Raw genomic sequence first — 115,343 nt, forward strand, 5'->3', positions numbered from 1 at the left:
TCGAAGTAGTACCGGCCGAACAATCCGGAGGAGTGGAAATTGCAGGTCTTAGTTCGCGACAACAACGTGGAGCAAGCGCTCCGTTTTCTGAAGAAAAAGCTGCAGCGAGAAGGTGTTTTCCGAGAAATGCGCCTCCGGGAGCACTATGAAAAACCTTCTGTAAAACGTGCCCGTGAGAAGGCGGAGGGCGTCCGGCGCGTAAGGAAGATGGCACGCAAGAAACTCGAACGTGAAAGCGGGGTTTCAGCGCCTAAAAAAACCAAAGCTCCCGGTCGCTAAGGAGAAATCGCGTCACATCCCAGTACTCGCCCGTCCGAATCCCGTTCGGCCCCACTTACTTGGCTTCCTAGCGCGCCCTGTCGGCCTTGAAAATTGTAAGCGCCACGCGAGCCCGGTTCAGATCATCGAAACCGCATGTAGTTTCTATGTTCTGGCGCGGATGGCTAGCCAGGAGCAATTTATGTCAGTCGAGGTCAGGCGGAGAGCGGCGCGCGCGAATCCGGTCGACCAATCGAGCAGCATGAGCTTTTTCATCGCTAGATCGATGAATGGATCAGCGGGGATACTGAGATGGCGGAGGTGGCGCGACGTTACCGCGCACTCGTGAGGGAGCGAGGCGAACTCCGGCTAAGTCGCGCGCCCTCGCCCGATGTGGAAACTCCCCAAGACGGCGATGGGGACAATCGCGCACACGACCCTTTTGGTCTTGAAACCGAGATCAACCGAATGATGGCCGAGGAAAAATACACGTCGAACGAGAACGCTAAAAGATCTTGAAATCGTGTTGTGAGCCTCTCACTTTCCAGCACATCGACAAGGAACGCATTCCGAAGTGACGCGCTTCAAGAAGGATTTACGCCTCCTTTCAACCATCATCTGACAAGGATGTTGGAATGCGACTCCGGTGTGCGGGACTTATGACGTAGGTTAGGTTGCTTTAAAAAGCAGTTGAAATTATTCGATAAATAACCTAACGCGTCCGCCTAGCCCCCGGTGGTTGGCAATCTTGGCAGCAAGAATGTCAGTGCAGTCCGAATAGCTTCAGCAGTTCTTCGCGGTGTCGAACGAATTCCAGAGCGCTCCGGTCGCGCGGGCGGGGTAGTTCGATTGGGATGAGGCGAGCCTCGCCGCCATTCGCCCGCGGCAGGATGGGTCGGCCTGGCTGGAAGTCATCATCGACATGGTTTTAGAAGGCTCGATCACGTTCGACAATCTCTCGAAGGCGATTCGCTTCTGGAATGTCGATGAGGATGCCGAGAATGCGCGATGGATCCGGGAAATGGCTCCCGTCTTAATGGCAGAGGCTGATGGGGCTCACGCTGAGAGCGGTCGATTCAGTCACACCTGAAGATGGCCCGGCCCCGGCCTGGACGTTCGGCGGAGGCCGATCTCGGGCACCGCGTGAGCTACGATATCGTTGCCTTCATGGATTCTGCCAGAATTATTCAGAACCTCGTCCCCATTAGAAATGACGTCACCAGATTCGTAGTGGTCTATTTTCACTCCGAACAGGCTTTGTAGAGAGGCAGGAGGCTCCATCGAGGGCACCAAAGGATTCGCGGCTGGTTCGAGCTGAAACGGTGCTCCAATTCTGCCACCAGATGCGCTGCCTGCAACGATCGTCTGTATCGAACAATCGTTCGGAAGACTTGGAAATCAAATAGCAGAGAACCTTATCGAAGCTGGGGCAGCCAAGGCTGGGGAATTTCGGGTAGAACGCAAAAACAGGCAGGCTCCATTGACGCTGAAGCTTCATCGCGGTGACGGGATGTTGCTCCTGGCCACGAGCTGGCGTTGCGGGCGTCCGCTACGATCATCCGTGTTCGTTTCGTACGCATCAGGCGGACATTAAAATCCAAGCACGGCCATCTACACCGCCGCGTTTATTGATTGCCCTTACATCAGCGACAACCGGAGACCTCATGCTGTGGAGTTGCTCCAACGTGGGCGCTTAGCCATGCCAGCGGAGCGGCCGACAAGGTGCAATCAACCGAATGCGGCCAGCCGCGCAACAAACCAAAAGGCCGAAATCGTACCGATGAGATAGGCAGCTACGAACCGCAGGCGTCCGACATGAAGTGATAGCAACGGCCTGACTAGGGCCGCGGCCAAGAGCGTTGCCGCCACGAATGCCAATTGGCCGGCTTCCACTCCGAGATTGAAGGTAAGGAGCGCCAGCGGCACGTCCTTTTGGGGAAGGCCAATCTCGCGCAGCGCACCTGCAAAGCCCAACCCATGCAAGAGGCCAAACACGAAGCTGATGATCCAGGGATATCGGCTTGAAGGATCGGCCCTGCCGCGTCCGCCACGGATAATCTCGGCAGCGACCAACATGATGCTCAATGCGATCAGCGCTTCCACGGGCGGCTGTGGAACGGAGACGATGTCCAGCGAGGCGATTGCGAGCGTTATCGAATGCGCCACGGTGAACGAGGTGATGGTCAAGAGCAGCATGCGGGGATTGCGGATCAGGAGCAGCAGAGCAAGGACGAAAAGCAGATGGTCGATCCCTTGCAGGATATGCTGGACGCCAAGGACGAAATAGGTTTGGGCGGTGCTCCAGGCCGTCGGGCTCGCGGCAATAACCAGATCGGGGTCGGAGGGCGAGAGGCGGCTGGTCTGCGACGTGCCGTCCAGGTTGTTTATCTTCGCAAGCGCGTCGGTATAAGTCGATGACAGACCGTCGATGGTAACCACCTGCCCGGCCATCCCGCCTTCACAGTCTGCCTGCCAGCGGCTGACATGGGCTGAGTCGATGTAGCCGCCGACTGGCTCCGTCACATGTTTGCAGGTGGCTGGCAGCCGCACAGAGAGCGCCATTTTGTATTCGCCGCGCGCGGGCACCTTCCAGGTGATCGCATACCGGTTCGCTGCGATCTCATTGATTTCGAGAAAGGCCGGGCGCAACTCGTGTGCGAGGGCTGTGGGCGCTCCCAGAAGCAAGCATACAAGGAATCGGGCCAGAAAGGGGATCATGGGACGCCTGAAGTCTCGATTGGTGCAGGCAGGTCTTCCGGCAAGACAACCTTGATTTCGTAGCGCTTCTTCATCTCCACATAGCGCCTGTCGGCGATATCCCCGCGCCGTGCACTTTCCCAATCCGACTTGACCGCGGCTTTGACGTCGTCCAACGACGGCGCGCGGGGCGCGACTTTATCCTCGACGAACATCAGGTGGACACCATAGGCCGAACGCACAGGCCCGAACCATTGCCCAATCGGAGCGGACGCCAGTTCCTTGGCAACCTCCTCGTCGAAGATGGCGGCGATCATGTCGGCACTGGTAAGGTCCACGCGCGCCGGCAGCAGGGTAGGCTCGCCCATGGCAGAGATATCCGCCAAGGGGTCGGTCCGGAGACTGGCGAGAGCCTGTGTCGCCGCCATTTCGCCCTTGTCGCCGGGCGCATCGCTCTTGAACAAGACCTGCCGGAACGCCAGTTGCGCCGGGATGCGATACTTGTCTGCGTGCGCCTTTAGATAAGCCTCGAGTTCACCAGGCTTCGGTGTCAGGTCCTCGATGCTTGGCTCGAGCAGGAACTCCATCTTCTGTTGCATGCGCCGTCGAATGACCGTGTCGTCGCGGTCGAGGCGCATGTCCGTTCCCTCTCGATAGAACACTTCCTCCTTGACGTAGCTGTCGATAAAACCTTGCACCTCGGCTTCGGTAGGCGGACGCTGCCAGGTCCGGGAAAAAGTTTCGAACATCTGCGTGAGCTGGCCCTTGCCGACTTCGATAACGCGCGCCCCCGCATCTGGATGCGACTTGTCCGCCCCGGAATAAAGGCCGAAGACGGCGACGCCCAGCACCAGGAACTGCACCAGCGGCTCAGTCGCTATCTTGCGGAACATGCTCATGTAACCACCGCCCCACAAGGCGAGCGCGGACGATCTCCACGTTTCATGAAGGATTGTACCAGATCGGCGACGTGAAGGCGCGCTCCTGCAGCGTCATCGTCGTTCCGGGCAGAGGCTTGACGCCGAAGCGATAGGCGTCGTAGGCGGTCCACCGCGGTGTTGGAATCTCGATCACCCGGCCGTAATAGAAAGCCCGTTGAGTGGGGTCGAAATCCGGATCCTTCCAGACGGCGATGAGCTCCGGGTCACCGATGGAGTTCGTCCAGGTCGCGGTGGCCAAATCCACCGTGTCGCCCACCGGAGGAAGCTTGCCGTCCGCGCCGGCCTTCCGATCATCGGACCATGCGACATCATAGACCTTTTCCTGCGCGTTGCCGTCCTTATCCAGCCATCCCTTGACGATCTGGTAGCGGTCGAGGTTCGCGCCGATCGGGTCTTTCAGAGCGGCAACCAGGAATGTCGGGACCTTGCCGTTGGGTGCAGCGGCGAGGTCTCCGCCCATTGGCACTCCTTTCGCGTAGCCGACATCCGCAGGCAAACGGTTCAGCGCATCAACGGTCTCGAAATCCCAACCGCCGAAGAAGCGAACAACCATACGAGGCCCGGTCGTCGCATAGGTTTCTTTTCGCTGCATCGCATCCCAGATCGACGCGCGGGTATTTTCCTGCGCCCAGACAGCCGCGTACCCGGCAGCAGAGACCTCCCAGTCCATGATTTTGACGCCCGTCTGCTTGTTATCGATGAAGGCGGCCGTCATGCGATGCGGGCTCGGCTCCTGAGGGGTGGTCTTGCCGAAGAAGTTGTCCTCCTCCATCGCGGTCAGGCCCGTATGGGCGTCACTGCTGTTGATAAGGCCGAACTTATAGGGATTGGTGCCGAACTGCTTTTCGAGCTTCAGGCCGTTTTTGTAAGCCGAGCGCGCATATTCGAATTCGAGCATCTCCTTCGTCTTGGGGACGCTGCCGTCCAGATTACCCTTGTCCCAGGTTTCGAAATCCGCGAACTCGTCGTTTGGGGACAGGAACGGGTGGGACTCTCCAGCGCCCTTCGTTTGCGCGGCTTCGTAGAGGCGTTCCCATTTGGCGCGAGTCTGCACATAGTCGGCGTCGATTTTCTTGCCGAAGGCCTCGACAGTGGGGAACATCGTGCCGTTGCTCAGATTGCCGTTGTGTGCGATCGCGAGCACGCGGCCTCCGGTTTTCTGCTCGTAGGCCGCCATCCATTTCCAGAGATCGACGGGGTTGTCGCTACCGAACGGCGGATAGACGGTGAAGGGTTCGACCTGGCTCGCCTTGTCTGCATTGTCGCGGAAGATGACATTGCGATGGAGGTTGTTTCCGCCTGTGTTCGAGGTCCACTCATAGCCGATGAAAGCGGTGAAGCGGTTGGGATCATTGTACTCCTCGGCGGCTGCGATCGTTTCCTGCCACGCGCCTCGATAAGCGTCCGTTCCCGGAAAATACATGAGGTCTTTCGGGAACGTTCCATGCGAGAACGCGACGATGATTTCGATAGCGGCGTTCGCCCCGTCGCCGGACTGCATCATGTCATACCATTTGCGGCCAGTCGGGTCGGTGAGCAATGAGGGCTTGCCAGCATACAGATCGGGAAAGAAACCCATGTTGTCGGAATGATCCGCGACCACCAGAAAGTCGAGAGGGCGGGACAGCTTGGCGGGCTGGCCCGACGAGGCGGTGATCTGTTCGCCTCTGGCAAAACGGTAGGCGTCCCGAGGGCCTATCCGCGCACCGAACGCTCCGGCATCCATCGAAAACGAAGTATGCAGATGCGTGTCGCCGAAGAACGGACGCGTCGGGAAGTTCCGGTCAGCGTAGGGAGAGTAGGGCCGCTGTTTGGCGAAAACCCTCGCGGCCTTTTCTTTATCGATGTCGCCGATGTCGGTGTGAACAGCCTCCTGTGACCATGCGGGGTGGCCGAGACACGTGACCAGAAGGCTGACCATGAGGACGCTTCCACAAGCGCCATGTTTCCTGCGACTGCTGCTCACGTTCTGCATTTTCGTTCCTCCACAAGAGATACGGTTTCAGCGTTCGAGTCTGTCATGCAATCCGCGCACCATTCGGGGCTTGCCAAGTCTGTTACCTTTGCAAATGGGTATATCCCGCCAGGTACGACCGCGCGGGGCGAAGTTCAGTCCGCAGTCACCTCCCAATTGTCATCCGGATTGAAGGTTCTGATGCCCGCCGCCATGGTCTCCGTCTTCTCACCGAGATCTGCTTGGTAAACCGTGCCGTTCGCGTTCACGGTGAACGTGTGAACGCCTGTCTCGCCATATCGGATCGGCGATGCGATCAGCGCGAACCCGGCAATCATGTTGCCGTTGATGACGTAGTCGAACTTACCGCCCGCGATGTTCGGTCCCTGGCTTTCGATGATCCGGTAGCGATAGCCGTAGTAGCCGTCCCCGGACTTCGCCTTGTTGAGCGCGGCATTGTCTTCGAGAGCGTTGCCAGCAGGGCTGTCGCCCTCGCCAAGGTCCGACGACCAGTAGAGCCCGTCGGTCTTGCCGTCGCTGCTGATCAGCTTGCGGGCGTATTCCAGCACGCCGTCCTCGTCGTGATCGGCAGCGGCATATTCCTTCTGGGCATCGACATACGCGCGCATCGTTTCGATGGTCTGCAGCTCGTTTTCACCGATACGGCGGTTGATGATCTCCGCGAACCCGGCGTAGGTGTCGAAAGCCCATTTGCCGTCGTCGCCCTTCACGATCGGGAATGGCAGCGGCCAGAGCTTGGCACCGATCTCGAGGATCTTCCGGCCTTCGACATCCTGCACCAAGACCTTCGACTTCGCGCCGTCGCGGATCTCCCGGTACGTATCCATCACGCCCTCGCCCGCCTTCGTCTTGGCGGCGTCGAGGCCAAGCAGGGTCGCCAACTTGTCGAAGTCGTCCGCGCCGAGCGCTGCCTTGAAAGCCGCGACGGCCTGCTCCGGCGTGTCGAACACGGGCGGATCGGTTGGCGAGGCGAAGGATGAGATCGCCGTGGCTTCCGATGGTTCGGCGGCCATCATGATTCCTGTGGACCCCAGCAGCATCGCTGCGAACACCGAACCCAGGAGTATCTTCCTGACTGAATGGATCATCCCTGTCTTCCTTGTTCCTGAGGTCAACGACGACGACCGCCGCCACGAGGGATCTGGCGATTGCCGCCGCCGCGGTTTCCACCACTCATGGCCTGCCTGCCGCGGTTGGACTGGATCTGCGTGCGTTTGCCGCTGTCCACATTCCCCAAAGCGGATGGCCTCCTTGCGCGGTTGTCCACCCGTGCTGCAGGCTTAGCTTTCGCGACCGGGCGTTTGGCATTCGGCCTCTGCTTGATGTTTCCGGCGGCCTTGTTCGGCCTGGCTTCCGGCCTGCGGTTCTGTGCCGTCTGCGCCGCTTTCCTCTCCGGCTTGTTCCGATCGATCCTGTCCGCATCGATCTTGCTCTGGCGAACATCGTTGACGCTGATGTTGCCCGGCTTGTTGCGGATGTTCGTCGCGCGGTCGTTGCCAATGACATTGTTCCGGCTGCCGTTCGCCTCGATGCTGTTGCGGAAGGAATTGCGGTCGATATTGTTGAACTGGTTTTGGTCGAACTTGATCTTACTTCGGTCGACGTTCTTCCAATCGACGTCGTTGATGTTCACCTTGCCATTGATGTTGTTGAAGCAGTTGTTACAGTCGATGTCGACATTGCCGTTCCAGCGCCCGCCTGCGACGCCCCAGCGGTTCCAGTCGACGGCGGCGGCCCATACAGCTCCGGTCACCACACCCGCGAAGAAGGTAGCGGTCGGGTAGTAGTAGTTAGGATACGGTTCGGGATAGTAGGCGATCGGCGCTGCGACGTAGCCCGGTTGATACAACATCTCCGTCGCGTACTGCGGAACGTAGATCTTCTCCGGGTTCGCCGCCACGATGACGACATTGTCGTTCTCCTGGCTGACCTTGATCTTGTCGTCGGTCTTGATGATGCCGTCAGCGACAGCCTTGTCGCGCAACTGCTGTATGGCGATCAGGACGTCCTTCTGCTGGTAGGACAGCGCTTCTCCGAGCGACTGCGTCCAGTCGAGGTCGTCGCTCATCATGGTGACGATCTGCGGATAGTTCAGAAGCGAGACGATGCTGCCATCCCAGGTCGACTTTGGTTTCAGCTCGGCGTTCTTCTTGAGTTGCCCGAGAAACCTCGCGGCCTCAACGACCTGCAGGGGATGGAGCGAGGCCGATGTGACCAGCGCAACGAGTTCGTCGGGGTAGAGAGCGATCCGCGCCACGAGAATTTCAAGTTCGTCCTCGGTCAGCGGAGCCGGGGTATCATCGTCAGGCGGAACGGACGCCGCGGCGGCCGTCTCCTGCGCGAACGCTGCCGGCAACCCGTAAGGTGACGGGGGAAGCCCGGAGAGCGACAGGCACAGGCCCGTTGCGATTAGCAGTCGACACCGTCCGGTCATCTCTTACTTCCTTGTCCTGGTCGAGTCGGTCCAAATTCCACATGCCTGTCGTATGTTTCCATGAGCGCTGCGTCGTCATATCCGCCGTCATGGGGCTCCTCTCCTCAAGTGCGCGCATCGTGAACCTAACGCGCAAAATGGCAAGTATGTTACTGTAACCTACATGGACGGAATGGTCCTCTCGGCATTGAAAACACGCGAAGAACAACCAGCCACTGTGCAGGCCTCCGGCACCCGGCAATGGCGTGGGCGGACCGTGCTTCCGCCTCGGACTGACGTTCCCGTCCGCGGTGTTATGGTCTCAATTCACGGAACGGGTCTTCAGGGTTTTGTCGCAGTAGTAGATCGTCATCGTGTCGATGACGGCGGCGATGATCGGGTTGTCACACAGTGGTCCCAGGATTTCGTCGACCATGCAGGCTGCACCTGTTCGGCTGCACTCGTCCTTCGAACAGTGTCTCTGATCCAGTTGTTCAAGGGCAGCAGCCGCTTCGTCGACGATGTCTAAATCCGCCATTCTCGAAGTCTCCCCATCAGGACGTCGTGATACCCTGGAATTCTCACATCCTTAGATTCTTAGGGGAAACGGGGAAATGGCGGATCCGTCCGCAGCGCCCGGCATGCAGCGGCGGCGACCATTCCAAGGTACGCTCCCTTTGGTCTTCTCGGTCAGACGTTCGCGGCAGCGATCGCCTCGTTGTGTTTCGCCAGAGCCTGCTGGGCCGCCGCCGCGACGTCTGCCCCTCTGTCGCCAGCGACCTGCACCGTCGGGAAGGCTGGCTTGATGTCGTTGTCGTGGAACGCCTTGTTGATCATCATCAGCGCGCGCCGCTTCAGCGTGAACTGCTCGCCGGGAACGGTCGTGAACTTCATCCGCAGGATCAGGCCTGAATCACCCATGCTGTCGATGCCCTGCATCTTCAAAGGCTCGATGGTGATTGGGGCCAGTTCCGGATCAACGAGCAGTTCCTGTCCGATCTTCTTGATGATCTTGCGCGCCTTGTCGACGTCGGTGTCGTAGCCGACCGTGACCGTGAGCTTTTCGACGACCCAGTCGCGGCTGAGGTTCTGGACCGCTCCAAGCTCGCTGAACGGAACGATGTAGATCGCGCCGCGGTGATGGCGGAGCTTTACCGATCTCAGGCTGAACGACTCGACGGTGCCCTTGTAGCTGCCGCTTGAGATGTATTCTCCGACGCGGAAGGCGTCGTCTAGCAGGTAGAACATGCCGCTGATGATGTCCTTGACGACGGTCTGCGCACCGAAGCCGATGGCGACGCCGACTACCCCTGCCCCCGCGATCAATGGCGCGATCTCGACGCCCATTGACGACAGCGCCATCATGATCGCGACGGCGACGAACAGGATCATCAGGACGTTCTTCAGGATCGGCAGGAGCGTCCTGATCCGGGCACGCCTGCGTTCGCGCTCACTGCCGACTTCGTGGGCTGATTCCGTCTCGCCAAGCTTCCGGTCGATGAGCACCTTCACGACATTCCAGATCAGGTCGATCACCAGCAGGATGATGCCCGCGCTTAGCGCTCCTCGCATCAGCCGCAAAGGTGCCGAGTCCTGCGCGGCGATGCCCGTTAGATTGATGTCGAGTACGTTGGCCAGCAGGATGATGGCACCGACGATCAGCGCCGCCCGTATCCCCCGTTCGACGATCACCGAGACAACACCGGGCTTGGTCGAAACCTCTTCGTCGGAGACGCTGCTCCTTAGAAGGTTCTCAACGGAAGCCCGCGTCAGGGCGATCGCGCCGGGAAGTGCCGCGGCAACCACGGCTATCCAGAACAGCTTCATGGCTCCGGCCACCCACAGAAGCCAAAGCGCGACGAAGTAGACAGTCCAGAGCCAGTTGCGGGCGCGGATGCCGATCCGGCTGAAACGACCCGTCGGCTCGGATACGTTTGGCACCACCGGACGGTTCCAGACAGCTTCGATGCCGATGATGAGGAGGACGATCCCGAGCGCGTATGCGGCGACCTGCCGGGAAGAGTCCGGAAAGCCGAGGGTGGTGAGGAGACGGACCGTCACCGAGCCGAATGCAAACCAGCCCACCGCGTAGCCGAGCCGCTTCGACCAGAAAGCTGCCGCCTGATCGGTGACCGGGACGACGCGGAACCGCTCCGCATTCGGGAAAGTACGGGAACCGGACGGCGCAAGCAGGAAGTCGAAAGCAACGCCCGCGAGGCGGAAGATCACCACCGCGAACAGGTAGCCGACAACGATCTCGCGGACCAGCGGAGGCCAGTCGAATAGGAGGAAGAAGCCGATGCTGCCGAGCGCGAAGGCCAGCACGTAACAGGTCGCCCAAAGCAGTCGGCCTGAGATCGCGACGAGCTTGTCGAGCACCGTCAGGAACTGCAACGAAGCGATCCAGGCGCGCCAGCCCCGGCTGATCCACCAGAAGCACCATTGGGCCACCAAACCCGCAGCGACGAAGGCAAGCACGAAGAAAATTGGACGAGCGCTCTGGCTGGCGTCCAACTCGCTCTGCAGCACGGCCGCCGCCTTGCTCGTTTCGGCTGGGAACGCACGCAAACCTTCGAGAAGTCTGGCGGCTTGCGCGCGGAACTTCGTGGCGAACCCGGCGTATGAGGTCGGTCCGTCCGATGTGACCGCCGGAGTGTCCACCGTCGTCGCCTTCGCTGGATTTGCACTCAGCAGCCAGGCGCGGACTTGCGGGTCCTCGACCAGCTCGAGGAAGCGCTGCACCTTCTCTGCCTGTACGGGATCAGGAGCCGCTGCCTGCGCGAAGGCCGACTGGGAAGACACATGGAGTCCAAGGGCAAGAACAAGCACGGCAAGCGCCAGGCGGATGAAGGCGGATATTTGATTTGATGCCAACATTTCCATTACTTCCTGCAATTCAGAGATGACGTGGTTCGGCATTCCGGCAGGGGTTTCGACCGGGTGACACTCTTCGGCCCCAGCGCGTCGAGGTGGCTTGAGAAGTTGTCGCGTGTATCTGCGTCGACCACGGCGACGGGAGCCGCGAGGATCAGTCCGGCCGCGTTTCCCGCCGCGGCGGCCGTGCCCGTGGCGGCGGCCAGTATCTTGTCTCCCAGCCCGACCCGGTTGTCCGTCAGCGTCTGGCCGTCAGAAATGCGCGCTCCGATGAGACGGACGATCTCCGGTGATTCCGCGAACTTGCCGTGGTTGAGCCTGTCGCCCGCCTTCACCTTGGTGAAATCGATCACCGTAATGTTGTTGTCCGCGAGTTCCTGCTTGTACGGAGCCGTTTCCGGGTCGATGGAGCCGAGGCGCGCGACGTCACCCCAGACACGCCGCGAGACAGCCAGCGCCTTGTCGTCGCGCGAGACGAACAGCGTGAACTGGGGATGCTGCTTGCCCATGTCGACGATCTGGGAGCGGAATACGTCCACGTCGACGTCCGGAGCCGCCAGCATCACGTTCTTGAACTTGGCGGGAAGCCCGCCGTTTCTGATTGCCATTTGCCGCAAAGCTTCGAGCGTCAGCCAGTTGCCCATCGAATGGGCGAGGATCGAGACTTCCTTCACCTCGCGGTCCTTCGCCAGATACTGGAACAGGTTCTCGAGCGCATTGCGCGTATAGTTGGTGCTCTCGCGGTCATAGCCGTAGGCCAGCAGGCTGCCTCGGGATGGCCATGTCACGAGGATCGGTGCGCTTTGGACACCGGAATCCCGGACGATCTGGGCGAATCGGTAGACGCTGTCCTCGAACTTCGTGTTGAAGCCATGGATGAACACGAGTGCGCTGCCGTCCGGTGTCTTTCTGACAGACGCGCTCAGCCAGGCCTTGGCGGCATCGAGGTCGATCATGTCGGCCTTCAGGGTCGCGAAATCGGTGGCCGGGTTTGGAGGAAGCTTCTTCGGCCAGGACACTTCGCCGATCTTGCGCGCGCTGTCCGGAGGCACCGAGACCGTGATGTCGGCGAAGTTCGGCGCAAGCGCGCGCTCGCCCGTGAACATCTGGCCAGGAACAGTAGATTGGCTCCTGGTAGTCGCGATCAGCATATCTACCTTGTGCGATTGCGGAGCCGTGTCGGCCACCGGTGTCATAACGTCCTTCGGATGCCCGCCGCATCCAGACACGATAGCGAGCATGCTGCAGACAAGCAGCCGCTGGAACCATGCCGGCAACGGACCATTGCCATCTGCGTTGCCCCAATGTTCGTCGTTCAAATGCTGTTCCCCTCTGCGATCCCGTGCATCCCGCTCGTTTCTTCATTCGAAGCGTTTGCAGCCATCGCAAGCGTGGACGCACTATGCGGGCGCGATCGACGATGGGGGAGTATGTTACTGTAACCTACACCCCCGCACGCACGTTTTTTATTGGCCTATTTCATCGGGACCCTATCGGTGGCTCGGCATGTCCAGCGTCCGGCAGGTTTCACTTGGTAGAAACCGTAGTCGTGCGGCGCGTTGCCGTGCTGCCGAGCTGTTTCTGTAGAGATGTTACCCGAACATACATGTATTTTCCCTCGGCATAGCTAATATAGTTATCATCATCACGCACAATCTCCGGGCGTTCGGGGTTCAAACAATGGAGTGCACATGACGATCACTGGCAAATGCAGATTCCTTGGACTGGCATTGGCACTCGCCACGGCCACCCCCGTTGTCGCCGCCGACGCGTCGGATGTCTACGGCGCTCCTCCGATTGACAGCGGCTGGAAGTACCAGGTGGCGCTCGACGGATGGTTCACGGCTCTGGATGGCAGTATAGGCGTGCGCGGTCTTCCCACGGCGGATGTGAACGTGTCCGCCCTCGATGCCCTCGAGCACCTCGAAGGCGCATTCGCGGGGTCTTTCCAGGCGACGGGCGATAGCTGGCTGCTCTATTCCGATTTCATGTGGGCGAAGATTTCGGCCGATGCGGATGTCGGTCCCTTTGGCGGCAACGTGGGCCTCGAGCAGGAGCAGATTCTGTTCACCGCCCTGGTCGGCTACGAGCTTCCCGTGAATGTCCAGAATATGCAGCTCTACGCCACAGGCGGCCTGCGCTATCAGCACTACAGCGTCGATCTCTCCATCGACCCGGTCTTCTTTCCGGGAACCGATCGAAGCGGGTCGCAGAGCTGGGTCGATCCGATCGTCGGCATGGCGTTGCACTACGACATCAATGACCGATGGTTCGTCGATGTGATGGCCGATGTGGGCGGCTTCGGCGTAGCCTCTGACTTCACCGCGCAGGGAACGGCAACGGTTGGCTACAACTGGACCGACACGATCTCATCGTCCTTCGGCTACCGGGCGCTCTATACCGACTACAGCGACGGCGGCTTCCGCTACGATGCCACGCAGCATGGCCTGTTCACCCGATTGTCGTTCCACTTCTAGGTTGGCGGCGGCCGCCGGAAACCCACTCCGCGGCCGCGCCTTCCTGTCAACAGTTGTAGACGCCGTTCGCACATCGTCTGGCTGTCCTGTGACTGATAGCGATCTCATCCTTCTCGCAGCGTCCGGACGTGCAGCGTGTGCGCGGTCAATGCAGCATCGAATGGTGATCCCGTCATGATCGCAGCGCGGACATTTACCGCCGAGCACATACCACTCCTCCAGCTCGCTTAGCCGAAGAGTTTCGTCTCGTCTCGATCCGGGTCCGGCCGCACCTGCATTTTTTGCGGCCGGGAGTGCTCCCGGAGCGGATCCCTTCCTATCTCTCGGCGCATAAGAACGCCCATTCATGTGAATCAAAACGAGCCCAGGGCGACGCCGGAGCGCGGCAACAAACGCGGGTGCTGACACTTGGAAATCAGACGACCGAGATATCGTCTCGAGGAGGCTACCGCCCTCCGCGGGCATGGCGAACCAAACCTCAATGCGATAGCCGTCCTCGGGCGGTCCGGCCCCTAAGGGCCAGAGGTGTGACGACGTCGTTCTTAGCACGATCTATCCCAAGGTCATGCTTCATGAGAACAACTAGAGAACACTCGCGGCCAAAGTCAAGGGTGTTTACCATCACCAGAATTTTGTCACCCAGTTAGAGACGGATCCTTGCTTGAGGGGTTCGGATGCGGCACGATGTATCCGAACACGGACTGGGTGACAGGCATATCGTCCCCACTCCGCCTACTTACGAGTAGATCAAGCGCAGTCGGGTGGTGCCTCACCCGCTCGCTTCAGGCCCCACGACAACCTTCAGTATGACTGGAATCTTGCGGGAGAAGCTTGTTGGTCAGTTTCGAACTTACCGAAACATAGCTTCAGTCAGAGCGTGTTTGCACAACCGATTCTACGTTGGCGGTAATCGAGTCGTTGGCGGTAAGTGTTGGGATTATTTTAGGGCTTTCTTGTAAGCCTTGCCCCGTAAGGCGTTCGATGGTCGGAGTGGAGAGATTCGAACTCCCGACCCTCTGGTCCCAAACCAGATGCGCTACCAGGCTGCGCTACACTCCGTGATCCATCGATGGCGCGGAGATACACGCTTACCCCTGCCCCTGCAATAGCTAAATTGCGCAATCCAACGCATGCGCGACTGCTGATTTAAGGCTTTGCACCGGATATGCGCTGGCTGTCGACGATGTCTCCGGGGGCAATGCCGAGACGGCTGACGGTGCCGGCATTCAATTCGAGAACGAAGGCAACTGCGACACGCGAGGCGATGATGGCTTCGGACAAAGGCACCGCGTTTTCACGCACCGTCTCGACCTTTCCGTCCCTGGCGATAAACAGCATATCGAGTGGAAGATAGGTATTCTTCATCCACATCATCACCTGGCGTGTCTCGCCGAAGTCGAACAGCATGCCGCGATCTCTTGGCATGTGACGGCGGTTCATCAGGCCCTGCGCGCGCTGATCGCCGTCAACTGCCAGTTCGACGGTAAACCGGTGAACCTTGCCGCGGGCGGTGATGATCTGCAGCGGCGCGGTGTCGAAGGTAACCTCTGCCGCAGAGGCACAAACCGGCACCAGCCATAAAAAAAGCGCCACGAGGGCGCTTCCGGCAAAAAGCGGGAAACGCGCCCGCATCAGTGCGCCCGACCGGCCGGCGCCGGGACGTCCGGATGGATTTCGGCTGCCATCAGACCCTTGTCGCCATCGCCGAAGCGAACCAGAACGGTTTGGCCGGGACGCAATTCAGTAAGCCCGAAGCGGCGAAGTGTTTCCATATGGATGAAGATATCTTCGGTGCCGTCGCCCCGCGTCAGGAAGCCGAAGCCCTTGGTGCGGTTAAACCACTTGACGAGCACCCGCTCCAGGCCGCTGGTCGGCGTCACCTGGACATGCGTCTTGACCGGCGGCAGTTGCGACGGATGGACCGCCGTCGACTGATCCATCGACAGGACGCGGAAAGCCTGGTAACCGCGGTCGCGCTTCTGGATCAAGGCAACGACGCGGGCGCCCTCGAGAACGGTCTGATAGCCGTCGCGGCGCAGGCAGGTGACATGAACAAGCACGTCCTGCATGCCGTTATCGGGCACGATGAAGCCGAATCCCTTGGCAACGTCGAACCATTTGATCACACCGGTGATTTCGATCAGATCAAGTGCGTCATTGCTGAAGTCTTCATCAGGCGTGACGCCCTTCGGTAAAATCCTGTCCGCCATTGCCCGCCAGCCCCTCGTTTACGCGTCACATTCATTACGGTTAACTGATTCTTGACGGTCAGAATAACATCGTCCCGCCGCGATTGCGCAAGCCCTCGGATGAAATTTGCCGTCGATCAAGAATACCTCTCGAGCCTTGCCTCAGGCTGGCTTGCGGCTAAATATACCTCATCTTCAGCAAAAGAGGGACATTACAATGCGTTATCTGCACACGATGGTTCGCGTCAAAGATCTGGACGCGGCACTTCACTTCTATCGCACGCTTTTCGGCCTTGTGGAAATTCGCCGCTACGAAAACGAGAAGGGCCGTTTCACCCTGGTTTTCCTCGCAGCACCCGGCGATCTCGACCACGCGAAGGCGCAATTGTCCCCCTGCCTCGAACTCACCTACAACTGGGATAGCGAAGACTATGCGGGCGGGCGCAACTTCGGTCACCTGGCCTATGAGGTCGATGATATCTACGCGATTTGCCGGCGTTTGATGGACAACGGCGTCACTATCAACCGCCCGCCGCGCGATGGGCATATGGCCTTCGTTCGTTCGCCGGACGGGATCTCGATCGAAATTCTCCAGAAGGGCGAAAACCTGCCGCCGCAGGAGCCATGGCTGTCGATGGGCAATACCGGCGCCTGGTAAGCCCCGCGCAATGAGACCAGGTGATAATCAGGCCCATGAAAATCACCTGGTTCATACCGGAACAGTTTAACCACCAGCTTGGTGGAAGCCTCCCACGGAACCGCGTGACAACCACCGCCTGCGTCAGCGCAGGTTTACAAACAACGGCGTGTTCACTACTGTGCGCGCGAACGTTAAGGGGACCAGGATGTGAGTCGCCCTCTTAAGGTCGATGCTCACTCTGTTTCCAGTTGAACCGGTCAAACCGCGAGAGCGGCGCGCATGTCCCGACAGGGATCGTGCCGACGGCATGCTGTTTGCGCCTTCAAATGATCGGCCATGGCGGCAACGAGATGTCGCCCGGCCCACATTGAGTGGGGATCCAACGTTGCGTCATGTTCTGCAAAAGACGGCGACGATTCGCGGTTTGGGCTACGCTCTTGCCCTGACGGTGTCTGTAATGGCCCTTTCGGGTTGCGTGTCGGCTGCAAAAGAAACGGCGGATGCGGCGTCAGTGGCGGAACAGACGGTGCCTGAAACCGCCTCGGCCGAGGCGGAACAAGTGGCGCCCGGCACCTATCAAGACCAACAGGTGGCTGCCGTTGGCGCCAGCACGCAGCAACAGGCCGGAAACCCGGTCGAGGCCAATGCGACGGTTCCGGCCAATGCGGACAGCCAGCCGGCGGCGCTAACGATGCAAAGCACCGGCGTCAAGGCGACCTCCAGCAGCATCTTTGCGGTCCAGGCACCGAATGCGGTCCCTGTCCAGTTGCAAAATGCCGATGCAGAAACAGGCAATGCCCCGCTTCCTGTAGGGCAACAGACCGGCGTCAACCCGACCACAAACAGCCTTTTCAACAGCGGCCTGCCGGCCGCAAATCCGGCTGCCCTGCCGCTTGAAGGTGCGAGCAATGCCGAGGGTGCGGTTCCGGCAGCGCAGGAGGCGGCAAGCGCCGAGCTTCACTCGGACGGCACCGCCCTTCCCGTAGCCGTACCGATTCCCTCGACGGGCAACACCATGCGTGACGGAGGCAGTACGCCTCAGCCAGCGGCGACACAATCCGCGTCTGCGGATCCGACGGCGCTTGCCATCGCCGCTGATCCCGTGTCTGGCAACGCAGGAAACGACGGAGACGAGCAAGACGCAACACAGAAGCCGCTGACGTTCGCGGCGCTGTTTGCAGCCAAGCGCAAGAACCGGAATCAGTTTAACGGCGATCGTTTTGCCAAGACGCCGGCTAAGAGGACGCTTGTCGCCGCCAATAGGCCGCAGCAGATCGCGGCGCTCGGTTTTACTGATTTGCCTGGCGTCCAGACGACGTCGATGTTTGCGACAGTGGACGATTCTCAGCCGGGTCATGACGACGAAAGCGCCGCGGTCGAAATGGCCGCCTTGCCCGGCTTAGCACGGCTTGCGCCGAACGGCCTCTGGCTGCAGACGGAGAAGGTGGAGACCGGCTGTTTTCGGCCGGAACTGTTGCAGGTCCTGAAGGTGGTCGAGACGCACTACGGCCGCAAGATCATGGTGACGTCGGGCTTGCGCGACGTGAAACACAACATACGGGCCGGTGGCCGGCGGTCTTCCCTTCACACGACCTGCCAAGCGGCCGACATACAGGTGCCCGGCGTCAGCAAATGGGATCTTGCCAATTATCTGCGCACTATTCCCGGTCGCGGCGGTGTCGGAACCTATTGCCACACAGAATCGGTTCATATCGATACCGGGGAGGCCCGCGACTGGAACTGGCGCTGCCGCCGAAGCAGGACATAGGGCCAAGCAACGGTATTTATTGCATAATTTCTATTTTCCCCAGAAACCATCGCGTATCAGGACTTTTTTACAGGAAAATGAAAATTGCCGCTTGCGGTATTCAAAACCCCTGACTATAAGACGCCCACACAACGGCTGCGCCCTTCGTCTATCGGTTAGGACACCAGATTTTCATTCTGGGAAGAGGGGTTCGACTCCCCTAGGGCGTACCATTGTGGACCTTCCCCTCGACGCCGAAATACGCGCCCTTCTGGCGAGAATACCCTGCCGGTGAGCGCTTCCGCACCACGTAAACCCTCTTTCTTTTACCGCTGTTTTTGCTGCGAAAAATCCTAAAAAATGCGATTTAGCACTTGCAGCATTCAAAGCGTCTGACTATAAGACGCCCACACCACTGATGCGCCCTTCGTCTATCGGTTAGGACACCAGATTTTCATTCTGGGAAGAGGGGTTCGACTCCCCTAGGGCGTACCATGGTTCTCTGATTTCCCGCGAAATTGATGCAAATGTTCCGCTCCGCGAGGATGCTCGGCTCAAAGCGCCTTTGCGGCGTCGATAACCCGCAACTGCACACGCCGCGTGCCCTGCCACAGGTCCGCTGAGATCGACGCTGCGACGTGGAGCGACGTGCCACGCCCCGAAAGCAGGAGATCGCCAAGAGGCGTTTCAAGCGCTCTGAAGGCTATGCCGTCGATACGGGAACCGTCCTGCCCCTCCAGCGTGATCTTCACATGGTTGGCGCCGACCTGCCGCGAATCGCGCAGACGGTGAGCCGGCAGGGCGAACACAGGTTGCGGATGGCCGGCACCGTACGGGCCTGCCTGCTCAAGCTGGTCGATCAGCGCCAGATTGGCGCCCGCCGCCCCCAATGCGCCGTCGATCTTCAGCGTCTCGGCCGAAACGAGGTCCTTGATGGCGTTCTCCGCTTTCTCGTCGAAGAAATGCCGCAGCTTGCCGAGATTGGCGCGCTCGATCGTCAGTCCTGCCGCCATCGCGTGGCCACCGCCTTTGGCCAGAAGACCGGCATCGACGGCCGCGCGGACGATACGTCCGATATCGAAACCGCTGATCGACCGACCCGAGCCAGTTCCCTTGCCGTTCGGATCGAAGGCGATGGCAAAGGCCGGACGGCGGAATTTTTCCTTCAGCCGCGCCGCCAGCAAGCCCACAATGCCCGGATGCCAGTTTTCACGCGCGGTGACGATGATGGAGGCGGAATCACCGTTGCCATATTCCGCCAGCGCCTCAGCCTCCGCCTCGGCCAGCATGGCAATCTCCATCGCCTGTCGCTCACGGTTCAATTCGTCGAGCCTTGCAGCGATCTGCTCGGCGACGTTTTCCTCGTCAAGCGTAAGCAGACGACTACCAAGTGCCGCGTCGCCGATACGCCCGCCGGCATTGATTCGAGGGCCGATCAGAAAGCCGAAATGATAGGGTGTTACGGGTCCGCCAAGCCCGGCCTTGCGAAAGAGGGCCGACAGACCGGGATTCTGCATATGGCGGGCGGCAACAAGCCCTTTGACGACATAGGCTCTGTTCAACCCCTTGAGAGGCACAACGTCGCAAACGGTCGCCAAGGCGACGAGGTCAAGCAGGGCAAGAAGATCAAAGGAAGCAACCCGGGCGTCTCCACTTTCACGCAATTGGCGCATGGCGTTGACGAGAACAAGGAACACCACGCCGGCAGCGCAGAGATGTCCCTGCCCTGAAAGATCGTCTTCCCGATTCGGATTGACCAGCGCCAGGCAGGGCGGCAATTGCGCCCCGACCTGGTGATGATCGATCACGACGACATCGATCCCGCGCGCCTCTGCTGCTACCAATGATTCGTGGCTGGTCGAACCACAGTCCACCGTAACGATCAGTTCGGCGCCATTGTCGATCAACTGGTTGATCGCAGCCGGATTGGGACCGTAACCCTCGAAAATGCGATCCGGAATGTAGATTTCGGCTGGAACGCCGAAATGACGCAGGAAACGGAACATCAAGGCGGATGATGCGGCTCCGTCGACGTCGTAATCGCCGAAGATTGCAACCTTCTCACGTTTCCTGATTGCAGCAACAATGCGGGCGGCAGCCTTGCTGCAATCCGTCAGAGTGTCCGGATCGGGCATCAGCGAGCGGATCGTCGGTTCGAGAAACGCGACGGCATCGTCCATCGTCACGCCGCGGCCAGCCAGCACGCGGGCAATAAGATCGGAAAAGCCGTGAACCTGGCTGATGGCGAGCGCGCGGTTCTGGCCGGCCTGATCGAGCCGCGACACCCAGCGCTGCCCGCTCACCGAACGCTCGACACCAAGAAAAGCCCGCTGGACCGGATCTACCAATTCGTTCATCGTTCATCCTTGATTTCGTGATCGTTCGTACCCGTGTTTTGATGCGTCCGCAAACCGGAAAACGACAGCGGCCCCATCCGGGTTAATTCCGGATGGGGCCGCAAAAAGTGCGTAAACAAGCGTATCAGGCGGCCTTCGGCCGCTCGATGCGGATCACTTGGGGATCGCCGACGAGATAGCCCTCGCTCTTGATCGACGCGACGGCCTTGCGCACCGATTGCTCGGTCGTCGCATGGGTAACGAGGATGATCGTTTGCGGCTCGCCGGTCTCGACCGGATGCTTCGAGTGTTGGACGATCGATTCGAGCGAGATGTGATTTTCCGCCATATGCGCCGCGATTTTCGCGAAGACACCGGTCCGGTCGACCACTTTCAACCGGATGAAATAGCCACCCTCATGGCTCTGGATTTGCGCGCGCTTGTATGTGAGCAGCGCCGTGACCGGACGGCCGAAGGCCGGCACGTGCTGGGCGCCCGGGCGGCTCTTGGCGATGTCGGCGATATCGCCAAGCACGGCAGACGCCGTCGCATTGCCGCCGGCGCCGGGTCCGACCATCAGCAGTTCGCCGAGAATGTCGGATTCAATCGCCACCGCGTTGGTGACGCCATCGACCTGGGCGATCACCGAATCGAGCGGCACCATGGTCGGATGGACACGTTGCTCGATGCCGCTTTCGGTGCGCTGCGCGACGCCGAGCAGCTTGATGCGGTAGCCGAGATCGGCGGCGGCATGGATATCGTCGATCGAGATATTGGTGATGCCTTCGAGATAGATGTCATTGGCCGCGATTGCGGTGCCGTAGGCAAGGCTCGTCAGGATGGCAAGTTTGTGTGCGGTGTCGTTGCCTTCGATGTCGAAAGACGGATCCGCTTCCGCATAGCCGAGGCGCTGCGCTTCCTTGAGGCAGGCCTCGAAGGAAAGCCCCTCTTTCTCCATCTTGGTAAGGATGTAGTTGCACGTACCGTTCATGATGCCATAGACACGGGAAATCGTGTTGCCGGTCAGCGATTCCCTCAGCGCCTTGATCACCGGAATACCACCGGCGACGGCGGCTTCGTAGTTCAGAAGCGCGCCATGCTCTTCGGCGAGACCAGCAAGCTCGATGCCATGTGCGGCAAGCAGCGCCTTGTTGGCAGTGACGACGTGAAGTCCACGGGAAAGCGCTGCCTTGACGGCGGAATGGGCCGGTTCGCCGGCACCACCCATCAGTTCGATGAAAACGTCGATATCGGCCGTCTCAGCCAGCGACAACGCATTGTCATACCAGCGCATGGCAGAAAGATCGACGCCGCGGTCACGGTTCCTGTCACGCGCCGTCACGGCAGTGATCTCGATGGCCCGGCCGCATGTCGTCGCCAACTGCTCATGGCGTTCCTGAAGAATACGCACGAGCGAGGCGCCAACGGTTCCCAGGCCCGCAATGCCGATTTTAAGGGCATCTGACATTCACGATTTCCTAACATGTCGAGTGTGCTCCGCCTCAAACGGCGGAGCGGATTTTTGAGGGGTCCGGGAAGTCCAGCGCCTCAGCGATGAGCATTCAGCGAGATGACGTTGTGCAGGGTGTCGTCTGCCGTCGAAAGAAATTTCTTCAGGCTGCGGGCCGCCTGGCGAATCCGGTGTTCGTTTTCGACAAGCGCGATGCGGATATAGTCATCCCCCTGCTCGCCGAAACCGATGCCCGGGGCCACGGCAATGTCGGCCTTTTCCACCAGCAGCTTGGAAAACTCCAGCGAACCGAGATGGCGGAACTTTTCGGGGATCTTTGCCCAGGCGAACATGGTGGCCGCCGGCGGCGGCACGTCCCATCCGGCCTTGCCGAAGCTTTCGACCAGAACATCACGGCGGCGCTTGTAGATATTGCGCACTTCGGCGATGTCCGAACCGTCGCCGTTCAGCGCATGGGTCGCGGCCACCTGGATCGGCGTGAACGCGCCATAATCGAGATAGGATTTGACCCGCGTCAGTGCGGCGATCAGGCGCTCATTGCCAACGGCAAAGCCCATGCGCCAACCGGGCATCGAAAATGTCTTCGACATCGAGGTGAATTCGACGGTGATATCCATCGCGCCCGGTATTTCAAGAACGGACGGCGGCGGCATGTCGTCGAAATAGATTTCCGAATAAGCGAGATCCGACAGGATGACGATGTCGTGCTTCTTCGCAAAGGCGACGACTTCCCTGTAGAAATCGAGCGTCGCCACATGCGCCGTCGGGTTCGACGGATAGTTGATGACCAGCGCGATCGGTTTCGGGATCGAATGTCGGATCGCCCGCTCGAGCGGCGGAAAGAACGTGTCGTCTGGCTCCACCGAGATCGAGCGGATCACGCCACCGGTCATCAGGAAGCCGAAGGCATGGATCGGATATGTCGGATTGGGGCAAAGCACGACGTCGCCTGGCGCGGTGATCGCCTGCGCCATGTTGGCGAACCCTTCCTTGGAGCCGAGCGTCGCGACGACCTGCGTATCCGGGTTCAACTTGACGCCAAAGCGGCGCGCGTAATAGGCGGCCTGTGCCCGGCGCAGACCGGGAATGCCCTTGGACGAGGAATAGCGATGCGTGCGCGGGTCCTGGACCACTTCGCACAGCTTATCGACCACGGATTTCGGCGTCGGCAGATCAGGATTGCCCATGCCAAGGTCGATGATGTCGGCTCCACCCGCTCGCGCGCTGGCTTTCAAACGGTTGACCTGTTCGAAAACGTAAGGCGGCAGACGCCGGACTTTGTGAAACTCTTCCATCTCTAACCTCGTCTTGCGCGGTCTCCGTTGCGGGGAATCATGCGTGCAAGGAGAAACGCGCGGTGCAATCGGCCCACGCGGCCACGAAACGCTTTGCGTCCAAATCAGCTGAAACGCAAGCGCTAATTCTCTATCTGCTTCAGCGTATCGGTACCGTGATTGGCGGCAAGCAGTTGAAGCTCCTTCAGGCGGCGCTGATATTCCGCTTCGGAGATGTTGCCGGACGTGCGGGCGGAACTCAATGCCGTCAGCCGCGCTTCCTGGGCGGCGGCTTCCTCATTGCTCATTTGAGCGCTTGCCGCGGGGCGTTTGCCTTCGATCACCGGATAGACGTCCGCGGGTATCGGCTTGGCCATGGTAGCGGAATAGATGGACGGCTGCTCATCAACCGTCGCCGAACTGCAGCCGGCAAGAACAAGCGTAAGACCAACCGCGCCACAGGCCGCCACCATCCGCACCATCGCTGCTTTTCCCGACTTCTTCATCATACCCCTGTCCAGCCTGTGCCCGATCTTCGCCCGAAGTTGGCCAAGAGGCTCGTCCAACTGCGCTGGCACTTGTAATCATTTTAAGGCAGAATGTAAAAAGACAAAACAAACAAACATCTGTGGAGGAAACCGGGTGGCAGAAGACAGGAAGACCGAGAACCCGTCCGGCCCCGGCATGGATGGTTTCACCGGTTTCGACCCGAAGTCCGTCGATCCCTATATCGTCAAGGATCCCGAAGCCTTAGCGATGAATCTCGCGCGTACCGTGGAGCAACTCGGCAAGGCGGCATCCGCCTGGCTTGCACCGCGCGAAAGCGGTGAGAAGACCGATATGATTGCCGATCCGGTCGTCGACATGGTCAAGACGCTGTCGAAAGTCTCGGAATATTGGCTGTCCGATCCGAGGCGGACGCTGGAAGCCCAGACCTCCCTGATGGGCAGTTTTTTCTCGATGTGGACACGCACGCTGCAAAAAATGAGCGGCGAGGCCGTGACCGACCCGGACGATGTGCCGCGCGACGACAAGCGGTTCGCCGACGCCGACTGGGTCGCCAATCCCTTCTTCAATTTTATTCGGCAAAGCTATTTCATCACGTCCAACTGGGCGGACCGGATGGTGCGCGATGCCGACGGGCTCGACGAACACACCAGGCACAAAGCCTCCTTTTACGTGCGGCAGCTTTCAAGCGCCCTCTCGCCAGCCAATTTCGTGACGACGAACCCGCAGCTTTATCGCGAAACGGTGGCGTCGAGCGGCGCCAACCTCGTCAAGGGCATGCAGATGCTCGCCGAGGATATCGTTGCCGGCAAGGGCGATCTCAAACTGCGCCAGACGGATACGAGCAAGTTCGCCGTCGGCGAGAACATTGCCATTACGCCGGGCAAGGTCATTGCCCAGAGCGATGTCTGCCAGGTTCTGCAATATGATGCCTCCACAAAGACGGTGCTGAAGCGTCCGCTGCTGATCTGCCCGCCCTGGATCAACAAGTTCTATGTTCTCGACCTCAATCCGCAAAAGTCCTTCATCAAATGGGCGGTGGATCAGGGACACACCGTCTTTGTGATCTCCTGGGTCAATCCGGACGAGCGCCATGCCAACAAGGATTGGGAATCCTATGCGCGCGAGGGCATCGGCTTTGCGCTCGACACCATCCAGCAGGCGACCGGCGAAGAGGATGTCAACGCGATCGGTTATTGCGTCGGCGGAACCCTGCTTGCCGCGACGCTCGCCTTGCACGCGCAGGAGGGCGACACGCGCATCCGCTCCGCCACGCTGTTCACGACACAGGTCGATTTCACCCATGCGGGCGATCTCAAGGTCTTTGCCGATGAGGAGCAGATCACCCAGATGGAGCAACGGATGAAAGAAAACGGCTATCTCGACGGCTCGAAGATGGCCATGGCCTTCAACATGCTGCGCGCCTCGGACCTGATCTGGCCGTATTTCGTCAACAACTACCTGAAAGGACAGGAACCGACTGCCTTCGACCTGCTCTACTGGAACTCCGATTCGACACGCATGCCGGCGGCGAACCACTCCTTCTATCTGCGCAACTGCTATCTCGAGAACAACCTGACCAAGGGCAAGATGGTTCTGGCCGGGAAAAAGATCTCGCTTGGCGACGTGAAAATCCCGATCTACAACCTTGCCGCAAAGGAAGATCATATCGCGCCGGCAAAATCGGTGTTCGTCGGCAGCCAGTTTTTCGGCGGCGACGTCACGTATGTCATGGCCGGATCGGGCCATATTGCCGGCGTCGTCAACCCGCCGGACAAGGGTAAGTACCAGTTCTGGACGGGCGGCCCCGTTACCGGCGATTTCGACGAATGGGTAACGACAGCCAGCGAAACGCCCGGCTCCTGGTGGCCGCATTGGCACGCCTGGATCGAGATGCTCGACAGTGAGCGGGTTCCTGCCCGCAAGACTGGGGGAAGGCTGAACTCGCTGGAAGAAGCGCCCGGCTCCTACGTCCGCGCCCGCGCCTGACTCCATGATCTTTGATCCGCCGCTGGTGCCTGCCGTCCTGATCCAACGCTACAAGCGTTTCCTCTTCGACGCGGTTCTGGAGGACGGTCGCGCGATCACCGGTTCCTGCCCCAACACCGGATCGATGCGTGGCCTGACCACGCCCGGATCGCGCATCTGGCTTTCGGAGCATGACAGCCCGACGCGAAAATATCGTCATATGCTGGAGATGGTAGACGTGGGCGGCAGTGTGGTCGGCATCAATACCGGTCTGCCGAACCGGCTGGCCGAGGAAGCGATCCGAGCAGGCCAGATCGGCGATCTGCATCTCTATTCGACCCTGCAGCGGGAGCAGAAATACGGTCGGAACTCCCGCATCGACATGCTTTTGACCGACCCTGAGCGCGGCCGCGCCTATGTCGAGGTCAAGAACGTGCATTTCAGCCGCGCATCAGGCCTGGCCGAATTTCCGGATAGCCCGACGGCACGTGGCGCGAAACATCTCGAGGAACTTGGCGATATGGTCGAGGCGGGTCATCGCGGCATCATGATCTACGTCATCCAGCGGGATGACTGTGCGACCTTCAGGGTCTGCAATGACCTTGACCCGCTCTATGCCAAGGCCTTCCTGCGGGCGGGACAGCGCGGCGTCGAGATCTTCGCCGTCAAATGCCGGGTTTCACCGCGGCAAATTGCGCCGGACGGGCTGATCATGATGGACGAACCCGCCTTAGCTGATCTATGACAACAGGGAAAGACAACTGAAAGTATCGTCATGGTCACCTACATCGAGGCAGCGTCTGCGCCCTACAAGAATACCGGCGTCATCCGCCTTTACACGCCCGAGGATTTCGCCGCCATCAAGCGCGCCTGCCAGATAACCGCCCGCTGCCTCGATGAACTGGCGAGCCGCGTCAAACCGGGCGTGACGACCGACGAGATCGACCGCTTCGTGTTCGAATTCGGCATGGATCACAACGCGCTGCCCGCCACGCTGAACTATCGCGGCTACACAAAATCGTCCTGCACCTCGATCAACCATGTCGTCTGTCACGGCATTCCCAATGAAAAGCCGCTGCGCGAAGGCGATATCGTCAATATCGACGTGACCTACGTCGTCGATGGCTGGCATGGCGACTCCAGCCGCATGTATCCGGTCGGCGAGATCAAGCGTGCCGCCGCGCGCCTGCTCGAAGTCACCCATGAAAGCCTGATGCGCGGCATTGCCGCGGTGAAGCCCGGCGCACGCACCGGTGCCATCGGCGAGGCCATCCAGACCTTCGCCGAGGCGGAGCGCTGCTCGGTGGTGCGCGACTTCTGCGGCCACGGTGTCGGCCGGCTGTTTCATGACGCCCCGAACATCCTGCATTACGGCCGAGCGAACGAAGGCCCGGAAATGCGCGAGGGCATGATCTTCACCATCGAGCCGATGATCAATCTCGGCCGCCCGCATGTAAAGGTCCTGGCCGACGGCTGGACCGCCGTCACCCGCGACCGGTCTCTCTCCGCCCAATATGAGCATGCGGTCGGCGTCACGGCCGACGGCTGCGAGATCTTCACCCTGTCGCCGGCCGGCCTCGACCGTCCGGGCCTGCCAACACAAGGTTCGCGATGACCAAGCCCCCTTTCTCTCCCGACAGCGATGATTCGCAACCGGCTGACGAAAGGGGCTTTTTCGCGGAACAGCCGCCCAAACGCTCGGGCCTCGGGATGGTGGCCGCCCAGCACGAAGACGTGCACTACCATGGCCATCGCGACCGCCTGAGAACACGCTACAGGGACCATGGCGACACCGCGCTCGCGGACTACGAAATTCTGGAGCTCTTGCTTTTCCGGCTGATCCCGCGCCGCGACACCAAGCCCATCGCCAAAGCCTTGCTCGACCGCTTCGGGACACTGGCCGGTGTCTTCGGTGCCTCCCCAGCCTTACTGCAGGAGGTGAAGGGCATCGGTGAAGCGGTGGCTTTCGATATAAAACTGATTTCGACCGTCGCTCACCGCACGCTGAAAAGCGAACTCAAAGGCAAGCAGGTCCTCGCCTCCTGGTCATCCGTGATCGAATACTGCCACGCCGCCATGGCGCATGAGACCCGTGAGCAATTTCGTATCCTCTTCCTCGACAAGCGCAATGCATTGATCGCCGACGAAGTGCAGCAGACAGGTACGGTCGATCATACGCCGGTCTATCCGCGCGAAGTGGTCAAGCGTGCGCTGGAACTCTCCGCGACGGCGCTAATCCTTGTGCACAACCATCCTTCAGGCGACCCTACGCCTTCAAGAGCTGACATCGACATGACCAAGATGATCATAGAAACGGCAAAGCCGCTCGGCATCACCGTTCACGACCACATCATCGTCGGCAAGGACGGCCATGCAAGCCTCAAGGGGCTACGCTTGATCTGAACATTTTGGCTAATGCTTCATCATCATCGGAAGCGTGGAATGTGACATCAGATACCGCGTAACGCGACCGAGAAGCAGTTCCAGGAAATACCCGTGCTTGAACGCGCCAATCAGCAGACAGGTTGCATCGGCAGACTTTGCGAAATCAAGTATGGTTTCGCCGACCGATCGACTTCCCGAACTGATTGCGACGACGTCACCGCCAAGACCGAGCTGGGTGAGTAGCTCCCTCGCCGTGGACTGATAACTTCCATCGGCCCTGTCGTTGACGCACAGCATGGTGGTGCGATCGGCCGCCGCCAACCAGCGCCTTGCCGCAACGACGGCACGTTGCGCATGTTCGTTCGGCTTCCAGCCAATCACGACGTGACCCAGCAGATTGCCCGCATACGGGCCGGGTGCCGGCACGAGTACCAGCTTGTGCTCTTTGAAAAGAATGTCATGCAACGCGTCACGGGCATCCATGTTTCCATGACGCGGGGTGATGACAAGTGCCGTCGCATGGCATTCGACCGTCACGCAGCGATCAAGATCGCCGTGGCAATCGTCGAGAAGGACGTCTTTTCGATCCGGATTGTCCTGTCTCCAATCCTGAAATACGTGCATGATCCGCTCGGACCGCTGTAGCGGCGAGCCTTCCGTCATGTCTCTCAACATCTGCAGGTCGATTTCCTCGGCCGCGGCAATCATGCCCTCGGGATCCGCACCGACGCGGGCCGCGGCCATGGTGCCCTGAACGGCGCGTGCAGCGTCTTCAGCGATATCAAGGCACTCACGGGCGAACGCCGGATCTGGCAGCAAGGCAAGGACGTCAGTATGCATGGTCTGCTTTTGGGCATCGCTGCCGAAGGCGGCACCGGTCCCGCCAAATGGCGGTCTTGATTCGCTGCCACGCGCGGGTGAATTGTTCATCTCGGACCTCCTTCAGCGATCTCCCGCACTGCATCGGGAGCCGCACGCCCAAGTTAATCAATCTCACATGTCTCAGAGCCACTTCGCCCGGCGGAACATGCGGTAAAGCATGCTGCAGGTGACGAAGATTACCCCCAGGATCAGAAAATAACCGTAGCGAAATTTAAGTTCGGGCATTTCATCGAAGTTCATTCCGTAGATACCGGCAATCGCCGTCGGTACCGCCAGAATAGCGGCCCAGGACGCCAGCTTGCGCGAAATTTCCGTCTGCTCGGACTGACCGATCATCAAACTGGCCTCGAAGGTAAAGGCGAGCACTTCGCGCAGGGTGTCGATATCTTCCTGGACGCGGCGCACATGGTCGGTGACATCGCGAAACAGCGCGTGCATTGTCACGTCCATGCCGGGCAGTTCGAGATTCTCATGACGCCGGCAGACATCGACCAGCGGCACGACTGCGTTGCGCAGCCGAAGCAGGCTGCGCCGCAGGAAATAAAGCCGCTCGATATCCGTCTTGTGTAGCCGCTCGCGCAGCACCCGCTCCTCCAGTTCCTCGACTTCCGCGTGAATGCCCTCGACGACGGGCATGTAATTGTCGACGATGAAATCGAGGATGGAATAGAGAATGTAATTCTCGCCGTGCGCCAGTGCCGCCGGGGAAGCCTCGCAACGCTGTCTGACCTGGTTGTAGGAGGTCGACGGCCCGTGCCGGACGGATACCACGTAACCGTGACCAACAAACAGATGGGTCTCACCGAAGACGATTTCATCTCCGCCCATATGGGCGGTTCGCGCGACCACGAAAATCGACTCGCCGTAAATCTCCAGTTTGGGCCGCTGGTGGGCGTGACCGGCATCCTCGATGGCAAGTTCGTGCAGACCGAATTCAGTCTGGACCTCCCGCAGCAGGGCTTCGTCCGGCTCGTGCAAGCCGATCCACACCACTGCCTTATCGCGCCCTTTCCAATTGTGAGCTTCGTGAATTTCGATATCGCGGATGCGCTGGCCGTGTTCGTAGACGGCGGCCGCAACAACCCCGGGACGGCTGCGCGGCTTTGCAGGCGCGGATGATTCATTTGCCAACTGCGCCGCCGCTTCGTGCTCATGCAAACGCGTTTCGTCAGTTTCTTGCCAGGCCATCGCCAAATCTCCCCTTGCAGAACGGGCTTTATGCTCTGGGCAGGACCGCAGCCGGGCCCCGTTCTCCCGCCTACGCTTCCGTCACAAATACGCTTCCCGGGTTGTGTTCCGGCCAATATAGTCGCTTTTCCATAAATAAACATCCGCGAGCCAGAGACGGCTCATAAGGTTTGGTTAAATTGCAAGATTGACGTTATAGATGCTTGCGAGTGAAATTTACCGCAACGCACAATGATTCTCTCCATCACCGGAAACGCGTCATGAACCAGTACGATCTCGTGGTTGTCGGCAGCGGACCTGCAGGGCGCAGAGCCGCTATTCAGGCAGCCAAACTGGGCAAGAAGGTCCTTGTCGTCGAGCAGGGAAAGCGGGTCGGCGGCGTCTCCGTGCACACCGGCACTATTCCCTCCAAGACCCTTCGCGAAACCGCGCTGAACCTGACTGGCTGGCGCGAACGCGGCTTTTACGGGCGCGCCTATCGCGTCAAACAGGAAATCAGCGCGGACGACCTGCGCCGCCGCCTTTTGATCACGCTCGATCACGAGGTCGAGGTCCTCGAGCACCAGTTTGCCCGCAACCGCGTACAGCATTTGCGCGGCAAGGCGAGCTTCGTCGACCCGCAGACGCTGCAGATCGTCAAGGACGATGGAGAAACCATTCGGGTCTCGGGAACGAGCATTCTTCTCGCCGTCGGCACGAAGCCGTTCCGCCCAAGCTACATCCCTTTTGATGGAAAAACCGTGCTTGACAGCGACGAGCTACTCGAGATCGAGGATCTGCCGCGGTCCCTCGCCGTAATCGGCGCCGGCGTCATCGGCATCGAATATGCGACGATCTTCAGTGCGTTGGACACGCACGTCACCGTAATCGATCCGAAAACGACCATGCTCGACTTTATCGACAAGGAAATTGTCGAGGATTTCACCTATCAGTTGCGCGACCGCAACGTGAAGCTGCACCTGGGCCAGAAGGCGGAAAAGGTGGAGCGGACGGCGGACGGCAAATGTTCGATCACGCTCGACAGCGGCCGTGTAATCGGCTGCGAGATGGTCCTCTTTGCCGCCGGTCGCATGGGCGCAACCGACACGCTAAACCTGCCGGCAGCCGGGCTTGAAGCCGATAGCCGCGGCCGGTTGAGCGTCAATCCCGAAACCTTCCAGACATCGGTTCCGAATATCTATGCGGCGGGCGACGTCGTCGGCTTTCCGAGCCTTGCTTCGACCTCCATGGAGCAGGGGCGTATCGCCGCCCGCGTCGCCGTCGGCGCGATCGCCAAGGAGCCGCCGAAATTTTTCCCCTACGGCATCTACGCCGTGCCGGAAATTTCCACCTGCGGCCTGACGGAGGAAGAGGTCAAGGAACGCGGCATCCCCTACGAATGCGGCATCGCGCGCTTCCGGGAGACGTCTCGCGGCCACATCATGGGGCTTGATTCCGGCCTGCTGAAGCTGATCTTCTCGCTGAAAACCCGCCGCCTTCTCGGTGTCCACATCGTCGGCGAAGGGGCAACGGAACTCGTCCATATCGGCCAGGCCGTGCTCAACCTGAAGGGAACCGTCGAGTATTTCGTCGAAAACACCTTCAATTATCCGACACTCGCCGAAGCCTACAAAATCGCCGGCCTCGATGCCGGCAATCGGATGGGCGAACTCATCTCGCGGGGATAGACGACTCCGACCGCGTCATCTTCCAGCAACGCACACAGGCGGAACACAAGCGCGCCGCAAAGCCGCGACAGCTTCTGTTGCCGGGGCCTCGCACAACGACGTGTGCCCATAAATCCCGGCACATAGCAAAAAGGCCGCCCCTCGCGGGACGGCCTCTTCAAACTTCTGAAGAAAAGCGGTGATTATTCGGCGCTGTCGTCAGCAGCCTTCTTCTTGGCCGGAGCCTTCTTCTTCGGCGCAGCGGCTTCTTCGCCTTCGGCAGCTTCAGCCTTGGCTGCGGCTTTCTTCTTCGGAGCGGCCTTCTTCGTTTCCGAAGTCTCGTCCTCGTCGTCAGCCATCAGCTCTTCCTTGCTGACGGTCTTGTCGGTGACCTTCACTTCGGAGAGCAGGTGATCGACAACCTTTTCTTCGAAGATCGGGGCGCGCAACGAAGCGGCAGCACCCGGGGTCTTCTGGAAATAGTCGATGATCTGCTTTTCCTGGCCCGGGAACTGGCGCAGCTGTTCGAACAGCGAGCGCTGCATTTCCTCGTCGGTGACCTGAACGCCGGCCTTTTCGCCGATTTCAGAGAGAACGAGGCCGAGGCGCACACGGCGTTCAGCCAGCTTGCGGTATTCGGCGCGGGCGTCTTCTTCCGTCGTGTCTTCGTCGGCGAAGGTCTTGCCGGCCTGCTCGAGATCGGTGTTGATCTGGCGCCAGATGTTGTCGAACTCGGCGTCGACGAGGCGCGACGGCGTGTCGAACTGGTAGAGTTCGTCCAGCTGGTCGAGGATCTGACGCTTGACCTTCTGACGGGTCATCGAGCCGTACTGGCTTTCGATCTGGCCGCGGACGACTTCCTTGAGCTTGTCGGCGGATTCGAGGCCGAGCTTGGTGGCGAGATCGTCGTTGATTTCGACTGCGGCCGCAGCGGCAACATCCTTGACGGTGATGTCGAAGGTGGCTTCCTTGCCTGCGAGGTTCGCAGCCGGATATTCAGCCGGGAAGGTTACGGTGATGGTCTTCTCGTCGCCAGCCTTGGCGCCGACGAGTTGCTCTTCGAAGCCCGGGATGAAGCGGTTGGAGCCGAGAACCAGTTCGGCGTCCTCGTCCTTGCCACCGTCGAAGGCAACGCCATCGACCTTGCCGAGGTAATCGATCGTGACGCGGTCGCCGTTTGCGGCCTTGCCCTTCTTGGTCTCGTAAGTGCGGGCGTTTTCAGCGATCTTGAGGATCTGCTCGGTGACTTCGGCCTCGTCGATATCGACGACTTCGCGCGTCACCTTGATGCCGCTCACATCCTTCAGCTCGATCGCCGGAAGGACTTCGTAAGCGAGCGTGAATTCGAAATCGGCCTCGGCGTTCAGGATCTTGTCGGCTTCGGCCTCGTTTTCGGTCATCGCGATTTCCGGCTGGGTCGCCGACTTTTCGCCGCGCTCAGACAGGATTTCGGTCGGCTTTTCGCGAACGAGTTCGTTGACCAGTTCAGCCATGATAGACTTGCCGTACATCTTCTTCAGATGCGCGAACGGCACCTTGCCCGGACGGAAGCCGTTGATACGGACCTTGCCCTTGGCGTCTTCGAGGCGCTCGTTCATACGAGCTTCCATGTCCTTGGCCGGAATGACGACCTTGAGTTCGCGCTTCAGCCCTTCAGCGAGCGTTTCGATAACCTGCATGTTCAAACCTTCATTTCACGTTGACAGGGCTCTGTCGGTGTTCTTCTACACGAGCACTTGAGCCGATCCATTTGCCGGGAGTGGCTTTACGCAAATCAATCACCGTTTTGCAAGCAAAATGGCGCCGTCTTCTCGATCGACGCCAAGGACCAGCCTTGGACGTCCCTTATTCTGGTGCGGGTAGAGAGACTTGAACTCCCACGCCTTGCGGCACCAGAACCTAAATCTGGCGTGTCTACCAATTTCACCATACCCGCGTTCAGAAAACCGCAGCGCCTGCTCACGTCGGCACAGAAGAAATTGCGGATAAAGCCGCAACACATTCTGCGCCGGGTTCAGGGCGTTCCCGAGCGCGGCGTCTCTATATCACCCGTTTGCAACGGATCAAAGGAAAAATGCGGCTGTTGTCGCGTTCTTGCCACTTGTCGGACAAGCCCGCTGTTTGAGATCAATAAAGCGGCTCTTCATAGAGTGATTTTCCATCGATCGAGATCAAGCGGATCTGCATGCGGCCAACGCCATCGACGCTCGCGGTCACGGCAAGGGCGCTGGCGTTGCGCGCCTCCTCCAGCACCCTGCCCTCGCCTTCAGGCACATAATACCGTTCGATGCCATATTCGACATTCAGGGAGGATGGCGGATTGTCGGGCGCAGGATAGAAGTAGAAGGGAGCGCTGAGGGCGATCACGCTGCCGTCTTTCGGCACGAGCGGACCGAAGGAGGCCTCCGACACACCCCAGAAGCCGTCCGGTTGCTTCTCCAGCCGCACCGCGATCTGCGCATCCGTCGCTTCCGTCGGAAAGCCGCCGGTGAACTTGCCGGCTGCAATGGTCGAGATATCGTAGGCGAGAATGACATAATCGCCACGCAACAGATCGCGCGGATCGACGGGCACCGTCTTCAGCACGACATCGATACCGTTACGCAGGATCGAGGCGCGGCTTTCGATCATGTAGCCGAGGAAAGCTGTCTGCAGCAATGCCACCACAATGGCTGCGATAAGCGGACGAAGGGTCGGATTGCCACTCATATCGATGCACCCTCCGTTGCTGTTTTCGCCCCGAGCCGCTTCTCCAGGTGGATCACCAGCCAGGCGATCAGGCCGACAACGACGCCGGAAATCAGGAAGAAACCGGATGTGCCGAGGATGCTGCCCAGCGTTTCGAAGGCCAGATAGAGCGTTTCGGCGGCAAAGACCGCGTAGCCGAGGAAACGGACGGCGCCGTTCAACCGGCCGGCAATAGTGATGCCGCCCAAAGCGACGCCGAGCGTCGTCGCGCCGATCGCGACCTCCTGGCCAAGGCCGTCTACCTCCGTGTGCAAGGCTGCGAGCCCCAGGACCGCGAGCGCAAAGCTATAGAATGCGGGCGCGGCTCCAGCATCCTGGGCAAAGCGATAGAGGGGAGACGCCGGCAGGCTGACGCTCAGGAACGCCAACAGGCCAACACCGAAAAGAGCCGCGGCGAGCCAGATTTCCGGCAGTTCGAGATAGAGCCAGCCGAGCCAGGCCAAGGCAAGCAGATAGGCGAGATGCCGGGCAGCACCAGCAGTGGTAAAGCGGACCAGTGCGATCACGACGACGATCATCCCCGGAATGAAATAGATATAGCCATTGCCCGCGAGGCTGGCGTCATTGTCCATTACCAGCTGGCCGAAAACGGCCCAGGCCAGAAAGCCTGAGATCACCGAGAGAGCCGCCGAACGGAAGGCAAGTGCGGCGACACAGGCGGTCGCGAACCAGACCAGCAGCGCGTCAGCCGCATCGCCCGACAGATGATACATCTGCCCGACCAGCGCGATCGCGCCGCCGAACGTCATGGTCCCCAGCACGAGAAGGGCGGCACCCACGCTGCGCCAGCCGCGCCCCAGGCACAAAGCAGCCGACAAATAGAAGGTCCAGATAAGGGCGACGATACCGCAGACGCGGACAAGGCGGGGGATCGCCTCCCAATTGGCCGCGACCAGAAGCAGGATGGCAGCCGACAGAAGGACCGCCGCCAGCACCAGGAGAACCCGGCCCGCGCTGAAAACCGTCTCGCGTGAATCATATTCGGCAAGCATCGCCTTTGCCGTCTCCGCGCTAAGCATTCCCTTCGCGACCCAGATGTTGAAGTCCTTCTCGATCCGCCCCCGGTACATGGCCTGCCCTCCTGCATTGCGCGTCGCCCGCTACACATACCATAGGCACCAGCAAATCATAGTTGAGCAATCCGGCGCGTTTCGCGAGGCAACAGGACGGCCAGAAACGGCCGATCATCGTTAACGCGATGTAAAGATTTTGGTGCAAATCTTTAATCTTCAGATAGATACCAAGGCGATCGCAGGGGCCTTGCAGAATCCGCATACCATCCATGATGATATTGCACTGCACAAATCGCCCTCGCCGTCCTATATTGGATTCAAGAAGACGGAACGAGATCAGCGAAAGCGATCGGGGCCGTCAGCGGCAAGACCAGCCGTTTCCGCTTAAGAAGTGGAAAAGGTCAGCGCGCCGAAAAGGCTCGTATCATAGAATTCGGAATGGCGCACTCCTCCTCCCAGCGCCGCTCCGATCCGATGGGCAACACTCCTCCTCCCAAGTTGCCCGTCACCATAAATGACGCCCGCTGGACCTCCTCCCCCAGCGGGCGTTATTCGTTTCAAGAAACTAAAAAATCCATATATTTCACTGCCTTGCTGAACAATGCCGGGGAAATTGCGAAATATTCGGCGCCCCAGCGCCGTAGCGACGGGCTAGCCTTGCGCTTGCAACATAGGTGCCATTCCCCAACAAGCCTACCCATTGCCGACAGTCTGATTTATCGTGAGGACACTTCGGGGCAGCGCACTCCTCCTCCCAGCGCCCCTCGATGGGATCGGCAATACTCCTCCTCCCAGTTGCCGATCAGAATAAGCAACGCCCGCCGGACCTCCTCCCCCGCGGGCGTTGTTTTTTACTTGCCCCTCCTCCCAAGCATCAGCACATCCTCCTTTAGCGTTCACGCGCTCGCCCAGAATTTGGTCAAACTATGGCCATCCCAGCCGCGAGGATTGCAGCAAGCGCATGGGTGCGATGCAGCATTGTCTCTGTAATTTCAGGGGTTGGCAGCCTATGTTCCAACCATCAGATGAGGGCCAGCAGATGGTGCTGGCAAGGAACCTTGGAAAGGACCAGCATCATGAACATTGCTCGCTCGTTCAACAATTGGCGCAAGTACCGTCAGACCTGCAACGAACTCGGCCGCATGAGCGACCGCGAACTGAACGACCTCGGCATCGGCCGCGGCGACATCCAGTACGTTGCCCGCCAGGCAGTCAAGTAATTCTCGCAGCTGGCCGGCTTTTCCGGCCTGATGCGCAGCTGCCAAACGCCCTCCGGTTCGATCCGGCGGGCGTTTTTTTTGCCTGAATTTCGCCTCGCCCCATCATAGGCTCGACTGGGCACCCGCGGCACACGGCGACCGCATGCCGCTGCAGCGCAGCATTTATCGCATGCCCATTTTCCTGGCATTGGATGTAATCGAGTTTCGGCGACCGGGCAGTTGGCGGCGCAGCGACACCCCATGCATCCGCATCGCAAAAAAAAATCCAAAAAAACAAACCGTTAATTGAAGACCTATCGCAATGCTGGGTGTCATTAACCTATGGCTTCTTTTTCAGCACGCGCCAAAAATGCTCAGAGAACCAGCAATGCAGTGCACAAATGCATAGCAGATGCATTCTCTTTGCACTCCATCTTTCCCCGCGAAAAGCGTACATAGATGGCAACGAAGCAGGCAAATCACTGCACTGCTCATTTGTTTCTAAGGAAAAGATCATGAACCCGATTCGTATCGCAAAAAGCTGGATCAACTATCGCCGTACCGTTGCCGAACTCGGCAACCTGTCCAACCACGCCCTGTCGGACATTGGCATTACCCGCTTCGACATTCGCAACATCGCTTCGCGTTCCTTCCGTTAATCGGACAGGACATGTCGAGGGACTAAAAACGGCACCACGGGGTGCCGTTTTTGATTCCGGGGTTTCGCTGACGCGTTGGTAAGCAGAACAGGTTCCCTTCGAGCCCGCCTTGCTCTAAATAACGGCGCATGACAGACACATCTTCCTACTCCCCCATTCATATCATCGGCGGCGGCCTCGCCGGATCGGAGGCCGCGTGGCAAGTTGCCGAGGCTGGCATCCCGGTTGTTCTTCACGAGATGCGCGGCGTGCGCGGCACGGACGCTCACAAGACCGATAGCCTGGCCGAACTGGTTTGCTCCAACTCCTTCCGCTCGGACGACGCCACCAGCAATGCCGTCGGCGTGCTGCATGCTGAAATGCGCCTTGCCGGATCACTGATCATGTCGGCTGCTGACAAACACCAGGTTCCGGCCGGCGGCGCCCTCGCCGTTGACCGCGACGGCTTCTCGCATGCCGTAACGCAAGCGATCGAAAGTCATCCGCTGATCACCGTGGCGCGCGAGGAAGTCGCCGGCCTGCCGCCGAAGGAATGGGATCTCGCGATCATCGCCACCGGCCCCTTGACGGCGCCGTCTCTCGCCAGCGCCATCCAGGCCGAAACCGGAGCCGATGCGCTCGCCTTCTTCGATGCCATCGCCCCGATCATCCATACCGACAGCATCAACATGGACGTCTGCTGGTTCCAGTCGCGCTACGACAAGGTCGGGCCAGGCGGCACGGGCAAGGACTACATCAACTGCCCGATGAACGAAGAGCAGTACAATGCGTTCGTCGATGCGCTGATCGCCGGCGACAAGACCGGCTTCAAGGAATGGGAAGGCACGCCTTACTTCGACGGCTGCCTGCCGATCGAGGTCATGGCCGAGCGCGGCCGCGAAACACTCCGGCATGGCCCGATGAAGCCGATGGGCCTCACCAACGCCCACAATCCGACCGTGAAACCCTATGCGGTGGTCCAGCTGCGCCAGGACAATGCACTCGGCACGCTCTACAACATGGTCGGCTTCCAGACGAAGTTGAAATACGGGGCGCAGGCTGAGGTTATCCGGATGATTCCAGGCCTCGAGAGCGCGGAGTTCGCCCGCCTCGGCGGGTTGCACCGCAACACCTATATCAATTCGCCCACCCTGCTCGACACATCACTGACGTTGAAGTCGCGGCCGGGACTGCGGTTTGCGGGCCAGATCACCGGCTGCGAAGGTTATATCGAAAGCGCCAGCATCGGCCTTCTAGCCGGGCGATTCGCCGCCGCCGAACGCAAGGGTGAGCGGCTGCCGCTGCCGCCTGTGACGACAGCCTTCGGATCGCTGCTCAATCACATCACCGGCGGTCATATTGTTTCTGATGATGAGCCGGGCAAACGCTCATTCCAGCCGATGAACATCAATTTCGGCCTGTTCCCGCTGCTCGAACCGGGCGCAATCACCAAACCCGAAGGCGTCAAACGTTTTCGGGGCAAGGACAAGACAGTGATGAAGAAGCAGCTTGTTGCGGCTCGCGCGCTTGAACACTGCGCGGCCTGGCTTGGGAACCACGCTAATTTGCCTGAACAGCCCGGAACTCAGACTGCGGATTGAAGCTGCCGAGCAGCCAAAGCGAAACCTCGGCCGCCACGTCGGCGTTGGAAAACTCGTAAACGCCGTCGAGATAGGCGAAGTCGAAGAAATGCACCGTCAGGCCGCGGCCGCTCTGTGCATTGCTGACATTGACTTTGCCCGGCTCGATGAGGTGACAAACGAAATGTGTACCGTGCGAGGCCATGAAACCGGCCTTGCCGTCATGCAGGCGGACGAAATAGGCCTTCTCATCTGCCGTCGCATGAATGGCCCGGATGGCCTCGTCGGGAAATGCCCGACCGAAATCGAGGATGGCCGACCCCGTATCAGGCTCCTGCCGGTCCTTGTCGGCGCGCTCCTTCATCCGCATATAGAAGATACCTGCGAGCAGAATGCAGAGGATGACGATCGGCCAGACCATTGTGCCGGTTCCTTTTCGTGCCGATTGCGACAATAACACGGTCGCGACCCTAGAAGACGAAGCTTTCGCCAATGTGCCGCCGGATTTGAAAAACAGCATTTACGAATATAAAATGGCGCGGCGGCTTACCACCGGCCGCTGCGCGCTGCTTTCCACATCCACCACTGCCGGCGCCATTGGGACGGCACGATCGAATATTCGAAAAGTTTCGAACCCGCCCGCTCGGCGCGCTCGAAAACCGGTTCGGCCAGCGCCAGCGGGATGAAGGCAAACCGGTTGGCCGCGGAAACCTCTTTTGCGTCCGCACGCGCCTTGGCGAGGTGGTCACGGCCGAGACCGGAAAATGCCCGGATCGCCCGGGTTACAGCGTCCTCATCCGTACCGGCCAGAAAAGTATCGTGATCCAGCCCTGTGGCAGCCAGCAGTTCCGCTGGGAAATAAACCTGGCCGCGCTGCCGGTGCAACGGCAAGAGCAGCAGCAATCCCGCGATCGTCTGCGCCACGCCCGCATGGCCTGCCGCCGATGCCGATTGTGCCGCATGGGCGGGATCGAGAATGAGGCTCGCAAGCTGGATCAACGCCGAGGCAGTCTCGCCCGCATACCCCTCAAGCGAGGAACGGCTTTCCATCGGATCGTCATAGAGATCGAAGATGCGCGCGTCGATCATGTCCTGCAGCACGGAAACCGGCAGTTGGTAGGCCTGGACGCACGTAAGCAGCGCTTCGGCCAGGGGATTCCCCTCGCCGCTCGTGCCGCCAGGATCGCCAAGAACGTCACGCCACCACTGAAGACGGATTTCTCCCGGCAGCGGCTCGCGCGCCACGTCCCGGACGCGGGCGATCTCCGCGTAGAAGGCATAGAGGGCCGACAACGGGCCGCGCTTGTTCGGCGGCGACAGCAGGCAGGCAAGGTAACGATCGCGGTCGCTGTCGCGCAGTGCCGTCATGCTGAAATCGTAGGCAGCCGTGGGTGCCGGAATTGAATTTTCGGGAGATATCATCGGTCAGACGGCAATGAAGACGGCAGCGACGGCGCGCGATTCGGCAAGCATGATGTTGTAGGTGCGCACTGCAGCACCCGTGCTCATCGGGTCAGATGAGATCCCATGCTCCTTGAAGCGGGCCTTCAACTCCTTTGGCAGCGGTCGGATGTCCTTGCCCGTTCCGACAAGCAGCACTTCAATATCGGCGGCTTCGTCGAAAACGCGCTGGAAGTTTTCGACCGTCAGCGGATCACCTTCCACCACGTCCCAACCGTAGACGCCAGAGGGCAGCATCAGCAGCGAACCGCGATGCGACATATCGGCGAAGCGGAAGCCGCCGTTGCCATAGCTGTCAATCGGCGCACGACCGGGAAAATGTGCGTCGCGAACTTCTATAGGTCTGCGCATGACTATTGCGCTCCTTTGACCGGATGCATGCCGGCGCCACCGGTCTTTTCGGCATCACCGCCCGGTGCGCCGTGTCTCAGCCTGAAGAGAATGAGGACAGGGCCAGCGACATAGATGGAGGAGAACGTGCCGATGGCAACGCCGAAGAGCATGACGAAGGCGAACGGCTGGATCGCCTCGCCGCCAAAAATCGATAGCGCAGCCAATGCCAGCATGGTGGTCGCGCCTGTCAGGACTGTTCGCGACAAGGTCTGGTTGATCGAGGTGTCGATCAGGAGCGGCAACGGCATGCGCGGATAGCGCTTCAGGTTCTCGCGAACCCGGTCGTAGACGACCACCGTGTCGTTCAGCGAATAGCCGACAATGGTGAGAAGCGCCGCAATGCTCGTCAGGTTGAATTCCATGCCCGTCACGACGAAGAGCCCGATGGTCAAAAGCACGTCGTGCAGCGTCGCGACGATCGCGCCCGCGGCAAACTGCCATTCGAACCGGACCCAGATATAGAGAAGAATCGCCAGAAGCGAGGCGAGAACGCCGATCGTCGCAGCCGTCGTCAGATCACCCGAGACCGAGGGGCCGACGACTTCGACACGGCGGAATTCGTAGGCGTCTTCAAGCTCGCCCCGGACCAGGATCACCGACGTCTGCTCGGCATTCTCGCCACCCTCGCGGGAATGGACGCGGACGACCACATCCTGCGGCGAGCCGAACGGTTTGACGGTGATCTCGCCGAGATTGAGCTCATCCAGTCGCGCGTGAATATCCTCGATATCCGCATTGCCCTCGCGCGCCTTTATTTCGATCACCGAACCACCGGCAAAGTCGATGCCGAGATTGATGCCCATCGCACCAAACAGAAGCATGCTGATGACAGACAGCAAGGTCGTCAGCGAAAAGACGTAGTTTCGGATCGCCATGAACCGGAACGCCGCGCCGTCGAACACGCCGGTGCGAATGCCATCCGGCAATTGCCTCGGCTGACGTCGGTGCAGCCATATGTCCAGCATGACCCGCGTCAATGTGAAAGCGGTAAACAGCGTGGTCACAATGCCGATCGCCAGCGTCACGGCAAAGCCGCGGACCGAACCTGTTCCCAGGAACAGCAGGATGATGGCAGCGATCAACGTGGTGATATTCGCATCGACGATAGCGGAGAACGCGCGCGAGAAACCGAAGTCCAAGGCTTCGCGCACCGTTTTGCCGTGGCGAACCTCTTCCCGGATGCGCTCGTAGATCAATACGTTGGAATCGACCGCCATGCCGATCGTCAGCACGATCCCGGCAATGCCGGGAAGCGTGAGCGCCAGTCCGGTCGCCGAGAGCACGGCAACGATCATGACGACGTTGAAAGCCACGGCCAGGCTCGCGACCGCGCCGAAGAAGCCATAGAATCCCAGCATGAAGAGAATGACGAGAACCGCGCCGATCGCGCCAGCGGCCAGGATGGAATGGATCGATTCCGCGCCGCGCCCCGCGCCGATAGAACGCTCCTCGACGACAGTCAACGGGCTCGGCAACGCGCCGGCACGCAGAAGCAACGCCAGATCGTCGGCGCCCTCCGGGCTCATTTCGGCCGACAGCTGTACGGTGCCGTCCGTGATCGCCTTGCGCACCAGCGGCGTGGCGATCACCGCCCCATCAAGCACTACGGCAAGCGTCGTACCAGCCGTATCCGCCGTCGCCTTCGCAAGCCGGGCCGCGCCGTCGGGGCCGAGACGCAGGTTGACGACTGGATTGCCGGACTGCGCGTTGATCGCCGATTTGGCGTCGACAATGTCCTGATTGGAAATGATGGGCTGCTTGCGGACAAGATATCCGATCGGCGGGTCGTCTGCGGAGTAGAGAATTTCCGAATTGAACGGCGGCTGGCCGTTGACGGCGTCCTGAACCGCCATCGACATGTCGATGCTTCGGAACGAGAGAGAACCCGCCTGGCTCAGGATATATTTGACCTGTTCCGGATCGTAGCGGCCGGGAATCTGGACAATGATGCGATCGGCGCCTTGTCTGTGGATTTTCGGCTGCTGGGCGCCGAGATCCGCCAACCGCCGTTGCAGGACGGCAACGGCTGCATCGGCTGTAGAAGAGATGCGGTGGTCGATGCCTTCGTCTGAAATGATGGCGCTCATGGAACCGTCCGGCGAGCCATCGATGGCCACTTCGCTGACTGCATCCTTCGCAACGCCGCCGATCCTTACCGGATCCATCAGCGCATTGAGGGCCGTTCGCGCCGCTTCAAGCTGAGCGGGCTTGCGAAGGCGTAGCTGAATATCCTGGCCCGTGCCCGAAAGGCCGGAATATGCGATACCCGCGGACCGAAGGCGCGCGCCGATCGCGTCGATGACCGCCTCGAGGCGCGTCTTCACCACATCTTCCCGCTCGACCTTCAGGGTTATCTGCGATCCGCCTTGGAGGTCGAGACCGAGCATCAGCTGCTTTTTCGGAACCCAGCCTGGAAGTTCCTCCAGCGTCGCGTCCGCAACCGCGTTCGGCAGGGCCGCCACGATGCTGAGCAGCACGACAAGCCAGACGATGATGGTTTTCCAGCGGGAAAAATACGGCATGAAGCTCTCGAAGAATGTGTCGTTACAAGGTGACCAGTCTGATCCGGCCTCCCTGCGAGCTTACTCCTTGACGGGTTCGCCCTTCACACGGACTTCGGATACACCACTGCGTACCACACGAATCTTCACGCCGTCAGCAATTTCAACTTCGAGTTCGCCGTCGTCGATGACCTTCGTCACCTTGCCGACGATGCCGCCGGTGACGATCTGGTCGCCGCGACGAATGTTCTTCAGGAGTTCCTCGCGGCGCTTCATGTTTGCGCGCTGCGGGCGGATGATCAGGAAATACATTACAACGAAGATCAGCAGGAACGGCAGGATAGACATCAGGATATCAGCGCCGCCAGCCGTTGCGCCGGGTGCCGTCTGGGCGAATGCCTCGGTAATGAACATCAATCACTCCTTGAATGTGGTTTTGCGGGCGGATCGCCCATGTTTCGGATCGCCGGAATATAAGAATAGCCGATGCGAATGCAACCGCAGGCCAAACCGGCTTCTACCTTCAGCCTCTTACAGGAAATCAGCCGGAGGAGAAGCTCTTTCTAGTGGATTTCACGCCTTTTACCGTAACACTAGCCATGCTACCGGACAGTTGGTCCAACGACACAATCTGGTGTCACGTTTCAGGGGCTTTTTGATGCAGGATACGAAAATCAACCTTCTGATCACCGAAATGCAAAAGCTTTCGGCAGCCATCGAGCGGATTGCCGGCCCCGCACCTGCCGTCAACGACTGGGACGCGGCGGAGTGTTTTGTCTGGGCTCCGCAACGGCTGCATCTCCAGCCCGTCGGCAAGCCGAACCGGGTCGATCTCACGCTGATCCGCGGCGTCGATCATGTCCGCGATATCCTGTTCGACAACACGATGAGATTTGCAGAAGGGTTTCCGGCGAACAACGTGCTGCTGTGGGGCGCCCGAGGGATGGGCAAGTCTTCGCTCGTCAAGGCGGTTCATGCAAGTGTGGCGCGGGATGCCGGCATTCGCCTGAAGCTGGTCGAGGTGCATCGCGAAGACATCTCGACGCTACCGATCTTGATGGACATCCTCAAATCGGCGCCGGTTCCGGTCATCGTGTTTTGCGACGACCTTTCCTTCGACCACGACGATACGTCCTACAAATCGTTGAAAGCGGTGCTGGACGGTGGTATCGAGGGCCGTCCGGCCAATGTGCTGCTCTATGCAACATCCAATCGCCGGCATCTCCTGCCGCGCGATATGATGGAAAACGAGCAGTCGACCGCAATCAACCCGTCGGAGGCCGTCGAGGAAAAAGTTTCGCTGTCCGATCGTTTCGGTCTTTGGCTCGGTTTCTACAAATGCAGCCAGGAAGACTATCTGGCGATGATCGACAGCTATGCAGCGTATTTCGGTCTGGAAAGCGATCCTGCGAAGCTGCACGCCGAGGCGCTGGAATGGAGCACCACGCGCGGCGCCCGTTCCGGCCGCGTTGCCTGGCAGTTCATCCAGGATCTGGCCGGCCGCTTGAAGAGAAAGATCGACCTGGTCTGAGGGCAAAAGAAAAGCCCCGTTGCGGGGCTTTTCTTCGCTGATTTGTCTGGCCGGCGAAGCGACTATTCCAGGAACGTGGCCGGGTTGACGGCGCTGGCGTTCTTGCGCACCTCGAAGTGCACCTGCGGCTGGGTTGCCGTGCCGCTCATGCCGGACGCTGCCAGCGTCTGGCCGCGCTGGATCTTCTGGCCGCGCTGCACCTTCAGTTCCGACGCGTTGCCGTAAACGGTCACCGTACCGTCGTCGTGACGCACCAGAACGGCGTTGCCCAGTTCCTTCAGGCTGCTGCCGGAGTAGATGACCACGCCGTTTTCCGCCGCCTTGATAGGAGTACCTTCCGGAACCGAGATATTGATGCCATCGTTGCGGTTGCCTTCGACATTGGCACCATAGCCGGCGATGACCTGACCGCGAACCGGCCAGCGGTACTTGCTGATACCCGTTGCCTTCGGCGAGGAATCAGAGCCGTCATCCTTGGACGCGACTTCCGTGACAGATTCCTTGGCGACCGGCGGTGTGTACTGCGCAGGCTTTGCCTCTTCGACCTTGGCAAGCTTTGCGTCCGGCTTGGCGTCGAGCTTCTTGCCGGGGACCGACGCGGTGACCAGCTGGTCCGGAGCCGACATGTTGGCACCCGGAACCTTCAAGGTCTGGCCGATACGGATCGCCGCCGTGGTCAAGCCATTCGCCTTGCGCAGTTCCTCGACGGAGACGCCGTTCGCCTTGGCAATCCGGTTCAGGGAATCGCCCGCCTTGACGGTGTAGGTTCCGCCCTTGCCGCCTTCGCCTGCCACCGGCTGCTTGCCTGCCGCCATATCGGTGCGGTTCGTCCCCTTTTCGCGAGACTGCGACTGACCCGGGAGAATTGCAACATCGCGACTGTCAGGCTGCAGCGGGATATTCTTCTGCTTGTCGACGTCGAGACTTGCAGCGGCATCCGAAGCAGCCGCTTTCGCCGCACTTCCGGCAACGCCGAAGGTCGGGATCAGAATGCGCTGACCTGGCTCCGCATCCGACGAGGACTTCAGGCCATTCGCCTTCAGAATCTCTTTTTCCGGAACGCCAAACCGCTTGGACAATGTCGCGATGGTATCGCCCTGACGCAGAAGCACCGCCGGGGCATTCGCCGTCGACCAACCGCCCTTCGCCGAACTGGTGGTAATCGGATCAGCCTTGACCTTCTGCTCAGCCTTCGCGGTTTCGCGGACAGCCGGGAAAGACTGGGCCAGCGACGTATCGCGCGCTTTCGCAGCCGGATCGGCAAGTGCGACACGCTCGACATTGATCGGCGTCGACGCTTCCCTGGCGCGGGAAACCGGTGTCGTTGCGGTATTGACCGGATCCGGGAACGGCTGGTTCATGGCCTGATCACGACTGTCGCCTGCGACCGCCGGCACAACGGCCATACCGCCGCCCTGGACGTCGCTGCGCGGGATCGGAACATTGCTGCCGGCGATCGAGTTCGTCGTGAAATTATCGGACTTGGAGAAGAGCCCGCCAAAACGGGTTGCATCCGAACTGCAACCTGTTGCGGCGCTTGCCAGCAACACCGCCGCAACAAGGCGAACGACGGACTTTCCTGCACTCGACGAAACTCTAATACGCATGACGCTTACCCACTTGGACACAACTCAGTGTAGGGTGATTAAAGCGCATTAGAGTTACCGCGCGGTTAAAACCGGCGGCTTGGACGATGGTTTTTGATGAATTGATAACCATGATCAGCGGCAGGCACCGAAGATATCGGCCGTCGGCTAATCCGGCAGGCTTTGAAAGTTTTCCTGGTAAAACTTCTCGATCTCGGAAAGAGCGCCGCGGGTCTGCGAGACATCCTCGTAGCTGATCGTGCCGGTATCCCAGCCGAACATGTCTCCCGTGATCATTCCGCCTGCGTCCCCCGATGTTGCCAGCTCGGATTGAGCCTTGTCAGTTTCGAGCAGCACACTGACAAGCGTTTGAAAGGTCGCATCGCTGTCGATGCCACTCTCGTCGCTATATTCCACCGACCGTGCTCCGGCGATCGCTGCGTCGCGCGTGCCGAAATAACGAAGACTGTTCTGATCCTCCGGACGAAGATTGTCGTAATACTCGATGAAGGCGCGGTAATAGGCCTTGTGATCGCCGGTTTCGCTGTATTTTCCGAAGGCCTGGTATTCGCGCGCGGCGAGCTGCGGTGAAAGCTTGTTGCTCCACTCGTCCTTCGTCAGGGCCGGGTATTTTTCCTGCACACGCTTCGTGCGGCCGAGAAACAGCAGTGCCTCTGCGGAGAGCGAAACTCGCGAGGACGGATCGTAACCGCCGGTCAGCGACGAGATCGCGTTGCCCTCTTCGCGGTTGCCCGAAGTCCCCTGCGCCGCGGCGCGGCCGGCAAGATTGCTCAGGCCATCGCCAGTGCCTGCCGAGGTCAATCTGTTTGCGATCTGCATCTGCCGTCTCCTGCGTTGTGACGCCTGAAATGGAACTGACAAACACGCATCAAGTCCGGGTCAGCTCAAAGGTATGACTTTTCGTGCGCAGACTTCGGTTAGGCTCCGAAACTTGCGCGAGGCTGACCATCGTTAATGAAAAATTAACGATCTGATTATGCAATGTAAATTGGCGTGGCGTGAAAAGCGCGCTTTCGTCCCATGCTGCAGCGCAGCAACAAATGATGGAATCACTGCGTGCCGGGGCGCGGCCAGCATCGCCGCGATAAGCCCGGTGCCGCAGCCGAGATCAAGGATGCGGCAAGGCTGTTGCACTTTACGACAGCCTTAATCCTACACAGACCGCATGTTCGTTAAATCTCGTCCGGCATGGCGCCTAGAGAAAAGAGGCGAGTTGCGGAACGATCGGAAGATAAGGCGCTTCAAACAGATCCTCGCGGTCGAACCGGCTGCCTGTGCGGGTCAGCCGGACGATCCGGCATTCGGTTTCGCTCATCATGATCGGTACGATGAGAATGCCACCGGAGACGAGGTGATCGGAAAAGACGCGCGGCAGACTGGAGAACGCGGCGGTGACCAGAATGCGATCGAAGGTGCCCTCCCCGGCAGGCCCAATGCTGCCATCCCCCTGGCGAACGATGACATTGCGGATACCGGCCTTTTCGAGGTTCTTCTGGGCGCCGGTCACGAGCGTCTTGTAACGATCGATGGTCAATACCCGCTCTGCGATCCGGCCCATCACCCCGGCGGTGAAGCCGCTGCCCGTGCCAACTTCCAGAATGCGTTGGCCAGGCTTGAGGTTGAGGTGGTGAAGGAGCCGGACAGCAAAGTCGAAGCCTTCCATGAAGGAACCGCAGTCGAGTGGCACGAGCCGCGAAGAATAGGCATTGTCCTGAAACTGAGGCGGCACAAACAGCGTGCGCGGTGTCTGCTCGACAGCGTTGAGCAATTCCTTGTTGGAAATCCCCTCCGCACGCAGGCGCAGCACCAGGGCTGCAAAACCTTCCTGCTCAACGACTCGCGGGCTCAATCGGCGTCTCCGTCGAGCAATGCACGCGCAACACGGTCCTGCACTGTATAATCCGTGAGATCGAGCTTCAGCGGCGTCACCGATATCTTGTGCTCGCGAATGGCATGAATATCCGTTCCCGCCCGGAAGTCGCCGAAGCGCTCGCCGAACCGAAGCCAGAAATAAGGGTGGCCGCGGCCATCGGAGCGCTCGTCGATGGTCAGGCCGAAATCGAGCTTGCCCTGCGAGGTGACCTCGGTACCGGTGATTGCGGTTGCGGCGCAGTTCGGGAAATTGAGATTAAGGAATGTGCCGTCCGGCAGGTCGAGTTGCATCAGCTTTCGCAAAAGATCAGGCGCATGGGTTTCGACCACATCCCAGGGAACGAGCCCGCCGTCTGCATGCCGATAGGCTTGGCTGAGGGCAAAGGACCGAATGCCCTGAAGTGTGCCTTCGATTGCACCGGCAATCGTGCCGGAGTACGTCACGTCATCCGCCATGTTGGCGCCGACATTGACACCCGAAAGGACGAGGTCCGGTTTGAAATCCAGCACCTTGCGCACAGCCATGATGACGCAATCGGTCGGCGTGCCGCGAAGCGCGAAGTGCTTTTCGGATACCTGCCGCAAACGCAAGGGCTCCGACAGCGTCAGCGAATGGGCAAGACCGCTCTGATCCGTTTCCGGCGCGACGATCCAGACATCGTCAGAGATCGTCCGGGCAATCCGTTCGAGAACGGCGAGGCCCTCGGCGTGAATGCCATCGTCATTTGTCAGCAGAATTCGCATCTCTACCCCTGCCGCAGGACGCGGCTCAACCGGCCTTTTCGATCTTGGTCAGGCCGCCCATATAGGGCAACAATACGTTCGGGATGGTTACCGATCCGTCTTCATTCAGATAGTTTTCGATGACGGCGATAAGTGCGCGGCCGACGGCCGTGCCCGAGCCGTTCAGCGTATGGACGAATTTCAGGGCTTTGTCGTCCTTCGTCCGGTAGCGCGCATTCATGCGCCGGCCCTGGAAATCGCCACAGACCGAGCAGGACGATATTTCGCGATACGTGTCCTGCCCAGGCAGCCAGACTTCAAGGTCGTAGGTCTTGCGTGCACCAAAGCCCATGTCACCGGTGCAGAGCGTCATGACGCGGTAGTGCAGCCCAAGGCGCCTCAGCACCTCTTCCGCACAGGCGGTCATGCGCTCGTGTTCGTCGATCGAGCTGTCCGCATCGGTGATCGACACGAGCTCCACCTTGTTGAACTGGTGCTGGCGCAGCATGCCGCGCGTATCGCGACCGGCGGACCCTGCTTCCGAACGGAAACAGGGCGTCAGCGCCGTGAAGCGCAATGGCAATACGTCGCTTTCGAGGATCTGCTCGCGCACCATGTTGGTCAGCGGCACCTCGGCAGTCGGAATCAGCCAGCGGCCGTCGGTCGTCTTGAACAGGTCCTCGGCGAATTTCGGAAGCTGGCCGGTACCGTACATCGCGTCGTCACGCGTCATCAGCGGCGGCTGGACTTCCAGATAACCATGCTCGCCCGTATGCAGGTCGAGCATGAACTGGCCGAGCGCCCGCTCGAGCCGCGCCAGTTGGCCCTTGACGATGGTGAAGCGCGAACCGGCGATCTTTGCGGCCCCTTCAAAATCCATCCAGCCAAGTGCTTCGCCGATTTCGAAATGTTCTTTCGGCTGGTGATTCCAGCCCGGCTTCTGGCCGTGGCTGTGCTTGACGACGTTACCATGCTCGTCGCTACCGACCGGCACATCATCCAATGGAATGTTGGGAATACGCGACAGGGCGTCGGCAAGCTCGGCATCCGTCTGACGGTTTTCCTCCTCGAGCGCCGGCATGGTGGTCTTGAGCTCGGCCACTTCCGCCTTCAACCGCTCGGCAAGCTCGCCATTCTTTTGAGCCATTGCCGCGCCGATTTCCTTGGAGGCGGCGTTTCGGCGCGACTGCATGTCCTGCAGCGACTGAACGAGGGAGCGGCGCTTTTCATCGAGCAAGATCAGCGTAGCCGACAGAGGCTCGGCCCCGCGCTTTTCAAGCGCCGCGTCGAGCGCTTCCGCATTGTCCCTAATCCATTTGATATCAAGCATGTTCGTTCAGGTCCTGATCGGTCGTGTCGAAAGTGGGACCCGAACACCAAGCGCTGACACGAAGCCCCGTGTCAGCCGGCGTTTTCCTTCGCCTCGGCGTCCTCGCGCGCTTGCGCGTCGCGTGTCCGTTGCCGCTCGACGAGTCGGGCCGTATAGATCGAAATCTCGTAGAGAAGGATGGCCGGGAGAGCAAGGCCGATCTGGGAAACCGGGTCCGGTGGGGTCAGAATTGCGGCCGCGATGAAGGCGATGACGATTGCGTATTTGCGCTTTTCCTTCAGGCCCTGCGAGGTAACGAAACCGACGCGCGCCAAAAGCGTTGTGATCACAGGCAGTTGGAACACCAAGCCAAACGCAAAGATCAGCGACATGATCAGGCTCAAATATTCGGAAACCTTGGGCAGCAGCTGGATCGATACTTCCCCCTCGCCGCCGGGCTGTTCCATCGCCAGGAAGAACCACATCACCATAGGCGTAAAGAAGAAATAGACGAGCGCGCCTCCCAGCAGGAAGAGGATCGGCGAAGCGACCAAAAACGGCAGGAAAGCCGCGCGCTCGTTCTTGTATAGGCCCGGCGCGACGAACCTGTAGACCTGCGAGGCGATGACGGGAAAGGAGATCACCAGGGCGCTAAACATCGCGACCTTGATCTGCGTGAAGAAGAACTCCTGCGGCGCCGTGTAGATCAGCTCAACATTGCGATGATCAAGCCCTGCCCATTGAACCGCCCATTTGAACGGCTGAACGAGGACATCGAACAGGCCCTTGGCGAAGTAGAAGCAAACAAGGAAAGCCGCAAAAAAAGCGCCGACCGCCCAGATCAGCCGCGAACGCAGCTCGATCAGATGCTCCATCAGCGGCTGGGGCTTGTCTTCGATATCGCCGCTCATGCGTCACCTTTTTTCTTGGTCGCAGCGGCCTTACGCACTTCCAGCTTGGCGGCCACCGTTTTTGCCTTTTTTCCGGCTGCCTTCGCCGGCGCCGAAACCGCGGCTCCGACTGCAGCCGCCTTCGGCTTGGAAACACGCTTCGCCTTCGGCTCTTCAACGGGCGCGGAGATAGCAGCCGCGCGGTCCACGGGCATGGCAGCCGCGACGACCGCGGCGGCAACAGGGGCGGCTTTCGGCTGTTCCTGCGGAACGACTGCTTCTGCCGGAACTTCGGCGGGCGCCGCCGCCGCATCATCCGCCGGCGTCGTCTCGACGGCCGTCGCCTTCTGCAGATCGGCCTTGATTTCGTTGCCCATCTGGCGAAGCGGGTTCATCGCCTCGCGCAGGCTATGCGCCGGGTTGAGCTTCTGTGCATCGCTCAGCGTCCTGCGAACATCGTCGAGGTCGGCTTCCTTCAGCGCTTCATCGAACTGCTGGCGGAAATCGTTCGCCATGCCGCGCATCTTCGTCATCATCTTGCCGAACGTGCGCAGCATCGGCGGCAGGTCCTTCGGACCCACCACGATGATCAGAACGATGGCGATAACGACGAGCTCGGTCCAGCCGACATCAAGCATTCTCAACGACTCCACAACACCGAAAGGCGGCAAGGCCTGCCGTCACGGCCAGGCCCCGACCGAATGCATGATCAGCGGACTTCGTCGGATTTGTGTTCGACCGTCTTGGCATCGACGCCCTTGTCGGCCGCGGCCGTGTCGTCTTCGGTCATACCCTTCTTGAAGCTCTTGATGCCCTTGGCAACGTCGCCCATCAGTTCCGGGATCTTGCCGCGGCCAAACAGCAGCAGTATTACGACCAGAACGATCAGCCAATGCCAGATACTAAAGGAACCCATATCCTTAACTCCCTTGAAGCCTGTGCCCCGTTCTAAGATGTCCAACCATCTTTTTCAAACGGCATATATCCGCTCGTTAACGGAAAGCAGCACGCCACGCAATGCTTACACCAAGAGTTCGGCAGAGATACGCCCATCCGCCCGATTATCAGCTTATTCGAGCGCAGCCGCCGGTGGAACCGGGGTCCGGACGCGACCATAGGGCAAGGTGAATACGGTCTCGAGACGCCGGCTTTCTATTCCCCGTCCCCGCCGCTCGGCGCCAAAAGGCCAAGCTCTTCGAGATCAAGCTGCGTGATCGGATCCTCGTCCTCGCCAATTCCGTCCTCGCCAAGAGGAACCGGAATCTGGAAGCCCGAGGGGATGCGGCCGGAGAGAAGGCCCGCGCCCTTCAATTCTTCGAGACCGGGCAGGTCGCGCAGTTCCTCGAGGCCGAAATGGTCGAGAAAATCCCGGGTCGTGCCGAAGGTCACCGGCCGGCCTGGCGTGCGACGGCGGCCCCGGAACCGGATCCAGCCCGCTTCCATCAGTACGTCCAGCGTCCCCTTCGACGTCTGCACGCCGCGGATATCCTCGATCTCGGCCCGGGTCACCGGTTGGTGGTAGGCGATGATCGCCAGCACTTCGAGCGCCGCCCGCGACAGTTTTCGCACCTCGTTCTCATCCGTCTGAACGACGAAAGAGAGGTCGGCTGCCGTGCGGAACGCCCAGTGATCGGCCACCTGTACGAGATTGACACCGCGCTCGGCATAGATGGACTTCAACCGCATCATGATGCGCGGAACATTTGCTCCCCGCGGCAGACGCTGCGCGATGTAGCTCTCCGACACCGGCTGGGCGGACGCAAAGACAAGCGCTTCGGCGATGCGTTCCGCTTCCAGTTCGATCCGCGGATCAAGCAGGATTTCCGTGCTGGTCGCTTCGTCCTGTTCTTCGATCACGCCCGGTAACTTCTTTTGCGGGTCAATCACGCCCCGCCTCCATTTCGGCCAGCGCCTCGGCCGTCAGCTTGTTCGGCCCCTGGCGGAGATAGATCGGCGAGAACGCGCCGTCTTGGCGAATTTCAAGCCGGCCTTCCCGCACCATTTCGAGCGATGCGGCAAAGGAACTGGCAATGGCCGTCGCCCTTTCCTTCGGGCTCGTCATGTAGCGCAACAGAAAGTGGTCGAGTGCCGTCCAGTCGACCATGTCGCCGATCAGCCGGGCAAGGACCAGGCGGGCATCGGCGAGCGACCAGACCTGCCGCTTCTCGATCGTCACCTGCATCACCGCCTCGCGCTGGCGCAGTGACGCGTAGGCACTCAACAGATCGTAGAGCGATGCCTCGAAAGCGGATTTCTTTTCGACCGGAATATGCTCCGGCGCGCCGCGTGCGAACACGTCACGGCCAAGCCGGTTGCGGTTGACCAGGCGAGTCGCCGCCTCGCGCATCGCCTCCAGCCGCTTCAGGCGGAACGCCAGAGCCGTGGCCATCTCCTCGCCCGATGGCCCCTCGTCCTTGGCCTGCTGCGGAATGAGCAGGCGCGACTTGAGGAAGGCAAGCCAGGCCGCCATGACGAGATAGTCGGCGGCGAGCTCAAGCCGAATACTGCGGGCGCGCTCGATGAAAGCGATATACTGCTCGGCAAGCGCCAGCACCGAAATGCGGGAAAGATCGACACGCTGGTTGCGCGCCAGATGCAAGAGAAGATCGAGCGGGCCTTCAAAGCCGGCGATATCGACGACGAGCTCTTCCTCGTGCAAGCCACGATCCGACGCATCGTCCTGCCACAGCGGGTCCATCGGGGCCTTGGCCGCCGGTTTCCTCTGCATGTCGCCGGCGTTGCTCACGATTGTCCTGCCTCTTGTTGCCGTTTTTTCCCTTACGCGATGGCTAGCATGCCGTTGAACTCGTCCCGCAATGCGGTTTCGTCCGATGCGTCCGGCTTTGCGAACCCGGCTTCCACCGCCTTCGCGCGCCTGAGCGTCTCACCGGATATCACCGGCACGACACGCGCCACCTGAACCATTTCATCCATAATGCCGTGGCAATGCAACACCAGATCAAGCCCGGCGGCCACAATGCCACGCGCCCGCGTCTCTATATCGCCTGCCAGCGCATTCATCGAAACGTCATCCGACATCAGCAGGCCATCGAAACCGATATGGCCGCGAATGACATCGCGCACCACTTTGGCGGAGGTCGTCGCCGGGTTTTCCGGATCGATCGCCGTGAAAACGATATGCGCCGACATCGCCATCAGCTCGTTCTTCATCGCGGCAAAGGGCAGGAAATCGCTGTTGGCGAGGTCATCAAACGCCGCCTCGACGACCGGCAGCTTGTGGTGGGAATCGACGAAGGCCCGTCCATGACCCGGCATATGCTTCATGACCGGCAACATGCCGCCCGCCTTGAGGCCGGCGGCGGCCGCAGCACCGATCTCGGCCACGGCCTGCGCATCGTAGCCATAGGCGCGGTTGCCGATCACATCGTTGCTGCCTTCTATCGGCACGTCCAGCACCGGCAGGCAATCGACCGTGATACCGAAGCGCATCAGGTCGAAGGCATGCAGCCGCGACATCAGCCACGCGGCGCGAAGGCCCTTCTCACGGTCGCGGCGATAGATTGCGCCGATCGCGGCACCATTCGGATATTGCGGAACGATCGGTGGACGAATGCGCTGGACGCGGCCGCCTTCCTGGTCGATCAGCACCGGTGCGTCGGGATTGCCGATGCTATCGCGCAACGACGCAGTCAGATCGGAAATCTGCTCGGGCTCGCCGATATTGCGCCCAAAAAGGATGAAGCCCCACGGCCGCTCTCCGGCAAAGAAGGCCTTTTCCTCAGGCGTGATCGTCAGGCCGTTGCAGCCCGAAATGAATGCTTTTGATTCGGTCATTGGGCGATGATAGAGGCTGCTGGAGCAAAGGCGAATGTCGATCTTTCCTTTAAATCCCGTCATTCACAGCAAACGACTCCGCTTGATGACAAAAAGGCGCGGCCGTTTCGCCGCGCCTTTTTGTGACTTCCTTGTTTGGCCGGATTATTTCGTCACAAGGCAGTTGCCGCCAGCGCTCTTGTAACTTGCGCAGAGCGCATTCGCCTCTTGCTTGGACCCGGCGGGAATGCGCACCCGGAAATAGGTCCCCTTGCCCGCGATCTCGGCCTTCTTGATATCGACGCCCTTGCCGCCGATGACGCTGCCGAACTTGCCGGAAAGCGTTTTGTAGGACCTTTGCGCTTCGGCTTCCGATGGTAGCGACGCGATCTGGATCACATAGGTGCCGGGCGCGACGGAGGCCGTTTCAACCGGTTTGGCTTCGGCTGCCGGCTGCGCCTGCTGGGTCGGCTCGGTCTTGAAGGTGTCGACGACCTTCGTCTTCTCCTCGACCTTCGCCTGCTCTTCGACCGGACGCGTCTGCGGAATAGGATTGGTATCAGCAACCGCCGTGGTCTTGACGGAGCGGACCGGCGCCGTTTCCTCAACGGTGGTGTCGGCGGCTTCAGCAAGCGCGCTCTTCTGCTCCGGTGCGGCCGCTTGATCGGCGGCAGCCTGGTCGGCAGCTGGCAGGGACTTGGGCGTTGAACCGGTCTCCACCTGTGGGGTCACCGCGGTCGTCTTGACCATCTTGATCTGTGGATCGCCCTGGTTTGCGGGCGTTTCGTTCGCAGCAACCTTGGTCTCAGCCTGAGCAACCGGCTCTTCGCGGGCGACCAGCGTGCCATCCGGCTTGACGATCATGGTGCGGACCTTGCGCGGCGATACGGCCGGCGAGTTGTCCTCTTCGGAGGCGGTGTTCTCGGCCATTTGGTCATCCGGCAGCAACCGCTCGCTGCGGTCCTCATCTGCCGGCGTTAGGCCCGGGACTTCTTCGCCCGCACCTTCGAGCGGCAGGCTCTCCGGCGTCAGCGTCCGCTGAACCACATCGACCGGCTCTTCGGTCGAGGAAACCAGCGTGCCCTGCTCCGGCGCACCATCCTGTGCACCGGCAACACGGTCATAGACGGCCTTGTCCTGGTTGGGAACGGTCTTGCCGCCCTTTTCGACCGGCACGATCTTCACCGGCGACTTGTCCGCCAGAATGATTTTCGGCTCTCCGCCGGACAGCACTGAACCGTTGCCGCCCATGAACGCGTAGACGCCGACGCCACCGAAGATCGCCAGCCCGGTAACAGCGGCGGCAAGCAGGATCAAACGACGCTTGCCGGCACCACTGCCCTCTTCGTCAAAGTCGCTATTGGCCGCGTAGCCGGAGCCGACCGCCAGGCGATCCGACGATGGATCGGCCTCCTGCCGTTTGCTCAGCGACAGCCGGAAATCCTCTTCCATGGCCTTTTCGAACTCGTCGAAATCATCCTCGGCGGGCGTTCCGGCGGTGACGGACTGCGTCTGCGGAATCGAATGCGGCACGGAACCGAAACCGAGTTCGTCGTCAGCGCCTCTATTCGCGCCCACTCCACTACGGCTCGGCGTTCCGAACAGCTGCGCCATTTCAGCATCTATATCGAGGTCGTAATCCGGTTGATGGACCACCGGACGCTCCTGCTCGACGGCCGGCAATTGTGGCACGTTCAGATCAGCGATCGCCGTCAGGCTTTCTTCCGTCTCGGCAATCATCGCGGGATCGAAGGGCAGAACGTTTTCGGGCTCTTCGTCCTGTGGGATTTCATCGACCGGCGCGGCTGGGGCTGCAGCAATGCTGACCGGTTCCTCTGCAATCGCGGCAGCCGGAGCGAAGGCAGTCTCTTGAGCCGCAGTTTCGAATTCCGAGGGATCGATATCGAGGTCGATACCGGAAAGATCGAGTTCGAACGTGTCGAGATCGAAATCCGGTTCCTGATCGACAGGCGCCTTCAGAGCAGGCGCTGCTTCGGTCACCACCGGCTCGACGGGCGTTTCGGCTGACTGATACGCCGTTTCGGTCACCGTTGCTGCCGCCGCCACAACCGCCGCCGGAAGCGGGGTCGCGAAGGCCTTCTGCGACAGAACCCCGCCATTCGAGGCGACCGGAGTAGCCCGGCTGAATGTCGGCGTGAAGGGATAGTTGATTTTTCGCGCAGCATCCGCCGACGTCGCCAGTTTCACGGCAGCCGTCGCGGGAACAGGAAACCGTTCGATATCGGTCAGCAAGACGTCAAGGTCATGCGCGTCCGCCGCGGAAGTCACTTCGCCCGGCTTCAGTGCCGATGCCGGCTCAGGCTGCCATTCGGGCAGATCGCCCTGCGTCTGAGCCGCGGATTCCACGACCGCCTCTGCGGACTGGTCGGCACCAAACTGGAAGTCCTCAACCGGCGCAGGAGCAACAGGCTCTTCAAACGCAGGCGAAGGCGCCACGTCCTGCTCGGCTGGCTCCTCTGCCCAGGCGTCAACGAGCGTGTCGAATTCGGACCCGAAACGCTGCGTCTGTGCGGAAGCCGTTTCAACCTGCGGCGCTTCAACGGGATACGCATCGTAGCCGATGGACAATTCGAGTTCGCGCTCAAGATCAGCGCCGTCGAATACCGGCTCGCTATATTGATCGAGAGACCAGGCGTTTTCGGCTTCCGGCGAGACGGGCTCGGGAGACCAGTCGACAACCGGTTCTTCGTCCACGCTGGCAACTGCAGCTTCCGGCTCGGCAAGAACAGGCTCCTCAGCAGCGAGCGGTGCATTTTCTACTGTGGGCGCAGCAACCTCGGCCGAAGCTTCCGGAAGAAGCTCTTCCGGCTCGTAAGCGACAAACTCGGGCTCAACGACAGCGGCCGGAACGAAATCGCTCTCTTCGGGAAGCGGCGCGAAAGCGATATGGTCCTCGGCACTGACCGGCTCCGGCGCATCCATCGCTCCATCCTGCGGCGCGTCGTAGGCGTCGAACTCCCGTAGCAGTTCGTCCTCCAGATCGAGCACAGGTTCAACGCGGACCGACTCGCGATGTCTTTCGAGTTCCTGCAACTGCTGAACCGCGGGCCGATTGTCATAGCCAACAATACGGGCCAGTTCTGCCAAAGGATCGTCTTCCGACAAGACGTCGAATTCCGCAGTCCCGCTTCGTGCCAATTGTTTGTCTGCCATGCGCTCCACTCACAACTTACTAGCCAGTTCTTGCCAGTGCTTTGTGGGGAAATGGTGACGTTACTATCGCATCTCGTCGGGAGCAGCGGTACCTGTAATAGACAGGCCCGATTTCAAAACGGAGGCAACTGCACGCACCAGTCCTAGTCTGGCAATGGTCAATTCTCTGTTCTTATCGTTAACAAAACGTAATTCCGGAGACTCTTTACCTTTATTCCAGTGTCCGTGGAAGACGCTGGCAAGATCGTAGAGGTAAAACGCGATCCTGTGAGGCTCCTGAGACAGTGCCGCAGCCTCAACGACACGCGGATATTCTGCGAGCTTGGCAACGAGCTGGAGCTCATTCGAATCAGTGATATTGCCTGCGACGGCTCCCGCCAGGTCGAGGGCGTCGAAATCGGTGCCCGGGAACGCTTCGCCCGCCTGCCGGAACACCGACATGCACCGTGCATGCGCGTACTGCACGTAAAAGACCGGATTATCCTTCGACTGTTCCGTCACCTTGGCAAAGTCGAAGTCGAGCGGTTCGGAACTCTTGCGGTAGATCATCATGAACCGAACGGAATCCCGCCCAACCTCTTCCACGACATCCCGAAGCGTGACGAAATCGCCCGAACGCTTGGACATCTTGACCGGCTCGCCGTCGCGATAAAGCTTGACGAGCTGGCAGAGAAGCACCGTCAGCTTGGACGTGCCGCCCGAGACTGCGCGTGCCAACGCCTCGAGCCGCTTGACGTATCCGCCGTGATCGGCGCCGAGCACATAGATCATTTCGTTGAAGCCGCGATCGAACTTGTCCTTGAAATAGGCAACGTCGGCGGCGAAGTATGTATAGGAGCCGTCAGACTTGATCAGCGGCCGGTCGATGTCGTCACCGACCTCGGTCGAACGGAACAAGGTCTGCTCGCGATCTTCCCAGTCTTCCGGCACCTGCCCCTTCGGCGGAGGCAGCGCGCCCTTGTAGACATGGCCTTTGAAGGTCAGATCGTTGATCGCGTTGCGGATCGGACCGGCGCCGTTGGCATGCAGCGTCCGCTCGGAGAAGAAGGCATCGTGATGAACGTTGAGGGCGGCAAGATCCTCACGGATCATCACCATCATCGCATCGATCGTCCGGTCCTTGACGAGCGGCATCCACTTGTCTTCCGGCATGATCCTGAGACTGGTGCCGAATTCATCCGCCAGCGCCTGGCCGACCGGAACGAGGTAATCACCCGGATAGAGGCCCGCCGGGATATCGCCGATCTTTTCACCCAGCGCCTCGCGGTACCGCAGGAAGGCGGACCGGGCGAGCGTGTCGATCTGCGAGCCGGCGTCGTTGACGTAATATTCCTTGGTCACCTCGTAACCGGTGAACTCCAAGAGGTTGGCGAGCGTGTCGCCGACGACGGCGCCGCGGCAGTGGCCGACATGCATCGGGCCGGTCGGATTGGCCGAGACGTATTCGACATTGACCTTACGTCCGGCGCCGGCGGCGCTTTTACCGAAACCAGTACCATCCGCGATCATGATCGCCAGAAGTTTTTGCCAATAGGCGACCGAAAGCTTGACGTTGATGAAGCCCGGCCCTGCGACGGAGACGTCGGCGACTTCCGGATCCTCTTTCAGCTTGGCGACGATCAGTTCGGCGAGTGCACGCGGATTAGTACCGAGCGGCTTGGCCAGCACCATCGCGGCGTTGGTCGCCACATCGCCGTGACTGGCATCGCGCGGCGATTCTACACTGACACGTCCGAAATCAACTTCAGATCTCTTTTCACGCACGATATCAATCGTTTCCAGAACGTTTTTAACGCGTGATTCGAAGTCAGTGAAAAGGTTCATGTCATCCATCCGCTCTGCTCGCCTTTGGCCGCGAGACCGCGTTGTTATCGTTCAGTGGCATCGCGGCAGCCTGATCGCCGCCATCAACCGGCGCGGTGACTACCGCAATTCAGGGGTATGGTCAAACAAGCGCTTGTGTACGGCAATCGCATAGGTGTCGGTCATGCCGGCGATATAATCGCCGACGTGCCGGGCCTTGGCCGGCTCGGCCATGCCAGCGATCTGATCGATCCAATAGTGCTTCTGCATCTCACGCGGATCGGCCATGAAGGCATGGTAGAGATCAGTGACGATCGCCGCGGCATTGGCGCGTACGCGCATGACTTCGGGATGACGATAAATCCTCGTCATCAGCATCTTCTTGATCTGCTGGTCCGTGGCGAACATCGCCTCGGAAAAGGTGGCGATCACCCTGCCCGCATTGCGAATATCAGCAGCGCTTTGCGGCCGCACGTCCTTGAGACCTTGTTGCGCAACGGTGATCACATCCTCCACCATGGCCGTGATCTGCCGGCGCATGATCTCATGAGTGAACCGGCTCGCCTCCAGGCCAGGATAGCGACCGCCGACCTCGCACATCAGGTCGGCAAGGAAAGGAATTTCCTCCAGCATCTCGAAGGTCAGATAGCCGGATCGCAATCCGTCATCGATGTCGTGGGTATTGTAGGCAATGTCATCAGCGATCGCCGCCACCTGCGCTTCCAGACTGGCGAAACTCGCCAGTTCCAGATCATGCAGGGCGCAATAATCGAGGATTGGCTGGGGAACGGGACCGCGGGTGCCCTCGCCGTCCTTGCCGATCAGCGGTCCGTTGTGCTTGACGAGCCCCTCCAGGCTCTCCCAGGTCAGGTTGAGCCCGTCGAACTCCGCGTAGCGGCGTTCAAGCTTGGTGACGATCCGCAGGGACTGCGCATTGTGGTCGAAGCCGCCATAGGGCTTGAGCATCTCGTGCAGCGCGTCTTCGCCGGTATGGCCAAACGGCGTGTGACCGAAATCGTGGACAAGGGCGACGCCTTCTGCCAGGTCCTCATCCAGTTTCAGCGCGCGCGCCAAGGCACGGGCGATCTGCGCCACCTCGATCGTGTGGGTGAGCCGCGTGCGATAATGGTCGCCATCGGCAGCGATGAAGACCTGGGTCTTGTGCTTCAGCCGGCGAAAGGCGGTCGTGTGGACGATACGGTCGCGGTCGCGCTGAAAATCGGAGCGCGTCGGACTGCTTGTCTCGGGGTAGAGCCGTCCCCTGCTAGCCCACGGATCGGAGGCAAAAATCGCGCGTTCACCGGAGCCGAAACCAAGCGCATGTCTGTCCAATGTCATTTCCCACTCTGCATCCCATTGACGCGGTACTAAAGCCTTCATACCTATAGTGCGTGTTGCAGGAAAGCACCGAGTGACGGTCGCTCTTGAGCTTGAACGAAAACAAGGCTTTGCTGCACGCGTGACCAGAGTGCCGCCCGGCGATATAATGCCGCAAACGGCGCAAACAGCGAATCTCTCCGGTTCTTGACCCCGGCAGGAGGTAGATATGACAGCAGAAACTGTGACCCTTTCGGACTCGGCGGCAAAGCGCATCGGCGTGATCCTCAAATCCGATGCGGAGAAGAAAGCCATGCGTGTGTCCGTCGAGGGCGGTGGCTGCTCCGGGTTTTCCTACAAGTTCGATCTGGTCAGCGACGCCGACGCCGACGATCTGGTGCTTGAGAAGGGCGACGCGACGGTGCTGATCGACAGCCTGTCGCTCGTCTATATGAACGGGTCCGAAATCGATTTCGTCGACAACCTGCTCGGCCAATCCTTTCAGGTCAAGAATCCGAATGCAGTCGCAAGCTGCGGATGCGGCACCAGTTTCTCGATCTGAAGCGGCGGCAGTCTCAATTCACAGATAGGGTGAGCCGAGCCAGAAGATCTTGTTGATCAGGCGGGTCAAAAAGGGCTTTGCGCTGAGGTCAGCCAGTGTCACCGGCTGGGCACCCTTCAACGCCGCCTGTATCCGCTGCCCGACGGCACCGGCAAAACCCGCGTCGAGCACCTCCAGGTCAATCTCGAAATTCAGCCGCAGCGAACGCGGGTCGAGATTCGACGAGCCGACATAGGTCCAGCGGCCATCGATCGTCATCAGCTTGGAATGGTTGAAGACGCCCGTGGACCGCCAGATGCGGCATCCGCCCTTCAGGGCCTGGTCGAATTGCGCCGTCATCGCCCGGTCGACCAGTACCAGATTGTTGACCGCCGGCACGATAATATCTACCTCGACGCCGCGCATCGCTGCGGTGACAAGCGCGCTGATCAATTCCCTGTCCGGCAGGAAATACGGCGACATGATGCTGATATTGCGTCTGGCAACGGAAAATGCCCCCATCATCATCTTGTGGTTGGATTCATTGGCCCTGTCTGGTCCGGACGGCACCGTGCGCATCAGCACCGAGGGCTGGCCATGATCCTCCGCCGGCAGCAGGATGCGCCACGCCTCGCCCTCCAGGGCTTCGCTGCTGGCAAACTGCCAGTCCTCGGCAGCCACCTGAAAGAGATCGGCAACGACGGGCCCGGTAACACGGAAATGCGTGTCGCGCGCCTGCGCATCGCCGGCAAATTCCGACGTGAACACGGCCCTGATATTCATGCCTCCCGTGAAAGCAACAGCGCCATCCACGATCAGGATTTTTCGATGGGTGCGCAGATTGGCGTAAGGCAGCCGCAGTCCCATGATGATGTTGCCGTTGAAGACCCTGACCGTCACGCCGCCTTCCGCAAGATGCCCGACGATGCTCGGTACTGAATAGCGTGCGCCGACCGCGTCGATCAGAACCCTGACCTCGACGCCCCGTTTGGCGGCGGCGATCAGGGCATCGGCAAAACGAAGACCGATGCTGTCGCGGTCAAAAATATAGGTCTCGAGCAAAATGGCACGGCCGGCTTTTTCGATCTCCTGCAGCATCGCCGCATAGGACGTGTCCCCGCCCTCAAGGATCGTGATGCTGTTTCCCGTGCAAAGGCGATGGCGGCTGACCCGGTCGCCCAGCATCTTCATGGCGGCGAATCGCTGGCCGAACTGTTCGGAGACTGCCGCGCTGGAAACATCGAACGCTCCCATGGCATCAGGACCGCGCTCGCGGAGCTGCGATCTCTGCTGTTCGATAGACGAACGGCGCATCCGGTTGATGCCGGCGACCGCATAGACCAGGGCACCGAGTATCGGAGACAAAAGGATAATGCCGACCCAGCCAAGCGCAGAGCGCACCTCCTCCTTGGTCATCGTTGCATGGATTGCCGCCGGCACCCCAAGAACGACGGACAGCACCGCCAGAACATGCGGCCAATAAGTGGTGAGCATATCGATCATCCGCCGGACTATAGCGGGCAAACGTCAGGAAGCAATTCGTGCTCCACACCGGATTTGTCAAAAGAATCCAGCGACGCTAAAAGGAAGGCGGGCCATACGCAGTCAACAAAAAGGACGCCAACCACATGAAAATCGTGACGTGGAACATCAACGGCGTCAGGGCCCGCATGGACGTCCTTGTGGCCTGGCTGAAGGAATCGCAGCCTGATATCGTCTGCCTCCAGGAAATCAAAACAGTCGATGAGGGTTTTCCGCGCCTAGAGATCGAAGCGCTTGGCTATCATGTCGAGACGCACGGCCAGAAGGGCTTCAACGGCGTCGCCATCCTGTCGAAGATGCGGCCTGATGAAATCAACCGCGGGCTGCCCGGCGGCGATTTGGACGAGCAGTCGCGCTTCATCGAGGCGGTGTTTTCCGTCAACGGCGGCGCCATCCGCGTCTGCTCGATCTACCTGCCGAACGGCAATCCGGTCGGAACCGAAAAATTCGCCTATAAATTGTCCTGGATGGATCGTCTCAGCGCCTTTGCGGAAAATCGTCTCGCGCTGGAGGAGCCACTCATTCTCGCGGGCGATTATAATGTCATCGCCGAGCCGTACGACTGCTGGGACGTCAAGGTCTGGCAGAACGACGCGCTGTTTCAGCCGCAGACCCGTCAAGCATTCCGCCGCCTTGAAAATCTCGGCTTTACCGACGCACTCCGGGCGACGACAGACGCGGCCCCGCTCTATACGTTCTGGGATTACCAGGCAGGATGCTGGCAAAAGAATTTCGGCATCCGCATCGATCACCTGATGCTTTCGCCGGAGGCGGCCGACAGGCTGATTTCGACGGGAGTCGAAAAGCACGTGCGCGCCTGGGAAAAGCCGTCGGACCATGTGCCGGTCGCGGCGAAATTCAACTTCGCGGCGTAACGTCTACTGCATAATTCCTTAGATCGCATTCGATGCAGGATAAAATTATGCAGCAATTCAAAGTGCAACAGCGACCTTTGCGCGTCTGACAAGACGCGCGGTGCTGTCGTTGCGGCGCCGCTCAATCGCTGTCAAGGTGAATATTTTGCGACATGGCGATCGCGGCGCGGCGATCATCTTCACTGGCGAGCGAGAAGGCCAGCTCCTGAAGGGATTGCAGCCAGGGCCGATCTTTCGGCGAACACTGGTCGAGAGCGGCGGTCATATAAGCCAGTCCACGCGCCGCCTGGCCTTCCTGGAAAATCACATTGCCGAAAACGCCCATGGCACCGGCATGGCCGTTCTTGCGGGCACGATTGAGCCATTTCTTGGCCTGCTGGACGTTAACGCTGCCGCCATCGCCCGCGAGAAGCATCTTTGCCAGCTGGAACTGCGCCTCGGCGACACCAAAGGTCGAGGCAGCCTGGAAATAGAGCTGGCGGGCCTGACTGAGATCGCTCTTGATCGGACTGTCCGGAATGCCACGACGATAGTAACCGGCAAGCGAAATCAGGGCGTTGACGAAATAACCGGTGTCCTCAGACCCCGGTTCGACACCCACCTGGGCAATTTCGCTGTAAATCTTGAAGGCCTCGAGGTCGTTTTCCGCCACACCATCGCCGTAAGCATACATGTTGGCCAAGGCCCATCGGGAGCCGGTATGGCCCTTTTCGGCGGCATAACGATAGGCTTCGACCGCCTCGTCCTTGCGGCCGTTCTTGTAAGCAGAGAAACCGAATTTGAAGAGTGCGAAGGGACCGGATTCCTTGGAGACGCCGGCATTCGGATCAAAAGCGTACGCAGCGCGCGCCTGTGCGGTCAGCGCGAGCGCAACAGTCAAAACAAGAAACGTCAACGACCGGTAACCGCGTATCAGCATGATAGTCTATATCTTCCGTTCAATCCCAAGAGCCGGTCAAAGCCAGGCCAAGCGAGATCCCTGTAGTCAGCGTTTCCGGCAAGAGTGCGGCTTGCCCTGACAGCTTCAATGAACTCGCACCGCAACGCTCCTTCGAACAACCTTAAAAGGCTGCTTCGAAGCCATGAAACGTCACGGGAAGCCTGGAATTTTTCGAAAACGCGATGACTCATCTTACCTCAAACGCCGCATGCTCAAAACTTCTGTGCAGGTTTGTCAAGCTCATCGGTGCTCCCAGTTTGTGGCGGGAAATAGACACAATCCCCCCTCTCCCGACCGCCACAGACTATAGAAAGAATGTGTTGCTGAATCGTCACAATTCGTCACGCGGGAAATGGGAACAATCCAAGCAGTAACGCTGAAATTCTTGGAAACGGAGTCACAGAGGGCGGTAGAACAATCGGCGGGGCGTGAAGCGACAATGCTCGGAGCAGAGCAGAGGCCGGCTGCCGTTAGCGGTAGCTGGAGAAGCAAAAAGGCCCGATGCGAACACCGGGCCCCGCCTGTTGCTGGCGTGTCTGTTTGTTGATCAGAATTTGATCTTGAGCGATGTGGAGACGGCACTGACGATATCTGTGCCGAAATCATAGGTTACGTCGTCGCCGACAACTTCGCCCTGGTATGTTTGCGGACCGGAGCTGCCGCTCGTCAGGATGCCGATGGCACCGGCCAGACGAAGCTCGACATTCTCGGTCGGCATGTAGGAAACGCCCGTGCCGACCGTCCAGGTATCCGTCTGGGTTCCGTAGCCGTGGCTGGTGCCGCGATCCCACGTCAGGCTGACAGCCCCGCTCCACTGGTCGTTGAACTTGTGGCCGATACCGCCGCTAACCGTCCAGCCATCGCGATAAAGCAGGTCGAGGCTGGTCGGAAGATTACGCGGATCCGACGTGTCGTTCGCAGTAACCTGAATGACCTGCAGTTGGCTCCAGTCGGTCCACTTAATCGAGCCGAAAGCGAGCCAGCCAGGCGCGATGCCTGTCTGAAGTTTAAGCTCCAGCGAGTCCGGCATAGACGCAAAACTGGACACATCGTATGTCGTTCCGGGAACGGTGGTTATGAGAACGCCGCCGGGGCCAAAAACCGGCAGTCTAACTTTGGTGAGGTCGATCGTTCCTTCCAGATTGTCGAGATCAACTGCACTGTTGTAAACGAGGCTTGCGCGTAACGCATATTCTGGAATTTCATACGCCACGCCGGTGCGCCAACCCCAACCGCTGCCGTCCAGATCAAGCCGCCCAATACCGTCAAATCCCGGGACAATGATAGGGCTCACGAGGCGTTCCTTGAAACCGCCCACCTCTTGGTAAAAGCCACCGCCGATAACGCGGAACTGTCCCTGCCCCACATCCCACTTGTAGGAGCAAGTCGCAGCGTAGTTGTCGCTTTCGATTTTGGTTTCGATGTTATCGTTGACACCTGCCCAGTTGGTACCGGGATTAGTATGCGCTCCCCATGGCTGCGAATAATCGGCCATGCAGTCAACGCTGTCGCCGAAGCCAGCCTTCACACCGATACGCGGTACCCAATAGCCTTCGGTATCCTCGACGCCGCTGGTCGGGCGGGTCAGGTCAAACACGCCGTTTGCCGGATTGATATCGTCAACGTTATCCAGTTCGCGCTGCGGATTGACATAGGTCGTCGCAGCCTCGGCGGCATAGGTCGACGGATCGAACAGCAGATCGATGTTGTAGCCGCCCCGTTCGAGACCGCCCGCGCTGGCCGCCGTTGAGCTAAGCAAGACGGCCGCCGTCGCCATCATCGCCGCCTTGATTTTGTTGTGAGCCATCCGTTCCTCCCCTGAACACACAGTGGTCGTCGTGCACGCCAACCGCTTTGAAGACAAGTATCGACTGCGAAGGGTTAATGGCAAATACCTGCATTTCGCACTTCATGGCAGAAGATCACGAAAAATTTACGTAAGAAAATCTGGAATGGCGTGAAATTCGCCAAAATCGGGATAACTTTTCTCTACTTTTCCGCACAAAGATCATTTTTGGAATAATTTTTCATAAACGTAACCAAGTGTCACCTTGACACAACAATGCCGCTTTTTGACGCCTTGGCGCCTCGGTCACGAAATATCTGACATCAAAGGCCGATTGCCGCGCTCACAAGGCCCCCGGGCGTTTTACGCAGAGAATCAGGCTGCATATGAAAAGGCGGCCGAAGCCGCCTTTTCCAATCCTAACAAGCCAGGTCTCGCTCGGGCCTGTGTGTTTCCGATTCGTCAACCGGCGTCCGAGACCCGTGCCAGCGCCACCCCAAGCGACGTCTTCTGACCATCAAGCTCGGCCAAGCGTTCCCGCTCGGCGTCAACCACGTCAGGCCGGGCATTGGCGACGAACTTTTCGTTCGACAGCTTGCCGAGGATACGCTCGCGCTCCTGATCGACTTTGCCGATTGCCTTTTCAAGCCGCGACTTCTCGGCGACAAGGTCGATGAGGCTGCCGAGCGGCAGGCAAACCGTCGCCTCGCCGACTACAATCTGGGCGCTACCCTTTGGTGCTGTTGCGGCAAGATCGATCGCATCGACGCGCGCGAGCCGGCGGATCGCAGCCGCATGGCTCTGCAGGCGTTCCTTGGTGAGGATGCTCGCTTCAACGACGACGAGGGGCGCGATCGCAGCCGGTGGGACGTTCATTTCCGAGCGCACCGAGCGGATGCCGGAGACCAAGTCGATAAGCCAGTTGATCTCGCCTGCTGCGGCATCGTCGGCGTAAGGGGCGGCAGGCCATTCGGCATGGCAAAGAAGTCCATTACGCGTCTTGCCCTCGCCCGCGGTCTGCGCCCAGAGTTCTTCCGTCATGAACGGCATGAAGGGATGCAGCAGCTTGTAGGTCTCATCGAGCACATAGGCGACGCAAGCCTGCGATTCCGCCTTTGCAGCCTCGTCCTCGCCGCCGAAGACCGGCTTCAGCAATTCGAGGTACCAGTCGCAGAACTGATTCCAGACGAAGCGGTAGAGGCTGCCTGCCGCCTCGTTGAAGCGGTAGCCTTCGATGGCTTCGGTGACATCGCGGATGGTGCGCGAAAGTTCCGTCAGGATCCAGCGGTTGATCGTCAGGGAGCAGGTTTCCGGTACGAACGTGGGATCGTTGGCAACGCCGTTCATGCCGGCAAAGCGCGTCGCGTTCCAGAGCTTCGTGCCGAAATTGCGGTAACCGGCGATGCGGGCCGGATCAAGCTTCACGTCGCGCCCCTGAGCCGCCATGATCGCCAGCGTGAAGCGCAGCGAGTCGGCGCCATATTCGTCGATGAGTTCCAGCGGGTCGATGACGTTGCCCTTGGACTTCGACATCTTCTGGCCGTTCTTGTCGCGGACCAGCGCATGCACATAGACCGTGTGGAAAGGCTCGACGGGGGTCCCGTCCGCGTCCTTCATGAAGTGCAAGCCCATCATCATCATGCGGGCGACCCAGAAGAAGATGATGTCAAAGCCGGTGACCAGAACGTCCGTCTGATAATACTTGTCGAGTTCCGGCGTTTTGTCGGGCCAGCCGAGCGTCGAGAAGGGCCAGAGCGCCGAGGAGAACCAGGTGTCGAGCACATCCTCGTCCCGGGTGAGAATTTCGCCCGGGCGGAAGTTTTCGAGCAGATCCTCGACATAGGCCTTCATCGGGCCTTCATGCGACAGATAGTGCTGGATCGCGGCGTGCAGCGCGTCTTCCTCGGTCTTCTCGACGAAAACCTGCCCGTCCGGTCCGTACCAGGCCGGAATCTGGTGGCCCCACCAGAGCTGACGCGAGATACACCAAGGCTGGATGTTTTCCATCCATTCGAAATAGGTCTTTTCCCAGTTTTTCGGGACGAAGTTCGTGCGGCCTTCGCGCACGGATGCGATCGCGGGCTTGGCGAGCGTCTTGGCATCGACATACCACTGCTCGGTCAGCCGCGGCTCGATCGGAACACCGCCGCGGTCGCCATGCGGGATCGTATGCTTGTGCGGTTCGATCTTGTCGAGCAGCCCGTGCTCCTCGAACATCGAAACGATCATCTTGCGGGCGGCAAAACGCTCGACACCGTCGAGCTTGGAAATCAAGGCTTCGAGATCATGGCCCGATGGCAATTCGTGGAGGAAGTCCTCATTGCCGGCCAGCGTCAAATGACCATCGATAGTCAGGATGTTGACCTGGCGCAGGTGATGCCGCTTGCCGACCTCGAAGTCGTTGAAATCGTGCGCCGGCGTCATCTTGACGGCACCGGTGCCCGCTGTCGGGTCTGGATATTCATCGGCAACGATCGGGACACGCCGACCGATGAGCGGCAGTACGACGTGCTTGCCGACAATCGACTTGTAGCGCTCGTCGCTCGGATGGACCGCGACGCCGGTATCGCCGAGCATGGTTTCCGGGCGTGTCGTCGCGACAACCAGATAGTCGCGCGCTTCCCATTCGGCCGCTTTGCCGTCCTCGTCAAAGGCGATCGGATGCTGGTAGGTGACGCCTTCTTCCAGCGGATACCGCAGGTGCCAAAGGCTGCCGGTGACTTCGACCTGCTCGACCTCAAGATCGGAAATCGCCGTCAGGAGCTTCGGATCCCAGTTGACCAGCCGCTTGTCCTTGTAGATCAGGCCGTCCTTGTAGAGCGAGACGAAAACTTCGAGAACGGCCTTCGACAGGCCCTCATCCATCGTGAAGCGTTCACGAGACCAGTCGCAGGAGGCTCCGAGCCGCTTCAACTGATTGAAGATCAGACCGCCGGATTCAGCTTTCCATTCCCACACCTTGTCGATGAACGCGTCACGGCCCATTTCGCGGCGGTGCTGTTGCCGCTCCATCAGCTGACGCTCAACGACCATCTGCGTTGCGATGCCGGCATGATCCATGCCAGGCTGCCAGAGCACATCCTTGCCGCGCATGCGCTCGAAGCGCACCATGATGTCCTGCAGCGTGTTGTTCAGCGCATGGCCCATGTGCAGCGAGCCGGTGACATTCGGCGGCGGAATGACGATGCAGAAAGTCTCCGCACCCGGTTTTGCTCCCGCTCCGGCACGGAAGGCATCCTCGTCATCCCATAGCTGGGCAATGCGCGGTTCGACAGCGGCGGAATCATAGGTTTTTTCAAGCATTCTGAAGCCAAACTTGCTGATTGATATGGGTGGTTGTAAATCGGAACGAGGCTTTGGTGTCAATAATAACAGCAAAAAAGCCGCCAGTGCGATTGCTGGCGGCTTTATCTCGGGGATTTTCGGCGGTTACCGTCGCGGACCGCGGGCGACGCGCTCGATTTCCTCCCGCACAAGGCGCTCGACAAGCGTCGGCAGATTGTCGTCCAACCATTCCTGAAGCATCGGCCGCAGCATATCCTCGGCGATTTCGTCGAAGGAACGGCGGGCACTGCTATCGATGGCCAGAGCCAAATCCCCGAAGGACCGGGCGACCTGTTCGCCAACCGCCGGTGAAACAATCGCCGCGATCTCCTTTTCTGCCACAACGGCAATCGGCTGACTTTGCGCCACCGGTTCGGAGACGATCGGTGACGGCGCCTTGGCCTCCTGCACCGCGCGCATTTCATCGCTAACAGGCGCAGGCTGTGAGGACGCGACAGCCGACACAGGCGTCACTGAGGGGGCAGGCTCGGCGCCGCGGGAAGCGGCATCCGCAGGCTGCGGCGCAACGGCCGGCGCCATGCGCGACGTGACCAGTGGGCTATCCGGTTTTGCTGCAGGATTGCCGGCAGTTTCCGGCTCCCGAAGCGGCGCAGAATGGCGCTCGGAGGCTGCGCGCACACGCGCCGCAACATCGGCAAGAGACTGCGGCGGTGTCGCGATGGAGACTGCGGGCTTTGCAATGTCCTGCTGCGGCTCCCGCAATTGGTGCTCGGCGGCCGCTACAGACTGCTGGACGTCCGCCTCGAATTCCGCCACCAGCACGTCGTCGTCGATGGTCAGGTGAATGTCGTCGGCGCTGGCCTCGTCATAGGCGAGGTCGGAACGATAGCCGTCGTCAGGCGCGGGGCCAATGTCATTGGCGGGGAAACCGGGTATGCCCGGTTCATTGCTTTCGATGATCTTTCGGATGGAGGCGAGAATCTCATCCATCGAAGGTTCACGCGCTACATTGGCCTGTGCCATAATTATCCCCGTTTTCTTCGGTCGCGTTTGATCGAAACGTTGCCGCGCAGTCGTTGACGCGGACTGTATGCGAGTTCGGCGCCGAACAAAACGACGCGAATCATCAACTTGGATTCTTGCACAGATTTGTTGGCAACGGCACCCGCTGCCATGAACAGAAAAGCCGCACGTCCATTTCGGCGCGCGGCTTTCGAAAATTAGGTCAGCAGATTGAGATGCGGATCAGCGGCCATCAACGGTTCGCAATCCGAACCACTTGTCCTTGACGGCCTCGTAGTGCTCCTCAGCACGATATTCGGCAACCTGCAGCCCCTGACTCTTGATCGTCAGACGCCCCATCGAAGCAAGAAGCGAATAGCTGGCGACAACGGCATTGCGCTGCGATGTCACCAGGTTTTCTTCGGCGACGAGCAGACTTTGCTGGGCATCGAGCACATCAAGCGTCGTACGTTGGCCAACCTTGCGCTCCTCGATGACACCGGCCAGAGCCATGTTTGCGGCGCTCACCTGAGACTTGTTTGCGCTAATGTTTGCCAGTGCCGCCTCAAGCTGCGCATGTGCGGTGACGATCGTCTGCTGAACTTCTGCACGGGCGGAATCAACAAGGATACGTTGTTGGCCCAGCCGCTCCTTGGCCTGGCGGATCTGGCCATACTCAGCGCCGCCCTGGTAGAGCGGGATTTCGAGCCGTGCGGTGATTGAAGCGGTGTTACCGTCCAGACCGCCGCTACCGAGTGAATTGCCGGTATTACGCGTCAGTGCCCCCTGCACGACGACACCCGGAAGCATGCTTCCCTCGGCAGATTTTACCCCGTATCCCGCCGCATCGACGTTGTACTGGGCAGCAGCGATCGTCGGATGCTCGCGCAGGCCCGTGGCAACCGCCTGATCCAGGCTCTTCGGCAGGGCTTTCGACGCGGGCGATGGCTGTTTGATCCCCTTCGGCGCAAAGCCGACGATCTGCACGTAAACCGCTTCGCTCTGTTTCACCTGCGCTACCGCGGTGACGAGGAGTGCCTGCGCGCTGGCCAGTTCGGCTTGCGCTTGGCTGACGTCCGTTCGCGTGCCCTCGCCCACATCCAGCCGCGCGTTCGCAGCATTCAGTTGCTCCTTGAGGAAGGCCAGGTTCTGTTTGCGGATGGTGACGATCCGCTGGTCGCGCGCAATGTTCGCATAGGACTGTGCAGCCGCCAGCAGAATGGAAATCTCGTTTGCCTTGAGCGTTTCACGGCTTGAAAAGACATTCGCTTCGGCAGCCCTGACATTGTTCAATGTCTGGAAACCATCGAAAATCTGCTGCGTGATCGTTATACCGGCAGACCCCGTATGGAAATCCTCGGTCGCAGTCCCGCCACCGGCAAGGGGGCCCTGTTCGCTTTCCAGTCTCGTCAACGTCCCCGTCGCCGTCGCCGATATCCGCGGCCGGTAGCCGGCCTTGGCAATCGGCACGCCCTCATCAGTTGCGCGAAGCCCGGCACGAACGGCATTGAGGTCGGGATTGTTCTGATAGGCCTTCTCCATCGCGCCATAGATCGTTTCGGCGGAAACGGCATACGGCAGGAGCGACAAGGCGGTGGAAAGCGCTGCTGCCACAGCTGTTTTACGGAAAATCGACACTATCTCTACTCCGGTACGGAAGCTGGCGCGGCCAGAGCTTCCCGTTTTTTTGCAACCGTAGGGCATCCCAGACGACTCGGAAAGCCTCATGTCCGTCACATTCGCCCGGCGGAGGCTTCACAAAGCGACCGACCGATCCCGCTCTTATCATCCGCGACCAACTTTTAGAAACCCCTAATTTTCCCAATCGACAACTGCGCCGGCCTTTTCCAATGCCCCAATTTGAAGAAAAACGGGGATCACGTTGCTAAATCGCAACATTGCACGCACGGGCTGGCAATCAGATGTTGAGCACCCTCAGCAAGCGGAACATCAAAACACGAATTCGCGAGCAAGCCGGAAGCCCGGCAGCGGCTTTACCGCCGTATTGAAGGCCAACCGCTCCGAGGTGACACCATTCTCGCGGAGGAAGAGCTTGGCCCGAGACGCATTGCCGGAACCGACCACTGCAACCAGACGGCCGCCGTCACTCAACTGCGCAAGCAGGGAATGAGGGACTGTCTCGACGGCGCCGTGGACGAAGATCACATCGTAAGGAGCGGCGGCCGCGTGCCCCTTTTCAAGGTCGCCTGTGACGACCGAGACATTCGAGTAACCAAGACGGGCCAGCGTTTCGGAGGCCGCGGAGGCAAGCGCGGCATCACTTTCGAGCGCCACGATCGAACCGGCAAGCGTCGAGAGAATTGCCGAGGCGTAACCCGTGCCGCAGCCGATCTCGAGCACCTTGTCGCTCTTGGAAATGGTTGCAAGCTGCAAGAGTTTTGCCAGCGGCGACGGCTCCATCAGATAGCGCCGTGCGGATGCCCCGCTGGCCGGCAGCTCGATATCGGTATCGATATAGGCAAGCGGCTTCATCGCGGCAGGTACGAACTCTTCTCGCGGGACCGATAGAAATGCCGCGAGAACGGTATGCGACGTCACATCCGTGGTGCGGATCTGGTTGTCGACCATCTTGATGCGTGCTGCTTCGAAATTCATCCTGCCTGCCCTCATGATCCGGATCGTTTTCCGGCGTTCGCGGACTCTTCGCCCGCGCAGATAAAACCACCGGCAGCGCTTCGCCGACCGGGCTTGCTAACGCTCATAAATCCGCGCCCCCGCCGTTTCAAGCTATGGAACGCAGTTCTCGCAAAAAAGCAAGCTTCGAGAAAGCGCGCAGTCAGAATCTGACTTCCCGTCGAGAGGGAAAATGGGCAGATTCCTTATGCACGCGAATCAGGGGGATGGGGATGGAAGTGCAGACGAATTTTAGAAAAAGACGCCTGCCCAATGCAAGGTTCGGATTTCTTTCAGCCGTTTTGTTGTTGTCTTTCGCAACGCATCACGATGTATTCGCCGCCGACACGGTTTTCGACGAGCTGCGTTTTGGAACCAGCGCTTCGATCAATGGCAGCGGCACGCACGAATCCGGTATCTTTCCCTCCGCCACAATCTTCTTTGATCCCCTGTCGAGCGGTACCGCAGTGACGTGGCAGCAATCCGTCCTGGAGCCAAGGATCTATCTCGGTGCTTCGGTCGGAACCGGTGACGGCGTCGATCAGGTCTATGGCGGCCTCGCCTGGACGGCAAACGTTACCGACAAGCTCTTTGTCGAACTCGGCCTCGGCGGCACGGTGCATAACGGCGACTTGAACGACGACGGCACGAAGGGGCCGAAACTCGGCTGCCGCTTTCTGTTTCGGGAACAAGTCGCCGTCGGTTACCGGATAACGGATAACTGGCAGATTTTGGCCACCGCGGACCATTCGTCGAATGCCAATGTCTGCGACGGGTCGAATGATGGCCTCAGCCATGCCGGTCTTGCGATCGGTTACAATTTCTAGGCACGCCACTCAGCCGGAGGGCGCAGCCTCCAGCCCGACCAGTCCGATTTTCGTGTAACCCGCCTGTTGGATGAGGTTCATGACCGCCATCAGTTCGCCGTAGCCGACAGCCTTGTCGGCACGCAGCAGGATGCGGGCCTGCGTATTGCCCTCGGTGATGCGGTTGAGTTCCGCGACGAAGTTTACGCGTGCCGTTTCCTTATTGCCGAGCGCCAGGGACAGATCGGCCTTCAGGGTCACGAAAACGGGCTTGTCGTCGCGCCTGGCCGGCTGGGCTGCCGATTGTGGCAGGTCGACCTTCATATCGACGGTGGCGAGCGGCGCCGCCACCATGAAAATGATCAACAGCACGAGCATTACATCGATGAAGGGCGTGACGTTGATTTCGCTATTTTCCTCGAGGTCGCCGCCACCTTCGCTGATTTTGCTCGCCATGGTGTTATCCGATCCGTGCGATGCCGGCGTCCGAATGAATATGGCTTTCGGCCTTGCGCGGCGTGAGACGGCGTGCCTGGCGGAAGTCGAGATCGCGACTGACGAGCCGCTCGACCGCGGCGGACGCATCGGCCAGGATCAGGCGATAGCCGCTGATCGAACGGGCGAAATAGTTGTAGATGACCACGGCGGGGATGGCGGCAACGAGCCCGATGGCCGTCGCAAGCAGCGCTTCGGCAATACCCGGCGCAACGATCGCCAGATTGGTCGTCTGTGCCTGGCTGATGCCGATGAAAGAATTCATGATGCCCCAAACCGTGCCGAAAAGACCGACGAACGGCGAGATCGAGCCGATCGTCGCAAGAATGCCTGTGCCGCCGGCAACGCGTTTTCCGGCGACAGCCTCGACGCGGCAGAGCTGCGAGGCAACACGTTCCTTGACGCCCTGTGCCGACACCAGATCGAGAACCGCAGCCGATTTCGCCAGTTCATCATTCGCAGCGGCAACCATGCGGCCTGCCGGACCCGACCTGCCGGACAGGCTTTCACCGACATCGCGCAGCACGACCGCATCCGTCAGCAGACGAACCGCCCGCTTGCCGCTTCGCTTGGCGCCGGCCAGTTCGAACATCTTGACGAGCAGGATCGCCCATGTGGCGACCGATGCCAGCGCAAGCGCGCTCATCACGCCTTTGACGACGAGGTCTGCGGCCAGGAACATGCCGAGCGGAGAAAGATCGTGCGGCAGCACCGGGTTGGCTGCTGTCACCGCAGTCTCTTCACTCTGTCGAACGGCCTGCGCCGGCGCTGCCTGATCTGCCGGTGCACGCTGCGTGGCGTCGCCTGCAGTTGCCTTTTCGGCAGGTTGCTGCATTTCGGTTGCAACCTGAGCCGGGTCCTCCTGCGCGTGGAGCGCTCCGGCATTCGAGAACGCCAGCAATACGGCCGCCAGCATCATCCATTTCGGCATTACCCGGTTCGGCATGACCTATCCTTACCTTTTCAATCACCCCGCCCCCAAAAGAAAGAGGTGAAGGGAATGCGATCCTTCAAGCGAAAAGCTGACGGAGACGGTGCGCCTGCGTCGATTGCGGCTTCATACGACGTACTATGGCGGAAACGCAAGGATTTGTGGAGTATTTTAATCAAGAATAAGCAGTCGCTTTTTTTCGAAAGGCTTTCAATAGCATCAGGCGCCTTGGAGCAGGCGTCATTCGACAGGACCGACGACGAATTGACCGGTTCGCCAATCATAGGTCCTGTGGCGCGTCCAAGGACGCTGCAACTGATCCAGGGCAGTCACGACGCGCATCGCGGTCTTGCCTTGCTGTCCGGCGGGCCCGTCTGCGGCGAAAATCTCGACGGCGCCGGTCCGCCGCAGGCTTTGGCCGCTGAGCAACATCGCGCCGGACCGGCAGTTGCGAAACGGTAGCATGACCGGTGTGACGACGATGTCGGCCTCATCGCAGGCAATGCCGACAAAGCGCGCGTCTTCCACCGTGGCGATCCGCCATCCTGGCCGGACTGTTGCCGCACACCACTGCTTCGGCACGCAGGCAAAACGTCCCGGCGCGGTCTCCGCCAGCAGCTTGCGGATGGCTGATCTAGCCGCATCCTTATCGATCGGCGGCTTGTTTTTCCGTCCATCGCCGGTTCCCCTCTTTTCAGACGGCGGCGCGTCAGCATCCTTGAGGGTAAGGTCGGCTCGCTGCTGCGGCTTTTGATGGCCGTCCAGGCGCATGGCCCGCTGCCATTGCGAAAACACGAAATCAGGCGGTTTGGTGCGGTTACTCGCCGCCTCGCCTTGTTCGATCATGGCGACGAGACGCCCGTCCTCGGCGATCACAAGGTCCGGCCGGGCGGCGGTGCTGGCCCACCCGGCCAGCAGCCCGGCAGCAATTACCACTATTCCCGACAAAGCGAGCCACGTCCGCAACAGGCAAGCGAGTATCCCCCCGGCGGCGATCAACATGAAGGCACTGTCAGGCACCCGGCCGGTCGTCACCTCACCACCCCAGGACGACACCATATTGGCGATGGAAATCATCCAGTCCAACCCCTGCCCCATGACGAGCAGCGGATAGCGATCCAGGCCGAAAGGCATCAGCAGCATGGCAAGCAGCGCGAACGGCATGACCAGGATGCTGATCACGGGCATGGCGAGGATGTTGCCGACCAGCCCATAGGCAGCAAGGCGATGGAAGTGACCCGCTGAATAGATCATTGTCGACACGCCGCCGATGAAGGAACTGAGCAGCAACCCCGCGAAAAATCCGCCGGCAGCTTTGAGAGGTCCGGCCGTTCGGCCGCCGCCGGACACCGTTTCGCGGCCCGGCCGCTCCCGCCAATGGCTATAGCCGGCCACGAGGGCCAGCGTTGCCGCAAAGGACATCTGGAATCCTGGTCCTGTCACCGCCGACGGCGTGATCATCAGAATGATCAGCGCTGACAGCGCCACATTACGCAGGCTGATCGACGGCCGGTCGAAGAAGACGGCGACCAGCATGATCGAAATCATGATCCACGACCGCACCGCCGAAACCGCGCCGCCCGAAATGAGGATATAGAGAAACACCATGATCAGGGCGCCAGCGGCCGCCAGCTTCTTGACCGGAAAGCGGTGTGCAAGCCCTGGGATGAGGCTCAGAAATGTTCGCGCGCCGATCAGAAATGTGCCGGCGGCCAGCACCATGTTCAACCCGGAAATGGCGAGCACATGCGCCAGCCCCGCCTCCCGCAACGCCTCGATCGTCGGACGGCTGATCGCACGCTCTTCGGCTGTGACCAGGGCCGCGGCGATCGCCCCCGCATCGCCTCCGATCGTGCTGCGAATGCGGGCGCCGACTGTTTCGCGCATCCGTGCGATCGTCTCCCGCACGCGAACATGCCAGGTCGCGCTCAGGCCCCCGGTGATTTCCGGCGCAGCAGCGACCGCGGCCGGTTTGCCATAGAAATAGCCAACCGCACCAATGCCCTTGAAATAGCTGTCGAAGGCGAAATCGTTCAGACCGGGAAGAGCCGGACCGGATGGTGGAGAAAGCCGTGCCTTGCCCTCGATCCCGCCACCGATTTCGATCGGCTTTGCGCGGCTGCGGGACAGGAGCGTGACCGTTGCAGGCGCCCGCTTCAAAGCGGGATCCGAGGTTTGGGCGACGTTGACGGTAAAGCGCCAGTATCCCCGGTCGGTGGTCTCCCGGGCGATGACCGTGCCGCGAAGAACAGTCGTAACCGGCGTATCCAGAAGCACGGTGTCCTTGCGGGCCGTTTCGCCTGCGGCCAGCACCATGCCCGAGAGAAACAAGGTGGCGATAAGGGCAAAAATCCGCCAGACGCGCGGCGAATGCCGGAGCAGGAACGCTGCCATGCCAAATATGCACATCAGCAGTGCAGTTTTAAGAAAGCCAGGTGACTGGGCGAAGGAAAACCACGCAAGCGAGCCCAAGCCGAGAAACACCGGCGCAAACAGCAAGGCATGACCAAAAGCCTGCTCTTCCTCTACAGCCCGCCGAAAGGCGACACGCCATTTCGTTCGCGGAAACCGTGCGCGTATAGCCAAGGGAAAGGAGATGTAGCGCTCCGGACCAGCGCTTTTCCGTGATTCCTGAATCGTTTCAGGAACTTGCGGCTTGTGTTCGAGCGCGTCTAACTGAGCGTCGCGAAATCGCGTACGCCGTGCCACCGTCGGCCCCTGTTCCTCACCCATGGATGCAATTCCATCCGCGCCAGCCCCACGCGCATCTTGCAACCGCAATCGCAAGAATGCAACCACTGAGATCCATGCCTAAAAAACAGGCGTCACTTTCCTCGCCCCCCGCGACCGTTATCGTCAGGGCCATTATCTCATTGGACATCGCGGCGGAACATGCAATTATTGCGTCGCCATATGCCTATTTTTGCATCGCACAATTTGCCTTTGGTTCAACTTGGCAGCCGTGACTAAATCGGATAGCACATGGTCGGCGTTAATATCTGCGGCATAATTGTGTGCCAATTTGCTGCAAACGGAGGATCCCCATGACAGGAAAAAGCGCAGTCGTAACAGTCGACAACAAAACGGTAGAGTTACCGGTGCGATCGGGGTCGATAGGTCCGGATGTGGTCGACATCGGCACGCTCTACAAACAGACTGGTCAGTTCACCTACGATCCGGGCTTCACCTCGACCGCTTCGTGTGAATCCAAGATAACCTATATCGACGGAGATCAGGGCGTCCTCCTGCATCGCGGCTATCCGATCGAGCAACTCGCCGAACACGGCGACTTTCTCGAAGTCTGCTACCTGCTTCTCTACGGCGAACTGCCGACGGCCGCCCAGAAGAAGGACTTCGACTACCGCGTCACGCACCACACCATGGTGCATGAGCAGATGTCGCGCTTCTTTACCGGCTTCCGTCGCGACGCCCATCCGATGGCCGTCATGTGCGGCTGTGTCGGAGCCCTGTCGGCGTTCTATCATGACTCGACCGACATCACCGACCCGCATCAGCGCATGGTCGCCAGCCTGCGCATGATCGCCAAGATGCCGACGCTCGCGGCGATGGCCTACAAGTACCATATCGGCCAGCCCTTCGTTTACCCGAAGAACGACCTCGACTATGCGTCGAACTTCCTGCGCATGTGCTTTGCCGTGCCGTGCGAGGACTATGTCGTCAATCCGGTGCTTTCGCGCGCCATGGACCGCATCTTCATCCTGCATGCCGACCACGAGCAGAACGCCTCGACCTCGACGGTTCGCCTCGCCGGTTCGTCGGGCGCCAACCCGTTCGCCTGCATCGCGGCCGGCATTGCCTGCCTCTGGGGCCCGGCCCATGGTGGCGCCAACGAAGCCGCGCTCAACATGCTGTCGGAAATCGGCTCGGTCGACCGCATTCCGGAATATGTCGCTCGCGCCAAGGACAAGAACGATCCGTTCCGCCTGATGGGCTTCGGTCACCGCGTCTACAAGAACTACGACCCGCGCGCCAAGATCATGCAGAAGACGACGCATGAAGTCCTTGCCGAGCTTGGTCACAAGGATGACCCGCTGCTCGAAGTGGCGATGGAACTGGAGCGCATCGCTCTGACGGACAGCTACTTCATCGAGAAGAAGCTCTATCCGAACATCGACTTCTACTCCGGCATTACACTCAAGGCGCTGGGCTTCCCCACGACCATGTTCACCGTGCTGTTTGCGCTTGCCCGCACAGTCGGCTGGATCGCCCAGTGGAACGAAATGATCGAGGACCCGGAACAGCGCATCGGCCGCCCGCGCCAGCTGTACATCGGCGAACCGGAACGCGACTACGTCCCCGTTTCCAAACGCTAAGCAGCGGAATACAAAATGGAAAAGCCCGGTCAGAGATGGCCGGGCTTTTTTTCGTTGAGTACGTCAAGAACGATGCGGGCGGCGGCCTCCCCAGGCGGCCTCTCCGTCGCCATGCGCTGCCAGACCGTCCGAAAGCCGGCCAGCATGGCCTCGCGTTCCGGCGTGGCGGCGGTCAGGCGCTCCATCCACCGCGCCAGCGCACCAGGCCGAATGGCTTCGTTGAGATATTCCGGAACGACCGGGTAATCCGCGACGAGATTGGGAATGGCGGCGGTCCATATCTTGATGCGCTTGTGCATCAGGCGAATGATCCAGTCAGCCTTGTAGGCTGAAATCACCGGTATGCCGGCCAGCGCCAGTTCGAGAATGACCGTGCCGGACGCCGCGATTGCCGCGTCAGCCTCAGCGAAAGCCTGCCACTTCGCGGCCGGGCCGACGGTGATTTCCGGCTTGATGACCCAGGGCGCCGTGATCTGCCGCACCAAGCCTTCCTGTTTCGGAACGGTCGGCAACAGGAACCGCATGTGCGGATGACGGCTGCGAAGCTCCTTGGCCGTCTCGCCGAAATCGGGCAGCAGGCGGGTGATCTCACTGGCGCGCGATCCCGGCAGCAGGAGACAGGTCGCAGGCGCCATACAAGCCTTTGCATCGTGTTTCTCCACCTGCCGCGCTCGAACCTGCAGCACATTCGCGTCGCTTGCCAGTCTGTGCCCCACATAGGTCGTCGGCGGACCTCCGAGGTGCTGCATGACTTCAGGCTCGAAGGGAAGCACGGCCAGCACATGATCGACATAGGGGCGCATGTTGACGGCGCGCTCGGGTTTCCACGCCCAGACGCTCGGACAGACATAATTGACGATCGGCAGGTCCGGCAATGACTTGCGGACAATCCTTGCCACGCGATGAGTGAAATCCGGGCTATCGATAATCACGAGGACATCGGGTCTGGTCGCGATGATCGCCTGTGCCGTCTGGCGGATGCGCAGAACAAGTTTCGGCAATTTCGCCAGCACCTGCGAAACACCCATGATAGACAGTTCGGAATAGTCGAACAGCGATTTCAGGCCTTCCGCTTCCAACCCCTCGCCGCCGACGCCGACGACGGATAGATCGCCGCCAACGAGGGGGCGCAACGCCTTGACCAGATCGGCCCCAAGCAGGTCGCCGGAAACCTCACCGGCAATGACAGCAAGCTTGAGATCGCCTTTGCTCATCGCAGGTCTCGCAGAAATGCGCGATCGATTCCGGTGACGAAGATATCGGCCTCATCCGCCTGCGGAATCATCTGCGACCGCTCCAGCACCAGCGCGCGCCCGGCCTCGACGGCAATGCCGGCTAGTCCCGCAGCCCTGGCCCCCTCGATCGTCGATGCGCCAATCGATGGCAGATCGGCGCGCAAATCCTGTTGCGGCTTGCAGAGCTTGACCAGAACACCGCGCCGGCGGGTCGAAATCCGTCCCTCGGTCCTCAGTGCAGCGACACGGTCGAGCATCGCATCCGTTCCCTCGGGCCCCTCTAGAGCGACCACGCGCCCGCCGACAGCGACAGCACCCTGCCCGACATCCAGCTTGCCGAGGGCGACCGCGGCCGCGGCGGCGACTTCGATATCCTTCCAGTCGTCGCGATCTGGTTCGATTGCGCCGAGCGGCCCGGTTTCCGCCAGCAACTCGGGAATGATGTCCTGCACGCCGATAACACGTGCACCGCTTGCCTCGATGAGTTCGATGGCCATTTTCAACACCGCATCGTCACCACCTGACAGCAGCGTTTTCAGCACACCCGGCACCTTGGCGAGCGTCTTCAATGTGGGCTTGATATCACGCCATTCCGGACGGCGGCGAACGGCGCCGGACAGCACGACACGGTCAATCCCCTCAGCGCGGAAGACCGCGCTGATCGCCTTGAAATTGCCGATGCCCAGGAACTGATGATCGAAATCAGACCAGTCCAGTCCGGTTTCGTTGCTGAGGGCGATGATGTAGGGTTTCTCGCCTCTCGCCTGGGCAGCTTCAGCCACGTGATGGGGCAGCATGCCGCCACCGGCGATGATGGCCAGCCTTCCGCGGTTTTCCGGCCGGCTGTCGATAGCCATCACGCTCAGCCTTTTTTACCTCGGCTTGGCGATGACAAAGCGCGATCGCTCTCGGCGGCGATGAAATCGAGAATTTCCATGGCCGGTGTGCAATCGGCGTAGTCCGCACGAATGGCGGCAGCGTTGGCACGAATGGATTCAGGGCCTTCGAAAATCTGCTTATAGGCGCGGCGGACCTCGTGGATCTTCGCCTTTTCGATGCCGGCCCGCGCCATGCCGACGACATTGAGGCCGCTCAGGATACCCGGATTGCCGTTCAGCATGCCGTAGGGGATGACATCGTAGCTGACGGCCGAGAGACCGCCGATAAAGGCGTGCCGTCCGACGCGGGTGAACTGGTGGACTGCCGAACCGCCGCCGAGAATGGCGCGGTCTTCGACCGTCACATGCCCCGCGAGCATGACGTTGTTGGACAGGATGATGTTGTTGCCCAAGCGGCAGTCATGCGCAACATGCGCATAGGCAAGGAAGAGGTTGTTGTCGCCGATGATCGTCGCACCGCCATGCTCGACGGTGCCGGTATTCATCGTCACGCCCTCACGGATCGTGCAGTTTTCACCGATTGTCAGCGTCGTATCGACGGCGCTGTGATGCACGCTCTGCGAATCGCCGCCAATCACAGCGGACGGAAAAATCTTCGATCCCTTGCCGACCGTGGTGCGCCCAAGCACGACCACGTGACTGATCAGTTCGACATCGTCTGCGAGTACGACCTTCGGGCCGACGTGGCAGAACGGTCCGACAACGACGTTGTCGCCGATCACCGCTCCGTCTTCGATAACCGAGAGCGGGTGGATCTTCGCGGTGGCTGCAATCATGTTCAGGCGTCTTCCTTGCTGATAATCATCGCGCCGATATCAGCTTCCGCGACAAGTTGCCCGTCAACTTTTGCATCACAATGAAATTTCCAGATATTGCCGCGCTGCTTCTGCTTGACGACATGGAACTCGACGCGGTCGCCCGGCACCACCGGCTTGCGGAAGCGGGCATTGTCGATCGTCATGAAGTAAACCAGATTGCTGCCGTCGCCGGTCTTGCGGGCACAGATCGCACCCGCCGTCTGGGCCATGCCTTCGATAAGCAGGACGCCTGGCATGATAGGCTGTTCGGGAAAATGGCCGGTGAAGTGCGGCTCATTGGCCGTGACGTTCTTGATGCCGATCGCCGAGTTGTCGCCGTCAATCTCGATGATGCGATCAACCAGCAGGAACGGATAGCGATGGGGAAGCAGCGTCAAGATTTCCCGGATATCGGCCGTACCGAGAACGGTGGTTCCTGCTTCACTCATCATTGCCTCCCGATTTCTTTTGTCTGCTATGTGCCCGTGCCGTCATTTCGGCGATGTCGCGAAGGAAGTCGCGCATCGGACGAGCCGGTATTCCACCATAGCGTTCATTAGGCGGAACATCCGAAGCGACGCCGCTCATCGCGGCAATCTGCGCACGGTCACCAATCTTGATATGACCATTCACCGCTGCTGCGCCACCGATCATCACACCGTCGCCAACAATCGTACTACCGGCGATGCCGACCTGACTGACAATGCCGCAATGCCGGCCGATGCGGACGTTGTGTCCGATCTGAACCTGATTATCGATCTTTGTGCCTTCGCCGATGACGGTATCGTCCATCGTGCCACGATCGATCGTCGTGTTGGCGCCGATCTCTACATTGTCCTGGATAATGACGCGCCCGATCTGGACGATCTTGATCATTCCGCCCTTCGGGCCCGGCGCATAACCGAACCCATCCTGGCCGATGCGGGCGCCGGGATGGATGATGACGTTGTTGCCGACGAGCGCGCACAGGATGCTCGCACCGGCGGAAATGGTACAGTCGCGGCCGATGCGAACACCGGGTCCGATCATCGCGCCAGCGCCGATCCGCGTCCCCTCGCCGATTTCGGCGCCTGCGCCGATCACGGCCATCGGCTCGACCTCGACGCCAGCCTCCAGCCGCGCCTGCGGATCGATAATCGCCGCGGAAGAAATTCCAGCCTGCGAAAGGTTCCGCGACGGACGCATTGCCATTTCATGCAGATAGGTCCCCGCCAGGGCGAAAGCCGTGTGCGGATGCGCGGTCAGCAGAACAGGGATATGAGGTGGCACGAGCGACGCAATGGTCTTGTCGCAGACGATCGCAGTCGCCTGGCAGGTTCCCAGCTCATCGCGGCTCCTGCGGGACAACATATAGCAGATGTCGCCCTCCTTCGCGCGGTAGACCGGCGCCACCGACCGGGCAAGCCGGTCGGCTGAACTCTTGTCTTCAATCGTCGCGCCGATGTGGTCCGCCAGATCGCTCAGGCGAACCCCCTCATGCGGTGGGAAGAACCAATTATATTCCATGGCCAACACTCCAGAACAGTTTTGGCAGGCAGTTCTGGACTGCAAGGATCAGAAGGACGACGAGATACCGAACTTGAGGTTCTGAACCCTGTCGAAATCTTCCTTGGCGATCGGGAACGCGTAGTCGATGCGCAGCGGACCGAAGGGTGACGCCCAGAGCAAACCGAGGCCGACGGACGCCCGGAGCGAACTGCCCGTACCGCGAACTCCGTCGGCCGCGGTCACGTCCACATCGTTGCCGTAAAGCGTACCGGCATCGGCGAACACAGCACCGCGGAAGCCTGCATCGCGTGAAACGAACGGCAGCGGGAATGTCGCCTCGGCGGACGCCGTGAAATAGGTCGTGCCGCCGATTGCATCGCCGTTTTCCGCGCGCGGGCCAACGCCATTGCGCTCGAAGCCGCGGATATCGTTGCTGCCCAACTGGAACTGGTCGAACACTTCCATCTCGCCGCCGGTATTGAACACATGGCCGGCACTGCCAGCCAGCGATGCAACAATATCCGCATCGTCATGCACCGTGTAGTACCACTTGAACTTACCGGTCAGCTTGTAGAAATCAGACGTTCCGCCGAGGCCTGCATATTCCTGCGTCGCCGAAGCCAGTATACCTTCGTGGGCCTGCTGCGCGTCGTCTAGCGAGTTGTAGGCCAGCGTCTGCGAGATCGAAGAACGATCCCACGGCGAGCCATCGACGGCCCGATCGTACGGGCTTGAAAGATCATCCGTATCGCCGTGATAGTCCATCTGCGTATAGTTGTAGCGAAGCGTCGTCGACAGCCGTTCAGTAATCGGCGCCGTTACGCGCAGGCTGAAGCCCTGGTCCTCATAGCTGTAGTTGTCTTCATCATAGTCGTTTTCGTTCTTGAAGATATCGAAGCCGGCGGCCAGACGATAGCCGAGGAAATAAGGCTCCGTGAACGAAACTTTGTAGGTCCGGCTGTCTTGGCCGCGACCAGCGGCCAAGCGGATATACTGGCCGCGGCCAAGGAAGTTTTTCTCCTCGATCGAGGCTTCGACAAGGAACCCGCCGCCGCTGCCGGCCGCATAGCCCGCGCCGATGCCGAACGAACCGGTCGACTGGTCCTGCACATCAACGACAATCACGACGCGGTCGCCCGCGCTGCCCGGCTGTGTGCTGACGTTGACCGTGGAGAAATAACCGAGAGCCTCAAGCCGGCGCTTGGCCGTCGCAATCATCTCCTGATTGAACGCATCACCCTCGCTCATGTCGAATTCGCGACGGATGACGTAGTCGCGTGTGCGGGTGTTGCCGCGGATTTCGATGCGCTCGATATAGGCGCGCTCACCCTGATCGACGAGATAATCGACCGCAATCGTCCGGTTGCCGAAATCACGGTTACCGCGCGGGGTTACGCGAGCAAAGGGATAACCCTGGGCCGCAACGCGCTTGGAAATTGCGGAAATGCTTTCCTGAACGTCCTTGGCCTTATAGACCGAGCCTTCGGAGGTCTGCACGAGACCCTTCAACTCTTCGGCATCCACGCCTTCGACGGTCGATTCAACATTGACCGGGCCGAAATCGTAGCGCTCACCCTCTTCGACGGTGATCGTCACGGTGTATTCGTTGCTGGATTCATCCAGGACAGCATCGGAGGAAATGATACGGAAATCCGCATAGCCGCGATTATAGTAGAATTGCCGAAGCAACTCCTCATCCGCGCGCAGCTTGTCGGCGTTGTAGACATCCTTGCGGTTCAGGAACGAGAAGATGCCCGATTCCTTCGTCGCGATCACGGCCTGAAGACGGCCGTCGCTGTAGGCATTGTTGCCGACGAAATTGATCTGGGTGATCTTCGTGCGATCACCTTCATTGATGACGAAAGCGAGATTGACGCGACCTTCCGCAATCGGAACAACCTGCGTCGTAACCGTGACGTCGCTACGGCCGATGGCCGCATAGGCATCTTTGATGGCCTGAATATCGGATTCCGCCGTCGCCTCGCTGTAGGGGCCGAGCGAACGCGTGCGAACGACCGCCTGCAGCTTGTCGTCCTTGATCTTGCGGTTGCCGTTGAAAACGACCTGGTTGACGAGCTGGTTTTCGCTCACGGTGACGACAAGCGTGCCACCTGAGATATTGATGCTGACATCGGAGAAATAGCCGGTCGAATAGAGGCGCTTTACGGAAGAATCGATATCAGCATTGCTGAAGCTCTTGCCGGGAACGATCGTGATATTGGCACGGACAGTTTCCGGGCTGACACGGGTAGCGCCACGAACTTCCACGCGGCTGATCGTTGCGGCTTCTGCGACAGATGCACTTGCAAGCGTTACAATGCCAGTCCCCGATGCGACAATCCCAGTAGACAGCGCAACCGCCGACACCGCGTTCAAAAATCTTGAACCAGCTTTCATAAACCTTACCTTCTTCCCAATGCCCCGCAGCGAACTCGTACCGACTCCGGTCACGGTTGCCGTTTTAACCGCTTTTCTCATACAAGCAAGGGAGCTCGTTAATTTCTATTTACTTCAATTGAAACCGTGTCCTAACGGCCACTACGAAGTTGCTTTATCGTAAACAATTCCTTTCGATCAACCCTTTGAATTCACAAAAAGGTCGACCGCCTCTCCGATAGCCCGTACCGCCGGCGCAAGTCCAAAATCCCTAACCCAGAAGCGAACTGATGTCGTTCCACGTGGCGAAAACCATCAGCATCAGAACCATGGCAAAACCGATGCGGAAAGCGATGTCCTGCGCCCCTGGTCCCACAGGTTTTCCGCGGACCGCTTCCACCGCATAAAACATCAGATGGCCACCATCAAGTACGGGAACGGGCATAAGATTGAGAAGTCCAATGGAAACTGAAAGCACGGCAGCCAGTTGCAGGACAGCAGCGACGCCGATTGTCGCCATCTGGCCAGACGCCTGGGCAACCCGGATCGGGCCACCAAGCTGGTCGGCCTTCATCCGGCCGGTAACGAGATTGCCCAGATAATTGAATGTACCGGTGACGATGTGCCAGCTTTCGATCACCGCCTGCGCAACGGCCTCTATCGGGCCAAAGTGTTGCAAGCGGAAATTGCCGGTTTCCTGGTTCGTCAGGATACCGATGATGCCGAGTTCCATCTTGTTGCCGAACTGGTCGGTGATCTCGGTGCGCTGTGGCACCATCGGCAGCTCCAGCAGTTCACCGCTGCGCTTGATCTGAATTGTGATCGGCGTTTCCGGGCGAATACTGACATAGCGGCGCACGTCGTCAAAGGTCGTGACAGGCGTGCCGTCGATGGAAACGAGCAGGTCGCCCGGCAGCACACCAGCCTGGGCTGCGGCGCTGTTTTCCTTGACTTCCGCAACGACCGGATCCGCCACCGGCTTGCCGTAGATGGAAAAAAGCACAGCGAAGATCGCGATGGCCAGAATGAAGTTGGCGATGGGGCCGGCGGCAACTGTGGCAGCGCGCTTCCATAGCTTGGCCCCCAGGAAGGTGCGACCACGATCCTCGGTGGAATATTGATCAAGGCGGCTGTAGTCGGGAACGCTCGCAGCATCCTCATCGCCGAAGAACTTGACGTAGCCGCCGAGCGGAATGGCACAGACCTTCCAGCGCGTCCCGCGTTTGTCGGTATAGCCGAGCAATTCGGGGCCGAAACCGATGGCGAAGGCGAGGATGCGGATTCCGGACCAGCGCCCGACAAGGTAGTGGCCCATCTCGTGCACGAAGACGATCAGCGTCAGAACCAGCAAAAACGGCACGATATAGCCGAGAATAAAGTGAAGCATATCGGCCAGGTAAGCCATGTCATCCCTCGATCAGGTATGCGGCGCCATTTACGGCCCCAGCAGGATTGCCCCCATGGGAGCGTTTTGTCCACCGGCAGCCATGACTTGCACCAAAACAAATAGAAGCGCGGCAAAACAGGCAAAAACAAGTCCGTCGGCGCGATCCATGACGCCGCCATGACCGGGAATGAGCCTGCTCGAATCCTTCACACCGAACCGGCGTTTTATATAGGATTCAAAGAGATCGCCGATCTGGCTGGCGACCGACAGTACAAGCGCCAGCAAAGGAATGCGCAGGTCGTCCATCGAAAAGTGGCTGAGGAACACCGCGACGCCCGCGATCACGCCGCAAACCGCTCCTCCGATCGCACCCGACCAGGTCTTTCCGGGCGAAATGCGCGGCGCCAGTTTCGGACCGCCAATCGCCCGGCCGGTGAAATAGGCGAAAATATCGGTCGCCCAAACGACGGCGAAAATGAAGATCATCGCGATCAGGCCGATATCGCTGTCCCCCCGGATCGCCGAGAGCGAGATGCCGGTAAGCCCGGAATAGACGATGCCGCCGGGCAGCCACCAGCTGCCGCCGCGCAGATAGACCCAAATGGCGGCAGCAACGGCAGATGCCGCCAAAGCCAGCAACGTCAACTGAGCATTATCAAACAGAATGAGGGCGGCGATAACTGCCTGCGAAAGCCAGCCGAAAGCATTGCCCTGAAAATCACGCTCGGCAAGGCGGGTGATCGTCGACCATTCGTAATAGACAAGGAGCGCAATGGCGACGGAGAGCAATTGGAAGACGGTTCCACCAACCCAGGTGGCACCAAGGACAGCGGCAGCCAGAACAATGCCGGAAACGATACGTAGTTGCAGCTCTCTCTGCATCAGGAGCCAACTGCCAGCGTCGGCTGCGACAGCCCGCCAAAGCGGCGTTCCCGTCCGGCATAGGTCTTCAGCGCATCGAGGAAAACCTCGCGGTTGAAATCTGGCCAGAGGTCAGGAACGAATAGAAGTTCGGAATAAGCCGCCTGCCAAAGCAGGAAATTCGACAGCCTCTCTTCGCCGCTGGTGCGCAGAATAAGGTCCGGATCCGGTATGCCGGACGTGTCAAGTTTGCTCGCAATGCGTTCCGGCGTGATCTGGTCGGGCGTCAGCCGCCCTTGCGCGACATCAACCGCCAGCGCCTGCATGGCGCGGGTCATTTCATCGCGCGAACCGTAATTGAACGCGATGACGAGCGTAATGCCAGTATTGTTGCGCGTCGTATCCTCGGCCTCGATCAGCAAAGGCAGAATATCACCGCGAAGATTGGTCTTGTCGCCGATCACCCGGATGCGAACGTTCTGCCGGTGCAAATCCGCCAGGTCGCGCCGGATGAAGGCCTTCAGCAGTCCCATCAGATCGGAGACCTCCGCCTCTGGCCGGCTCCAGTTTTCGGACGAGAAGGCAAACAGCGTCAGGTAACGAATGCCCACCTCGCCGGCGGTCCGCACCGCCTCGCGGACGGCTTCGACGCCCTTGCGATGCCCCATCGTGCGCGGAAGCCCACGCGAATTGGCCCAACGCCCGTTGCCGTCCATGATGATGGCAACGTGCGTGGGAACATTTCTAATCAATGGGTTTGACATCAGCGGCCCGAAAAACAGAGACTCGGAAAAGGGCAGTCTAGACCTGCATGATTTCCTTTTCCTTGTCGGCGAGCAAGCGGTCGATGTCGGAAATCATCTCGTCGGTCATTTTCTGGACCCTTTCCGACTGGCTGCGGCTCACATCCTGGCCGATGTCCCCATCCTTTTCGGCTTTTTTCAGGCTGTCCATGCCATCGCGACGAACGTTACGCACCGCGATCTTCGCCTTCTCGCTGTAGTCATGCGCAACTTTCACCAGAGACTTGCGGCGCTCTTCGTTCAGCTCCGGCAACGGAATACGCAAATTCTGCCCGTCGACGATCGGATTGAGGCCGAGATTCGATTCTCGGATCGCACGATCAACAGCCCCGACCATCGACTTGTCCCAGATCGACACGCCGAGCATACGCGCTTCCGGAACTGTAATGTTGGCAACCTGGTTCAGCGGAACGCGCGAGCCATAGGCTTCAACCATGACCGGATCGAGAACATTGGCGGATGCACGACCGGTGCGCAGCGATGCGATGTCGTGCTTGAAAGCGGCGATCGCACCTTCCATGCGGCGCTTCAGATCACTCAGGTCAATACCTTCACTCATGGATCAAACTCCCGTTTTATCGCGGCAGCATTGCCGCCGCCCTGTCCTGCTCAATTGTCTGTTACGATGGTGGCGCGACCGCCGCCGGTCAAGATCTCTGCGAAACCGCCCTTCTCGTGGATCGAGAACACGATGATCGGAATGCTGTTTTCGCGCGCCAGCGCTACGGCTGCAACATCCATGACGGCCAAGCCTCTTTCCAGAACTTCGCTGTGGGTCAAGCGGTCGAAACGCGTCGCGGTCAGGTCCTTCTTCGGGTCTGCGGTATAGATACCGTCGACCTGCGTTCCCTTGAAGATCGCCTCGGCGCCCATTTCGGCAGCGCGCAGCGCAGCCGCAGAATCGGTGGTGAAGAACGGATTGCCGGTGCCGCCGGCAAAGATCACCACACGGCCGAGCGAAAGATGATAGAGCGTCGCGCGCTGCGAGAAGCTTTCGCAGATTTCCGGCATCGCGATTGCCGAGAGTACGACGGTATCGATGTCGAGCTTGCGCAAGGACGTCGCCAGGGCCAACGCGTTGATCACCGTTGCCAGCATGCCCATATGGTCGCCGGTTACCCGGTCGCCGCCCTTGGAAGCCACGGCGACCCCGCGAAAAATGTTGCCGCCGCCGACGACCACGCCGACTTCCACTCCCATGGCACGCGCTTCGGCAATGTCCGAGGCAATCCGGTCGGCAACAGCGACATCGATGCCGAAGCCCTGATTGCCCATGAGCGCCTCGCCCGAAGCCTTCAGCAGCACGCGTTTGAAGAGAGGTTTGGCCGACATCGTCACTCCTGTCCAAGAAGGCGCACACATGCGAGATGGTGCGTAAAACTGATCTTTCATCCCCGCGCGGCCGATGTCACCCCGGATGATGACCGAAGGAGCCTGCGCCAATGTGATGATGATGCCGGATACACGAAGGGCACCGCGTTGTCACGCGATGCCCCCCGGTTTTCCCAATCAGGATGAAGAAATCAACCCTTGGCGACGGCTGCTACTTCAGCGGCGAAGTCGGTTTCTTCCTTCTCGACACCTTCGCCGAGCAGAAGGCGGGCCATGCCGGTGACTTCGATCGGAGCGCCGACAGCCTTTTCAGCTTCCTTGACGGCAGCTTCGACGGTGAGGTCGGGGTTCATCACGAAAGCCTGCGACAGAAGTGCTACTTCCTCGAAGAACTTGCGCATGCGGCCATCGACCATCTTTTCGATGATGTTGTCCGGCTTGCCGGAAGCGCGCGACTGCTCGATGAAGATCGAGCGCTCGCGGTCGGCAACGGCCGGATCGACCTCGGTCGAACGGATGGCCAGCGGGTTGGTCGCGGCGATGTGCATGGCGACCTGGCGGCCGATAGCGTTCAGGGCGTCCTTGTCGCCGGTCGACTTCAGCGCGACGAGAACGCCGAGCTTGCCGAGGCCGTCCGCAACGGAGTTGTGAACGTAGGTGGCGACGACACCGTCTTCAACCGACAGCAAGGCGGAACGGCGCAGCGCCATGTTTTCGCCGATCGTGGCAATTGCATCGGTGATGCTTTCGGCAACGGACTTGCCGGTCGCCGGAAAGTTGGCGGCGGAAATCGCCTCAACCGAGCCATCGGTGCCGACAGCGACGCCGGCAATACCGCGAACCAGGTCCTGGAAGGCATCGTTGCGGGCAACGAAGTCGGTTTCGGAGTTGAGTTCGATGACGACGGCCTTGGTGCCGCTGCTGGCGATGCCGATCAGGCCTTCGGCGGCTGCACGGCCGGACTTCTTGTCGGCCTTGGCAATGCCCTTGGCGCGCAGCCAGTCGATCGCGGCTTCCATGTCACCATTGGTTTCGCCGAGTGCCTTCTTGCAATCCATCATGCCTGCGCCGGTCTTTTCGCGCAGTTCCTTCACCATTGCTGCTGTAATAGTGCTCATCTTTTTTGCCTCTTCGTTTTGTTCGGCTGGTCCGCAGCCAGGAAACCGGCGCGATACCAGGAGGATGTGGCAGGGGATGACCCCTGAATATGACACCGTGATGAAAGGCTTCGTCGCGGTGATGTGCATCGCAAAGACCATCCCTGCTTGAGTTTGGTCCGGTGCAAAAGAACAAGGCCGTTCACTTCTTCAGTCGTAAACGGCCTTTTCCTGATTTTATCTAGAGGAGCGGCGAGAAACCCCGCCGTCCAGCCCGATCAGGCTTCGGCGGCTTCTTCGAGAGCCGGCTCGATCGGCAGTTCGGCAGAGGCGCCGAGGTCGCGACCGGACGAGCTCTGCTGACGGGCGATGCCGTCGAGGGCAGCGCGGGAGATCAGATCGCAATAGAGCGAGATCGCGCGCGAAGCGTCGTCGTTGCCGGGGATCGGGAAATCGATCTGGTCCGGGTCGCAGTTCGAATCGATGATCGCGACGACCGGGATGCCAAGACGCTTGGCTTCGTCGATGGCGATCGATTCCTTGTTGGTGTCGATGATGAACATCAGGTCCGGTACGCCGCCCATATCGCGAATACCGCCGAGAGCACGGTTCAGCTTTTCGCGTTCGCGCTCGAGGTTCAGACGTTCCTTCTTGGTGAAGCCCGAAGCTTCCGAGCTCAGGATCTCGTCGAGCTTGCGCAGGCGCTGGATCGAGTTCGAAATCGTCTTCCAGTTGGTCATCATGCCGCCGAGCCACCGGGCATTGACGTAATACTGGGCCGAGCGCTTGGCAGCGTCAGCGATGATCTCGGACGCCTGGCGCTTAGTGCCGACGAACAGAACGCGGCCGCCCTTGGCAACAGTGTCGCTGACGACCTGCAGGGCGCGCGACAGCATCGGCACGGTCTGTGCGAGGTCAATGATGTGGACGTTCGAACGATCGCCGAAGATGTACGGCTTCATTTTCGGGTTCCAGCGATGAGTCTGGTGACCGAAGTGAACGCCAGCTTCCAGAAGCTGGCGCATGCTAAAATCAGGCAATGCCATGCCTTTTTCTCCTTTTCCGGTTGAACCTCCGCAAGGCAAACAGCACCTTCTTCGAAGGCGCCACCGGGTGGAACTGCCGGATTTCTCCCGGACGGTCCCAAACCTTACGTGTGGAATGCGGTGGCCATACCCCCTGTTGCCCTATAAATCAAGGGAGGAGCATAAAATATTGGAAGGCAGCGCGTCGGGTTCTACTTGCAGTCGCCCTGCTTGAAGACTTCGAGGTCAGCAAGCTTGCCGGTCAGCACGAAGTCGCCGTAGTCCATCGTCAGATCGCGGGTGATGCCGTTTTCGTAGAGCTTGAACTCCATGCGGTAGATCGGCAGCGCGTCACCGGTCATGTCGTCGTTGAAGTAAGAGATGGTCACCGGCCAATAGGGCTTGGAAGCCATCGCTCCGGCTTTTCCGGCGTCGCCGTCATCGGCGACCGGTGTCCGCTGCTTGCCGACCATTGTCGTGGTGATGAGTGTCTTGTCGCCCGAATCGGAGCCGTCGAAGATGCGGGATTCGAACAGCGCCTCGCCCTTCTGCGCCCGATCGATGACCTCCAGCATGTGCTCGGTCGGAAACAGGCTCCGGGCCAGATCGACCTGGCGTTTGTCCGGCGAGGTCAGATCCACCTTCACGCCTTGCTCGGCCTCATGGGCGGAACCGCGCACCTCCTTATCCAGCTTCTCGTCAGTGAAGGAACGCGTCAGGAAGCGGAAATTGCCGTTCTTCAGGTCCTCATAGGTCGTTGTCTGCTGGTCCGTCAGCCTGACCTCCTCGCCAGTATCGACCTTGGTGACGAAACGAAAACTGACTGTGTAGCCTTCGCAGGCGGAGCCGTTGAATTCATAGACCATGCGGCCATACATTCCGGAAATGCCGGAGCGCTCGGATGCGTCTTTCAGCTCGAGATCATACACGGCACGGTGAGGCACCAGGATATTGGCGGACGCTGCAGAAGCGCCGCCGATCGTCACGCCGGAGAAACACGCCCATGCCAGAATGGCAGAGGCAAAGCTTGAACGAAACATCCGTTTCCTCCTGTTGGACTCGCCGCCGATGCTATAAGAACACATCCGGCGAAAGCGAGGCATAGATGATCGCGAAGCGGTATTTTATCACTTCATGAATCACGCTTTGCATGCAGCATTTGGTGACAAAACACAACGGAGTTATCCATGTCCGCAGAAATCGAAGCACGCATCCAGGAACTGGGAATCACCTTGCCGCAGGCCGCAGCTCCTGCCGCAAACTATGTCCCCTTCGTCATCAGCGGATCGCATCTTTATATCTCCGGCCAACTGCCGATGGAAAACGGCAAGATCGCGATTACCGGGCATCTCGGTGACGGCGTCGATGTCGCGACAGGCCAGCGTGCAGCCGAACTCTGCGCCATCAACATTCTCGCCCAGGCCAAGGCAGCACTTGGCGGCGATCTCTCGCGCATCCGCCGCATCGTCAAGCTCAACGGCTTCATTGCCTCCAACCCGACGTTTATCGAACAGCATCTGGTCATGAATGGGGCATCCAACCTGATCGCCAAAGTTCTCGGCGACGCTGGAATTCATGCCCGCGCAGCCGTCGGCATGGCCGCCCTGCCCTTCAATGCCGCCGTCGAGATCGACGCTGTCATCGAAATCGCATAACGGAACAGCCGCCATGAAAGACCTCTCCTGGCTGACGGCGCAACCGATCGCGCATCGTGGCTATCACGACATGAACCATACCATCTGGGAAAACACGCTGTCCGCCTTTTCCCGGGCGGTGGAAAACGGCTTCGCGATCGAATGTGATCTGCAATATACCGCAGACAGCGTGCCCGTCGTTTTTCACGATGACGACATGCAGCGCCTGTGCGGCATCAAGGGCGATATCCGCGAAAAGACGGCCGGCGAACTCGGCCTCGTCGCGATCGGCGGCACCGCCGACAAGGTGCCGACACTCGGCCAACTTCTCAGGCTGGTAAAAGGCCGCGTACCGCTGATCCTTGAACTCAAGGGTCGCAAGGGTGACGACGAGGGTTTTGCTGACGCGGTGCTGGAAACGTTGGAAGGCTACGACGGCCATGTTGCCCTGATGAGCTTCGACCATTGGCTGCTCAAAGACCTGAAGGCGCTCGACCCGCCCTACCCTTTGGGGCTAACGGCCGAGGGAGCGCGACCGGAAACGTTCTTCATTCACGAGGAAGCCATGCAGCTTGGCCTCGATTTCATTTCCTATCACTATGGACATCTGCCAAATTCGTTCATCGACAAGGAGCGCACCCTCGGACGGCCGATCATCACCTGGACAGTTCGGGACCAGGCCGCCGTCGATCACACGTTCAGCCACGCGGATCAGATGACGTTCGAGGGATTTGATCCAAGGGAGAGGCTTTCCGCTTAGAGAATGACAGGCGAAGTGAAAATCCGCATCGAAACCTCCTTTCAGGATATTTCGAGGGAAAGCTGGGACGGATTGTCCGGAGCCGCCAAAGGACAGCCCGGCGGTCTCTACAATCCGTTCATTTCCCACGCCTATCTCTCTTCGCTGGAGGACTCCGGCTCGGCCACGGCGGATACCGGATGGCTTGGCCAGCATCTGCTGATGGAGGGGAGCGACGGCAGTCTGGCAGGCGGCCTCATCTGCTATCTGAAAAACCACAGCCAAGGCGAATATGTCTTCGATCATGGCTGGGCCGATGCGCTGGAGCGGGCCGGCGGGCGTTACTATCCGAAATTGCAGTGCTCGGTCCCCTTCACGCCGGCGACCGGTCCGCGGCTTCTGAGCGCGCCCGATGCCAATGAGAGCGCAGTTCGCGAGGCACTTGTGGCCGGGCTTCAGGAACTGGCGCGCCGTCACAAGGTGTCATCGGCGCACGTAACCTTCGTGCCGGAAGAGGAAATGCCGTCATTCGAGCGCGCCGGCTTCCTGCACCGGACCGACCAGCAGTTCCATTTCGTCAACGACGGCTACGCATCCCACAACGACTTCCTCGAAACGCTCGCTTCCAGGAAACGCAAGGCGCTCAAGAAGGAGCGCCGGACAGCGCTTGAACACGGCATCAGCATCGACTGGCTGACCGGCAAGGACCTGACCGAAAGCGTCTGGGACCAGTTTTTCGCTTTCTACATGGATACCGGCAGCCGCAAATGGGGCCGTCCCTATCTTACCCGCAAATTCTATTCGCTGATCGGCGAGCGGATGGCGGACGACGTCCTGCTGGTCATGGCCAGGCGCAGCGGCCGCTATATAGCCGGCGCGATCAATTTCATCGGCAGCGACGCGCTTTACGGCCGCCACTGGGGCGCCATCGAAGACCATCCCTTCCTGCATTTCGAGGTCTGCTACCACCAGGCGATCGATTTCGCGCTTTCCAAAGGGCTGAAGCGCGTGGAGGCGGGCGCCCAAGGCGAACACAAGCTGGCACGCGGCTACCTGCCGGTGACGACCCATTCGGCGCATTTCATTGCCCATCCGGGATTGAAGCGGGCTGTGGCCGACTATCTCGAACGCGAGCGGCGGGACGTCGAGCAGATCGGCGATATGCTTGCAGATCACAGCCCTTTCCGCAAAGGTGCGCGGCAGGAAATGGACGACTGAACACGCTACGCTTTTGAAAAGACACCCAGGAGGAAGACTCAAGATGAGCAGCGGCGCCTATGACAGCAACAATATCTTCAGCAAGATCCTGCGCGGCGAAATTCCCTCGCAGAAGGTCTATGAAGATGACAACACCCTCGTCATCATGGATGTCATGCCACAGGCGGAAGGCCACGTCCTGGTCATCCCGAAGACGGCATCCCGCAACATTCTCGACGCCGATCCGGCAACGCTTGGTCCCTTGATTGCGGTCGTCCAGAAAATCGCGATCGCAGCGCAGAAGGCCTTCGATGCCGACGGCGTGACGATCATGCAGTTCAATGAAGCACCAGCGGGTCAATCGGTGTTTCACTTGCATTTCCACGTCATTCCCCGTCGCGAGGGCGTGCCGTTGCGGCCGCATTCCGGCAAGATGGAAGATGGTGCGGTTCTCGCCGCGAATGCTGAGAAAATCAAGCAAGCCCTCGCAGGCTGAGGCTTTTTAGAATCCCAACATGTACAATCCCGCGGCCAGGACCGCGATGGCCGTGGCGATACCGACCCCTGGTCTCTGGCGCCCGATAAAAAAGGCGGCGGAGCCAGCGACAACGGATCCGAGGCGGAGCCAGAGCGGCGATTGTTCAAGCACGCCGGTCGGATAAAGAATGAGTTTGGCGATAACCGCTGCCACCAGCGCCGTCGCAACCGCCCTCACCCAGCTCAAAGCTTCGGAATCCTCCCGCAGCCGGTTCCCCGCCAGCACGCCCAGCCAGCGCCAGATATCCGTCGCAAGCCAGCCTGCGATCGCAATGAACACGTAAGCCCACCATCCGTCGAGCACGGTCATGCACGCGTCTCCTTGCGCTGACGCCAACTGCGCTCAGCAAGCCAGGCGGCCGTGCCGCCGCCGACGCCTGCCAGCAGGATGTCGAATTCCGGTGCGAGCCAGTAGAATACCGGGCCGGCGATAAGGCCGACGATCAGGGCGACATAGATCACCGGATGGCGCGCTGAACTCCAGATCGAAGCGAGAAAATAGACCGGCGTCAGGAAGAACAGGCAGCCGGCGACAAGCGGCGGAAACTCCGCCACGAACCGGTAGACGACGGCCACCAGCGCCATATTGGCAAGGACGAGCGTGATGCCGAAACCTGCAAAAAAGGCGATCCGCCGCTCACGCGGCACCGATTGCACCCGCTCCATCGTGAAAACCCAGGCGGTGATCGCGATGAAGTGCGAGAGAAACAGCAAGAGCCAGGTCGGGGTCCTCTCCGTGCGGATTTCCGGCACGAGAGCCGCCACCATCGGCATCAGCCGGATGGAGGACAGTGTCACCGCGATAAAGGCTGTCAGGACATTGGCGCCGCCGAGGATCGCGGTGACGAGGATGACCTTGGCCGGCAGCGCCCAAACGGCGCCGGTCATGAACACCACCTGCTCGACCGGAATGCCGGCCTGCGCGGTAAAGGCGCAGAAGCCGACAAAGGACAGCATCAGGATGATCGCCGGCAGGCTGAAAATGCCCGTCATCCCGGTCAGGAACCAATGCCGCGCAGAGCCGGCCATCTCGCCGTTTTTCATCAAAACATCCGCTGGTTCATGTCACAAAAAAACAGTGCCGGACCATTCCGCCCGGCACCGTGTCTCTATGTTGCAGCCGCTTACTTCTTGCGCGGCACCTTCGGTACCGTGCGTCCCTTGCGGGGCGCCGCCGGAGCGATGGCGCCTCCCGGCTCCTCGGTTTTGGCAGCAGCCTTCACAGCCTTCTTCGGCTTCGCGCTGCCTTCCGGATCAGCACCGACAGTTTCCATTTCCTTCGGCTTTGCCGCCTTGGAAGACTTCCGTACCGGCGCGACGACCTCCGCCTTCGGCTTGATCCGCGCTGTTTCCGGAACAGAATCGAGGATCAGACCCTTGGTACCATCGGCCTTGACGCCGACAGTCACCTTGACGACACCACCCTTCTTCAGCTTGCCGAAGAGGATTTCGTCGGCCAGCGGCTTCTTGACGTTTTCCTGAATGACGCGCGCCAGCGGCCGCGCGCCCATCTTCTCGTCGTAACCTTTGTCGGCCAGCCAAGCGATCGCGTCCGGATGCAGGTCGAAGGTAACGTTGCGCTCGGCAAGCTGCGTTTCGAGCTGCATGACAAACTTCTGCACGACCTGGTGGATGACCGGCGTCGGTAGCGAACCGAACGGGATCACCGCATCGAGACGGTTGCGGAATTCCGGCGTGAACATCCGGTTCAGCGCCTCGATGTCCTCGCCTTCGCGCTTCGAGGAGCCGAAGCCGATCGCAGCCTTGGCCATGTCCGACGCACCGGCATTCGTCGTCATGATCAGGATGACGTTGCGGAAGTCGATCTTCTTGCCGTTGTGATCCGTCAACGAGCCATGATCCATGACCTGTAGCAAGATGTTGAACAGATCCGGATGGGCCTTCTCGATTTCGTCGAGCAGCAACACCGAATGCGGGTGCTGGTCGATGCTGTCAGTCAGAAGCCCGCCCTGGTCGAAGCCGACATAGCCGGGAGGCGCGCCAAGCAGACGCGAGACCGTATGGCGCTCCATATATTCCGACATGTCGAAGCGGATCAGTTCGACGCCGAGCGAGACTGCGAGCTGCTTTGCGACTTCCGTCTTGCCGACGCCGGTCGGACCGGAGAAGACATAGGAGCCGATCGGCTTGTTCGGTTCGCGAAGACCGGCGCGGGCGAGCTTGATCGCCGAAGCCAAAGCTTCGATCGCCAGATCCTGACCGTAGACGACAGAACGCAGTTCCTTTTCCAGATTGGCGAGAACGGTCTCGTCGTCCTTCGAAACGGTCTTCGGCGGAATACGGGCCATCGTCGCGATCGTCGCTTCGATCTCCTTCTCGGTGATCAGCTTGCGCCGCTTGTTTTGCGGCAAAAGCATTTGCGCGGCACCGGTCTCGTCGATCACGTCGATCGCCTTGTCCGGCAGCTTGCGGTCGTTGATATAGCGGGCCGAAAGCTCGACGGCAGACTTGATCGCCTCGTTCGAGTATTTCAGCTTGTGATAATCCTCGAAATAGGGCTTCAGGCCCTTCATGATCTCGATGGTATCGGGGATCGTCGGTTCGTTGACGTCGATCTTCTGGAAGCGGCGGACAAGTGCCCGGTCCTTCTCGAAGAACTGGCGATACTCCTTGTAGGTGGTCGAACCGATGCAGCGGATGGACCCGGAGGAAAGAGCCGGCTTTAACAGGTTGGAGGCATCCATGGCGCCGCCCGAGGTAGCCCCGGCACCGATCACCGTGTGGATCTCGTCGATGAACAGGACAGCGCCCGGATAGTCTTCCAGTTCCTTGACGACTTGCTTCAGACGCTCTTCGAAGTCGCCGCGGTAGCGCGTGCCAGCCAGCAGCGTGCCCATGTCGAGCGAGAAAATCGTCGCGTCCTGCAACGCTTCCGGCACCTTCTTCTCGACGATGCGCTTGGCGAGCCCTTCGGCGATCGCCGTCTTGCCGACACCGGGGTCGCCGACATAGAGCGGGTTGTTCTTCGAACGGCGGCACAAGATCTGGATCGTGCGATTGACCTCCGAGTGGCGGCCGATCAGCGGATCGATCTTGCCGCCCTTGGCCTTCTCGTTGAGGTTAATACAATAGGCGGTCAGCGCATCCTGCTGCTTCTTCGGTCCGCCTTCGTCCTGCTCGCGCGAGGGCTTCTGTTCGGATTCCGGCTCATCGGCCCCGCGCGGCGTACGCGTCTCGGATGAACCCGGCCGCTTGCCGATGCCATGCGAGATGAAATTGACCGCGTCATAGCGGGTCATCTCCTGCTCCTGCAGGAAATAGGCGGCATGGCTCTCGCGTTCGGCGAAGATGGCAACGAGAACATTGGCCCCCGTCACTTCCTCGCGGCCTGACGATTGAACGTGAATGACCGCCCGCTGGATGACGCGCTGAAAACCCGCCGTCGGCTTGGAATCCTCGTCATAACCCGTGACCAGGTTGCCGAGTTCATTGTCGACATAGTCGGACACCGTCTTGCGGAGGCTGTCGAGATTGACGTTGCACGCGCCCATGACCGCCGACGCATCGGCATCGTCGATCAGTGCCAGCAGCAGGTGCTCCAGCGTGGCATATTCGTGATGGCGCTCATTGGCCAGCGTCAGAGCCTGGTGCAGCGCCTTTTCAAGGCTGGTTGAAAATGTTGGCACGTCAGTTCCTCATTTCTTTTCCATGACGCATTGCAGCGGGTGCTGATGCTGGCGGGCGAAATCCATCACTTGCGTCACTTTGGTTTCGGCAACTTCGTACGTGAAGATACCGCATTCACCCACGCCGTGATTGTGGACGTGCAGCATAATCAGGGTAGCCGCCTCGCGGTCCTTCTGAAAAAAACGCTCCAGGATGTGGATCACGAATTCCATCGGCGTGTAGTCGTCATTCAAAAGCAGTACGCGGTACAGACTTGGCTTCTTGGTCTTCGGCTTTGTCCGAGTGATGACAGACGTGCCGCGATTGGCATTGCCCCCATCCCCGTCGCTGTCTTTTTGCATCCGGACCGGCATGGCGATCATTCTACTTCATTCCCTTGTCCGGCCGCAAATGCTTGGGAGGATTCGCGGCCTGTTCGTGACAGATAATCTAGTGGCTCTTTTCCGGATTTTAAGGCTGTTCTCCTGCACTGCAATCATATTTGCGTCATGGGGCACAAGATTGACCAACTTTCTTGGGCTGCCAATCGGCGAGATCCGATGCAGGCAACAAAAAACCGGCCGCGGGTGCGCGCGGCCGGTTTTCAGAATTTGATGCGTGACCCGAAAGTCTTACGCTGCGGCAGCGGTAGCCGACTTGACGGCTGCCGCCGCCTTGGCGATCGGTGCTTCGTAGGGCTTGTATGCGTCCTTGGCGAGATCGGCGTACATTTCGCCGATCTTCGTGGCTTCGGCGATATAGCCTTCGTAAGCCGACTTCATATATTTGGTCTGCAATTCAAAAGCAGCTTCGACGCTCTTGACGGTGGTGATCTTTTCGACGTGAGCAATGCTGTCTTCGAACGCCTTCTTCGAATAATCCGCGGCTTCAGTGGCGATCGCCTGAAAAGCCTTCGTCAACGTTCCATAGCTCTTCAACATCGTATCCATCGTTTCTTTGCTTTTCTTGTTTGCATCTTCGAAATTGAACATCGGGCTGCTCCTCTTTTTTTGACGCCTCACGACGACACCAACTTATGTGCACTGCACAATAAAGTCAATGTATACGTGCAAGGCAATAAAACACTGTTATTGCAACAGCTTGATGAAATAGAGCGGAATTGGAGCATATTCCGCGAAAAAATAAATAAAAGTATGACTTTACGAAAAAACCCGGTCTGAATATCAGAACCGGGTTAAAAAGAAAAAGATCAACTATAACGAGCGATCAGAGGTCTATATCGAGAATGGCCATCGAGAAATTGTAGGACAGTTCGCCGTCTTCCTCATCGCGGAAGACAACGCCCAGAAACTCGTCGCCGAGGTAGACTTCCGCGGACTCGTCCTTCTTCGGACGCGCCTTGATGACCATCGACTGGTTGAAAGTGCGCTTGAAATAGGCTTCGAGCTTTCTGATTTCTTCGGGCTTCAAGTCTTTTCTCCATGACGGGTTTGATTTGCGCCGCTTCTTGCACGGAGCCTCAAGCGGTGTAAACCCCTTGGCGCCACCACCAGCCGACAAATCGCAGCAAATCAGATCTCGAAGGAAACGAGCAACTGGTCCATCGAACGCGACGGCTCGGAGCAGCCGGCTTCACCCACGACGCGCGCCGGAACGCCGGCCACCGTGGTTTTCGCCGGAACCTCCTTGAGCACGACGGAGCCTGCAGCAACACGCGAGCAATTGCCGATGTGGATGTTGCCGAGAATCTTCGCCCCGGCGCCGATCAGCACGCCATTGCCGATCTTCGGATGACGATCGCTGCCCTCCTTGCCGGTGCCGCCGAGCGTCACACCATGCAAGATGGAGACATTATCGCCGATCACCGCCGTCTCGCCGACGACAAGTCCCGTTGCGTGGTCAAGGAATATGCCCTTGCCGATGCGCGCCGCCGGATTGATGTCCGTCTGGAAGACGGAGGACGAACGGCTTTGCAGGTACAGGGCGAAATCGCGGCGGCCGCGATTGAGCAGCCAATGAGCCAGCCGATGGGTCTGGATCGCGTGGAAGCCCTTGAAATAGAGGATCGCCTCCAGGAAGCGCGTGCAGGCCGGATCACGGTCGTAGACGGCTTGGATATCGACGCGCAGGATGGCGCCCCAGTCCGGCCAGTCTTCCAGCATTTCGGCAAAGGTCTGGCGCAGGAGGTTTGCCTGCAGGTCGGGGTGATCGAGCCGTTCGCAGATGCGGTAGATGACGCTGTCTTCCAGCGAACGCTGGTTGATGATGGTCGAATAGAGGAACGCCGCAAGCAAGGGATCCTGCTGGGCAGCGGCGCGCGCTTCCTCCTGCAGGCTATCCCAGATCGGGTCCATGATCTTCACGGTCTCGGTCGCGCGTAAGTCAGTCCTGGCGACCATCGCCGCTCTCCTTCGTAGTCCGTCGTCCGATCAGATATAGGCCAAATCGAACCGGATATAAATGGCTGGCCATAAAAAGGGAGCGCTAAAACGCTCCGGATGCTTTACACCTGCCCCACCCTCGCCAAAAACTCCAGCGCCGCTTTCTTGAAGACCCGGTCGCCGACGGCAAGCATATGATCCCGGCCGGGAATATCCAGTGCCAGTGCATGCGGCATGAGCGTGGCAAGCTCCTGGGGCGAGCCGGCGATATCGTCCTTGGTACCCACCGCAATGAGCACCGGCACGTCGATACGCCCCACCTCCTCGACGGAAAGAAGGGCGCGCGAGGTGGAGATGCAGGCCGCAAGCGCCTTGCGGTCGCTCTTGGTCTGGTCGGCAAAAGCGCGGAACATACGGCCACGGGCGTGGGTCACCGCATCAAGAGAAGGTGCGGTGAGCGCGTCGGCGATCGGGTCCCATTCGCCGACGCCGGTTACCATGCCGATGCCGAGCCCGCCGAGGATGAGGGAGCGGACACGATGGGGATTGGCGAGCGTCAGAAAGGCGGAGATGCGGGCGCCCATGGAGTAGCCCATCACATGCGCCTCGGCGATGCCGAGATGATCGAGAAGCGCTATCGCATCGCCTGCCATTGCCGGTGGATGGTAAACGGTCGGATCATGAGGCTTGTCGCTGGCGCCATGGCCGCGATTGTCGAGAGCAATCACCCGATATCCGGCATCGCCGAGCGTCTTCAGCCACCCCGGAAAGACCCAATTCACATTGGCGGTGGAGGCGAATCCATGAATGAGAAGTATCGGATCGCCCGACGGGTCGCCCTCGTCGAAATAGGCGATCTTCAGCCCATCATGGGAAAATGTCGAAAAAGGCGGTGGATTCAAATCCATGGGAATGTCCTGTTTTTCGCCGAACTTATGATACCGGCCCAACGGGGAAAACCCCGGTGCGGCAAAAAACGCGCGGCCGCGGCATCTTTGCCGCTACACTTTTTCCGCAAAGCTTTCTATGGTGCCGCCGAATTCGACTATTCTTCCAGACGACGCAAGTGGAGCACGACATGGCCGGGCACGGTATCCCTCACTTTCAAAACGACGGCGGCCACGCAGTGATCGAGATCGGCGTGAAGGAATTCATGTGCACAGGCGCCTCGGTGCCCTTTGACCATCCTCACATCTATATCGACATGGGCGACGACAACGAGAAGGTCTGCTCCTACTGCTCGACGCTCTATCGCTACAATGCCAGGCTTCATGCGGACCAGACGGTGCCGGACGGCTGCACTTTCAATGCGAAAGCGGCCTGAGCCCGCCCGGCGAAAGTTTCTTCGATGACACAGCGCGGGCCCGTCGCGATCGTGGGAGCCGGCATCGCAGGTCTCACGGCAGCCTTGTGTTTTGCTCGCAAGGGCATCGCCAGCGATATCCTCGAGCAGACTTCGGTCCTGAGTGAGACCGGTGCCGGATTGCAACTCTCCCCCAACGCCACCCGTATTCTGGCAAAACTCGGCCTTGCGCGGCAGTTGGAACAAGTCTGGAGCGAACCAGCGGCAATCTGCCTTGTCAACGGAACCTCGCTTCGAACGATCGCTTCTGTTCCGTCGGGACGCTTCGCGCGGGATCGCTGGACATCGCCCTACGGTGTCCTGCATCGGGCCGACCTTCAGAAGGTTCTGCTTGGCGCGGTTGAAGCCGAGCCATTGTGCCGCCTGCATCTCGGCGTGCGGATCGATGATGCATCGCGCGATTCCCTGACCCGGACCACGGGGGAAGAACCAGGTCTCGTGATCGGCGCCGACGGCGTATGGTCCAAGATCAGGGATCATGTCCAAGGTTCTGGAAAAGCGCAGTTTTCCGGAAATATCGCGTGGCGGTTGACGCTTGATGCGGAAAATGCCCCAGCCATTTTCGATGCAAGGAAAGTAACGGCGTTCCTTGGCGGCGGTTCGCACCTCGTGGTCTATCCGCTACCGCAAATACGCAGCTTCAACGTGGTGGCGATCGCCGGCGGAGACGATCCGGACGAAACGCCGGATCGCGCCCTGCCCCGTGGTGAGTCGCGAAAACAACTGCTGGCCGCTTTTGCCGGCTGGCATCCCGAAATTGTCGATATGCTGCGGAATGCACCGGAGCCGACGATCTGGCCCCTTTACGGCGTGAGCGAGGGCAACTGGCACCAAGGCGAACAAACCGTGCTGATCGGTGACGCGGCTCATGCGATGATGCCATTTGCCGCCCAAGGCGCTGCGATGGCTATCGAAGATGCCTTTGAACTTGCGTCCTTCGCCGTCGCCGGGCAGTCCCTTGCCGCTTTTGCCGAGCACAGGAAACGCCGAATCGCCCGGGTGCGTTCGCGTGGAGCGTTCAACCGTTTCGTCTATCACGCCCGCGGTCCGGTCAAGCTCGGGCGTGATCTGGTTCTGTCGATACGGCGACCGGAAAGCCTGGCCGCCGATTTCGACTGGCTCTATGGATACGAGCCGCTTGACTAGAGCGCCGCGCGTCATATTTGACACGCGGCGCTTTAGAACTTTGAAAGTGCTGCATAATTTTATCCTTAAGTCGATTCCGACTTAAGGAATTATGCAGGCGGGTCAGACGGCTTTCGCCGCCGCGAGACCAGCCTCGATATCCTTGCGGATATCCGCCACGTCCTCCAGTCCGATCTGCAGGCGAAGCACCGGACCTTCGCTCGGCGCGGCGCAGATCTTGCGGTCGGAAAGTCCGACATGAAGAGCAAGACTTTCGTAACCGCCCCAGGAATAACCAAGTCCGAACAGTGACAGGGCATCAAGGAAGGCATGCGCCTTGGCTTTGAACCGATCCTTGCTCTCGGCCTTCAGGACGAAGGAGAAGATACCGCTGGAGCCTGCAAAATCCCTCTTCCAGAGCTCATGGCCCGGAAAACTCGGCAACGCCGGATGCAGAACGCGCGCAACGTCCTCGCGTTCTTCCAACCACCGGGCGATATACAGCGCGCTTTCTTGGTGCCTGTCGAGACGCACGCCCATGGTGCGCAGACCGCGCAGGATCTGATAGCTGTCATCCGGCGATCCGCAGATGCCGAGCGTGATATTGGCTTCCTTGAGCGGCTCCCAATGCGCGGCATTGGCCGAGACGGTACCGAGCAGGATATCGGAATGACCGGAGGGATATTTGGTCGACGCATGGATCGAGATATCGACGCCGTGGTCGAGCGGCTTGAAATAAAGCGGTGTCGCCCAGGTATTGTCCATGGTCACCACGCAGCCATGCCTGTGCGCGACAGTCGAAATCGCCCGGATATCCTGCATTTCGAACGTGTTCGAGCCCGGCGCTTCCGTGTGCACGAGCTTGGTGTTCGGCTTGATCAGGCTTTCGATCCCGGCACCGATCATCGGATCGTAGTATTCAACGCTTACCCCAAGCCGTTTCAGCATCGTGTCGCAGAAATTCCGGGTCGGGAAATAGACGGAATCAACGATCAGCGCATGATCGCCGGCCGACAGGAAGGCCAGGAACGGTACTGTTACAGCGGCAAGGCCTGACGGAACGACGATAGTACCGGCCGAGCCCTCCAATGCGTCGATCGCCTCACACAGCGCATCGGTGGTCGGCGTTCCGCGCGTGCCATAGGTATACTTCTGCGCACGGCTTTCCATTGTCGCAGCATTGGGAAACAGCACAGTCGATGCATGCACGACGGGCGGATTCACAAAGCCGTGGTAGTCCATTGGATCGTTGCCGATGTGAGCCAGCAGGGTGTTTGGCCCCGCGCTTGCGAGAAAACTCTTCTTTTCATTCATGGGAGAATCCGTCTGAGGTCAATCGTGTTGCCGCACTTGTCGGCCCGCTCTCCGGATGGGTCAAGAGACTCCAATACCAACGGGCTATGCAATTGACGAAAATTTCGATTTTGACGGTTTTTTATACAAAAAACTGCTTTCCACAGCTAAAAATTGCCCAAACATGTGGCTTCGGCAACGATTCTACCCCTGCGGCCCAGAAAAACGGCAACATGTCTTGACCCTGCGAGGTTTTGGGAATGAGATAGACACCACTCGCGCCAGGAGGGTGGCGGGCGCCGCACCTTGCGCTCGACAGCGAGCAGCGGGTGTCGGACGAGAACAAAGACAACAGAAAAAGGTTCTAAAAATGGCAAAAAGAATTTTGACAGCGCTTATCGGCGCTGCCGTCATGGGGATTGGCAGCCAGGCATCCGCCGGCACTCTCGAAGATGTCAAGGCCAAGGGCTTCCTGCAGTGCGGTGTGAACGCGAGCCTTGCAGGTTTCGGCTCGCAGGGTTCTGCCGGCGACTTCTCCGGCCTTGACGTCGATCTCTGCAAGGCGGTCGCAGCAGCTGTTTTTGGTGATTCGACGAAGGTGAAGTTTACCCCGCTGTCCGCGAAGGATCGCTTCCCCGCGCTTCAGTCCGGCGAAATCGACATGCTGGCCCGCAACACGACCTGGACCGCAAGCCGCGATTCGCAGCTCGGTTTCGACTTCCGCGCCGTCAACTACTATGACGGTCAGGGCTTCATGACGCGCAAGGACCTTAACGTCAAATCGGCGCTCGAGCTTTCCGGCGCGGCTGTATGCGTGCAGACCGGCACGACGACCGAACTGAACCTTGCCGACTACTTCAAGGCCAACAATCTGCAGTACAACCCGGTCGTCTTCGAAAAGCAGGAAGAAGTCGACGCCGCTTACAATGCCGGCCGTTGCGACGTCTACACCACCGACCAGTCCGGCCTGTATTCAATCCGCCTGTCGCTGAGCAATCCGGACGATCACATCATTCTGCCGGAAATCATCTCGAAGGAACCGCTCGGCCCGGCCGTCCGCCAGGGCGACTCGAAGTGGTTCGATATCGTTTCCTATACTCACTTCGCGATGGTCACCGCCGAGGAATTCGGCATCACCCAGGCAAATGTCGAGGAGATGAAGAAGTCGGCTAACCCGGACATCAAGCGCTTCCTCGGCGAAGAAGAAGGCTCGACGATCGGCGCGGATCTCGACCTGCCGAAGGATTGGGCGGTTCAGATCGTCAAGGCAGTCGGCAACTACGGCGAAGCCTTTGAGCGCAACGTCGGCGAAGGTTCGCCACTCAAGATCAAGCGCGGCCTGAACGCACTGTGGAGCAAGGGCGGCCTGCAATACGCCCCGCCGATCCGCTAAGCACAGCGCCGGTGATCGGAAGGCGGCTCGCCGCCTTCCGCTTTTCAAAAAATAAAGCCCGGGAAACAGGGCGATAGAACCAGGGGAAATTGATGGCAGCGGCCGATATCAGCGACGGGAAAAGCCGTCGCGCATCATCGATTATTTATAACCCGGAATATCGGGGGTACTTCTTCCAGGTCTTGACTGTCCTGGTCGTCGTCTGGCTGATCTATGAGGCCTGGACAAATGCGGCAGAGAACCTTGCCCGCGCCAACATGACGGCGGGTTTTGGTTTCCTTTCGGGCCGCGCCGGTTTCGACCTTGGTCAGTCGCTTATCGCCTACACGTCGGATTCGACCTATCTGAGGGCTCTGGCCGTCGGCTTCCTGAACACGCTGCTGGTGGCCTTTTTCGGCACTATTACCGCAACAATCGTCGGCCTTTTGGTCGGTATCGGCCGGCTTTCGAACAACTGGCTGATCGCGCGCCTGTGCACGATCTACGTCGAAATCTTCCGCAACATCCCCCCGCTGCTTGTCATCTTCTTCTGGTACAAGGGCGTTCTGGCAATCCTCCCGGACTTCAAGCTCATCCGCCAAGCCACGGAGGAAGCCAAGGCGGCCGATCCGAGCGTGGGCGATCCTTCCTTCATCATCAGCAATCGCGGGATCAACTTCCCGAAGCCGATCTTCGACCCCGCCTTTAATTATGTCTGGATTGTCCTTGCCCTCGGCATAGTGGCGTCGATCGCATTCGCGATCTGGGCCAACCGCCAGCAAATGGTGACCGGCAGACGCCCGCCGGTTCTCATCGTATCGCTTGGCCTCATCATTGGCCTCCCGCTGATCGTCTTTCTGGCACTAGGCGCGCCGATCGCGTTCGATTTTCCGAAACTCGGGCGGTTCAACCTGAGCGGCGGCAGTCTTATCAGCCCCGAATTTCTCTCTCTTTATCTGGCGCTTTCGCTCTACACGGCCGCCTTCATTGCCGAGATCGTCCGCGCCGGTATCCGCGGCGTTCCCAAAGGCCAGTCGGAGGCCGCCAACGCGCTCGGCATCCGGCCCGCACGCGCATTGCGGCTGGTCATCCTGCCGCAGGCGCTGCGCATCATCATACCGCCTTTGACGTCGCAATATCTTAACCTCACCAAGAACTCGTCGCTCGCGGTCGCCGCCGGTTATGCTGACCTCGTTCAAGTGGGCAATACCATCCTCAACCAAAGTGGCCATGCCATCGAAATTATCGCGATCTGGATGATCGTCTATGTCTCGATCAGCCTCGTGACGTCGCTTTTCATGAACTGGTTCAACGCCAAAATGGCATTGGTGGAGCGCTGACATGGCCGAAAACATCGCTTACGTCCGCCATACCTTCCTCCCGGCCGAAACGGCTCCGCTTGCTGATTCAACGGTGATCGGCTGGGCGAGGAAGAATCTCTTCTCATCGCTGAGCAACGGGGTGCTGACCGTGCTCGCTCTCAGCTTCATTCTCTGGTACCTGCCGGGGGTGATCGACTGGCTGTTCCTTTCGGCGCAATGGACCGGTACAGACCGCACCTTTTGCTCGACGGTCGCCCAAGGCGGCATCCAGCCGGATGGCTGGAGCGGCGCGTGCTGGGCCTATGTCGGCGACAAGTTCCAGCAGTTCATGATCGGCTCCTATCCGCGGGGCGAAGCATGGCGCCCCTACCTGCTTGCCGCTCTCTTCGCGATCCTGCTCGTCCCGATGCTCATCCCGTCGGTGCCGCGCAAGGGCCTCAACGCCCTGCTCCTGCTGGTAGCGTTGCCGATCGTCGGCTATTTCCTGCTGCTCGGCGGCGTGTTCGGTCTGCGTCATGTCGAAACATCGCTGTGGGGTGGGCTGATGGTTACGCTGATCATCTCCTTTATCGGCATCACGGTTTCGCTGCCCTTCGGTATTCTCCTGGCGCTCGGGCGACGCTCGAAGATGCCGATCGTCAAAACCTTCTGTGTCGTCTTCATCGAGCTTATCCGCGGCGTCCCCCTGATCACCGTGCTCTTCATGGCAAGCGTCCTTTTGCCGTTTTTCATGGAGCCGGGTAATACGATCGACAAGTTCCTCCGAGCGCTCGTCGGCGTTTCGATCTTCGCCTCCGCCTACATGGCTGAGGTGATCCGCGGTGGACTTCAGGCGATCCCCAAGGGGCAGTCGGAAGGCGCAGATTCGCTCGGCCTCAACTATTTCCAGAAGATGACGCTGATCATCCTTCCGCAAGCGATCAAGCTTGTCATCCCGGGCATCGTCAACACGTTCATCGGCATGTTCAAGGACACGTCGCTCGTATCGATCATCAACATGTTCGATCTGTTGGGCATCGTCAAAGTCTCCTTCGGCGACGCCAAATGGCTGTCACCGGTGACACCGCTTTCCGGCCTTGTTTTTGCGGGTTTCATCTTCTGGCTCTTCTGCTTCGGCATGTCGCGCTATTCTGGCTTCATGGAACGGCTGCTCGACAAGGGCCACAAACGATAACAATTAAGGGGAAAACGTCATGGCAAATGAAGCTCTGGCATCGAAACTGACCGTCTCGTCCACGGACGTCGCCATCGAAATCGTCGGCATGAACAAGTGGTACGGCGATTTCCACGTTCTGCGCGACATCAATCTGAAGGTCATGCGCGGCGAACGCATTGTTATCGCCGGTCCGTCAGGCTCCGGAAAATCGACAATGATCCGCTGCATCAACCGGCTGGAGGAGCACCAGAAGGGCAAGATCGTCGTCGACGGTATCGAACTCACCAACGACCTGAAGAAGATCGACGAAGTGCGCCGCGAAGTCGGCATGGTGTTCCAGCACTTCAACCTCTTTCCGCATCTGACGATCCTGGAGAACTGCACGCTGGCGCCAATCTGGGTTCGCAAGATGCCAAAGAAGCAGGCCGAAGAGGTCGCGATGCACTTCCTCAAGCGCGTCAAGATCCCGGAACAGGCTCTCAAATATCCGGGCCAGCTCTCCGGTGGTCAGCAGCAGCGCGTGGCAATCGCCCGTTCGCTCTGCATGAACCCGCGCGTCATGCTGTTCGACGAGCCGACATCGGCGCTCGATCCGGAAATGATCAAGGAAGTGCTCGACACCATGGTCGGCCTTGCCGAAGAGGGCATGACGATGATCTGCGTCACCCACGAAATGGGCTTCGCCCGTCAGGTCGCCAATCGCGTCATCTTCATGGACCAGGGCCAGATCGTCGAGCAGAACTCGCCAGCCGAATTCTTCGACAATCCGCAGCATGAGCGTACCAAGCTGTTCCTCAGCCAGATCCTCCACTAGGTCTGTCGCGGCCCAGCAAACACCCACAGCAGAAAGCCCGCGGCGACCGTCGCGGGCTTTCTGGCTTGATGGCTCGCAATCCTTATTCTATCGTGTATTTCAGCGTTCCAAGCGACCATCGCAGGCCGCGATTTTCGGTATCGCCCGTCCATGCCTTTTGGAGTTTTGCGACGATCTCGCTTAGTTTCCTTCGCGCGTCGAGTTCAGCGTTCAGCCCCTGCGCCGCCGGCGCGACGTCCCTCAGATCAAGGTCGTCGCTGACGACGATGGCGACCAGCACATTCTCGCCACTGCCATCTGCCTCGAAATCGAAGCCGTAATAGTCGTCGGGGATAATCAGCGTCGAGCCTGCCGAAAGCGGCGTTATCTTTTGCGCCATCTCATTCGGGAAAATCTGCGTCGCGACACCCTGATCGTTCACGTCGAGCAATACCAGATGTCCGTCATACTTGCTGGTGACAGAAACCTTGAAGGCCTGCCCCTTTTTCAGCGCGGGACCGGTATCGAGCGAGACCGTCACGTCGCCCGTATCGGCCTTGCCGATAATGTCGCCGATGGCTGCCACCGGATTTGCGTCGACATAGACCGGCGCTGCCCCAGCATCGATCTTCGCCTCCTGGTAAACCGGTTCCGGCTTGCTTTGTTGCTGGCCCGCGACCGTTGCAGTCTGTTCCGTCTTGTACGGTTCCGGCTTGGCAACACTCGTGCCGAGCGTGTCGGGGACGCTTTCCAGCTGTGGATCGAGATTGTCGCAGTTTTCCTGGGCCGAACAATAGTCCTTGGACTTTGTCGTCACATACTGGAAGAGCTCGGCATTACTCACCAGGCCATTGGAATTTCCATCCGATTCCGAAGGTTTGTAGCCGGCTACATAGGCCGATGTAAAAACGCCGTGACGGTCTTCGATCGGCAACCGGACATCGTCCCAGGCGACCTGATAAGGGGCGGCTGCGCTCCAGGCGGTGACGCCACCGGCTGTCAGTTCCGCCGGCTTGTCGATAACACCCAGATCGATCCGCAGGCCGCGCGTGACCTTCGATGCTTTGGCGAAGGGACGCGGCAGGTAACGCGCGCCGCTCGTGCCCGAAAGCCTGTCGGCCGAAAGAGCGCGGGAGATCGTGCCGGAATGGCAGGCGTCGATCACCAGCGTCACCGCCCTGCCCTTCATCTTCTCCAGCAGCACTTCCAGATCGTCGTCGAGGATGACGTTCGTCCAATCCGCTTCGCCCGCCTTGATGTCGTAGGTGGACAATGCCTCGTCCATCCCGTCCTCTTCATCCTTGCTGACGTCCTTCACCTGAAGTCCATGTCCGGAAAAGTAAAAGTAAATCCGGTCGCCGGGCGCGGTTCCAGCGATCAGCCAGTCGTTGACCGAGGACAGGATCGCCTCGCGGCTGGCCTTGTCGTCGGTCAACACGCGAATGGCTTCCGGCCTGAAGGACAGCGTGCCGGTCAACAGCGCCTCGATCGCCTTGACGTCGTTCTTCGGCCCATGGAGATGCATGTCCTCCGGCAGGCTTTCGTAGGTCCCGATGCCGACCAGTAACGCCCGGTCTTCCGCCTTTGCCGCCAGCGATTGCGCCAACAGCAAAGCCGACGCACCGAGCAGAAATCCCGAGACAGTTCGCAGCAGGGCCATCAGAGTTTTTCCCGGGTGTAGAGCGGCTGGATCGCGACACTCGTATCGGTGCCGTCAATGCGGGTCATCAGTAGTTGCTGCAGCGTCGCGGCATCGACGTTCTTGCTCGCCAGCGCAGCGCCGATGGCATCGACCGGTTCATTCGTCGAGATGACGATGAGATGGTCCGCGCCGAAAGGCTCGACCACCTGCAAGTCGGTCAGCTTGAACTCGTGGCTTTCAGTCCCCTCCGCCTGCACGTCCAGCAATTGCACTTCGCCGGTATTGGCGAGGTTGAAGACGATCATGTTCTTAAATCCGGAGGCTGGTGCGTCGAAGGCCAACCGGTCACCGGCCGCATAGATATCCTTTTGCGGCGTCAACGATACGGTGCCAGGATTCTGGCTCGCCATCGCCTTCAGAAAATCGAGTAGAATGAATTTGTTGACGACGGCCTGGACATTGCCTTCGCTGATGTTCTCGCCGGCCACGTCCCCGTTCGGCGTATAGAAGACGCCGCCCACTGCATCCCAGCGATATGGTACGCCATTACCGCCGGAATTTTCCGGCACCATCTGCGAGCCGCTGACCGTCAGCGCCAGCTTACCGTCCCAGCCGGTTTCGCTCACAGGCTTGCGCGTTTTCTGCACGCTTTGATCGGCCGTCGCTACGCTGCGGGTCAGCGGCATGACCACCTCATCCTCAGAGCGCGGCACTTGTGGCGTGAAATTCGGGACCTGCAGGGCCTCGGACTGATGCTTCACATTGGCAAAGACATAGTCCTCCAGTTCGACCCGGGAGATACGGCCATCCTGGTTCCGATCCGCCGATCCCTCGACTGCGCGGGCAAAACTCCAGCTCAGGGCTCCGCGCGCTTCGCCGCCGATGATCACTTCGGGCGAAGGCTGGCTTTCCAGCGAGGCGGCAAGCACCGTCACCTGGCGGAATTGCGTCTCCTTGACCTGAGCTCCCGAGACCGCCTCCTCAGAGGGTGGCGGCAGCTTGACGGTGACCGCAGGGGCAAGCCGTGTCTTGCCGGCAAAGGCGCGGCTCATGCCCCCGGAATGGCAGCTGTCAGACACAAACAGCACATGCACGCCCTTGGTTTCGGCTTCTGAAAACCAGGCATTCAGCTCATTGTCGACGATGATCTCGTGATCGGTCTCCTCGGCCCGGCTGCGATCGAAGCCGGGCAACTGCAGGAATTCATCCAGCCCATCCGCCTCATCACCGGCAACGAGCTCCGGCATCTGCGCCCCGTGGCCGGCATAGGTGAGAATGATCGTATCGCCCTCGCCAGCGGCATCGATAAAGCCCGTCCATGCAGCTCGG

Annotated in this window: 100 protein-coding genes, 4 tRNA genes and 1 pseudogene (1 of these 105 only partly in view); 29 read left to right on the top strand and 76 right to left on the bottom strand. The window is 59.8% G+C overall.

From position 1 onward, the window contains the following. The first annotated feature begins 39 nt into the window (after positions 1-39). Positions 40-279, top strand: a complete 240-nt coding sequence (gene rpsU / locus ACSQ2W_RS17720) for a 30S ribosomal protein S21 (protein ID WP_436087430.1) — start codon at positions 40-42, stop codon at positions 277-279. Between the two features lie 742 nt (positions 280-1,021). On the opposite strand, the pseudogene ACSQ2W_RS17725 reads toward rpsU, so the two are convergent. From ACSQ2W_RS17725 to ACSQ2W_RS17765, 9 genes and pseudogenes are all read right to left on the bottom strand, one after another. Continuing rightward, positions 1,022-1,150: pseudogene (locus ACSQ2W_RS17725) on the bottom strand (ABC transporter ATP-binding protein); the annotation flags it as partial. Between the two features lie 836 nt (positions 1,151-1,986). Continuing rightward, positions 1,987-2,976 carry a HupE/UreJ family protein gene (locus ACSQ2W_RS17730; RefSeq protein ID WP_436087431.1) on the bottom strand — a complete coding sequence of 330 codons (990 nt, stop codon included), beginning with the start codon at positions 2,974-2,976 and terminating at the stop codon, positions 1,987-1,989. Further along, the gene (locus ACSQ2W_RS17735) at positions 2,973-3,854 is read right to left on the bottom strand and encodes a peptidyl-prolyl cis-trans isomerase (RefSeq protein WP_436087432.1); all 882 of its coding nucleotides are present in this window, start codon (positions 3,852-3,854) and stop codon (positions 2,973-2,975) included. Before ACSQ2W_RS17735 ends, ACSQ2W_RS17730 begins: the two co-directional genes overlap by 4 nt. A 43-nt stretch (positions 3,855-3,897) precedes the next feature. Next, positions 3,898-5,817: a DUF3604 domain-containing protein gene (locus tag ACSQ2W_RS17740; protein WP_436087433.1), complete on the bottom strand. Its 1,920-nt coding sequence runs from the start codon at positions 5,815-5,817 to the stop codon at positions 3,898-3,900. 188 nt (positions 5,818-6,005) lie between these two features. Continuing rightward, a complete protein-coding gene (locus ACSQ2W_RS17745) occupies positions 6,006-6,959 on the bottom strand; it encodes a DUF2950 domain-containing protein (protein ID WP_436087434.1) in 954 nt (317 codons plus the stop codon). Between the two features lie 23 nt (positions 6,960-6,982). Continuing rightward, the gene (locus ACSQ2W_RS17750; protein WP_436087435.1) at positions 6,983-8,305 is read right to left on the bottom strand and encodes a DUF3300 domain-containing protein; all 1,323 of its coding nucleotides are present in this window, start codon (positions 8,303-8,305) and stop codon (positions 6,983-6,985) included. Positions 8,306-8,606: 301 nt separating this feature from the next. Beyond that, positions 8,607-8,822, bottom strand: coding sequence for a hypothetical protein (locus ACSQ2W_RS17755; protein ID WP_436087436.1), 216 nt, complete (start codon positions 8,820-8,822; stop codon positions 8,607-8,609). A 152-nt stretch (positions 8,823-8,974) separates the two neighbouring features. Continuing rightward, complete coding sequence (locus ACSQ2W_RS17760; protein ID WP_436087437.1) at positions 8,975-11,161, bottom strand: mechanosensitive ion channel family protein; 2,187 nt, start codon at positions 11,159-11,161, stop codon at positions 8,975-8,977. 5 nt (positions 11,162-11,166) lie between these two features. Next, entirely contained in the window at positions 11,167-12,399 is a 1,233-nt protein-coding gene (locus ACSQ2W_RS17765) for an alpha/beta hydrolase (RefSeq protein WP_436087828.1), read from the bottom strand. 450 nt (positions 12,400-12,849) lie between these two features. On the opposite strand from ACSQ2W_RS17765, the gene ACSQ2W_RS17770 reads away from it, so the two are divergent. Continuing rightward, positions 12,850-13,635 (top strand): hypothetical protein, encoded by a 786-nt coding sequence (locus tag ACSQ2W_RS17770; RefSeq protein ID WP_436087438.1) that lies wholly within the window; start codon positions 12,850-12,852, stop codon positions 13,633-13,635. A gap of 982 nt (positions 13,636-14,617) precedes the next feature. Here the strand turns inward: ACSQ2W_RS17770 and ACSQ2W_RS17775 are convergent. The 3 genes from ACSQ2W_RS17775 to ACSQ2W_RS17785 all read right to left on the bottom strand — a co-directional run bounded on the left by ACSQ2W_RS17775 (position 14,618) and on the right by ACSQ2W_RS17785 (position 15,845). After that, positions 14,618-14,694 (bottom strand) — tRNA-Pro (locus ACSQ2W_RS17775). Positions 14,695-14,781: 87 nt separating this feature from the next. Beyond that, positions 14,782-15,267, bottom strand: a complete 486-nt coding sequence (locus ACSQ2W_RS17780; protein WP_436087439.1) for a DUF192 domain-containing protein — start codon at positions 15,265-15,267, stop codon at positions 14,782-14,784. Further along, entirely contained in the window at positions 15,267-15,845 is a 579-nt protein-coding gene (locus tag ACSQ2W_RS17785; protein WP_436087440.1) for a cold-shock protein, read from the bottom strand. The genes ACSQ2W_RS17780 and ACSQ2W_RS17785 overlap by 1 nt, the downstream gene beginning before the upstream one ends. Positions 15,846-16,041: 196 nt before the next feature. On the opposite strand from ACSQ2W_RS17785, the gene ACSQ2W_RS17790 reads away from it, so the two are divergent. The 4 genes from ACSQ2W_RS17790 (at position 16,042) to ACSQ2W_RS17805 (ending at position 18,706) form a co-directional block, all read left to right on the top strand. Further along, positions 16,042-16,482 (top strand): VOC family protein, encoded by a 441-nt coding sequence (locus ACSQ2W_RS17790; RefSeq protein WP_436087441.1) that lies wholly within the window; start codon positions 16,042-16,044, stop codon positions 16,480-16,482. Between the two features lie 493 nt (positions 16,483-16,975). Further along, positions 16,976-18,232, top strand: a complete 1,257-nt coding sequence (locus tag ACSQ2W_RS17795) for a D-Ala-D-Ala carboxypeptidase family metallohydrolase (protein ID WP_436087442.1) — start codon at positions 16,976-16,978, stop codon at positions 18,230-18,232. Positions 18,233-18,369: 137 nt separating this feature from the next. Then, positions 18,370-18,444: transfer RNA gene (locus tag ACSQ2W_RS17800), tRNA-Glu, on the top strand. 187 nt (positions 18,445-18,631) lie between these two features. Continuing rightward, a tRNA-Glu gene (locus tag ACSQ2W_RS17805) sits at positions 18,632-18,706 on the top strand. A gap of 59 nt (positions 18,707-18,765) precedes the next feature. Here the strand turns inward: ACSQ2W_RS17805 and recJ are convergent. The 4 genes from recJ to ACSQ2W_RS17825 form a co-directional block, all read right to left on the bottom strand. Beyond that, a complete protein-coding gene (gene recJ / locus ACSQ2W_RS17810) occupies positions 18,766-20,568 on the bottom strand; it encodes a single-stranded-DNA-specific exonuclease RecJ (protein WP_436087443.1) in 1,803 nt (600 codons plus the stop codon). 124 nt (positions 20,569-20,692) lie between these two features. After that, positions 20,693-22,015 carry a homoserine dehydrogenase gene (locus tag ACSQ2W_RS17815; protein WP_436087444.1) on the bottom strand — a complete coding sequence of 441 codons (1,323 nt, stop codon included), beginning with the start codon at positions 22,013-22,015 and terminating at the stop codon, positions 20,693-20,695. 80 nt (positions 22,016-22,095) lie between these two features. After that, positions 22,096-23,313, bottom strand: coding sequence for an LL-diaminopimelate aminotransferase (locus tag ACSQ2W_RS17820; protein WP_436087445.1), 1,218 nt, complete (start codon positions 23,311-23,313; stop codon positions 22,096-22,098). A 122-nt stretch (positions 23,314-23,435) separates the two neighbouring features. Beyond that, positions 23,436-23,801 (bottom strand): SHOCT domain-containing protein, encoded by a 366-nt coding sequence (locus tag ACSQ2W_RS17825; protein WP_436087446.1) that lies wholly within the window; start codon positions 23,799-23,801, stop codon positions 23,436-23,438. Between the two features lie 175 nt (positions 23,802-23,976). On the opposite strand from ACSQ2W_RS17825, the gene phaC reads away from it, so the two are divergent. The 4 genes from phaC to radC are packed head-to-tail and all read left to right on the top strand — an operon-like array spanning position 23,977 to position 28,170. Beyond that, positions 23,977-25,788 (top strand): poly(3-hydroxyalkanoate) polymerase subunit PhaC, encoded by a 1,812-nt coding sequence (phaC, locus tag ACSQ2W_RS17830; RefSeq protein ID WP_436087829.1) that lies wholly within the window; start codon positions 23,977-23,979, stop codon positions 25,786-25,788. Between the two features lie 4 nt (positions 25,789-25,792). Then, the gene (gene sfsA, locus ACSQ2W_RS17835) at positions 25,793-26,512 is read left to right on the top strand and encodes a DNA/RNA nuclease SfsA (RefSeq protein WP_436087447.1); all 720 of its coding nucleotides are present in this window, start codon (positions 25,793-25,795) and stop codon (positions 26,510-26,512) included. Positions 26,513-26,542: 30 nt separating this feature from the next. Beyond that, on the top strand, positions 26,543-27,382 hold the full coding sequence (gene map / locus ACSQ2W_RS17840; RefSeq protein WP_436087448.1) for a type I methionyl aminopeptidase: 840 nt from the start codon (positions 26,543-26,545) through the stop codon (positions 27,380-27,382). Then, positions 27,379-28,170, top strand: a complete 792-nt coding sequence (gene radC / locus ACSQ2W_RS17845) for a RadC family protein (protein WP_436081486.1) — start codon at positions 27,379-27,381, stop codon at positions 28,168-28,170. The genes map and radC overlap by 4 nt, the downstream gene beginning before the upstream one ends. A gap of 9 nt (positions 28,171-28,179) precedes the next feature. On the opposite strand, the gene ACSQ2W_RS17850 is transcribed toward radC, so the two are convergent. Then, positions 28,180-29,082, bottom strand: coding sequence for a universal stress protein (locus ACSQ2W_RS17850; RefSeq protein ID WP_436087449.1), 903 nt, complete (start codon positions 29,080-29,082; stop codon positions 28,180-28,182). 72 nt (positions 29,083-29,154) lie between these two features. Further along, a complete protein-coding gene (locus ACSQ2W_RS17855) occupies positions 29,155-30,222 on the bottom strand; it encodes a magnesium and cobalt transport protein CorA (protein ID WP_436087450.1) in 1,068 nt (355 codons plus the stop codon). Between the two features lie 260 nt (positions 30,223-30,482). Between ACSQ2W_RS17855 and sthA the strand changes: the two genes are divergently transcribed. Next, a complete protein-coding gene (gene sthA / locus ACSQ2W_RS17860; RefSeq protein WP_436087451.1) occupies positions 30,483-31,889 on the top strand; it encodes a Si-specific NAD(P)(+) transhydrogenase in 1,407 nt (468 codons plus the stop codon). A gap of 182 nt (positions 31,890-32,071) precedes the next feature. On the opposite strand, the gene tig is transcribed toward sthA, so the two are convergent. The 4 genes from tig to ACSQ2W_RS17880 all read right to left on the bottom strand — a co-directional run bounded on the left by tig (position 32,072) and on the right by ACSQ2W_RS17880 (position 35,686). Next, complete coding sequence (tig, locus tag ACSQ2W_RS17865; protein WP_436087452.1) at positions 32,072-33,547, bottom strand: trigger factor; 1,476 nt, start codon at positions 33,545-33,547, stop codon at positions 32,072-32,074. A gap of 172 nt (positions 33,548-33,719) precedes the next feature. After that, a tRNA-Leu gene (locus ACSQ2W_RS17870) sits at positions 33,720-33,804 on the bottom strand. A 191-nt stretch (positions 33,805-33,995) separates the two neighbouring features. After that, positions 33,996-34,577: a GDYXXLXY domain-containing protein gene (locus ACSQ2W_RS17875; protein ID WP_436087453.1), complete on the bottom strand. Its 582-nt coding sequence runs from the start codon at positions 34,575-34,577 to the stop codon at positions 33,996-33,998. Then, entirely contained in the window at positions 34,574-35,686 is a 1,113-nt protein-coding gene (locus ACSQ2W_RS17880; protein ID WP_436087454.1) for a DUF2157 domain-containing protein, read from the bottom strand. The genes ACSQ2W_RS17875 and ACSQ2W_RS17880 overlap by 4 nt, the downstream gene beginning before the upstream one ends. A 1,019-nt stretch (positions 35,687-36,705) precedes the next feature. Between ACSQ2W_RS17880 and ACSQ2W_RS17885 the strand changes: the two genes are divergently transcribed. The 3 genes from ACSQ2W_RS17885 to trmFO all read left to right on the top strand — a co-directional run bounded on the left by ACSQ2W_RS17885 (position 36,706) and on the right by trmFO (position 39,067). Next, positions 36,706-36,849: a DUF1127 domain-containing protein gene (locus ACSQ2W_RS17885; protein WP_068955544.1), complete on the top strand. Its 144-nt coding sequence runs from the start codon at positions 36,706-36,708 to the stop codon at positions 36,847-36,849. A 494-nt stretch (positions 36,850-37,343) separates the two neighbouring features. After that, a complete protein-coding gene (locus ACSQ2W_RS17890) occupies positions 37,344-37,487 on the top strand; it encodes a DUF1127 domain-containing protein (RefSeq protein WP_068955543.1) in 144 nt (47 codons plus the stop codon). 128 nt (positions 37,488-37,615) lie between these two features. Continuing rightward, a complete protein-coding gene (gene trmFO / locus ACSQ2W_RS17895) occupies positions 37,616-39,067 on the top strand; it encodes a methylenetetrahydrofolate--tRNA-(uracil(54)-C(5))-methyltransferase (FADH(2)-oxidizing) TrmFO (protein ID WP_436087455.1) in 1,452 nt (483 codons plus the stop codon). Here trmFO and ACSQ2W_RS17900 read toward each other — a convergent pair. The 5 genes from ACSQ2W_RS17900 to yajC form a co-directional block, all read right to left on the bottom strand. Then, entirely contained in the window at positions 39,027-39,467 is a 441-nt protein-coding gene (locus tag ACSQ2W_RS17900) for a hypothetical protein (protein WP_436087456.1), read from the bottom strand. The two genes, trmFO and ACSQ2W_RS17900, sit on opposite strands and share 41 nt — an antisense overlap. Positions 39,468-39,592: 125 nt before the next feature. Next, entirely contained in the window at positions 39,593-40,414 is an 822-nt protein-coding gene (locus ACSQ2W_RS17905; RefSeq protein ID WP_436087457.1) for a phytoene/squalene synthase family protein, read from the bottom strand. Between the two features lie 57 nt (positions 40,415-40,471). Next, positions 40,472-40,858 (bottom strand): Mth938-like domain-containing protein, encoded by a 387-nt coding sequence (locus ACSQ2W_RS17910; RefSeq protein ID WP_436087458.1) that lies wholly within the window; start codon positions 40,856-40,858, stop codon positions 40,472-40,474. A 2-nt stretch (positions 40,859-40,860) separates the two neighbouring features. Then, a complete protein-coding gene (secDF, locus tag ACSQ2W_RS17915; RefSeq protein ID WP_436087459.1) occupies positions 40,861-43,422 on the bottom strand; it encodes a protein translocase subunit SecDF in 2,562 nt (853 codons plus the stop codon). A gap of 60 nt (positions 43,423-43,482) precedes the next feature. Beyond that, positions 43,483-43,815 carry a preprotein translocase subunit YajC gene (gene yajC, locus ACSQ2W_RS17920; RefSeq protein WP_436087460.1) on the bottom strand — a complete coding sequence of 111 codons (333 nt, stop codon included), beginning with the start codon at positions 43,813-43,815 and terminating at the stop codon, positions 43,483-43,485. A gap of 244 nt (positions 43,816-44,059) precedes the next feature. On the opposite strand from yajC, the gene ACSQ2W_RS17925 reads away from it, so the two are divergent. Next, complete coding sequence (locus ACSQ2W_RS17925) at positions 44,060-44,932, top strand: ATP-binding protein (protein ID WP_436087461.1); 873 nt, start codon at positions 44,060-44,062, stop codon at positions 44,930-44,932. A 62-nt stretch (positions 44,933-44,994) separates the two neighbouring features. Here ACSQ2W_RS17925 and ACSQ2W_RS17930 read toward each other — a convergent pair whose 3' ends face one another. The 14 genes from ACSQ2W_RS17930 to ACSQ2W_RS17995 form a co-directional block, all read right to left on the bottom strand. After that, positions 44,995-46,539, bottom strand: coding sequence for a peptidoglycan DD-metalloendopeptidase family protein (locus ACSQ2W_RS17930; RefSeq protein WP_436087462.1), 1,545 nt, complete (start codon positions 46,537-46,539; stop codon positions 44,995-44,997). A 147-nt stretch (positions 46,540-46,686) separates the two neighbouring features. Further along, positions 46,687-47,358 carry a biotin biosynthesis protein BioC gene (locus ACSQ2W_RS17935; RefSeq protein WP_436087463.1) on the bottom strand — a complete coding sequence of 224 codons (672 nt, stop codon included), beginning with the start codon at positions 47,356-47,358 and terminating at the stop codon, positions 46,687-46,689. A gap of 376 nt (positions 47,359-47,734) precedes the next feature. After that, positions 47,735-48,388, bottom strand: coding sequence for a protein-L-isoaspartate(D-aspartate) O-methyltransferase (locus tag ACSQ2W_RS17940; RefSeq protein WP_436087464.1), 654 nt, complete (start codon positions 48,386-48,388; stop codon positions 47,735-47,737). Then, positions 48,385-49,155 (bottom strand): 5'/3'-nucleotidase SurE, encoded by a 771-nt coding sequence (gene surE, locus ACSQ2W_RS17945; RefSeq protein ID WP_436087465.1) that lies wholly within the window; start codon positions 49,153-49,155, stop codon positions 48,385-48,387. The genes ACSQ2W_RS17940 and surE overlap by 4 nt, the downstream gene beginning before the upstream one ends. 25 nt (positions 49,156-49,180) lie before the next feature. Continuing rightward, the gene (gene serS, locus ACSQ2W_RS17950; RefSeq protein WP_436087466.1) at positions 49,181-50,464 is read right to left on the bottom strand and encodes a serine--tRNA ligase; all 1,284 of its coding nucleotides are present in this window, start codon (positions 50,462-50,464) and stop codon (positions 49,181-49,183) included. A 71-nt stretch (positions 50,465-50,535) separates the two neighbouring features. Beyond that, positions 50,536-51,354: a twin-arginine translocase subunit TatC gene (gene tatC / locus ACSQ2W_RS17955; RefSeq protein WP_436087467.1), complete on the bottom strand. Its 819-nt coding sequence runs from the start codon at positions 51,352-51,354 to the stop codon at positions 50,536-50,538. Further along, on the bottom strand, positions 51,351-51,971 hold the full coding sequence (tatB, locus tag ACSQ2W_RS17960) for a Sec-independent protein translocase protein TatB (protein WP_436087468.1): 621 nt from the start codon (positions 51,969-51,971) through the stop codon (positions 51,351-51,353). The genes tatC and tatB overlap by 4 nt, the downstream gene beginning before the upstream one ends. Positions 51,972-52,042: 71 nt before the next feature. Next, on the bottom strand, positions 52,043-52,249 hold the full coding sequence (locus ACSQ2W_RS17965; protein WP_436081507.1) for a twin-arginine translocase TatA/TatE family subunit: 207 nt from the start codon (positions 52,247-52,249) through the stop codon (positions 52,043-52,045). A gap of 236 nt (positions 52,250-52,485) precedes the next feature. Then, positions 52,486-53,220 (bottom strand): SMC-Scp complex subunit ScpB, encoded by a 735-nt coding sequence (gene scpB / locus ACSQ2W_RS17970; protein ID WP_436087469.1) that lies wholly within the window; start codon positions 53,218-53,220, stop codon positions 52,486-52,488. Beyond that, entirely contained in the window at positions 53,213-54,061 is an 849-nt protein-coding gene (locus ACSQ2W_RS17975) for a segregation and condensation protein A (protein ID WP_436087830.1), read from the bottom strand. Before ACSQ2W_RS17975 ends, scpB begins: the two co-directional genes overlap by 8 nt. Positions 54,062-54,111: 50 nt before the next feature. Further along, on the bottom strand, positions 54,112-55,128 hold the full coding sequence (gene nagZ, locus ACSQ2W_RS17980; RefSeq protein ID WP_436087470.1) for a beta-N-acetylhexosaminidase: 1,017 nt from the start codon (positions 55,126-55,128) through the stop codon (positions 54,112-54,114). Positions 55,129-55,272: 144 nt separating this feature from the next. Beyond that, entirely contained in the window at positions 55,273-58,281 is a 3,009-nt protein-coding gene (locus ACSQ2W_RS17985) for an SPOR domain-containing protein (protein WP_436087471.1), read from the bottom strand. A 63-nt stretch (positions 58,282-58,344) separates the two neighbouring features. Next, the gene (gene argS / locus ACSQ2W_RS17990) at positions 58,345-60,105 is read right to left on the bottom strand and encodes an arginine--tRNA ligase (protein WP_436087472.1); all 1,761 of its coding nucleotides are present in this window, start codon (positions 60,103-60,105) and stop codon (positions 58,345-58,347) included. A 99-nt stretch (positions 60,106-60,204) separates the two neighbouring features. After that, complete coding sequence (locus ACSQ2W_RS17995; protein WP_436087473.1) at positions 60,205-61,422, bottom strand: deoxyguanosinetriphosphate triphosphohydrolase; 1,218 nt, start codon at positions 61,420-61,422, stop codon at positions 60,205-60,207. A 208-nt stretch (positions 61,423-61,630) separates the two neighbouring features. Here ACSQ2W_RS17995 and ACSQ2W_RS18000 point away from each other — a divergent pair, with 208 nt between their 5' ends. Further along, positions 61,631-61,963, top strand: coding sequence for a HesB/IscA family protein (locus ACSQ2W_RS18000; RefSeq protein ID WP_436087474.1), 333 nt, complete (start codon positions 61,631-61,633; stop codon positions 61,961-61,963). Positions 61,964-61,981: 18 nt separating this feature from the next. Here the strand turns inward: ACSQ2W_RS18000 and ACSQ2W_RS18005 are convergent, their stop codons facing one another. Further along, complete coding sequence (locus tag ACSQ2W_RS18005) at positions 61,982-63,445, bottom strand: phospholipase D-like domain-containing protein (RefSeq protein ID WP_436087475.1); 1,464 nt, start codon at positions 63,443-63,445, stop codon at positions 61,982-61,984. Positions 63,446-63,570: 125 nt separating this feature from the next. Between ACSQ2W_RS18005 and xth the strand changes: the two genes are divergently transcribed. Next, positions 63,571-64,359, top strand: a complete 789-nt coding sequence (xth, locus tag ACSQ2W_RS18010) for an exodeoxyribonuclease III (RefSeq protein ID WP_436087476.1) — start codon at positions 63,571-63,573, stop codon at positions 64,357-64,359. A 121-nt stretch (positions 64,360-64,480) separates the two neighbouring features. Here xth and exoR read toward each other — a convergent pair whose 3' ends face one another. The 6 genes from exoR to ACSQ2W_RS18040 form a co-directional block, all read right to left on the bottom strand. Then, a complete protein-coding gene (gene exoR, locus ACSQ2W_RS18015; protein WP_436087477.1) occupies positions 64,481-65,278 on the bottom strand; it encodes an exopolysaccharide production regulator ExoR in 798 nt (265 codons plus the stop codon). 568 nt (positions 65,279-65,846) lie between these two features. Then, the gene (locus ACSQ2W_RS18020; protein ID WP_436087478.1) at positions 65,847-67,106 is read right to left on the bottom strand and encodes an OmpP1/FadL family transporter; all 1,260 of its coding nucleotides are present in this window, start codon (positions 67,104-67,106) and stop codon (positions 65,847-65,849) included. A gap of 441 nt (positions 67,107-67,547) precedes the next feature. Then, positions 67,548-70,388, bottom strand: a complete 2,841-nt coding sequence (locus ACSQ2W_RS18025) for a valine--tRNA ligase (protein WP_436087479.1) — start codon at positions 70,386-70,388, stop codon at positions 67,548-67,550. A gap of 126 nt (positions 70,389-70,514) precedes the next feature. Beyond that, on the bottom strand, positions 70,515-71,393 hold the full coding sequence (locus ACSQ2W_RS18030; protein WP_436087480.1) for a DUF2497 domain-containing protein: 879 nt from the start codon (positions 71,391-71,393) through the stop codon (positions 70,515-70,517). A gap of 222 nt (positions 71,394-71,615) precedes the next feature. Beyond that, positions 71,616-73,013, bottom strand: coding sequence for a TolC family outer membrane protein (locus ACSQ2W_RS18035; protein ID WP_436087831.1), 1,398 nt, complete (start codon positions 73,011-73,013; stop codon positions 71,616-71,618). Between the two features lie 309 nt (positions 73,014-73,322). Beyond that, complete coding sequence (locus ACSQ2W_RS18040; RefSeq protein ID WP_436087481.1) at positions 73,323-73,988, bottom strand: protein-L-isoaspartate O-methyltransferase family protein; 666 nt, start codon at positions 73,986-73,988, stop codon at positions 73,323-73,325. Between the two features lie 326 nt (positions 73,989-74,314). On the opposite strand from ACSQ2W_RS18040, the gene ACSQ2W_RS18045 reads away from it, so the two are divergent. Next, on the top strand, positions 74,315-74,833 hold the full coding sequence (locus ACSQ2W_RS18045) for an acyloxyacyl hydrolase (protein WP_436087482.1): 519 nt from the start codon (positions 74,315-74,317) through the stop codon (positions 74,831-74,833). Positions 74,834-74,842: 9 nt separating this feature from the next. On the opposite strand, the gene exbD is transcribed toward ACSQ2W_RS18045, so the two are convergent. The 3 genes from exbD to ACSQ2W_RS18060 all read right to left on the bottom strand — a co-directional run bounded on the left by exbD (position 74,843) and on the right by ACSQ2W_RS18060 (position 78,971). After that, positions 74,843-75,268: a TonB system transport protein ExbD gene (gene exbD, locus ACSQ2W_RS18050; RefSeq protein WP_436087483.1), complete on the bottom strand. Its 426-nt coding sequence runs from the start codon at positions 75,266-75,268 to the stop codon at positions 74,843-74,845. A gap of 4 nt (positions 75,269-75,272) precedes the next feature. Next, positions 75,273-76,253: a tonB-system energizer ExbB gene (exbB, locus tag ACSQ2W_RS18055; RefSeq protein ID WP_436087484.1), complete on the bottom strand. Its 981-nt coding sequence runs from the start codon at positions 76,251-76,253 to the stop codon at positions 75,273-75,275. Between the two features lie 225 nt (positions 76,254-76,478). Beyond that, a complete protein-coding gene (locus tag ACSQ2W_RS18060; RefSeq protein ID WP_436087485.1) occupies positions 76,479-78,971 on the bottom strand; it encodes a ComEC/Rec2 family competence protein in 2,493 nt (830 codons plus the stop codon). Between the two features lie 311 nt (positions 78,972-79,282). On the opposite strand from ACSQ2W_RS18060, the gene gltA reads away from it, so the two are divergent. Next, complete coding sequence (gene gltA / locus ACSQ2W_RS18065; RefSeq protein ID WP_113003615.1) at positions 79,283-80,572, top strand: citrate synthase; 1,290 nt, start codon at positions 79,283-79,285, stop codon at positions 80,570-80,572. Between the two features lie 29 nt (positions 80,573-80,601). On the opposite strand, the gene lpxB is transcribed toward gltA, so the two are convergent. The 14 genes from lpxB to ACSQ2W_RS18135 all read right to left on the bottom strand — a co-directional run bounded on the left by lpxB (position 80,602) and on the right by ACSQ2W_RS18135 (position 94,912). Continuing rightward, entirely contained in the window at positions 80,602-81,786 is a 1,185-nt protein-coding gene (gene lpxB / locus ACSQ2W_RS18070; RefSeq protein ID WP_436087486.1) for a lipid-A-disaccharide synthase, read from the bottom strand. Beyond that, complete coding sequence (locus ACSQ2W_RS18075) at positions 81,783-82,664, bottom strand: LpxI family protein (protein ID WP_436087487.1); 882 nt, start codon at positions 82,662-82,664, stop codon at positions 81,783-81,785. Before ACSQ2W_RS18075 ends, lpxB begins: the two co-directional genes overlap by 4 nt. 5 nt (positions 82,665-82,669) lie before the next feature. Next, complete coding sequence (gene lpxA / locus ACSQ2W_RS18080; protein WP_436087488.1) at positions 82,670-83,482, bottom strand: acyl-ACP--UDP-N-acetylglucosamine O-acyltransferase; 813 nt, start codon at positions 83,480-83,482, stop codon at positions 82,670-82,672. Positions 83,483-83,484: 2 nt separating this feature from the next. Continuing rightward, positions 83,485-83,952 (bottom strand): 3-hydroxyacyl-ACP dehydratase FabZ, encoded by a 468-nt coding sequence (gene fabZ / locus ACSQ2W_RS18085; RefSeq protein ID WP_436081527.1) that lies wholly within the window; start codon positions 83,950-83,952, stop codon positions 83,485-83,487. After that, complete coding sequence (gene lpxD / locus ACSQ2W_RS18090; RefSeq protein WP_436087489.1) at positions 83,945-85,009, bottom strand: UDP-3-O-(3-hydroxymyristoyl)glucosamine N-acyltransferase; 1,065 nt, start codon at positions 85,007-85,009, stop codon at positions 83,945-83,947. The genes fabZ and lpxD overlap by 8 nt, the downstream gene beginning before the upstream one ends. A gap of 48 nt (positions 85,010-85,057) precedes the next feature. Then, entirely contained in the window at positions 85,058-87,388 is a 2,331-nt protein-coding gene (bamA, locus tag ACSQ2W_RS18095) for an outer membrane protein assembly factor BamA (protein ID WP_436087490.1), read from the bottom strand. 250 nt (positions 87,389-87,638) lie between these two features. Next, positions 87,639-88,772 carry an RIP metalloprotease RseP gene (gene rseP, locus ACSQ2W_RS18100; RefSeq protein ID WP_436087491.1) on the bottom strand — a complete coding sequence of 378 codons (1,134 nt, stop codon included), beginning with the start codon at positions 88,770-88,772 and terminating at the stop codon, positions 87,639-87,641. Between the two features lie 30 nt (positions 88,773-88,802). Continuing rightward, positions 88,803-89,636 carry a phosphatidate cytidylyltransferase gene (locus ACSQ2W_RS18105; protein WP_436087492.1) on the bottom strand — a complete coding sequence of 278 codons (834 nt, stop codon included), beginning with the start codon at positions 89,634-89,636 and terminating at the stop codon, positions 88,803-88,805. Next, positions 89,636-90,379, bottom strand: coding sequence for an isoprenyl transferase (locus ACSQ2W_RS18110; RefSeq protein WP_436087493.1), 744 nt, complete (start codon positions 90,377-90,379; stop codon positions 89,636-89,638). Before ACSQ2W_RS18110 ends, ACSQ2W_RS18105 begins: the two co-directional genes overlap by 1 nt. A gap of 37 nt (positions 90,380-90,416) precedes the next feature. Further along, entirely contained in the window at positions 90,417-90,977 is a 561-nt protein-coding gene (gene frr / locus ACSQ2W_RS18115; RefSeq protein WP_436087494.1) for a ribosome recycling factor, read from the bottom strand. Positions 90,978-91,027: 50 nt separating this feature from the next. Beyond that, positions 91,028-91,750 carry a UMP kinase gene (gene pyrH / locus ACSQ2W_RS18120; RefSeq protein WP_436081534.1) on the bottom strand — a complete coding sequence of 241 codons (723 nt, stop codon included), beginning with the start codon at positions 91,748-91,750 and terminating at the stop codon, positions 91,028-91,030. A gap of 191 nt (positions 91,751-91,941) precedes the next feature. Next, positions 91,942-92,868 (bottom strand): translation elongation factor Ts, encoded by a 927-nt coding sequence (gene tsf / locus ACSQ2W_RS18125; protein WP_436087495.1) that lies wholly within the window; start codon positions 92,866-92,868, stop codon positions 91,942-91,944. A gap of 257 nt (positions 92,869-93,125) precedes the next feature. Beyond that, entirely contained in the window at positions 93,126-93,893 is a 768-nt protein-coding gene (gene rpsB / locus ACSQ2W_RS18130; RefSeq protein ID WP_037123924.1) for a 30S ribosomal protein S2, read from the bottom strand. 191 nt (positions 93,894-94,084) lie between these two features. Next, the gene (locus ACSQ2W_RS18135) at positions 94,085-94,912 is read right to left on the bottom strand and encodes a cell envelope integrity EipB family protein (protein WP_436087496.1); all 828 of its coding nucleotides are present in this window, start codon (positions 94,910-94,912) and stop codon (positions 94,085-94,087) included. A 147-nt stretch (positions 94,913-95,059) separates the two neighbouring features. Between ACSQ2W_RS18135 and ACSQ2W_RS18140 the strand changes: the two genes are divergently transcribed. The 4 genes from ACSQ2W_RS18140 to ACSQ2W_RS18155 are packed head-to-tail and all read left to right on the top strand — an operon-like array spanning position 95,060 to position 97,938. Then, a complete protein-coding gene (locus ACSQ2W_RS18140; protein ID WP_436087497.1) occupies positions 95,060-95,527 on the top strand; it encodes a RidA family protein in 468 nt (155 codons plus the stop codon). 13 nt (positions 95,528-95,540) lie between these two features. Further along, positions 95,541-96,266 carry a glycerophosphodiester phosphodiesterase gene (locus tag ACSQ2W_RS18145; RefSeq protein ID WP_436087498.1) on the top strand — a complete coding sequence of 242 codons (726 nt, stop codon included), beginning with the start codon at positions 95,541-95,543 and terminating at the stop codon, positions 96,264-96,266. Positions 96,267-96,269: 3 nt separating this feature from the next. Beyond that, positions 96,270-97,463: a GNAT family N-acetyltransferase gene (locus tag ACSQ2W_RS18150; RefSeq protein WP_436087499.1), complete on the top strand. Its 1,194-nt coding sequence runs from the start codon at positions 96,270-96,272 to the stop codon at positions 97,461-97,463. A gap of 43 nt (positions 97,464-97,506) precedes the next feature. Further along, complete coding sequence (locus ACSQ2W_RS18155) at positions 97,507-97,938, top strand: HIT family protein (protein ID WP_436087500.1); 432 nt, start codon at positions 97,507-97,509, stop codon at positions 97,936-97,938. A 6-nt stretch (positions 97,939-97,944) separates the two neighbouring features. Here the strand turns inward: ACSQ2W_RS18155 and ACSQ2W_RS18160 are convergent, their stop codons facing one another. The 8 genes from ACSQ2W_RS18160 to ACSQ2W_RS18195 all read right to left on the bottom strand — a co-directional run bounded on the left by ACSQ2W_RS18160 (position 97,945) and on the right by ACSQ2W_RS18195 (position 104,856). Next, a complete protein-coding gene (locus tag ACSQ2W_RS18160; RefSeq protein ID WP_436087501.1) occupies positions 97,945-98,289 on the bottom strand; it encodes an AzlD domain-containing protein in 345 nt (114 codons plus the stop codon). Further along, the gene (locus ACSQ2W_RS18165; protein ID WP_436087502.1) at positions 98,286-99,023 is read right to left on the bottom strand and encodes an AzlC family ABC transporter permease; all 738 of its coding nucleotides are present in this window, start codon (positions 99,021-99,023) and stop codon (positions 98,286-98,288) included. The genes ACSQ2W_RS18160 and ACSQ2W_RS18165 overlap by 4 nt, the downstream gene beginning before the upstream one ends. 80 nt (positions 99,024-99,103) lie before the next feature. After that, positions 99,104-101,626: an ATP-dependent Clp protease ATP-binding subunit ClpA gene (gene clpA / locus ACSQ2W_RS18170; RefSeq protein WP_436087503.1), complete on the bottom strand. Its 2,523-nt coding sequence runs from the start codon at positions 101,624-101,626 to the stop codon at positions 99,104-99,106. Positions 101,627-101,635: 9 nt separating this feature from the next. Further along, positions 101,636-101,989 carry an ATP-dependent Clp protease adapter ClpS gene (gene clpS / locus ACSQ2W_RS18175; RefSeq protein ID WP_436087504.1) on the bottom strand — a complete coding sequence of 118 codons (354 nt, stop codon included), beginning with the start codon at positions 101,987-101,989 and terminating at the stop codon, positions 101,636-101,638. A gap of 249 nt (positions 101,990-102,238) precedes the next feature. Next, positions 102,239-102,598 (bottom strand): phasin family protein, encoded by a 360-nt coding sequence (locus tag ACSQ2W_RS18180; RefSeq protein WP_436087505.1) that lies wholly within the window; start codon positions 102,596-102,598, stop codon positions 102,239-102,241. 235 nt (positions 102,599-102,833) lie between these two features. After that, complete coding sequence (locus ACSQ2W_RS18185; RefSeq protein ID WP_018325192.1) at positions 102,834-103,037, bottom strand: DUF3126 family protein; 204 nt, start codon at positions 103,035-103,037, stop codon at positions 102,834-102,836. A 101-nt stretch (positions 103,038-103,138) separates the two neighbouring features. Beyond that, the gene (cysE, locus tag ACSQ2W_RS18190) at positions 103,139-103,966 is read right to left on the bottom strand and encodes a serine O-acetyltransferase (protein ID WP_436087506.1); all 828 of its coding nucleotides are present in this window, start codon (positions 103,964-103,966) and stop codon (positions 103,139-103,141) included. Between the two features lie 104 nt (positions 103,967-104,070). Beyond that, positions 104,071-104,856: an alpha/beta fold hydrolase gene (locus ACSQ2W_RS18195; protein ID WP_436087507.1), complete on the bottom strand. Its 786-nt coding sequence runs from the start codon at positions 104,854-104,856 to the stop codon at positions 104,071-104,073. A 170-nt stretch (positions 104,857-105,026) separates the two neighbouring features. Here ACSQ2W_RS18195 and ACSQ2W_RS18200 point away from each other — a divergent pair, with 170 nt between their 5' ends. Next, complete coding sequence (locus tag ACSQ2W_RS18200) at positions 105,027-105,272, top strand: zinc-finger domain-containing protein (RefSeq protein WP_436087508.1); 246 nt, start codon at positions 105,027-105,029, stop codon at positions 105,270-105,272. Positions 105,273-105,296: 24 nt separating this feature from the next. Further along, the gene (locus tag ACSQ2W_RS18205; protein ID WP_436087509.1) at positions 105,297-106,457 is read left to right on the top strand and encodes an FAD-dependent monooxygenase; all 1,161 of its coding nucleotides are present in this window, start codon (positions 105,297-105,299) and stop codon (positions 106,455-106,457) included. 102 nt (positions 106,458-106,559) lie between these two features. Here ACSQ2W_RS18205 and ACSQ2W_RS18210 read toward each other — a convergent pair whose 3' ends face one another. Further along, on the bottom strand, positions 106,560-107,750 hold the full coding sequence (locus ACSQ2W_RS18210) for a cystathionine beta-lyase (RefSeq protein ID WP_436087510.1): 1,191 nt from the start codon (positions 107,748-107,750) through the stop codon (positions 106,560-106,562). A 349-nt stretch (positions 107,751-108,099) separates the two neighbouring features. Here ACSQ2W_RS18210 and ACSQ2W_RS18215 point away from each other — a divergent pair, with 349 nt between their 5' ends. From ACSQ2W_RS18215 to ACSQ2W_RS18230, 4 genes are all read left to right on the top strand, one after another. Beyond that, positions 108,100-109,122 carry an amino acid ABC transporter substrate-binding protein gene (locus tag ACSQ2W_RS18215; RefSeq protein WP_436087511.1) on the top strand — a complete coding sequence of 341 codons (1,023 nt, stop codon included), beginning with the start codon at positions 108,100-108,102 and terminating at the stop codon, positions 109,120-109,122. Positions 109,123-109,214: 92 nt separating this feature from the next. Continuing rightward, on the top strand, positions 109,215-110,441 hold the full coding sequence (locus ACSQ2W_RS18220; protein ID WP_436087512.1) for an amino acid ABC transporter permease: 1,227 nt from the start codon (positions 109,215-109,217) through the stop codon (positions 110,439-110,441). Between the two features lies 1 nt (position 110,442). Next, a complete protein-coding gene (locus ACSQ2W_RS18225; RefSeq protein ID WP_436087513.1) occupies positions 110,443-111,597 on the top strand; it encodes an amino acid ABC transporter permease in 1,155 nt (384 codons plus the stop codon). Positions 111,598-111,616: 19 nt separating this feature from the next. Next, a complete protein-coding gene (locus ACSQ2W_RS18230; protein WP_436087514.1) occupies positions 111,617-112,393 on the top strand; it encodes an amino acid ABC transporter ATP-binding protein in 777 nt (258 codons plus the stop codon). A gap of 82 nt (positions 112,394-112,475) precedes the next feature. Here the strand turns inward: ACSQ2W_RS18230 and ACSQ2W_RS18235 are convergent, their stop codons facing one another. Continuing rightward, on the bottom strand, positions 112,476-114,032 hold the full coding sequence (locus tag ACSQ2W_RS18235) for a caspase family protein (RefSeq protein ID WP_436087515.1): 1,557 nt from the start codon (positions 114,030-114,032) through the stop codon (positions 112,476-112,478). Continuing rightward, positions 114,032-115,343, bottom strand: partial view of a caspase family protein gene (locus ACSQ2W_RS18240; RefSeq protein WP_436087516.1) — the 3' portion only. Its footprint extends 224 nt past the window's final position; only the last 1,312 of its 1,536 coding nucleotides appear in the window; its start codon lies off the right edge, out of view; the stop codon is at positions 114,032-114,034. Before ACSQ2W_RS18240 ends, ACSQ2W_RS18235 begins: the two co-directional genes overlap by 1 nt.

Origin of the sequence: Pararhizobium sp. LjRoot255 (assembly GCF_964252905.1) — a bacterium.
In the GTDB taxonomy this organism is placed as follows: Bacteria; Pseudomonadota; Alphaproteobacteria; order Rhizobiales; family Rhizobiaceae; genus Pararhizobium.

Excerpts from the sequence above, each read along its gene's own strand:
- ACSQ2W_RS17730 (WP_436087431.1), bottom strand. The coding sequence starts at position 2,976 with ATGATCCCCTTTCTGGCCCGATTCCTTGTATGCTTGCTTCTGGGAGCG.
- ACSQ2W_RS17735 (WP_436087432.1), bottom strand. The coding sequence starts at position 3,854 with ATGAGCATGTTCCGCAAGATAGCGACTGAGCCGCTGGTGCAGTTCCTG.
- ACSQ2W_RS17740 (WP_436087433.1), bottom strand. The coding sequence starts at position 5,817 with ATGGTCAGCCTTCTGGTCACGTGTCTCGGCCACCCCGCATGGTCACAG.
- ACSQ2W_RS17745 (WP_436087434.1), bottom strand. The coding sequence starts at position 6,959 with ATGATCCATTCAGTCAGGAAGATACTCCTGGGTTCGGTGTTCGCAGCG.
- ACSQ2W_RS17750 (WP_436087435.1), bottom strand. The coding sequence starts at position 8,305 with ATGACCGGACGGTGTCGACTGCTAATCGCAACGGGCCTGTGCCTGTCG.
- ACSQ2W_RS17755 (WP_436087436.1), bottom strand. The coding sequence starts at position 8,822 with ATGGCGGATTTAGACATCGTCGACGAAGCGGCTGCTGCCCTTGAACAA.
- ACSQ2W_RS17760 (WP_436087437.1), bottom strand. The coding sequence starts at position 11,161 with ATGTTGGCATCAAATCAAATATCCGCCTTCATCCGCCTGGCGCTTGCC.
- ACSQ2W_RS17765 (WP_436087828.1), bottom strand. The coding sequence starts at position 12,399 with ATGCTCGCTATCGTGTCTGGATGCGGCGGGCATCCGAAGGACGTTATG.
- ACSQ2W_RS17770 (WP_436087438.1), top strand. The coding sequence starts at position 12,850 with ATGACGATCACTGGCAAATGCAGATTCCTTGGACTGGCATTGGCACTC.
- ACSQ2W_RS17780 (WP_436087439.1), bottom strand. The coding sequence starts at position 15,267 with ATGCGGGCGCGTTTCCCGCTTTTTGCCGGAAGCGCCCTCGTGGCGCTT.
- ACSQ2W_RS17785 (WP_436087440.1), bottom strand. The coding sequence starts at position 15,845 with ATGGCGGACAGGATTTTACCGAAGGGCGTCACGCCTGATGAAGACTTC.
- ACSQ2W_RS17790 (WP_436087441.1), top strand. The coding sequence starts at position 16,042 with ATGCGTTATCTGCACACGATGGTTCGCGTCAAAGATCTGGACGCGGCA.
- recJ (WP_436087443.1), bottom strand. The coding sequence starts at position 20,568 with ATGAACGAATTGGTAGATCCGGTCCAGCGGGCTTTTCTTGGTGTCGAG.
- ACSQ2W_RS17815 (WP_436087444.1), bottom strand. The coding sequence starts at position 22,015 with ATGTCAGATGCCCTTAAAATCGGCATTGCGGGCCTGGGAACCGTTGGC.
- ACSQ2W_RS17820 (WP_436087445.1), bottom strand. The coding sequence starts at position 23,313 with ATGGAAGAGTTTCACAAAGTCCGGCGTCTGCCGCCTTACGTTTTCGAA.
- ACSQ2W_RS17825 (WP_436087446.1), bottom strand. The coding sequence starts at position 23,801 with ATGATGAAGAAGTCGGGAAAAGCAGCGATGGTGCGGATGGTGGCGGCC.
- phaC (WP_436087829.1), top strand. The coding sequence starts at position 23,977 with ATGGATGGTTTCACCGGTTTCGACCCGAAGTCCGTCGATCCCTATATC.
- sfsA (WP_436087447.1), top strand. The coding sequence starts at position 25,793 with ATGATCTTTGATCCGCCGCTGGTGCCTGCCGTCCTGATCCAACGCTAC.
- map (WP_436087448.1), top strand. The coding sequence starts at position 26,543 with ATGGTCACCTACATCGAGGCAGCGTCTGCGCCCTACAAGAATACCGGC.
- radC (WP_436081486.1), top strand. The coding sequence starts at position 27,379 with ATGACCAAGCCCCCTTTCTCTCCCGACAGCGATGATTCGCAACCGGCT.
- ACSQ2W_RS17850 (WP_436087449.1), bottom strand. The coding sequence starts at position 29,082 with ATGAACAATTCACCCGCGCGTGGCAGCGAATCAAGACCGCCATTTGGC.
- ACSQ2W_RS17855 (WP_436087450.1), bottom strand. The coding sequence starts at position 30,222 with ATGGCCTGGCAAGAAACTGACGAAACGCGTTTGCATGAGCACGAAGCG.
- sthA (WP_436087451.1), top strand. The coding sequence starts at position 30,483 with ATGAACCAGTACGATCTCGTGGTTGTCGGCAGCGGACCTGCAGGGCGC.
- tig (WP_436087452.1), bottom strand. The coding sequence starts at position 33,547 with ATGCAGGTTATCGAAACGCTCGCTGAAGGGCTGAAGCGCGAACTCAAG.
- ACSQ2W_RS17875 (WP_436087453.1), bottom strand. The coding sequence starts at position 34,577 with ATGAGTGGCAATCCGACCCTTCGTCCGCTTATCGCAGCCATTGTGGTG.
- ACSQ2W_RS17880 (WP_436087454.1), bottom strand. The coding sequence starts at position 35,686 with ATGTACCGGGGGCGGATCGAGAAGGACTTCAACATCTGGGTCGCGAAG.
- ACSQ2W_RS17885 (WP_068955544.1), top strand. The coding sequence starts at position 36,706 with ATGAACATTGCTCGCTCGTTCAACAATTGGCGCAAGTACCGTCAGACC.
- ACSQ2W_RS17890 (WP_068955543.1), top strand. The coding sequence starts at position 37,344 with ATGAACCCGATTCGTATCGCAAAAAGCTGGATCAACTATCGCCGTACC.
- trmFO (WP_436087455.1), top strand. The coding sequence starts at position 37,616 with ATGACAGACACATCTTCCTACTCCCCCATTCATATCATCGGCGGCGGC.
- ACSQ2W_RS17900 (WP_436087456.1), bottom strand. The coding sequence starts at position 39,467 with ATGGTCTGGCCGATCGTCATCCTCTGCATTCTGCTCGCAGGTATCTTC.
- ACSQ2W_RS17905 (WP_436087457.1), bottom strand. The coding sequence starts at position 40,414 with ATGACGGCACTGCGCGACAGCGACCGCGATCGTTACCTTGCCTGCCTG.
- ACSQ2W_RS17910 (WP_436087458.1), bottom strand. The coding sequence starts at position 40,858 with ATGCGCAGACCTATAGAAGTTCGCGACGCACATTTTCCCGGTCGTGCG.
- secDF (WP_436087459.1), bottom strand. The coding sequence starts at position 43,422 with ATGCCGTATTTTTCCCGCTGGAAAACCATCATCGTCTGGCTTGTCGTG.
- yajC (WP_436087460.1), bottom strand. The coding sequence starts at position 43,815 with ATGTTCATTACCGAGGCATTCGCCCAGACGGCACCCGGCGCAACGGCT.
- ACSQ2W_RS17925 (WP_436087461.1), top strand. The coding sequence starts at position 44,060 with ATGCAGGATACGAAAATCAACCTTCTGATCACCGAAATGCAAAAGCTT.
- ACSQ2W_RS17930 (WP_436087462.1), bottom strand. The coding sequence starts at position 46,539 with ATGCGTATTAGAGTTTCGTCGAGTGCAGGAAAGTCCGTCGTTCGCCTT.
- ACSQ2W_RS17935 (WP_436087463.1), bottom strand. The coding sequence starts at position 47,358 with ATGCAGATCGCAAACAGATTGACCTCGGCAGGCACTGGCGATGGCCTG.
- surE (WP_436087465.1), bottom strand. The coding sequence starts at position 49,155 with ATGCGAATTCTGCTGACAAATGACGATGGCATTCACGCCGAGGGCCTC.
- serS (WP_436087466.1), bottom strand. The coding sequence starts at position 50,464 with ATGCTTGATATCAAATGGATTAGGGACAATGCGGAAGCGCTCGACGCG.
- tatC (WP_436087467.1), bottom strand. The coding sequence starts at position 51,354 with ATGAGCGGCGATATCGAAGACAAGCCCCAGCCGCTGATGGAGCATCTG.
- tatB (WP_436087468.1), bottom strand. The coding sequence starts at position 51,971 with ATGCTTGATGTCGGCTGGACCGAGCTCGTCGTTATCGCCATCGTTCTG.
- ACSQ2W_RS17965 (WP_436081507.1), bottom strand. The coding sequence starts at position 52,249 with ATGGGTTCCTTTAGTATCTGGCATTGGCTGATCGTTCTGGTCGTAATA.
- ACSQ2W_RS17975 (WP_436087830.1), bottom strand. The coding sequence starts at position 54,061 with ATGCAGAGGAAACCGGCGGCCAAGGCCCCGATGGACCCGCTGTGGCAG.
- nagZ (WP_436087470.1), bottom strand. The coding sequence starts at position 55,128 with ATGACCGAATCAAAAGCATTCATTTCGGGCTGCAACGGCCTGACGATC.
- ACSQ2W_RS17985 (WP_436087471.1), bottom strand. The coding sequence starts at position 58,281 with ATGGCAGACAAACAATTGGCACGAAGCGGGACTGCGGAATTCGACGTC.
- argS (WP_436087472.1), bottom strand. The coding sequence starts at position 60,105 with ATGAACCTTTTCACTGACTTCGAATCACGCGTTAAAAACGTTCTGGAA.
- ACSQ2W_RS17995 (WP_436087473.1), bottom strand. The coding sequence starts at position 61,422 with ATGACATTGGACAGACATGCGCTTGGTTTCGGCTCCGGTGAACGCGCG.
- ACSQ2W_RS18000 (WP_436087474.1), top strand. The coding sequence starts at position 61,631 with ATGACAGCAGAAACTGTGACCCTTTCGGACTCGGCGGCAAAGCGCATC.
- ACSQ2W_RS18005 (WP_436087475.1), bottom strand. The coding sequence starts at position 63,445 with ATGATCGATATGCTCACCACTTATTGGCCGCATGTTCTGGCGGTGCTG.
- xth (WP_436087476.1), top strand. The coding sequence starts at position 63,571 with ATGAAAATCGTGACGTGGAACATCAACGGCGTCAGGGCCCGCATGGAC.
- exoR (WP_436087477.1), bottom strand. The coding sequence starts at position 65,278 with ATGCTGATACGCGGTTACCGGTCGTTGACGTTTCTTGTTTTGACTGTT.
- ACSQ2W_RS18020 (WP_436087478.1), bottom strand. The coding sequence starts at position 67,106 with ATGGCTCACAACAAAATCAAGGCGGCGATGATGGCGACGGCGGCCGTC.
- ACSQ2W_RS18025 (WP_436087479.1), bottom strand. The coding sequence starts at position 70,388 with ATGCTTGAAAAAACCTATGATTCCGCCGCTGTCGAACCGCGCATTGCC.
- ACSQ2W_RS18030 (WP_436087480.1), bottom strand. The coding sequence starts at position 71,393 with ATGGCACAGGCCAATGTAGCGCGTGAACCTTCGATGGATGAGATTCTC.
- ACSQ2W_RS18040 (WP_436087481.1), bottom strand. The coding sequence starts at position 73,988 with ATGAATTTCGAAGCAGCACGCATCAAGATGGTCGACAACCAGATCCGC.
- exbD (WP_436087483.1), bottom strand. The coding sequence starts at position 75,268 with ATGGCGAGCAAAATCAGCGAAGGTGGCGGCGACCTCGAGGAAAATAGC.
- exbB (WP_436087484.1), bottom strand. The coding sequence starts at position 76,253 with ATGCCGAACCGGGTAATGCCGAAATGGATGATGCTGGCGGCCGTATTG.
- ACSQ2W_RS18060 (WP_436087485.1), bottom strand. The coding sequence starts at position 78,971 with ATGGGTGAGGAACAGGGGCCGACGGTGGCACGGCGTACGCGATTTCGC.
- gltA (WP_113003615.1), top strand. The coding sequence starts at position 79,283 with ATGACAGGAAAAAGCGCAGTCGTAACAGTCGACAACAAAACGGTAGAG.
- lpxB (WP_436087486.1), bottom strand. The coding sequence starts at position 81,786 with ATGAGCAAAGGCGATCTCAAGCTTGCTGTCATTGCCGGTGAGGTTTCC.
- ACSQ2W_RS18075 (WP_436087487.1), bottom strand. The coding sequence starts at position 82,664 with ATGGCTATCGACAGCCGGCCGGAAAACCGCGGAAGGCTGGCCATCATC.
- lpxA (WP_436087488.1), bottom strand. The coding sequence starts at position 83,482 with ATGATTGCAGCCACCGCGAAGATCCACCCGCTCTCGGTTATCGAAGAC.
- fabZ (WP_436081527.1), bottom strand. The coding sequence starts at position 83,952 with ATGAGTGAAGCAGGAACCACCGTTCTCGGTACGGCCGATATCCGGGAA.
- lpxD (WP_436087489.1), bottom strand. The coding sequence starts at position 85,009 with ATGGAATATAATTGGTTCTTCCCACCGCATGAGGGGGTTCGCCTGAGC.
- bamA (WP_436087490.1), bottom strand. The coding sequence starts at position 87,388 with ATGAAAGCTGGTTCAAGATTTTTGAACGCGGTGTCGGCGGTTGCGCTG.
- rseP (WP_436087491.1), bottom strand. The coding sequence starts at position 88,772 with ATGGCTTACCTGGCCGATATGCTTCACTTTATTCTCGGCTATATCGTG.
- ACSQ2W_RS18105 (WP_436087492.1), bottom strand. The coding sequence starts at position 89,636 with ATGCAGAGAGAGCTGCAACTACGTATCGTTTCCGGCATTGTTCTGGCT.
- ACSQ2W_RS18110 (WP_436087493.1), bottom strand. The coding sequence starts at position 90,379 with ATGTCAAACCCATTGATTAGAAATGTTCCCACGCACGTTGCCATCATC.
- frr (WP_436087494.1), bottom strand. The coding sequence starts at position 90,977 with ATGAGTGAAGGTATTGACCTGAGTGATCTGAAGCGCCGCATGGAAGGT.
- pyrH (WP_436081534.1), bottom strand. The coding sequence starts at position 91,750 with ATGTCGGCCAAACCTCTCTTCAAACGCGTGCTGCTGAAGGCTTCGGGC.
- tsf (WP_436087495.1), bottom strand. The coding sequence starts at position 92,868 with ATGAGCACTATTACAGCAGCAATGGTGAAGGAACTGCGCGAAAAGACC.
- rpsB (WP_037123924.1), bottom strand. The coding sequence starts at position 93,893 with ATGGCATTGCCTGATTTTAGCATGCGCCAGCTTCTGGAAGCTGGCGTT.
- ACSQ2W_RS18135 (WP_436087496.1), bottom strand. The coding sequence starts at position 94,912 with ATGTTTCGTTCAAGCTTTGCCTCTGCCATTCTGGCATGGGCGTGTTTC.
- ACSQ2W_RS18140 (WP_436087497.1), top strand. The coding sequence starts at position 95,060 with ATGTCCGCAGAAATCGAAGCACGCATCCAGGAACTGGGAATCACCTTG.
- ACSQ2W_RS18145 (WP_436087498.1), top strand. The coding sequence starts at position 95,541 with ATGAAAGACCTCTCCTGGCTGACGGCGCAACCGATCGCGCATCGTGGC.
- ACSQ2W_RS18150 (WP_436087499.1), top strand. The coding sequence starts at position 96,270 with ATGACAGGCGAAGTGAAAATCCGCATCGAAACCTCCTTTCAGGATATT.
- ACSQ2W_RS18155 (WP_436087500.1), top strand. The coding sequence starts at position 97,507 with ATGAGCAGCGGCGCCTATGACAGCAACAATATCTTCAGCAAGATCCTG.
- ACSQ2W_RS18160 (WP_436087501.1), bottom strand. The coding sequence starts at position 98,289 with ATGACCGTGCTCGACGGATGGTGGGCTTACGTGTTCATTGCGATCGCA.
- ACSQ2W_RS18165 (WP_436087502.1), bottom strand. The coding sequence starts at position 99,023 with ATGAAAAACGGCGAGATGGCCGGCTCTGCGCGGCATTGGTTCCTGACC.
- clpS (WP_436087504.1), bottom strand. The coding sequence starts at position 101,989 with ATGATCGCCATGCCGGTCCGGATGCAAAAAGACAGCGACGGGGATGGG.
- ACSQ2W_RS18180 (WP_436087505.1), bottom strand. The coding sequence starts at position 102,598 with ATGTTCAATTTCGAAGATGCAAACAAGAAAAGCAAAGAAACGATGGAT.
- cysE (WP_436087506.1), bottom strand. The coding sequence starts at position 103,966 with ATGGTCGCCAGGACTGACTTACGCGCGACCGAGACCGTGAAGATCATG.
- ACSQ2W_RS18195 (WP_436087507.1), bottom strand. The coding sequence starts at position 104,856 with ATGGATTTGAATCCACCGCCTTTTTCGACATTTTCCCATGATGGGCTG.
- ACSQ2W_RS18200 (WP_436087508.1), top strand. The coding sequence starts at position 105,027 with ATGGCCGGGCACGGTATCCCTCACTTTCAAAACGACGGCGGCCACGCA.
- ACSQ2W_RS18205 (WP_436087509.1), top strand. The coding sequence starts at position 105,297 with ATGACACAGCGCGGGCCCGTCGCGATCGTGGGAGCCGGCATCGCAGGT.
- ACSQ2W_RS18210 (WP_436087510.1), bottom strand. The coding sequence starts at position 107,750 with ATGAATGAAAAGAAGAGTTTTCTCGCAAGCGCGGGGCCAAACACCCTG.
- ACSQ2W_RS18215 (WP_436087511.1), top strand. The coding sequence starts at position 108,100 with ATGGCAAAAAGAATTTTGACAGCGCTTATCGGCGCTGCCGTCATGGGG.
- ACSQ2W_RS18220 (WP_436087512.1), top strand. The coding sequence starts at position 109,215 with ATGGCAGCGGCCGATATCAGCGACGGGAAAAGCCGTCGCGCATCATCG.
- ACSQ2W_RS18225 (WP_436087513.1), top strand. The coding sequence starts at position 110,443 with ATGGCCGAAAACATCGCTTACGTCCGCCATACCTTCCTCCCGGCCGAA.
- ACSQ2W_RS18230 (WP_436087514.1), top strand. The coding sequence starts at position 111,617 with ATGGCAAATGAAGCTCTGGCATCGAAACTGACCGTCTCGTCCACGGAC.
- ACSQ2W_RS18235 (WP_436087515.1), bottom strand. The coding sequence starts at position 114,032 with ATGGCCCTGCTGCGAACTGTCTCGGGATTTCTGCTCGGTGCGTCGGCT.